The organism is Clostridium nigeriense (assembly GCF_050585245.1).
Classification (GTDB): domain Bacteria; phylum Bacillota; class Clostridia; order Clostridiales; family Clostridiaceae; genus Clostridium; species Clostridium nigeriense_A.
The window spans coordinates 57,672-173,014 of the sequence record NZ_JBNOOF010000008.1; the positions used below are offsets into that span (position 1 = coordinate 57,672).

General features: G+C 28.3%; 105 protein-coding genes, 8 tRNA genes and 2 riboswitches (2 of these 115 cut by a window edge). Of the genes, 20 read left to right on the forward strand and 93 right to left on the reverse strand.

The window, feature by feature from the left end:
* Together kdpA and rpsA are read right to left on the reverse strand one after the other, a co-directional pair.
* On the reverse strand, window positions 1–168 hold the start of the coding sequence (kdpA, locus tag ACQPUY_RS12830; protein WP_430841619.1) for a potassium-transporting ATPase subunit KdpA. 1,572 nt of this gene lie to the left of the window's left edge; the window shows 168 of its 1,740 coding nt (coding positions 1–168); it begins with the start codon at window positions 166–168; its stop codon lies off the left edge, out of view.
* A 280-nt stretch (window positions 169–448) separates the two neighbouring features.
* On the reverse strand, window positions 449–1,591 hold the full coding sequence (gene rpsA / locus ACQPUY_RS12835; RefSeq protein ID WP_430841620.1) for a 30S ribosomal protein S1: 1,143 nt from the start codon (window positions 1,589–1,591) through the stop codon (window positions 449–451).
* Between the two features lie 328 nt (window positions 1,592–1,919).
* Between rpsA and ACQPUY_RS12840 the strand changes: the two genes are divergently transcribed.
* From ACQPUY_RS12840 to ACQPUY_RS12855, 4 genes are all read left to right on the forward strand, one after another.
* Window positions 1,920–2,612, forward strand: a complete 693-nt coding sequence (locus ACQPUY_RS12840; RefSeq protein WP_430841621.1) for a hypothetical protein — start codon at window positions 1,920–1,922, stop codon at window positions 2,610–2,612.
* Window positions 2,613–2,629: 17 nt separating this feature from the next.
* Complete coding sequence (locus tag ACQPUY_RS12845) at window positions 2,630–3,286, forward strand: PspA/IM30 family protein (protein ID WP_430841622.1); 657 nt, start codon at window positions 2,630–2,632, stop codon at window positions 3,284–3,286.
* Between the two features lie 8 nt (window positions 3,287–3,294).
* Complete coding sequence (locus tag ACQPUY_RS12850) at window positions 3,295–3,942, forward strand: DUF1292 domain-containing protein (protein WP_430841623.1); 648 nt, start codon at window positions 3,295–3,297, stop codon at window positions 3,940–3,942.
* Window positions 3,943–4,061: 119 nt separating this feature from the next.
* Window positions 4,062–4,217, forward strand: a complete 156-nt coding sequence (locus tag ACQPUY_RS12855; protein WP_430841624.1) for a hypothetical protein — start codon at window positions 4,062–4,064, stop codon at window positions 4,215–4,217.
* A 124-nt stretch (window positions 4,218–4,341) separates the two neighbouring features.
* Here ACQPUY_RS12855 and yaaA read toward each other — a convergent pair whose 3' ends face one another.
* The 19 genes from yaaA to ACQPUY_RS12950 all read right to left on the reverse strand — a co-directional run bounded on the left by yaaA (window position 4,342) and on the right by ACQPUY_RS12950 (window position 25,576).
* Complete coding sequence (gene yaaA / locus ACQPUY_RS12860) at window positions 4,342–5,106, reverse strand: peroxide stress protein YaaA (RefSeq protein WP_430841625.1); 765 nt, start codon at window positions 5,104–5,106, stop codon at window positions 4,342–4,344.
* Window positions 5,107–5,131: 25 nt separating this feature from the next.
* Window positions 5,132–5,548 (reverse strand): CBS domain-containing protein, encoded by a 417-nt coding sequence (locus tag ACQPUY_RS12865; RefSeq protein WP_430841626.1) that lies wholly within the window; start codon window positions 5,546–5,548, stop codon window positions 5,132–5,134.
* Window positions 5,549–5,639: 91 nt separating this feature from the next.
* The gene (locus ACQPUY_RS12870) at window positions 5,640–6,557 is read right to left on the reverse strand and encodes an exonuclease domain-containing protein (protein ID WP_430841627.1); all 918 of its coding nucleotides are present in this window, start codon (window positions 6,555–6,557) and stop codon (window positions 5,640–5,642) included.
* Window positions 6,558–6,661: 104 nt separating this feature from the next.
* Window positions 6,662–8,476: a MutS-related protein gene (locus tag ACQPUY_RS12875; protein WP_430841628.1), complete on the reverse strand. Its 1,815-nt coding sequence runs from the start codon at window positions 8,474–8,476 to the stop codon at window positions 6,662–6,664.
* A gap of 164 nt (window positions 8,477–8,640) precedes the next feature.
* Window positions 8,641–9,582, reverse strand: a complete 942-nt coding sequence (locus ACQPUY_RS12880) for a metal ABC transporter solute-binding protein, Zn/Mn family (RefSeq protein WP_430841629.1) — start codon at window positions 9,580–9,582, stop codon at window positions 8,641–8,643.
* 92 nt (window positions 9,583–9,674) lie between these two features.
* Window positions 9,675–12,410 (reverse strand): AAA family ATPase, encoded by a 2,736-nt coding sequence (locus ACQPUY_RS12885; protein ID WP_430841630.1) that lies wholly within the window; start codon window positions 12,408–12,410, stop codon window positions 9,675–9,677.
* The gene (locus ACQPUY_RS12890) at window positions 12,397–13,527 is read right to left on the reverse strand and encodes a metallophosphoesterase family protein (protein ID WP_430841631.1); all 1,131 of its coding nucleotides are present in this window, start codon (window positions 13,525–13,527) and stop codon (window positions 12,397–12,399) included. The genes ACQPUY_RS12885 and ACQPUY_RS12890 overlap by 14 nt, the downstream gene beginning before the upstream one ends.
* Before the next feature lie 271 nt (window positions 13,528–13,798).
* Window positions 13,799–14,626, reverse strand: a complete 828-nt coding sequence (locus ACQPUY_RS12895; protein ID WP_430841632.1) for a DUF4097 family beta strand repeat-containing protein — start codon at window positions 14,624–14,626, stop codon at window positions 13,799–13,801.
* An 11-nt stretch (window positions 14,627–14,637) separates the two neighbouring features.
* Window positions 14,638–15,336: a hypothetical protein gene (locus ACQPUY_RS12900; protein WP_430841633.1), complete on the reverse strand. Its 699-nt coding sequence runs from the start codon at window positions 15,334–15,336 to the stop codon at window positions 14,638–14,640.
* Window positions 15,337–15,353: 17 nt separating this feature from the next.
* Window positions 15,354–16,052 carry an ABC transporter ATP-binding protein gene (locus ACQPUY_RS12905; protein ID WP_430841634.1) on the reverse strand — a complete coding sequence of 233 codons (699 nt, stop codon included), beginning with the start codon at window positions 16,050–16,052 and terminating at the stop codon, window positions 15,354–15,356.
* The gene (locus tag ACQPUY_RS12910) at window positions 16,045–16,419 is read right to left on the reverse strand and encodes a GntR family transcriptional regulator (RefSeq protein ID WP_430841635.1); all 375 of its coding nucleotides are present in this window, start codon (window positions 16,417–16,419) and stop codon (window positions 16,045–16,047) included. The genes ACQPUY_RS12905 and ACQPUY_RS12910 overlap by 8 nt, the downstream gene beginning before the upstream one ends.
* A 323-nt stretch (window positions 16,420–16,742) precedes the next feature.
* Entirely contained in the window at window positions 16,743–16,925 is a 183-nt protein-coding gene (locus ACQPUY_RS12915; protein WP_430841636.1) for an alpha/beta-type small acid-soluble spore protein, read from the reverse strand.
* A gap of 155 nt (window positions 16,926–17,080) precedes the next feature.
* A complete protein-coding gene (gene trhA, locus ACQPUY_RS12920) occupies window positions 17,081–17,743 on the reverse strand; it encodes a PAQR family membrane homeostasis protein TrhA (RefSeq protein WP_430841770.1) in 663 nt (220 codons plus the stop codon).
* A 55-nt stretch (window positions 17,744–17,798) separates the two neighbouring features.
* Entirely contained in the window at window positions 17,799–19,847 is a 2,049-nt protein-coding gene (gene ptsG, locus ACQPUY_RS12925; protein ID WP_430841637.1) for a glucose-specific PTS transporter subunit IIBC, read from the reverse strand.
* Between the two features lie 83 nt (window positions 19,848–19,930).
* Window positions 19,931–20,782 (reverse strand): BglG family transcription antiterminator LicT, encoded by an 852-nt coding sequence (gene licT, locus ACQPUY_RS12930; RefSeq protein WP_430841638.1) that lies wholly within the window; start codon window positions 20,780–20,782, stop codon window positions 19,931–19,933.
* A gap of 151 nt (window positions 20,783–20,933) precedes the next feature.
* Complete coding sequence (locus ACQPUY_RS12935; protein WP_430841639.1) at window positions 20,934–24,164, reverse strand: ligand-binding sensor domain-containing protein; 3,231 nt, start codon at window positions 24,162–24,164, stop codon at window positions 20,934–20,936.
* Between the two features lie 159 nt (window positions 24,165–24,323).
* Window positions 24,324–24,399, reverse strand: a tRNA-Trp gene (locus ACQPUY_RS12940).
* A gap of 180 nt (window positions 24,400–24,579) precedes the next feature.
* Window positions 24,580–24,655: transfer RNA gene (locus ACQPUY_RS12945), tRNA-Trp, on the reverse strand.
* A gap of 39 nt (window positions 24,656–24,694) precedes the next feature.
* Window positions 24,695–25,576: a metal ABC transporter substrate-binding protein gene (locus ACQPUY_RS12950; protein ID WP_430841640.1), complete on the reverse strand. Its 882-nt coding sequence runs from the start codon at window positions 25,574–25,576 to the stop codon at window positions 24,695–24,697.
* A gap of 188 nt (window positions 25,577–25,764) precedes the next feature.
* Here ACQPUY_RS12950 and tsaE point away from each other — a divergent pair, with 188 nt between their 5' ends.
* Genes tsaE through rimI form a run of 3 tightly spaced genes read left to right on the forward strand, consistent with a single transcriptional unit; the run spans window position 25,765 to window position 27,369 of the window.
* Window positions 25,765–26,226: a tRNA (adenosine(37)-N6)-threonylcarbamoyltransferase complex ATPase subunit type 1 TsaE gene (gene tsaE / locus ACQPUY_RS12955; RefSeq protein WP_430841641.1), complete on the forward strand. Its 462-nt coding sequence runs from the start codon at window positions 25,765–25,767 to the stop codon at window positions 26,224–26,226.
* Complete coding sequence (tsaB, locus tag ACQPUY_RS12960; protein ID WP_430841642.1) at window positions 26,223–26,939, forward strand: tRNA (adenosine(37)-N6)-threonylcarbamoyltransferase complex dimerization subunit type 1 TsaB; 717 nt, start codon at window positions 26,223–26,225, stop codon at window positions 26,937–26,939. The genes tsaE and tsaB overlap by 4 nt, the downstream gene beginning before the upstream one ends.
* On the forward strand, window positions 26,923–27,369 hold the full coding sequence (rimI, locus tag ACQPUY_RS12965; RefSeq protein WP_430841643.1) for a ribosomal protein S18-alanine N-acetyltransferase: 447 nt from the start codon (window positions 26,923–26,925) through the stop codon (window positions 27,367–27,369). The genes tsaB and rimI overlap by 17 nt, the downstream gene beginning before the upstream one ends.
* 109 nt (window positions 27,370–27,478) lie before the next feature.
* Here rimI and ACQPUY_RS12970 read toward each other — a convergent pair whose 3' ends face one another.
* Both ACQPUY_RS12970 and ACQPUY_RS12975 read right to left on the reverse strand, forming a co-directional pair.
* Window positions 27,479–28,084 carry an ECF transporter S component gene (locus ACQPUY_RS12970; RefSeq protein ID WP_430841644.1) on the reverse strand — a complete coding sequence of 202 codons (606 nt, stop codon included), beginning with the start codon at window positions 28,082–28,084 and terminating at the stop codon, window positions 27,479–27,481.
* A gap of 201 nt (window positions 28,085–28,285) precedes the next feature.
* Window positions 28,286–28,403: riboswitch (FMN riboswitch) on the reverse strand.
* A gap of 50 nt (window positions 28,404–28,453) precedes the next feature.
* Window positions 28,454–30,628, reverse strand: a complete 2,175-nt coding sequence (locus ACQPUY_RS12975; RefSeq protein WP_430841645.1) for a Tex family protein — start codon at window positions 30,626–30,628, stop codon at window positions 28,454–28,456.
* A gap of 557 nt (window positions 30,629–31,185) precedes the next feature.
* On the opposite strand from ACQPUY_RS12975, the gene ACQPUY_RS12980 reads away from it, so the two are divergent.
* Window positions 31,186–32,541, forward strand: a complete 1,356-nt coding sequence (locus tag ACQPUY_RS12980; protein ID WP_430841646.1) for a M28 family metallopeptidase — start codon at window positions 31,186–31,188, stop codon at window positions 32,539–32,541.
* 69 nt (window positions 32,542–32,610) lie between these two features.
* Here ACQPUY_RS12980 and prfB read toward each other — a convergent pair.
* From prfB to recD2, 6 genes are all read right to left on the reverse strand, one after another.
* Window positions 32,611–33,712, reverse strand: a protein-coding gene (gene prfB, locus ACQPUY_RS12985) for a peptide chain release factor 2 (RefSeq protein WP_430841772.1) whose coding sequence is annotated in 2 segments (ribosomal slippage) — window positions 32,611–33,633 and window positions 33,635–33,712 — 1,101 coding nt in all. Because the reading frame shifts where the segments join, the coding sequence is not laid out codon by codon here.
* A 210-nt stretch (window positions 33,713–33,922) separates the two neighbouring features.
* A complete protein-coding gene (secA, locus tag ACQPUY_RS12990) occupies window positions 33,923–36,436 on the reverse strand; it encodes a preprotein translocase subunit SecA (protein ID WP_430841647.1) in 2,514 nt (837 codons plus the stop codon).
* A gap of 380 nt (window positions 36,437–36,816) precedes the next feature.
* A complete protein-coding gene (gene hpf, locus ACQPUY_RS12995) occupies window positions 36,817–37,362 on the reverse strand; it encodes a ribosome hibernation-promoting factor, HPF/YfiA family (protein ID WP_430841648.1) in 546 nt (181 codons plus the stop codon).
* Between the two features lie 429 nt (window positions 37,363–37,791).
* Entirely contained in the window at window positions 37,792–38,436 is a 645-nt protein-coding gene (locus ACQPUY_RS13000) for a ComF family protein (RefSeq protein WP_430841649.1), read from the reverse strand.
* Complete coding sequence (locus ACQPUY_RS13005; protein ID WP_430841650.1) at window positions 38,409–39,431, reverse strand: hypothetical protein; 1,023 nt, start codon at window positions 39,429–39,431, stop codon at window positions 38,409–38,411. The genes ACQPUY_RS13000 and ACQPUY_RS13005 overlap by 28 nt, the downstream gene beginning before the upstream one ends.
* 10 nt (window positions 39,432–39,441) lie before the next feature.
* Entirely contained in the window at window positions 39,442–41,673 is a 2,232-nt protein-coding gene (gene recD2 / locus ACQPUY_RS13010; protein WP_430841651.1) for an SF1B family DNA helicase RecD2, read from the reverse strand.
* Between the two features lie 152 nt (window positions 41,674–41,825).
* On the opposite strand from recD2, the gene nagA reads away from it, so the two are divergent.
* Window positions 41,826–42,956: an N-acetylglucosamine-6-phosphate deacetylase gene (nagA, locus tag ACQPUY_RS13015; RefSeq protein WP_430841652.1), complete on the forward strand. Its 1,131-nt coding sequence runs from the start codon at window positions 41,826–41,828 to the stop codon at window positions 42,954–42,956.
* 36 nt (window positions 42,957–42,992) lie between these two features.
* On the opposite strand, the gene metK is transcribed toward nagA, so the two are convergent.
* The 8 genes from metK to ACQPUY_RS13055 all read right to left on the reverse strand — a co-directional run bounded on the left by metK (window position 42,993) and on the right by ACQPUY_RS13055 (window position 45,708).
* Complete coding sequence (gene metK, locus ACQPUY_RS13020; protein WP_430841653.1) at window positions 42,993–44,168, reverse strand: methionine adenosyltransferase; 1,176 nt, start codon at window positions 44,166–44,168, stop codon at window positions 42,993–42,995.
* A gap of 97 nt (window positions 44,169–44,265) precedes the next feature.
* Window positions 44,266–44,373, reverse strand: a riboswitch (SAM riboswitch).
* Between the two features lie 139 nt (window positions 44,374–44,512).
* A tRNA-Tyr gene (locus ACQPUY_RS13025) sits at window positions 44,513–44,597 on the reverse strand.
* 5 nt (window positions 44,598–44,602) lie between these two features.
* Window positions 44,603–44,677: transfer RNA gene (locus ACQPUY_RS13030), tRNA-Thr, on the reverse strand.
* A gap of 7 nt (window positions 44,678–44,684) precedes the next feature.
* Window positions 44,685–44,760 (reverse strand) — tRNA-Val (locus ACQPUY_RS13035).
* A 26-nt stretch (window positions 44,761–44,786) separates the two neighbouring features.
* Window positions 44,787–44,871: transfer RNA gene (locus ACQPUY_RS13040), tRNA-Tyr, on the reverse strand.
* Between the two features lie 6 nt (window positions 44,872–44,877).
* Window positions 44,878–44,952: transfer RNA gene (locus tag ACQPUY_RS13045), tRNA-Thr, on the reverse strand.
* A gap of 23 nt (window positions 44,953–44,975) precedes the next feature.
* A tRNA-Tyr gene (locus tag ACQPUY_RS13050) sits at window positions 44,976–45,060 on the reverse strand.
* 204 nt (window positions 45,061–45,264) lie between these two features.
* Complete coding sequence (locus ACQPUY_RS13055) at window positions 45,265–45,708, reverse strand: hypothetical protein (RefSeq protein WP_430841654.1); 444 nt, start codon at window positions 45,706–45,708, stop codon at window positions 45,265–45,267.
* 109 nt (window positions 45,709–45,817) lie between these two features.
* On the opposite strand from ACQPUY_RS13055, the gene yyaC reads away from it, so the two are divergent.
* Window positions 45,818–46,336: a spore protease YyaC gene (gene yyaC / locus ACQPUY_RS13060; RefSeq protein WP_430841655.1), complete on the forward strand. Its 519-nt coding sequence runs from the start codon at window positions 45,818–45,820 to the stop codon at window positions 46,334–46,336.
* Between the two features lie 54 nt (window positions 46,337–46,390).
* Here the strand turns inward: yyaC and mreB are convergent, their stop codons facing one another.
* From mreB to ACQPUY_RS13180, 24 genes are all read right to left on the reverse strand, one after another.
* Window positions 46,391–47,425 (reverse strand): rod shape-determining protein MreB, encoded by a 1,035-nt coding sequence (gene mreB, locus ACQPUY_RS13065; RefSeq protein ID WP_430841656.1) that lies wholly within the window; start codon window positions 47,423–47,425, stop codon window positions 46,391–46,393.
* A gap of 165 nt (window positions 47,426–47,590) precedes the next feature.
* A complete protein-coding gene (gene spoIIID / locus ACQPUY_RS13070; protein WP_430841657.1) occupies window positions 47,591–47,845 on the reverse strand; it encodes a sporulation transcriptional regulator SpoIIID in 255 nt (84 codons plus the stop codon).
* 79 nt (window positions 47,846–47,924) lie between these two features.
* A complete protein-coding gene (locus ACQPUY_RS13075; RefSeq protein WP_430841658.1) occupies window positions 47,925–48,656 on the reverse strand; it encodes a peptidoglycan DD-metalloendopeptidase family protein in 732 nt (243 codons plus the stop codon).
* A 207-nt stretch (window positions 48,657–48,863) separates the two neighbouring features.
* Window positions 48,864–49,883, reverse strand: coding sequence for a stage II sporulation protein D (spoIID, locus tag ACQPUY_RS13080; RefSeq protein WP_430841659.1), 1,020 nt, complete (start codon window positions 49,881–49,883; stop codon window positions 48,864–48,866).
* Between the two features lie 174 nt (window positions 49,884–50,057).
* A complete protein-coding gene (gene murA / locus ACQPUY_RS13085; RefSeq protein ID WP_430841660.1) occupies window positions 50,058–51,317 on the reverse strand; it encodes a UDP-N-acetylglucosamine 1-carboxyvinyltransferase in 1,260 nt (419 codons plus the stop codon).
* A gap of 21 nt (window positions 51,318–51,338) precedes the next feature.
* Window positions 51,339–51,986: a hypothetical protein gene (locus tag ACQPUY_RS13090; RefSeq protein ID WP_430841661.1), complete on the reverse strand. Its 648-nt coding sequence runs from the start codon at window positions 51,984–51,986 to the stop codon at window positions 51,339–51,341.
* Between the two features lie 314 nt (window positions 51,987–52,300).
* On the reverse strand, window positions 52,301–52,705 hold the full coding sequence (locus ACQPUY_RS13095; protein ID WP_430841662.1) for an ATP synthase delta/epsilon chain alpha-helix domain-containing protein: 405 nt from the start codon (window positions 52,703–52,705) through the stop codon (window positions 52,301–52,303).
* An 11-nt stretch (window positions 52,706–52,716) separates the two neighbouring features.
* Entirely contained in the window at window positions 52,717–54,108 is a 1,392-nt protein-coding gene (atpD, locus tag ACQPUY_RS13100) for a F0F1 ATP synthase subunit beta (RefSeq protein WP_430841663.1), read from the reverse strand.
* A gap of 15 nt (window positions 54,109–54,123) precedes the next feature.
* On the reverse strand, window positions 54,124–54,975 hold the full coding sequence (atpG, locus tag ACQPUY_RS13105) for an ATP synthase F1 subunit gamma (RefSeq protein ID WP_430841664.1): 852 nt from the start codon (window positions 54,973–54,975) through the stop codon (window positions 54,124–54,126).
* Window positions 54,976–55,012: 37 nt separating this feature from the next.
* A complete protein-coding gene (gene atpA / locus ACQPUY_RS13110) occupies window positions 55,013–56,527 on the reverse strand; it encodes a F0F1 ATP synthase subunit alpha (RefSeq protein WP_430841665.1) in 1,515 nt (504 codons plus the stop codon).
* A 10-nt stretch (window positions 56,528–56,537) separates the two neighbouring features.
* On the reverse strand, window positions 56,538–57,077 hold the full coding sequence (locus ACQPUY_RS13115; protein ID WP_430841666.1) for a F0F1 ATP synthase subunit delta: 540 nt from the start codon (window positions 57,075–57,077) through the stop codon (window positions 56,538–56,540).
* Complete coding sequence (locus ACQPUY_RS13120; protein ID WP_430841667.1) at window positions 57,077–57,562, reverse strand: F0F1 ATP synthase subunit B; 486 nt, start codon at window positions 57,560–57,562, stop codon at window positions 57,077–57,079. Before ACQPUY_RS13120 ends, ACQPUY_RS13115 begins: the two co-directional genes overlap by 1 nt.
* 39 nt (window positions 57,563–57,601) lie before the next feature.
* On the reverse strand, window positions 57,602–57,835 hold the full coding sequence (gene atpE / locus ACQPUY_RS13125) for an ATP synthase F0 subunit C (protein WP_430841668.1): 234 nt from the start codon (window positions 57,833–57,835) through the stop codon (window positions 57,602–57,604).
* A gap of 19 nt (window positions 57,836–57,854) precedes the next feature.
* Window positions 57,855–58,535, reverse strand: coding sequence for a F0F1 ATP synthase subunit A (locus ACQPUY_RS13130; protein WP_430841669.1), 681 nt, complete (start codon window positions 58,533–58,535; stop codon window positions 57,855–57,857).
* Entirely contained in the window at window positions 58,536–58,898 is a 363-nt protein-coding gene (locus tag ACQPUY_RS13135) for an ATP synthase subunit I (protein WP_430841670.1), read from the reverse strand.
* 515 nt (window positions 58,899–59,413) lie between these two features.
* Window positions 59,414–60,592: an acetyl-CoA C-acetyltransferase gene (locus tag ACQPUY_RS13140; protein WP_430841671.1), complete on the reverse strand. Its 1,179-nt coding sequence runs from the start codon at window positions 60,590–60,592 to the stop codon at window positions 59,414–59,416.
* A 134-nt stretch (window positions 60,593–60,726) separates the two neighbouring features.
* On the reverse strand, window positions 60,727–61,878 hold the full coding sequence (gene wecB / locus ACQPUY_RS13145; RefSeq protein WP_430841672.1) for a non-hydrolyzing UDP-N-acetylglucosamine 2-epimerase: 1,152 nt from the start codon (window positions 61,876–61,878) through the stop codon (window positions 60,727–60,729).
* 401 nt (window positions 61,879–62,279) lie between these two features.
* On the reverse strand, window positions 62,280–62,909 hold the full coding sequence (gene upp / locus ACQPUY_RS13150; RefSeq protein WP_430841673.1) for a uracil phosphoribosyltransferase: 630 nt from the start codon (window positions 62,907–62,909) through the stop codon (window positions 62,280–62,282).
* Window positions 62,910–62,936: 27 nt separating this feature from the next.
* Window positions 62,937–63,389 (reverse strand): ribose 5-phosphate isomerase B, encoded by a 453-nt coding sequence (gene rpiB / locus ACQPUY_RS13155; RefSeq protein ID WP_430841674.1) that lies wholly within the window; start codon window positions 63,387–63,389, stop codon window positions 62,937–62,939.
* A 73-nt stretch (window positions 63,390–63,462) separates the two neighbouring features.
* Window positions 63,463–64,512: an L-threonylcarbamoyladenylate synthase gene (locus ACQPUY_RS13160; protein ID WP_430841675.1), complete on the reverse strand. Its 1,050-nt coding sequence runs from the start codon at window positions 64,510–64,512 to the stop codon at window positions 63,463–63,465.
* Window positions 64,513–64,538: 26 nt separating this feature from the next.
* Window positions 64,539–65,129: a hypothetical protein gene (locus ACQPUY_RS13165; protein ID WP_430841676.1), complete on the reverse strand. Its 591-nt coding sequence runs from the start codon at window positions 65,127–65,129 to the stop codon at window positions 64,539–64,541.
* Window positions 65,130–65,179: 50 nt separating this feature from the next.
* On the reverse strand, window positions 65,180–66,265 hold the full coding sequence (gene prfA / locus ACQPUY_RS13170) for a peptide chain release factor 1 (protein ID WP_430841677.1): 1,086 nt from the start codon (window positions 66,263–66,265) through the stop codon (window positions 65,180–65,182).
* Between the two features lie 63 nt (window positions 66,266–66,328).
* Complete coding sequence (prmC, locus tag ACQPUY_RS13175; protein ID WP_430841678.1) at window positions 66,329–68,092, reverse strand: peptide chain release factor N(5)-glutamine methyltransferase; 1,764 nt, start codon at window positions 68,090–68,092, stop codon at window positions 66,329–66,331.
* A 17-nt stretch (window positions 68,093–68,109) separates the two neighbouring features.
* Entirely contained in the window at window positions 68,110–68,697 is a 588-nt protein-coding gene (locus ACQPUY_RS13180) for a thymidine kinase (protein WP_430841679.1), read from the reverse strand.
* Between the two features lie 151 nt (window positions 68,698–68,848).
* On the opposite strand from ACQPUY_RS13180, the gene rpmE reads away from it, so the two are divergent.
* Window positions 68,849–69,055: a 50S ribosomal protein L31 gene (gene rpmE, locus ACQPUY_RS13185; RefSeq protein ID WP_008676589.1), complete on the forward strand. Its 207-nt coding sequence runs from the start codon at window positions 68,849–68,851 to the stop codon at window positions 69,053–69,055.
* A gap of 396 nt (window positions 69,056–69,451) precedes the next feature.
* Window positions 69,452–70,558: an MGDG synthase family glycosyltransferase gene (locus tag ACQPUY_RS13190; protein WP_430841680.1), complete on the forward strand. Its 1,107-nt coding sequence runs from the start codon at window positions 69,452–69,454 to the stop codon at window positions 70,556–70,558.
* Window positions 70,559–70,586: 28 nt separating this feature from the next.
* On the opposite strand, the gene rho is transcribed toward ACQPUY_RS13190, so the two are convergent.
* From rho to ACQPUY_RS13270, 16 genes are all read right to left on the reverse strand, one after another.
* Window positions 70,587–71,987 carry a transcription termination factor Rho gene (rho, locus tag ACQPUY_RS13195; protein WP_430841681.1) on the reverse strand — a complete coding sequence of 467 codons (1,401 nt, stop codon included), beginning with the start codon at window positions 71,985–71,987 and terminating at the stop codon, window positions 70,587–70,589.
* 291 nt (window positions 71,988–72,278) lie between these two features.
* Complete coding sequence (locus ACQPUY_RS13200; protein ID WP_430841682.1) at window positions 72,279–73,226, reverse strand: ABC transporter permease; 948 nt, start codon at window positions 73,224–73,226, stop codon at window positions 72,279–72,281.
* Window positions 73,226–74,314 carry an ABC transporter permease gene (locus ACQPUY_RS13205; RefSeq protein WP_430841683.1) on the reverse strand — a complete coding sequence of 363 codons (1,089 nt, stop codon included), beginning with the start codon at window positions 74,312–74,314 and terminating at the stop codon, window positions 73,226–73,228. The genes ACQPUY_RS13200 and ACQPUY_RS13205 overlap by 1 nt, the downstream gene beginning before the upstream one ends.
* Window positions 74,314–75,834, reverse strand: coding sequence for an ABC transporter ATP-binding protein (locus ACQPUY_RS13210; protein WP_430841684.1), 1,521 nt, complete (start codon window positions 75,832–75,834; stop codon window positions 74,314–74,316). Before ACQPUY_RS13210 ends, ACQPUY_RS13205 begins: the two co-directional genes overlap by 1 nt.
* A gap of 100 nt (window positions 75,835–75,934) precedes the next feature.
* Complete coding sequence (locus ACQPUY_RS13215; protein ID WP_430841685.1) at window positions 75,935–77,053, reverse strand: BMP family lipoprotein; 1,119 nt, start codon at window positions 77,051–77,053, stop codon at window positions 75,935–75,937.
* Window positions 77,054–77,407: 354 nt separating this feature from the next.
* The gene (locus ACQPUY_RS13220; protein ID WP_430841686.1) at window positions 77,408–79,009 is read right to left on the reverse strand and encodes a CTP synthase; all 1,602 of its coding nucleotides are present in this window, start codon (window positions 79,007–79,009) and stop codon (window positions 77,408–77,410) included.
* A 169-nt stretch (window positions 79,010–79,178) separates the two neighbouring features.
* Window positions 79,179–79,481, reverse strand: a complete 303-nt coding sequence (locus ACQPUY_RS13225; protein WP_430841687.1) for a hypothetical protein — start codon at window positions 79,479–79,481, stop codon at window positions 79,179–79,181.
* A 275-nt stretch (window positions 79,482–79,756) separates the two neighbouring features.
* Window positions 79,757–80,173, reverse strand: a complete 417-nt coding sequence (locus ACQPUY_RS13230; protein ID WP_430841688.1) for a DUF1934 domain-containing protein — start codon at window positions 80,171–80,173, stop codon at window positions 79,757–79,759.
* Between the two features lie 138 nt (window positions 80,174–80,311).
* Window positions 80,312–80,953, reverse strand: a complete 642-nt coding sequence (gene spoIIR / locus ACQPUY_RS13235; RefSeq protein ID WP_430841689.1) for a stage II sporulation protein R — start codon at window positions 80,951–80,953, stop codon at window positions 80,312–80,314.
* 58 nt (window positions 80,954–81,011) lie between these two features.
* Window positions 81,012–81,854 (reverse strand): 4-(cytidine 5'-diphospho)-2-C-methyl-D-erythritol kinase, encoded by an 843-nt coding sequence (gene ispE / locus ACQPUY_RS13240; protein ID WP_430841690.1) that lies wholly within the window; start codon window positions 81,852–81,854, stop codon window positions 81,012–81,014.
* A gap of 110 nt (window positions 81,855–81,964) precedes the next feature.
* Window positions 81,965–84,589: a cyanophycin synthetase gene (gene cphA, locus ACQPUY_RS13245; protein ID WP_430841692.1), complete on the reverse strand. Its 2,625-nt coding sequence runs from the start codon at window positions 84,587–84,589 to the stop codon at window positions 81,965–81,967.
* Complete coding sequence (locus ACQPUY_RS13250) at window positions 84,570–85,406, reverse strand: cyanophycinase (protein WP_430841694.1); 837 nt, start codon at window positions 85,404–85,406, stop codon at window positions 84,570–84,572. Before ACQPUY_RS13250 ends, cphA begins: the two co-directional genes overlap by 20 nt.
* Window positions 85,407–85,555: 149 nt before the next feature.
* Window positions 85,556–87,139 (reverse strand): DUF3794 and LysM peptidoglycan-binding domain-containing protein, encoded by a 1,584-nt coding sequence (locus ACQPUY_RS13255; RefSeq protein ID WP_430841696.1) that lies wholly within the window; start codon window positions 87,137–87,139, stop codon window positions 85,556–85,558.
* A gap of 390 nt (window positions 87,140–87,529) precedes the next feature.
* Entirely contained in the window at window positions 87,530–87,766 is a 237-nt protein-coding gene (locus tag ACQPUY_RS13260; protein ID WP_430841698.1) for a Veg family protein, read from the reverse strand.
* Between the two features lie 188 nt (window positions 87,767–87,954).
* Window positions 87,955–88,845: a sporulation peptidase YabG gene (yabG, locus tag ACQPUY_RS13265; RefSeq protein ID WP_430841700.1), complete on the reverse strand. Its 891-nt coding sequence runs from the start codon at window positions 88,843–88,845 to the stop codon at window positions 87,955–87,957.
* Window positions 88,846–89,166: 321 nt separating this feature from the next.
* A complete protein-coding gene (locus tag ACQPUY_RS13270; RefSeq protein ID WP_430841702.1) occupies window positions 89,167–90,168 on the reverse strand; it encodes a CotS family spore coat protein in 1,002 nt (333 codons plus the stop codon).
* A 105-nt stretch (window positions 90,169–90,273) separates the two neighbouring features.
* Here ACQPUY_RS13270 and ACQPUY_RS13275 point away from each other — a divergent pair, with 105 nt between their 5' ends.
* On the forward strand, window positions 90,274–91,392 hold the full coding sequence (locus ACQPUY_RS13275; protein ID WP_430841704.1) for a glycosyltransferase family 4 protein: 1,119 nt from the start codon (window positions 90,274–90,276) through the stop codon (window positions 91,390–91,392).
* A gap of 54 nt (window positions 91,393–91,446) precedes the next feature.
* Here the strand turns inward: ACQPUY_RS13275 and ACQPUY_RS13280 are convergent, their stop codons facing one another.
* Genes ACQPUY_RS13280 through ACQPUY_RS13290 form a run of 3 tightly spaced genes read right to left on the reverse strand, consistent with a single transcriptional unit; the run spans window position 91,447 to window position 94,263 of the window.
* A complete protein-coding gene (locus tag ACQPUY_RS13280; protein WP_430841706.1) occupies window positions 91,447–92,493 on the reverse strand; it encodes a CotS family spore coat protein in 1,047 nt (348 codons plus the stop codon).
* A 13-nt stretch (window positions 92,494–92,506) separates the two neighbouring features.
* A complete protein-coding gene (locus ACQPUY_RS13285; protein WP_430841708.1) occupies window positions 92,507–93,256 on the reverse strand; it encodes a hypothetical protein in 750 nt (249 codons plus the stop codon).
* A 14-nt stretch (window positions 93,257–93,270) separates the two neighbouring features.
* A complete protein-coding gene (locus tag ACQPUY_RS13290; RefSeq protein ID WP_430841710.1) occupies window positions 93,271–94,263 on the reverse strand; it encodes a CotS family spore coat protein in 993 nt (330 codons plus the stop codon).
* Between the two features lie 125 nt (window positions 94,264–94,388).
* Between ACQPUY_RS13290 and ACQPUY_RS13295 the strand changes: the two genes are divergently transcribed.
* Window positions 94,389–95,510, forward strand: a complete 1,122-nt coding sequence (locus ACQPUY_RS13295; protein ID WP_430841712.1) for a glycosyltransferase family 4 protein — start codon at window positions 94,389–94,391, stop codon at window positions 95,508–95,510.
* Here the strand turns inward: ACQPUY_RS13295 and ACQPUY_RS13300 are convergent.
* Window positions 95,507–96,634: an ABC transporter substrate-binding protein gene (locus ACQPUY_RS13300; protein ID WP_430841714.1), complete on the reverse strand. Its 1,128-nt coding sequence runs from the start codon at window positions 96,632–96,634 to the stop codon at window positions 95,507–95,509. The two genes, ACQPUY_RS13295 and ACQPUY_RS13300, sit on opposite strands and share 4 nt — an antisense overlap.
* 133 nt (window positions 96,635–96,767) lie before the next feature.
* On the opposite strand from ACQPUY_RS13300, the gene ACQPUY_RS13305 reads away from it, so the two are divergent.
* Window positions 96,768–97,655 carry a LysR family transcriptional regulator gene (locus ACQPUY_RS13305; RefSeq protein ID WP_430841716.1) on the forward strand — a complete coding sequence of 296 codons (888 nt, stop codon included), beginning with the start codon at window positions 96,768–96,770 and terminating at the stop codon, window positions 97,653–97,655.
* A gap of 8 nt (window positions 97,656–97,663) precedes the next feature.
* Here ACQPUY_RS13305 and ACQPUY_RS13310 read toward each other — a convergent pair whose 3' ends face one another.
* From ACQPUY_RS13310 to ACQPUY_RS13325, 4 genes are all read right to left on the reverse strand, one after another.
* Complete coding sequence (locus tag ACQPUY_RS13310; protein WP_430841718.1) at window positions 97,664–98,629, reverse strand: polyprenyl synthetase family protein; 966 nt, start codon at window positions 98,627–98,629, stop codon at window positions 97,664–97,666.
* Between the two features lie 50 nt (window positions 98,630–98,679).
* Window positions 98,680–99,195, reverse strand: coding sequence for a Gx transporter family protein (locus tag ACQPUY_RS13315; RefSeq protein WP_430841720.1), 516 nt, complete (start codon window positions 99,193–99,195; stop codon window positions 98,680–98,682).
* A 9-nt stretch (window positions 99,196–99,204) separates the two neighbouring features.
* Window positions 99,205–99,585 carry a NusG domain II-containing protein gene (locus ACQPUY_RS13320; RefSeq protein ID WP_430841722.1) on the reverse strand — a complete coding sequence of 127 codons (381 nt, stop codon included), beginning with the start codon at window positions 99,583–99,585 and terminating at the stop codon, window positions 99,205–99,207.
* A gap of 113 nt (window positions 99,586–99,698) precedes the next feature.
* Window positions 99,699–101,579, reverse strand: a complete 1,881-nt coding sequence (locus tag ACQPUY_RS13325) for an FAD-dependent oxidoreductase (RefSeq protein WP_430841724.1) — start codon at window positions 101,577–101,579, stop codon at window positions 99,699–99,701.
* A 318-nt stretch (window positions 101,580–101,897) separates the two neighbouring features.
* Between ACQPUY_RS13325 and ACQPUY_RS13330 the strand changes: the two genes are divergently transcribed.
* Window positions 101,898–102,314, forward strand: a complete 417-nt coding sequence (locus ACQPUY_RS13330) for an FMN-binding protein (protein WP_430841726.1) — start codon at window positions 101,898–101,900, stop codon at window positions 102,312–102,314.
* A gap of 104 nt (window positions 102,315–102,418) precedes the next feature.
* The gene (locus ACQPUY_RS13335) at window positions 102,419–103,465 is read left to right on the forward strand and encodes an FAD:protein FMN transferase (protein WP_430841728.1); all 1,047 of its coding nucleotides are present in this window, start codon (window positions 102,419–102,421) and stop codon (window positions 103,463–103,465) included.
* 149 nt (window positions 103,466–103,614) lie between these two features.
* Here the strand turns inward: ACQPUY_RS13335 and eutH are convergent, their stop codons facing one another.
* From eutH to tsaD, 5 genes are all read right to left on the reverse strand, one after another.
* Window positions 103,615–104,685, reverse strand: coding sequence for an ethanolamine utilization protein EutH (gene eutH, locus ACQPUY_RS13340; RefSeq protein WP_430841730.1), 1,071 nt, complete (start codon window positions 104,683–104,685; stop codon window positions 103,615–103,617).
* A gap of 104 nt (window positions 104,686–104,789) precedes the next feature.
* A complete protein-coding gene (locus ACQPUY_RS13345; protein WP_430841732.1) occupies window positions 104,790–105,182 on the reverse strand; it encodes a carboxypeptidase regulatory-like domain-containing protein in 393 nt (130 codons plus the stop codon).
* Between the two features lie 170 nt (window positions 105,183–105,352).
* Window positions 105,353–106,600 (reverse strand): S1C family serine protease, encoded by a 1,248-nt coding sequence (locus ACQPUY_RS13350; RefSeq protein WP_430841734.1) that lies wholly within the window; start codon window positions 106,598–106,600, stop codon window positions 105,353–105,355.
* 92 nt (window positions 106,601–106,692) lie between these two features.
* Window positions 106,693–107,721 (reverse strand): alpha/beta fold hydrolase, encoded by a 1,029-nt coding sequence (locus ACQPUY_RS13355; protein ID WP_430841736.1) that lies wholly within the window; start codon window positions 107,719–107,721, stop codon window positions 106,693–106,695.
* Window positions 107,722–107,743: 22 nt separating this feature from the next.
* Window positions 107,744–108,754 (reverse strand): tRNA (adenosine(37)-N6)-threonylcarbamoyltransferase complex transferase subunit TsaD, encoded by a 1,011-nt coding sequence (tsaD, locus tag ACQPUY_RS13360; RefSeq protein WP_430841738.1) that lies wholly within the window; start codon window positions 108,752–108,754, stop codon window positions 107,744–107,746.
* 209 nt (window positions 108,755–108,963) lie between these two features.
* On the opposite strand from tsaD, the gene ACQPUY_RS13365 reads away from it, so the two are divergent.
* Window positions 108,964–109,587 carry a RusA family crossover junction endodeoxyribonuclease gene (locus ACQPUY_RS13365; protein ID WP_430841740.1) on the forward strand — a complete coding sequence of 208 codons (624 nt, stop codon included), beginning with the start codon at window positions 108,964–108,966 and terminating at the stop codon, window positions 109,585–109,587.
* Between the two features lie 8 nt (window positions 109,588–109,595).
* Window positions 109,596–110,183: a GDSL-type esterase/lipase family protein gene (locus ACQPUY_RS13370; RefSeq protein WP_430841742.1), complete on the forward strand. Its 588-nt coding sequence runs from the start codon at window positions 109,596–109,598 to the stop codon at window positions 110,181–110,183.
* A gap of 73 nt (window positions 110,184–110,256) precedes the next feature.
* Here the strand turns inward: ACQPUY_RS13370 and ACQPUY_RS13375 are convergent, their stop codons facing one another.
* The gene (locus ACQPUY_RS13375) at window positions 110,257–111,207 is read right to left on the reverse strand and encodes an NAD(P)/FAD-dependent oxidoreductase (RefSeq protein ID WP_430841744.1); all 951 of its coding nucleotides are present in this window, start codon (window positions 111,205–111,207) and stop codon (window positions 110,257–110,259) included.
* Between the two features lie 292 nt (window positions 111,208–111,499).
* Between ACQPUY_RS13375 and ACQPUY_RS13380 the strand changes: the two genes are divergently transcribed.
* Window positions 111,500–113,299 carry an LTA synthase family protein gene (locus tag ACQPUY_RS13380; protein WP_430841774.1) on the forward strand — a complete coding sequence of 600 codons (1,800 nt, stop codon included), beginning with the start codon at window positions 111,500–111,502 and terminating at the stop codon, window positions 113,297–113,299.
* A gap of 166 nt (window positions 113,300–113,465) precedes the next feature.
* On the opposite strand, the gene ACQPUY_RS13385 is transcribed toward ACQPUY_RS13380, so the two are convergent.
* Window positions 113,466–114,656 carry an ABC transporter permease gene (locus ACQPUY_RS13385; RefSeq protein WP_430841746.1) on the reverse strand — a complete coding sequence of 397 codons (1,191 nt, stop codon included), beginning with the start codon at window positions 114,654–114,656 and terminating at the stop codon, window positions 113,466–113,468.
* Window positions 114,649–115,343, reverse strand: the 3' portion of a protein-coding gene (locus tag ACQPUY_RS13390; protein WP_430841748.1) for an ABC transporter ATP-binding protein. Its footprint extends 211 nt past the window's final position; the window shows 695 of its 906 coding nt (coding positions 212–906); the start codon falls outside the window, past its right edge; its stop codon occupies window positions 114,649–114,651. Before ACQPUY_RS13390 ends, ACQPUY_RS13385 begins: the two co-directional genes overlap by 8 nt.

The window sequence follows — 115,343 nt, forward strand, 5'->3', positions numbered from 1 at the left end:
CTTATCTATATTAATTGTTTTATATATAAAACTTTCTACAGGATTTAATATCCTGCTTAAAAATGTTTTCTCACCATTCATTACTTTTCCAATATAATTTCCTAATGGAATAGCTAGTATAATTAATATCCCTAAATATAGTGAATACTGTATTATTGAGTTAATCATTCCTTTTCACCTCTTAATAAAATATAAGTTAAATAAACAAATAATGATAAAGCTACTAAACCTATAAGAATAATAATTACTGACATCCTTGTCCCCCCTTATGCCTTAAATTATATTAGGATTAATATTAAGATGGTGTTAGGATTAATTAAGATGACATTAAGATTGTATAAAGATTTAAGTTTTTTAAATTAATTATAAAAATTAAAGGAACTCAGCATAAGGTGAGTTCCTTTAATAATTTTATCTTTTAATTTTTTTCATTACTAACTTTTTATTATTAGAATAATCCTTTAAATAAGTCTCCTAATGATACTCCTTCATCTGTATCATTGTATTGTAAATATTCTTTAGATTTCTCTTCAGCATCTTTTATAGTTAAAGAAATTTTCTTATTTACTTTATCAACATCTAATACTTTTACTTTTACTTTTTGACCTAAAGTTAATACATCTGATGGCTTAGCTATGTTTTCTTCTGATATTTCATTTATATGAACTAACCCTTCAACTCCAGGGAATAATTCTACAAAGGCACCAAACTTTAATAAATTAACTACCTTTCCATCTAAAACTCCCCCAAGTTTTAAGGCATCTCCATATTTAGTCCAAGGATCTTCATTAATATCCTTTAAGATTAAAGATACTCTTTCATTTTTAGTATCTACTTCTCCAACGAATACTTCAACCTTATCTCCTTCTTTAACTACATCTTCAGCTCTATGAACTCTTCCCCAAGATAAATCATTTAAGTGAATTAATCCAGTTACGCCTCCAATATCAACTAGCGCGCCAGCTCTAATAATCTTTTTAACAATACCTGATCTCTTTTCACCAGACTTAATTGATTTCCATGATTCTTTTTTATTATTTTCAAATATTTCATCTTCAATTACTCTTCTTGAAGCTACTATTTTTCTTGATTTAAAATCTAATTCAATTATTTTAACTTCTAATTCTTTTCTAATTAAATCAGATAAATTAATTCTTTCTCTTGAAGCTAAAGAAGCTGGTATAAATACTCTAATATTTCCATAGTAAGCAACTAATCCACCTTTAACTTCTTCCTTTATATAAACCTTAATAACTTCTTCATTATCAAAAGCTTTTTTAATATCTTCTTTTTCAGTAATCTCTAAAGCTTTTACTCTTGATAATTGAACATATCCTTCTCCGTCATTTGGCGATAAAACATAAACCTTAATTTTATCTCCTATATTAACAACCTCTCTAGGGTCTTTATCCATATTTGTTAGTTCTTCTTTTTCAATAAGTCCATCAAAGGCATAATTAATATTAACCATAACTTCTTTATCATTAACATCAATAACTTCTCCGTCTAATATATCTCCAGTTCTTATTCTCTTAACGTCAAAATCCTTTAATAAGTCTCCCATAGTTCCTTCAAAATTCTGATTTGTCATGTATTTCACTCCTTAAAATATGTTGTACTCTACTATAATTTTAGTTGAATGTGATATTGATTACAAGTTTTTATAATATTAACTTTATATTAATTATTAGTAAAATTAATTGTGTTATAATTATTATATTAAACAGATATAGACTATAAGTTATGTAATACCTTATTATAATGTAATTGTAGCTAGTAAATAAGAGATATATTACGGTATATCTAGTGATTATTAGTTGCTTATCTAATTTTTAAATTTTTTACTAACTTTTAACCATAAATGAGTTTTGAATATTTTATATTTTTTATATAAAATAAATTATAATCTTTTCTTGGAGGTGAATTTTATAAAAAGAAATAACAGTAAAAAAATAATATTTAGTGTATTTTTAACCTTTATTTTTTTAACTTCTAGTTTTCTTATAGATACTGTTCCTATTTTTGATACAATTACTCATGGTGAAACTATAGTATCAGCTAAGACTAAAACATCAAGTAGTTTTAAAAGTTCTAGTGGATTCAAGAGTTCTAGTAGTTCTAAAAGCTCTAGTAGTTTTAAATCAAGTGGTGGAAAATCAAATATTTATAAGTCTTCTAGTAGTTTTAAAAGTGGATCCTATAGCAGTGGCAGCTCTAGTTCTTCAAATAGTTCTAGTAGTTCAAGTAGTTCCAGTCAAAGTAGCTCTAGTAGCAATTCTGGAAGCTTTAAAAGTGGATCCTATAGTAGTGATGTAGATAAAGGTAAATCTGGAACATCGAAGGGATTTTCCTCTGGCTCTTATAGCACTACAGATAATGATAATACAACCCAAGATAAAGATTACAACGATCAATCGAGTAGCTATGATAATTATGATGACTATGGTGGATCCTCATTAGGAGATATATTATATGGCTTATCCTCTATGCGAAGTTTTGGCTTTGGTATGGGGGGAATGGGTATATCCCTTGGTTCCATATTATTCATAGGAATAGTATTCGTAATTATAGTTGCTGTAATAAGAATTTATTTAAAGAATAGAAAATATTAATTTAGGAGGATACTTATATGGGTATATTTACAAGAATGTCAAACATGTTAAAATCAAAAGTTAATTCAACTTTAGATGAAATGGAAAATCCAATAGAATTATTAGATCAAAAAATTAGAGATATGGAAAAGCAATTAAACTCTGCAAAATTAAACTCTGCTCAAATAATTGGAAATGCTCACGAAATAAAAAAGCAAATGGAATCTTGTGAAGTAGAGGTTAAGGATTTTGAAGATAAAGTAAAATTAGCTTTATCTAAAAATAATGAAGACCTAGCTAAAAGAGCTTTAGCAAGAAAAATAGAATCTGAGAAGAAGTTAGAAAGCTTAAAGACTAGTTATGAAAATGCAAGACATCAAGCCGATACAATTAAGAAAAATCTTGCTGCTTTAGAAGCGGAAATAAATAAAACTAGAAGCTATAGAGATGAAGCTGCTGCTAGATACAGTAATGCTAAAGCTAGTCAAAAGGTGAACGAAGTTCTTGCAAATGTTCAAACTAAATCAAATTCTATTGAAATAGATAGTATAGAAAGAAAAATTCAAAAACATGAAGCTTTAGCTCATGGTTTAAACGAACTTAGAGATGTAAATACATTTGAAAGTGAATTTGAAGCTTTAGATACTGTTGATTTAGACTTAGAGCTTGAAAAGTATAAAAATAATAATAATTAGGTGATTGAATGTCTAATACTATAGATTTTATAAATACTGAAAGGGATACTATTGGAAAGACTTATACTGAAATTACTTATGCAATAAGTGAGATTTCTCCATTTCTGGATTCAAATATATTAAAGAGAAGAAAGTATTATTCGAAACTTCCTATATTAAAAAAATATATAGAAATGCTTAATGATGCTGAGTACTCTAGTAAAAATAAAAAATTTAATTTTTTTAAAAAAGATGATAGTATATTAAAATTAGAACAATATAAAAGTGATAATTCAGATGATTTTATTCAATTTGAAAATTGTTCCAAATGTTCTTGTCTTAATTGTATAAAAGAATGTGATTTTAAAAGCTGTAGCGGATGTAAAGTAAATTCATATATAAAATCTTGTGATAAATCTAAGTTAAATGTTCGTTTTCATAAAAACTTCATTTTAGATTTAACTAATAATAACACCGGAAAATCTAGCAGATATAAAGTGCTTGCAACACTTGAAAACTGTGTTGAAGATAAGCTTTATATAGCTCTTGAAAATTTACTAGATAGTAATGATAAGCTTCTCCTATACTATTATCCTGGAATTTCATCTGATGATTTTGGTGAAATTACAGATGAGGAAGAATTCAATCTTATAGTTGAAACCTATGAACAAAGCTAATAAGTGCGTTCGTACAATTAAAAATGAATAATCGGAGTAAAAACTACTAAAAGCAGTTTTATAAATAATAGCTATATTAGTTTATGCTATTATATCAATATTGGGGGATAAAAATTATTATGACAAATGAATTTTATGTTGGCTTTGGAACATTGGCCTTGATTAATGCAGGAATTGCACAAGGTAAAAATAGATCAGGATTGAATTGGTTTCTATTATCATTACTACTTGGTCCTATAGCTACATTCTGTTTAGTTTTATGTGATAAAAAATAAAAAGAGAAGTAAATATGTTATATTAGTGGCTCCGTCTCAAGATCCAAGTCGCCCTAACACAACATATTTACTTCTAAAAACTGAATGATGAAAATTATAAAACGTTATTCACAGGATAACATTTTTATCTTATAAATACTAATTCCTTTTCTGTAGACATCTCTTCATTAAACAAATATCCATCTACATCCAGCTTCTTAATATCTTCAATATCTTCAATTTCATTTTGTATTATATATCTAGTCATAATCCCTCTAGCCTTTTTAGCATTGAAGGTTATAATCTTGTATTCGTCTCCTCTTAACTCTTTAAATATAGGAGTTACTACATTTACCTTATCACTTTTTATTAAACCTTCTATAGATTTAAAGTATTCATATGATGCTAAATTAATTATGGTCTTATTTTTATGAGACTTTAATTCTTCTATTAAGCTTTCTTCTAATGTAGTATCCCAAAATTCATAAAGATCTTTTAATCCATTCACCTTTAACTTAGTTCCCATTTCAAGTCTATATTCATTAATTCCATCAAAAGGTCTTAAAACTCCATATAATCCTGATAATATTCTTAAATGTTCATTGGCATAGAAAAACTCTGAATGTGATAAGCTTCCTACATCCATTCCCCTATAAACATCACCTCTAAAAGCAAGAATTGCTTGCTTTGAAGTATCTAAACTTTTAGTCCATTTTTGAAATCTATCTCTATTTAATATAGCTAATTTTGTACTTATTTTCATAAGCTTCTCTAAAGAATAACTATCGTAATTAACAATTTCATCTATTATTTCCTGCGACTTATCTAAGAATCTAGGTTCACTCATAGGTAAGTTACTATCTTTTTCTTCAAAATCTAATGTTTTTGCAGGAGAAATAACTACTAACATAATAATCCTCCTTTTATCTTATATTTTATACTATTTCTTTCTTTTTCATTTCGCTATAACAATAATTAATTATATCACTTCTCTTAATTATTCCAATAAAAATTCCTTCATCATCTACAACAGGTACGAAATTTTGACTGGTAGCTAAAGATATTAAGCTTTCAACATCAGCACTTATTGAAACACTTTTATGTTTTCTTTTTCTTGATATATCATGTACTCTTACATTTTCAGTATTTCTAAAGTTTAAATCAGGAGTATTTTTAAGTTTCCAAAGTAAATCCCCTTCAGTTAATGTTCCAACATATTTACCTTCTTTATCTATTAATGGAATAGCTGTATATCCATGATGCTCCATCTTCTCAATAACTTGTCTCATAGTGGAATCTAGATATTCATATATCACCTCATTTTTAGGTGTTAAAAAAAATGCTATATTCATAATGTCTCTTTCCCCCATACTTCAATTATAAATCAAGTCACATATATATTTTATCATATCTAGAATGTAATTGTTTTAGAATATAAGAATTTTAATACTTAATTAATTTATTATCCATTTTTTTGATTTTATAACTATAATTCATATATTCTATTTCGTCTATTATGGTGGAAACTTCATTATATACTTCTTCTCCACTGAAGGTTTTCTTAACTATAACTTCATCTATTACTTTATTATCACATTTTGGACATTTACCAAGAGATAAAAACCTCCATTTCATTGGAACAAAATCATATTCTAAATCTATTTTTATATTGCATTTTGGACATTTACAATTTATTTTTTCTTTATCCAATTTGTATTCGCTTAAATTCTTAACCTCCATTGCTGGCATATTATATATATCCTTAATAATATAATTCTTTAATACTCTAGAATTATATATTCTCCTAAATACTTCGGATGTATAAACTGCATCATTTAACGCATCATGTAACTTACTATTGTCAACCTTTATCTTTAATTCTTCTAATGCATTTTTTAAACTTAGAGATTTTTTCTTAGCTAGAATCTTAGTAGAATATTCTTGTAAATCTAAATAATTTTTTAACCAGCTTAAATTTTCATATTTATAATATATTGCATTACTTATTATCTCAATAATATCGTCCTTTGCCCAAGAGCATATTATATCACCATCATCAATAATCTTTGATAACTCATCCATACCTTCTTGAAATGATAGTCCATTTTCTAAGTCCTTTTCTGTAATATTGGTTATTTCTGATATTTTAGGATTTAAAACTGGAATAACTGATGGCTTGATATACGTTTTAAACTCTTTTAACGGCTTCATGTAATTATCTAATTTTATGGCACCTATTTCTATTATTTCATTATCTAAATCAATACTTTCAAGGCTTGGGTAATCCTTAAGGATATTAGGATAATATTTATGTATGCCTTCTAAATTATTAAACTCTAAATCAATTATTATAAATGACATTTCATACCTCTCACTACTTTATTCTCTTAAATATATTATGCCATTTTTTATGAAATTTTTCACTACTATTATTGTAAATAATAGTCAAAAAGAAAAAAACTCCATTAGGAGTTTTCATCAAAATTTATTCCTGCAAGCTTCATTAAATGAACTGCATTTTGTGTTTTACTCTTTCCTTCTCTAAGTTTATAATCAAACTTAATCTTACTATCCTTATAGTATTCTTGGAAATTGTAGTTTTTAATCCAATTTCTAGTTTGTTCTAAATCGCAAAGTTCTAAATCATGGGTTGAAACTAATCCCATAGCTCCATTATTAACAAGCTGATTTATAAGCACCTTAGCACCTTCATGTCTATCTCTTGAATTAGTTCCTTTAAATATCTCATCTAATAAGAAAAATACCTTTTCTCCTTTTTTAGCAGCTTCAATTAATATTTTTATTCTTAAAATCTCAGCATAGAAAGAAGAAATACTTTCCTCTAAATTATCTTTAGTTCTCATACATGTATAAATACTAAAAATACTACAACTAAAGCTTTTAGCACAAACTGGAGCTCCAATATAACTTAATAGTAAATTTATACCTATTGTTCTTAAAAAAGTGCTCTTACCTGACATATTTGATCCTGTAATTAAAGCTACCTTCCTTGTAATACCTTCTTTTTTATTTAATTCAAAACTATTGGAAACTGCCTTTACTCCTAGCATAGGATGGGCAACCTCTATCCCCTCTACCTTATCCTCATTATATATTTCTGGATAGCACCAACTATCAAAATCAAATGCTAAATTCGAAATACTAGCTAAAGCTTCAATTTCTCCCATAACTTCAAGCCATCCTTTTAATTTACTTCCATTTAAGCTTCTCCATTCTTCTAGATTTCTTAAAATAAAAGTATCTGACAATATAGTTACATTTAAAAGTAAATAGTATGCATTTCCAGTACTATCTCCTAACCAATCTACTAATGACTTCAATGCTTGCATTTCTTTAATAGCGCTTTTATTACCATCTATAAGCTTTGCTTTTAAATCTTTTAATAATTCTGAATTAAATTCTTCTTCATTCATTAAACTTAGCAAATTCGTATATGCCTCTATATCTTTTTTATGACTATCAAATAGTGAAATTACTTCTGATAAGTCTTTAGTAAGAACTTTAACTACTACGTAATTAATCATAAATACTAATATTAAATATGTTATAGGTAAAATTCTAAGAGTAACTAATACTATTGATATAATAGTAAGAGCTATAAATAAATATGGAACAATTTTAAATATAGGTTTAATTTCCCCTTTGGAATTTGCCCACTCTAATAATTTATCTATATCTTTTAAACCACTTTTCTTAAGTGTTGACTTTACTTCTAGCTCTTGTCTCCACTTAACTTTTTCTCCTAATTCCTTAATAGCTTCTTGTTTCTTTACTATTTCATCTTTACTAGGTATATCTTTTAATGAAAGTATTTCACTTAGTTTTTCTCTACCAAATTTAGTTTTAGTAGAATTTATCATTTGAAATAAGGAATTTCTACCAAATACATCTAAGTCACTAGTAAATGGATGTTTTTCATCTAAAAACTCTTCTCCCTTATCTTCTACATTTTTAAAATTCCCATTAATTCTATCTATTCCTCTTCTGTTAATTGAAATAATTAATTGTGATTCTTTTTTATCTCTTATCTTTTTATTATGAAAAATAGCAATAATAAGAAAAAAAGCTAAACCTATTACTATAGATAAAATTAATAAAACTATATTTTCTGTTTTAAAAAAATAATATCCAATAGCTATAACTAATAATACTATTCCTAATCTTATAATTGAAATTATATTAATAATTTTATTTAAGTCTTTTATTCTATCTTCATTTTTAGAAATTTCATCTTCATAAAACTTTAACGCCCTATTCATATATACACCACCTTACTTAGTTATTTTACCATTAAAATTAATAAAGAAATATACTATTTATTGCTAAAAAAAATTAAGAATGAAAATTTATTGTTAAAGTCTCATTATATTGAAAACTTCTATATAAATTTCTCATTCTTAACTTACAAAAATTATTTATTATTTTATTTACTTAACTCATTATAGATAGTTTCTAAGTTATACTTCATTCCATCTAAATAACTCATATTATCTTCTTTAGTTTCTAAACTATAAATTTTTACTACTTGTGCTCCAACTTCCTTAGCTAAAGTCTCTGCTTCCTTTTCACTTGCAGTAGATTCACTAAATACTGTTTTTACTCCATTTTCTTTACAATAGTTTATTAACGCTTCTAAATTCTTAGGTGTTAATTCTCCCTCACCGAAAACATCCGCTATACTTTTTTGAGTTAGTCCAAAATCTCTGCATAGGTATCCAAAGGCAGCATGTCCAGTAACAAAATCCTTATTAGTTAGATTTTTAAACTTATTTACATATTCATCATATAAAGTATTGAAATCATTCTTTAATTGTTCGAAGTTTGCTTCATAATAATCCTTATTATCTGGATCTACTTCAACAAAAGCATTTTTTATGTTCTCTGCTTCTATAATAGCATCAGTTAAGCTTAACCAAGTATGTGGATCTTTTCCTCCATGATCATGATCGTGTTCATCATCTTCTTCATGATCATGATCATCAAGTTCTTCTTCTGACACGTTAATTGCATCTATGCCTTGACTTGCTTCTACGACTTTTACATCTTTTCCTTCAACAGTTCCTAAAACAGAATCTATCCATTCTTCCATACCAAGTCCATTATAAACAAACATATCTGAGCTTATTAAATTATTTAAATCCTTTGGCTTTGGATCAAAACTATGAGCATCACTACCATCAGGTATTATTGAAAATACATCTACTTTATCTCCACCTATAGTTTCTGCGAAATCCTTTAATGGACTAATAGTAACTCCTACTCTTAGTTTTTCTCCTTTATCCTCTTCTGAATTCTTACTTACACAACCTGAAAAAGATACTAATATACCTAATATAAGTCCAAAACTTATTAATTTTTTCTTCATTATTACACCTCGTTTTTGCAAATGATTTGCATTATTCATAGGTATTATTTTATAGTCTGTAATTTATCTTGTCAATACTATTATTAACATTATTACAAATTTATATAATTAAAATCTATATTTTTATTATTAAATATATTTTCTTCTCTTAATTGGCATGTAAAAATAAGAAGTTGACTAAAATCCGTTCTTATTAATAATTTCAAGGCTTTTTCTGTCCTAATATCATCATATTGAACGAAGGCATCATCTAATATAACTGGAACCTCCATCCCCCTATAAATCATATTTATAAAAGCTAACCTTAAAGATAAATACAATTGGTCATTTGCTCCATTACTTAATATAGCTCCAGGAAGAATCTCTTTTCCCTTCCTTACCTTCATATCATAAGAATCAGACACCATAACATCATCATATTCCTTATTAGTTAAATCTTTAAAATAATCTATTACAGTTGAATTTAATATATTCCCAAAATTTCCTCTAACTTCTCTAATAGCTTCATTCATATTATCTATAGCAATTTCTGTTGCTTTTAGAAGAAGTTCAAGTTTACTTATTTTTTCTTTAACAGCCTCAAGCTCCTCTTCTATTTGAGGAATAGTTCTCTTTCCTATAAATCTATTATTTAAATGATTTTCTACATCTTTAATTTCTTTTTCAACTTCTATTAATTCATGAGACTTTAACGAAACTTGATTATCTATTTCCTCTTCTGAAGAATAACTGTAATTAATATTTTCATTAATTATATCTTTTAAGTCTTCCTTTATAGCTTCTATATCCTTATCCTTAGTTAAAGCCTTATATGCTCCTTCTATATTTTCTAAAGTCTTTAGAATTTCATCTTTTTGTTTAATTTTTTCCTTAATCTCAAATAATTTTTCCTCTAATTCATAAAGATCAATATCCTCTAGACCTATAAATTCTAATTTTTCTCTTATCCTCTTTTCTCTAATTCTTAACTCATTATTTAACTTTTCTATAGACTTTTCTTCCTTTTCAATATCTATTTTTAAAGCTAAAACTTCCTTATTAATTTCTTCATACCTTGAAAGCATTAATAAGACCTTATTAATATCTTCACTATTAGCTAAATTTAAAATCTTATTTATACATTCTTCATTAATTCTATAATTTTCTTTGACTACATCAATATTTAAAAACTTTATTTGTGCTTCTTTTTCTGATATTTTCATATTTTGTTTATCTACATAAATATTAAAATCATCAAAAAGCTTTAATTTTCTTATAAAGTCCTCATAAGATTTTGCTTCAACTAATTTAGTATGTTTAAATATTTCCTTTTCTATATTTCTTATTTCTTCCTCTAAATCTTTTATATTTAATGAAGATTTGCTTCCACTTCCGATTTCAATTTTTAATGATATAGTTTTATATGCTAATAAAAAAGCTACTGCCGCTACAACTACAATTGCCACTAAAGCTTCTCTATATAATACAATTGATGCTAATAACACAATGAAAGATATAATACAAGCAATACTAAAGAACTTAAATTTCTTCTCTAATTCCTTAATTTCCATCTGAGATTTATTTGAATATCCTTCTGCTCTGAATTTTAACTCCTTTAGCTTATCTCCGTATTTTGTTAATAATACTCCTATTTCTTCTCTTATATCTTTAAAATTTATTGCACTACCTATGAATTTTCCCTTCTTAGAAATATCATCTTTAATTAATGATATCTCCTTTGTCAATTCCTCATAAGTATTAATTTTTTCGCTTAAACTTTCTCTCTCCATTACCGCTTTTATAAATCTATTTTTCTCTTCACTAGATAAATCTTCAATAAAAAGTAACTCCTCATAGTTTTCTCTTTTAGCTAAGTAAATTTCCCTACTTTTATTTAAACTTTTTTCTTCTTCAGACCTCATATCTAAAAGACTAAAATAAAGGGAGTTTTCATCTTTAATATCATTTAATAAGACTTCATCTATAATTCCATTCCTTGATGATATACTTTCTTCAATATATCTTTCTTTTTTCTTTAGCTCCTCCCTCTTTCTTAGATATTCAGTTATTTCTTCATATTCTTTTTGAAGCTTAGATTTCTTTAAATATTTTTTATAAATATCTAAGTTCTTAATCTCTGTTCTTAACTCACTACTCTTTTCTCTTAAAGATATTAAATCATGCTCTTTATCTATATTTTCTTCTGATAATTTATATCCTTCATATCTTTCTTGATTTAAATCATCAAGTCTATTTCTTAATATATCTAATTCTCCTGTTTTTCTAGGCGTAGTTATAGATTTTTTAATTCCTTCTAGTTTTTCTAAGGATTTCTGTATAGATACACTTTCACTATCACTATTGAGAAGGTTAGCTGCCTTATCTATAATCTCTTCTTCCTTATCTTTAGATATTGCTACCCCTAGCTGGTTTATAAATAATGTCTTAAAAAAAGTAGCTGCATTAACATTAAAAAAATACCTTCCTGGTTCATCCTTAGGTATTTCTAATACTTCTTCTCCAGTTTCTGCATCCAAGATTTCTGACGTATCTTCCTTTCTAGCGGCTCCGAAACTTCTTCTAATTATATAACTTCTAGAATTATGAGTAACATAAAGCTCTCCCCTTATTTTTTCTCCATCTATTGGAGTAAATCTCAGTCTATCATTACTCTTTATATCCTTAGTTCTCTTAGAACTCATGCCATATAGCCAGATTCTAATAAAGTTTTGTATTGTACTTTTACCTTTTTCATTTTCTCCATATATTAAATTAACTTTATCTTCTAATTCAATTACCTTATCCTTTAGACCTGCAAAGGAAATTATATTAATTTTATTTATAATCATTTAAATTCACTTCCTCGTAGGATAAACATTGTATTCCTAATTTTAAAGCCATTTTCAAAAGCTCTTTATTACAATCTTCCTCTTCCATTTTTTCTAATAGTTTTTTTGCATAAACCCCTTTAATTGAGTAATCTTTTGATATTTTATCAAAGTCTAATTTTACTTCTGTTTTATCAATAACCTTTACAAAATAGAAGTCATCTTTTACTTTATCTAAAATTACATCTTCTTTAAGATTTATAAAGGGCTCTATTTCTCCTTTTAATATGATCTTATATAAATTATTTTTCCTTTCTTCTTCATTGAGAGAAGATATTATCTTTAGTTTAATATCTTCATAACTTACTGAATTGCTTATATCTATTTCTTTTACATAATAATTTCTTTTTGAAGTTCTATGAAAACTTAAATCAACAGCTCCTTTAGATATTTCCCCGATTATAATTCCTTTATTATCCAATTCATCAAAGCCTCTTCCTTGTGGACAGCCAGCATAAGCATAATATGTATTATTTTCTCTCAATATCCCACTAAAATTATGTCTATGACCAATAGCTATATAATCCAATCCACTACTACCTATGTCCTTTAAAGTAATTGGATTATAATCATTTCCTTCATCAGTATTAGAAATATCACCATGAATTGTCATAATATTAATATAGTCATTATTAACAGTGATATTCTTTAACATACCCTTCCTTACATGATGTTCATTAAAAGCTGATCCAAATACTACTGTTTTTAATTCTTCTATAACTACAGATTCTAAATTTCCTTTAAAAATATAAACATTATCTGGCCAATTTATCATTTTATAAAAAGATTTTTCATTATAAGGATCATGATTTCCAGGTGATATAAATACTCTTATATTATTAATTTTTTCTATTTGATTCTTAATAAAAATTAAAGTCTTTTTATTAACAGTTAAATTATCAAAGATATCCCCAGTTAATAATAATATATCAACAGAATTTTCCATAGCAATGTCTATTATCTTACTAAAAACCTCTAATAACTCTTCTTTGCTTATTAACGCTATATTTTTATTTAAATCTTTAAAAGGAGTATCAAAATGTAAATCTCCTGCTTGTAATATCTTAATTTTTTTCATATTATCACCTTTATTACCTTGCGAACTTTTGTTCTATTTTATCATTTTTCAATTGCTTATACAACAATAAAGTGTGATATGTAATGTTGATTATTCAGTCCCTTTGCACTAAGTCATATTCTCTTACATATCACACTTTAAAATTAAATTTCATAATTCTTCATTTCATTCAGAATTATGAAACTTACTCTATTTATTTTTAATTCATTTAACTATCTTCTCTTTTCAAATCATCTTCATATGATATCTATTCTCTTCTATACTGAAGAAATTAATTAGTAACTTCTATTGATCCCATACCTACTGTAATATCAAAATTATATTTTGTTTCACTTGCTGTTTTGGCACTTATTTTAGTATCTCCAAAGCCAGAATCAGAGTTTATATTTATTGGCGCATTAACAGGAACTTTTATAGTTGTACTTCCCATACCACCATCTAATTTTAAATTACCATTTATGTCTCCTAAAGCAATATTTATCTCACCCATTCCACCTTCTACTGTAATATCTCCTGTTTTCTTTTCAGTTTCTAAAGAAACTTCTCCAACTCCACTTTTTAAAACTAATTTATTAAAGGATACTTCTTCTAATGATAATGAACCAACTCCACCATTTATTACTATATTATTCAATTCTAAGTCATGAATTTCACATTCAGCAACTCCAAAGTTAAACTCTAAATCTCCATTAAAATTTCTTGGAATCTTTATTTCTAATTCACTAGAATTATCACTATTTATATTTATATCTTGTTTTGAATCTTCATTTATTATAAGTTTTTCAGATCTTTTTTTTGTATTTATCCCTCTAGAATACTTACTCAAAACCCCAGATATCTCTAAATTATCTCCATCATAATACTCAATATCAACATTACTTACATCTATATTAATATCTAAACTTGTAATTTCATCTATTGATTCTGATATATTTACATTTTCTGAAGAATAACTTGAATCATTTGAATCATTATCATCATCGTTAAAAATCCATGTTCCCCAATTATTATTTCTACTTTCAACTCCGAACTTTATACCACATCCTGAAAGCATAGTAGTTAGTGTTAAAGCCATTATTACCTTAAAAGTTTTTTTCATTTTATTCCCCCCTAAATTATATCTAATTTTCTCTCTAAATGATAAATCGCTATATATACAAGAAAAATAATCCACCCTAATCCTAAAATAGAATAAATTATATCAAATTTCATAAAACTCCCTATTTGAATATAGAAATATGGAAAGAAATTAGTAACTAATTGAATAATTCGTTCTACTACCCCAGATATCGCAGATCCACCAATTACAACTGCTACTAAGCTTAATGCTATATTTTTTATATAAGATACAAATATTACAATAAAAGATATCACTATAACATATGCAATTATAGTACCATACATAATTGTAGTAGATGATAGTCTTATTAACTCTACCAAAGAATTTCCTGAAAGTAATGAAAGTATATATGTGACAATAACTATAGCCCCTTGTATTATAATAAATTCTAAAATCTTAGCTACAAAAAACTCAGATGATTTAACTGGAAGTGTAAATAATAATCTTCCCTTTTCCTTAGAAATTTGTTTTACAAATCTTATTATTGATGCAATAAAATTTAGCCCTAAAAAAGTAGAAATAAAAGCTATATCTAATAATGACATAAGCTCACTTATCATTGGTATTCTAATAAAAGTTGCAAGAGTATTAATAACTAAAAAAGTAAATCCAATTATATATAATATCTTACTACTCCCTGTATGATATTTACCCAAATTATATTTTAAAATCTTAATAACATTATTCATAATTTCCCTCCCCATTATTATTCAGCAAATATTTTTCTATATATTTCATCAATAGATGCACTATACTTTTCTCTTAATTCTTCAGCATCCCCAGACTCTATAACCTTACCATCACCTAAAAATAATACTTCATCAAATATTCTTTCAAGTTCACCTATATAGTGAGTTGTTATAATCATTGAACTATCTTCAGATAAATTTTCTAAAATTGCATCTAGTATCTTTTCTCTGGAAACAGGATCAACTCCTGAAATAGGTTCATCTAACAAGAAAAGTTTTGCTTTTCTACTTAATGTTAAAGATAAATTAAACTTCTCCATCATTCCCTTTGATAAATCTTTTATTTTTGAATCTCTATCTAAATTCATAAATTCTAAATAACTATCCATTTTATCTTTATCAAAATCCTTAAAGAAGTCAGAATATAGACTTATGGCATCTCTAATTCTCATAGACCTATGAAATATATTTATATCTTGTAAATAAGATATCTCACCTTTAGTTACATATCCTATATTGCTTCCATCTAGCTTTATTTCCCCATTATCTATTCTTAAAAATCCCTCTATAACATTTAATAAAGTAGTTTTTCCTTGTCCATTAGGCCCCATAATACCTAGAACTTTTCCCTTTTCTAAATTAAAACTTACTCCTCTTAATATCTCTTTTCCTTTTATACTTTTATATAGGTTTCTTACCTCTAATAGATTATTCATTTTCCCCCTCCTTATATCTCTCTGATATAATTGCTAATATACTTTCTTTTCTAAAACCCAGTGCCTTTGAGTCCTCAATAAATTTATCTATCGTTTCATTAAATAATTCTTCTCTTAAAGCAGTAATTTTTTCTTCATCTTCTGTTACAAATTTTCCAATACCTCTTTGAGTATATATTAGCCCTTGATTTTCAAGTTCAGAGTAAACCTTTTGAATAGTATTAGGATTAACTTTTATCTCACTTGCATATTCTCTAACAGACAAAATCCTTTCTCCCCCTTTTAATTCTCCAGAAACTATTTTCTTTTTCATATACGCAATTATTTGAAGATATATAGGTTCTTTTGAATTTAATTCAATAACCATAATTTTATCTCCTTTCTATACAGTACTAGTGTATTAATTAAATAGTACACTAGTACATTTAAATTTGCTATTTTTATTTTTCTCCATTTATATTTATTATTTCAAATTAAACTTATATTTCTTTACTTTCCTCAATAATACTTTTACTTATATGCTAATATGTTTATAAATTTCCCCCAAAGTAAAAAGAAAGAAACCCATTGAAATAAAAATTAAATTTTCATTTCAATTAGGTTTCTCCCTTTTTAGAACGGTGCAACTACTATATTCTTTGGCGGTATATCCATCCTGTTTGTCTTACCTTCAGTTGTTCGTTGCTGTGGCTACTTTATTGAATGTTCGTATTGTTCCACCATTCTTTTTACCATTTCGCCACCAACGGAACCACATTGTTTTGAAGTCAAGTTTCCATTATAATCACTAAATGGAACTCCTAACTCTGATGCAACCTCATTTTTAAATTTACTTAATCCATTTTTTGCTTCTGGAACTAATGTTTTTGCCATTTGTAATTCCTCCTTTGGCTGTTGGTTTTATAAACTCGCTTTTAAATGGAACTCTCTCTCATTTTAAAGCTTTAATGTTTACACTATTATCTTAACCATAGCTGGTCTTTATATTCCTAGAAATTCATGGTTAAGTTACTACTTTTTTTATTTTTTTAAGATATATAAAATATTCCTAATAATATTGCAACATAATGCAAAGCACTTCCAGCCATTACAAATAGATGCCAAATAAAATGATTATATGGCATTTTATCTACTGCAAAAAAAATACATCCCACAGTATATGCAACTCCTCCTAAAACCACAAACATTAATATATTTGAAGGTACTAAAAGTAATACTGTTTTTATATTTATTACAATTGCCCATCCTAATAATATATATAATATAGTTGAAAAAGCTCCGAACCTATCTACCCAAAAAGCTTTAAAAACCATCCCTAAAGCTGCAATTACCCAGATAGCTATAAGTATATTAATAGATTTTTTATCAGTATTCATCAAAATTAAAATTATAGGTGTATATGTTCCAGCTATCAGTAAATAAATAGATGAATGATCTAGTATCCTTAATATTTTTTTTGCTAACTTTCCAGGAATACTATGATACAGTGTAGATCCTAAATATAATATTATTAATGAAATACAGTAAATCCAAACTCCTAAAATTGCATAATTATTTTTTGTTTTTGTTGTAGCTATAATTAAAAATATACTACCTATAATTGATAGTATGGCTCCTACTCCATGAGTTACAGCATTTGCAATTTCTTCTCCCTTAGTATAAAAATTATAAACTACTTCTTCCTTTTTAATACTAAATCACCTCCTGGTTGATTTCTGTAATAATTATTACTCTATCTTTATTATATTATTCTTTTAATGCCTTGTGTATATTAACCTTATTTTTTTCGCCAGCCTCTACTTCTGTTTTATTCTCAAAGAATATATATTTATCCTTTTCTAACCCTTTAAATATAATTGGAGTTATTGGGGATTTAGCCTTTTCTCTTAAAACCTCTAAAGGAAATTCAATTAATAAATCCCCTTCATTTACTATATCTCCCTCTTCAACAAAGGATACAAAACCTTCTCCTCTTAATTTAAGACTATCTATTCCAATATGCATTAAAATATCATATCCCTCTAAGGTTCTAATAGTAATAGAATGTCTTTCTTTAGATAAAGTAAGTACCATTCCTTTTACTGGAGACCTTAACAATTTATCAGTTGGATTAATAGCAAATCCGTCACCAATTAATTTCATAGAAAATATTTCATCTGGTACTTCTTCAAGTCTTAACAACTTGCCTGAAATAGGTATGTCTATTGAATATTCAGTATTAATTCCTCTTGTTATTTCTTCAACTTTCTTTTTCTTCTTTAGTACTATTTCTTTTCCATCAATAATATGTTTAATTTGATCTTTAAGTATATCCGATTGTGGTCCAAATATAGCTTGAATATTATTCCCTATTATCATTAAATCAACAGCACCTAAATATTTTAATTTTTCTTTATTTACTTTTGAAAAATTTTTAACTGTTACTCTTAATCTAGTTATACAAGAATCTAAGTACTTAATATTTTTAGCACCACCAAAGGCATCCAAAATTTCGTAAGCAATATTCTCATTAGAAATGTCAATATTTATTTTAGCTTCTTCCTCTTCTCTTCCTGGTGTTTTCAAATCAAACTTTCTTATAAAATATCTAAATCCAAAGTAATATATTATGGAAAAGGCTATTCCTACTATAATAGCCCACCACCAGCTAGTTCTATTTGGTATAACTCCAAAGAGTATAAAATCTATTAATCCTCCTGAAAATGTTAAGCCTACTTTCACATTTAAAATTTGCATTACCATAAATGATAAACCTGCAAAAATACAGTGAATACCAAACAAAACAGGAGCTACAAATAAAAACAAGAATTCAACTGGTTCTGTAATTCCAGTTAAGAAAGAAGTTAATGCACCTGAAAATAAAATACCGGCTACTAATTTCTTTTTGCCTTCATCCGCTTCATGATACATAGCAAGAGCTGCTGCTGGAACACCAAACATCATAAAAGGAAACTTTCCTGTCATGAATGTACCTGCAGTAAATGGAACTCCATCTTTAAGCTGGGAAAAAAATATTGATTGATCTCCTATTACTAATTGACCTGCTGAGTTAATATATTCTCCAAATTGATACCAAAATGGTGCATACCAAATATGATGCAATCCAAAAGGAACTAGTGCCCTCTCTATAGTACCAAATATAAATGCTGCTAAAGTTTCATTTGTACTTATCATACTCCTTGAAAATTCTAATAAGAATTTTTGAATAAAAGGCCAAACTAAAGCCATTATAACACCTAAAAAAACTCCAGATAAAGCTGCTACAATTGGAACAAATCTTTTTCCTGAAAAAAACCCTAAATATTCAGGAAGATTTATATTATGAAATTTATCAAATATTATAGCTGATATAACCCCAATAAGAATTCCTCCAAAAACTCCAGTATGTAATGTTGGTATTCCAAGAACCATTGTATACATTGGATTTCTTTCAACTTGAGTTAAGTCTATGCCTACCATTACCCCTAATGTAATATTCATAATTAAGAAGCCCACTATAGCAGCTAATGCAGCAACTCCATCTCCTGATGACATTCCAATAGCTACTCCTACAGCAAATAATAATGGTAAGTTATCAAATATAATACTTCCTGCTGAAGATACTATATTAGCTATTAATCGAAATCTTTCTCCAGCTAAAATAGGAAAAGTATTTAATATATCTTGGTTGCTAAATAGTGTTCCAATCCCCATTAATAAACCAGCAACTGGTAGTAATGCTATAGGTAATGTTAAAGATTTACCTATTCTTTGTAAAACTCCAAAAGACTTTTTTAATAATGTACTGATATCCATTTTTCCTCCAACATCCTCAAAATAGGCTTTAATTTAAATAAAGACTTAAGCTAAATAAACTTAAGTCTAGTAAAAAAATACTTCTAGATTTTACTATTTCTTAATACAGAAATAACTCTATGAATATGCATAGTTAAATAAACTATTTCATCTTCATTTACTATGTAATCATAATTTCCTTCAATATATGACTTTACTCTTTGAGCACAATCATAGGCTTCTGGATAGCTTCTTTTAGCTAAATCTATAAATTCACTATCAGTACTTTTATTTTGATTATTAGTTACTACTCTCTTTGCAAAATACTTTAAATGAGTTAATAATCTATCATAATTTAAATCTTCCTCATTAAATTCTATTGAATAATAATATCTAATAATATTTAAAATACCCTTAATTATATTAGTTGCAATTACAGATTCTTTTGAAGTTTCTTGATAACTTGCATTTACTAAATGTAGTGCAATAAAAGCTGCCTCATCCTCCGGTAAATTTATCTTAAGTCTTTTATTAATATATGCTACAGCCCATACAGCTACAGAAAATTCTTCTCTATGTATCCTTCTAATTTCATCTAATAGATCATTTTTGATTTGAATATTATTTTTATACCTTTTTATTGCAAAGGCTATATGATCAGCTAAAGAAATATATATTTGCTTATCTAGTTTTCTATTTAGCTTCTTAGATGCATAAGAGATGATTTCATGTGCCAATTGAAATATTCCATCTGGTATTTGATTTATTAGCTTTTTAAGCTTATTTCCCATACCCTTATCATCTACAACAAATATTTTTTCAATTTTATCTTCCTCTATTTCCTGACCAACCTTCTTATTAAAGGCAATTCCTGAACCCATTATAATTACTTCTTTTTTAGTATTCGGATCTATTGATACAACTACATTATTGTTCAATACTTTTTCTACTATCATCTTAACAATTCTCCTTACCTTGGAAAATAAAAAACCTAAATTGGAGTAGATTATCTATTCCAATTTAGGTATTACCTGCACTCCAGTAACAATCCATATACTTAGTAAATATATAATATCATTGTAAACAACTACTGTCAACAGTTACAGTCTACTCATGTTTAACAGGTAAAACTATTATAAACTTACTTCCATTATTAATTTCACTTTCAACATAAATTCTACCATTATGAAGTGTAACTAGCTGTTTAGTTAAAGTTAATCCAAGTCCGCTTCCACCATATTCTTCTGATACATTTGCATAAGCTTGACCAAATCTATCGAAGATAGCTTCATGATACTTTCTATCTATTCCAATTCCATTATCTTCAACAGATATTCTCACATAATCTCCAAGATCAACTATTTTAACTTCTATTTTACCTCCACTTTCAGTAAATTTTATAGCATTAGCAACTAAGTTTACTACACATTTTTCTATTTCAGAAGCATCACATTCTATAACTTTCTCTTCTATTTCTGGATCTACAATTAATTCTATCCCTTTAGATTCAACAAGATCTTTCATTGATAATGCTACCTCTTCAACTAGATAAACTATATCATTTTCTTCTATTCGTAATTTGTAAGAACCAGATTCTATTTTAGATGTATCTATTATATTATTAATTAGATTTAATAATCTACCTGAGTTTCTTCTTAAAGTACCCATATAATAATCTAATTTTTCCTTAGATAAATTGCTTTCATCTTCATTTAATTTAGATATAAGTTGTTCTACAGAAATAATAACATTTAGTGGAGTTCTAAGCTCATGTGATAAATTTATAAAATAATTATTTTTATATTTTTCATTTTTTATTAATTTATCATATAAATCTTTGTTTTCCTTTAGCTTATTGTTTAATTCAGTAGTCCTTTGCTCAACTAAGCTATCTAATATTTTTACTCTATTCCATATGATATAGATTAATATAAATAACAGTAATCCATAAATCACATAGGCTACTGGACTTTTTAAAGGTGCTACTCCAACTGTAAATTTTATACTTGTCTCTTCACTCCATTCCCCTGTAGAATTCCTGGCTTTTACTAGAAATGTATAATCTCCAGCTTCTAAATTAGTATAATTAGCATAATTTCTATTTTCCGAGAAAAACCAATCACTATCTAATCCAACTAATTTATATGCATATTGAATTTTCTTAACATTTCTATAATCAGGCATAAAAAAGTTAAAACGTATATTATTATTCTTATAACTTATTGAAATATTATCTAAATCTAATATTTCATTTTCGTCACTATATATACTATCTACTACAACATCAGGTATAAAGCTCTTATCTTTTAAATCTTTAGGATAAAATGCAGTAAACCCATTAATACCTCCAAAGAACATCTCTCCATCTTCTGATTTATAATATGAATACCCATTAAATTCATTTCCTTGTAATCCATCTGTAACATCATAATTTATAAACTTATTATTACTTACATCGTATTTAGATATTCCATAGTTAGTACTTATCCATAAATCATTTTCTTCATCTATTAAAATTCCATAAATAAAGTTATTGGATAATCCATCACTTTCTGTATATCTTGTAAAAGTTTCATCTTCTCTATTAAACTTATTTAATCCATATTGAGTTCCTATCCAAATATTATTTTCTTCATCAACTGCAATAGATTTTATTATATTAAAACTTATACTATTTTCATTATCTTCATCATTTCTATATGTAGTTACTTCATTGGTATGTTTATTTAGCTTAATTAATCCTCCATCTATTGAAGAACCTATCCATATTATTCCTTCATTATCCTCAGTTATATCTGAAAAAATAGTTTCAGATATACCATTCTCTGAAAATAATTCTTTATATGATTTAAATATATCTTTTCTGTCAAAGCTAAAAATTCCATCTCTAGTGGCTATCCATAAAATCCCATCACTATCTATATATAATCCTCTAACATCATTAGAACTTAAAGATTTATCATTTTCATTGAAATACTTTGTGAATTTATTAGTATTTTTATCATATTTTGTGAGCCCATTTTCAGTAGCAATCCAGATTTCATTGTCAATTCCTGTAATATCTCTTATATTATCATTGCTTAAGGAATTATCATTATCAGAACTTTTATACTTATATATGGCATTATTTTCTCTATTTATTACATTTAAGCCATCATGAACTGTTCCAACCCACAAAAGCCCATCTTTATCTTTATATATTCCTGCCATCATGTTATCGCTTATTGAGTTGCTATCAAAAGGATCCTTTTTATAATTTATAAAAGAGTCTTGGATATTAAAGATACTTATTCCATCATAAGTCCCAACCCAAATTGAACCTGAATTATCTTCAAATAAGCTTAATACATTATTACTCACTAAACTTTGAGTGTCATATATTTTAGATGTATAATTAGTAAAACTATTACTTTTCTCATCTAGTCTACTTAAACCATTATTAGTAGCTATCCAAATAATATCATTACTATCTTTTAATATAGCTCTAATTGAATTTCCAGCTATGGATTTATCATTCTCTGGATCATTAACATAAAAATCCATAGTGTTAGCATCAATATTTAATTTATTTAATCCACCACTATCTGTCCCTATCCATAAATTATTTAAATCATCTACATAAAGTTTATATATAAAATTATCAGTAATAGAAGTACTTAATCCATCTGCATAATAATTAGTTATTTCATTAGTTTTTCTATTAACTTTATTTAATCCTTCTTCTGTACCTATCCATAAGTCTTTATTTTTATCTTCTACTATACTATATATAAACTGACTAGTTAAACTATTATCTCCATGCTTATTATCATAAACTCTTATAAAGTTATTATTTTTTTTATCATATAAATTTACTCCATCTGTAGTTGCTATATATATATTATTATCTGAATCTATTAAAATTTCAGTAATATTATGATCAGACAAATTACATCCATTTACTCCAGGAAAATAAACTTCCACTTCTTTAGTTTTAGTATTTATTCTATTTAATCCTCTAGATGTTCCAACCCATATATCCCCATACTCATCTTCAGTTACAGCAGTAATATAGTTTCCACTTATACTACCTATCTCATCTTTCCTATACCTATAAATTTCAAATTCTCTTCCATTATATCTGTTTAGTCCATCCGATGTAGCTATCCACATATATCCCTTACTATCTTGAAATAAATATTGAGCTGTAGCCTGTGACATTCCATCTTCTATAGTTATTCTTTTAAAATTAATATTATTTTTGTTGTTAACTATAGCATTAGTCTTTATACAAATAATATTACTTATAAATACAACAATTAACAAACTAATGAATATCTTCTTTGTTATACTATTCATATTTTCCCTCTCATAACCTATTAAATAATGATGATTTATCTTTGTGCTTAATAATTTTTACTCTGAATAAATACTAAAATAATTATAAATAAACTATACAATATTTTAAATAATAAATAAAAGGCTAAAAACTCTATGTTTTTAGCCTTTTATTTAGCATGGCAGGGGCAGTAGGAATCGAACCCACAACCAACGGTTTTGGAGACCGCTACTCTACCAATTGAGCTATACCCCTTTGACAAAAATTATTCTATCATGTTAATTTTACTCTTGTCAATAAAAACTTAATTACATAATAACACAAATAAGTAAAATATAATCATATATTTTAAAAATAAAAATATTATTCACAGGGTAACCTGTTTATAATTTCCTCTAAACATAAAAAAACCAGTAATCTAAAATTACTGGTTTTTGGCAGGGGCAGTAGGGATCGAACCCACAACCTACGGTTTTGGAGACCGCCACTCTACCAATTGAGCTATACCCCTTTGCGACAATAACTATTATATCTTATGTATAAATAAAAATCAACCATTATTATTATTTTTAATTTTTATAGCTTCAATTATATCTGTAACATTCTTAGTTAATATATCTGTATCTTCCTCAGAGCTTAGTCCAACATAAATATATTCATTTTTCATTTTATTCTTTAGGTAATCTATATTTTCATTATCTTTATCATAAATAAATATAACTTTATCTACTTCATCTTTACTAATTTCTTCTTTGTTATCTTTAATCTTAATTGCTTGGATTCCTAAATCTCTAAATAAATAATCAAACTTATCTGTATTAGTAACTATACTATAATCTTTATAAGAATTTATCTCTTCTTTTGATTTGCTTAAGAATTCATCTAACTCTTTAACTAAATTATTATAATTATCTTCATAATAACTTCTGTTTTTTATGTCTCTTTCTTGTAAAGCTGTTTTTATATTATATAAAGCTATTTTATATTCATTAAAACCTAATAAATAATATGGATTTTCTTGATATTGTGCAGATAAATCCTTTGTAATAGTCCTTATTCCTCTACTCATATTAATAATGCCTACGCTTGAATTTTTAGCACTATCTACAACTTCACTTATCCAAGGTTCGTAACCTAATCCATTATATATAAATAAATCCATATTTAATATATTATCTATAACATTATCATTTATCTTAAATTCACTAACTTCTTTTTCGTTATTAAATAAGTACTCTACATTATGCCTATTTCCTACTAAGGCCTTCGTCATCTTATAGGCTTCCTTATTTACAGTTAATATGTTTAAATAAACTTCCTTTTCTTCATCGAACTCATCTGTTGGATTTGCCATTAATGGATTATAAGAAAAGGTTAATCCTAAAAATAAAATAGAAGTAAAAATAACCAATGCATATGTTAACTTCTTCATAATACTTTCCTCCAGGAAGCATAAATAATTTTTCTATCTTCATAATATCTTATCATTTCTAAAAGAAAATTACAAATTTATTACATATATAAAAAATATGAAATATATATCTATGTTTTAACTTTCTTTTTTTCTTCATTTTGGATAGAATATATATTAATATATAGTATTTAGAAAGGAGATTCCATATGCATTTTTATGTTAAAGATATAGAAGAAACCACCAAACTTGGCTATAACATTGGTAAATTATTAAAATCTGGTGATATTGTATGTTTAACTGGAGACTTAGGAACTGGAAAAACTCATATAACTAAAGGAATAGCCAAAGGTTTAGATATAAATGAGCATATAACTAGTCCAACTTTTACTATAGTTAATGAATATGATTCTGGAAGATTAAAATTATATCATTTTGACGTATATAGAGTAAGCGATCCTGATGAAATTTATGCTATAGGTTTCGATGATTATATATTTTCAGATGGAGTATCTATAATTGAATGGGCTAATTACATAGAAGAAATATTACCTGATGAATATATTCATATTCTAATAGAAAAAGATTTATCTAAAGGTGAAAATTTTAGAAAAATAACCATTACTCCTTATGGAGAAAGATACAATTATATAAAGGAGTTAAGCTTATGATAGTTTTAAGTATAGATTCAGCCTCAAAAGTTGCTACTGCTGCTCTTTTAGACGAAAAAAATTTAATAGCAGAATACACAATAAATAATAAGTTAGAACACTCAACTTTAATTATGGATATGGTTGACAAGTTGTTAAAGGATTCAAGCCTTGACATAGATGATGTAGATGGTTTTGTTGTTTCAAAAGGTCCTGGTTCATTTACAGGATTAAGAATTGGTATGGCTACAGTTAAAGGCTTAAGCCTTGGTTCAAACAAGCCTTATATAAGTATCTCTAGTTTAGATGCTCTTGCTTATTCTTTAGTCAATTTTGATGGCATTATATGTCCTATGATGGATGCATTAAGAAGCAGTGTTTATACTTGCCTTTATAAAGGAAATAATGGGAATTTAGAAAAATTAATTGATTACTCAGCTTTAGAATTAGATGAATTAATTGATATATTAAAAGAAAAAGGAGAAAAAGTTATTTTTACTGGAGATGCAGTAAACAAGCATAAGGATTATTTATTAGAAAATTTCCCTAATGCAATATTTGCTCCAAATCATCTTAATATTATAAGAGCTTCTTCTTTAGGCGAATTAGGAATTAAAATGTTATTAAATAATGAACATGATGACTTAAACTCAGCTCCATTCTACTTAAAGAAACCTCAAGCTCAAAGAGAATTAGAAAAAAGGTTAGCATTAAAAAATGAAAATAACTTATAATTTGATGTCTGACAAAGATATTGATGGAGTTTTCGATATTTCAAACTCTTGCTTTTCCATGCCTTGGAGTATAGAATCAATTAAAAGTGAATTAAATAATCCCTTAGCAAAATACATTGTTGCAAGAAATGAAGATTTAAACTTAGTTGTTGGTTTTGTAGGTGTATGGATAATTGTAGGTGAAGGAAGTATCACTAATATAGCTGTTCATCCTGATTATAGGAAACAAGGAATTGGTGCTAAATTGCTTGATTCCTTAATTAATCTATGTACTGATTTAAATTGTTCATTAATAAATTTAGAAGTTCGAGCTTCAAACTATGCTGCTCAAAACCTCTATAAAAAATATGGATTTATCGTTGATGGACTTAGAAAAGGCTATTATGAAGATAACAAAGAAGATGCTATACTAATGACTAAGAATTTATAATAAAAAAAGGAAATTATAAACAGGTTATCATGGAATAACCTTTTATAATTTTCTAAAAAATAAAAAAGATAGAAATTTAATTCCTATCTTTTAAAATCTTAACTATCTATTAAATTGAACCTAGGTTCTCTTTTCTTCTACTATCAAATCTTGAATCTACTTTGAATATAGATACTGAAACTCTCTTATATAATACATAAGTTACTACTGATACTAATATAGATTTCAATCCATTTAATGGTATTAAACCTATAGTTACATATTTTATTAACTCTTCTCTAGGCATATCTCCCATACCGAAAACAGGTAATAATATATATACATTAGCTAATATTCCTACAACTTCTATACATATAGTACCTAATAACATTCCAAGTAAAGCTGTTTTTTTGCTTTTGTTCCTGTGATAAACCCATGCAGCTGGAACTACAAATGCACAACCTACTATAAAGTTTGCTAATTGACCAACAAGCATTGTTTCTGATCCTTTTACAACTAGAATCAATAAATTTTTTAATAATTCTATTACTACACCTGCCATAGGGCCAAAAGCAAAGGCTCCCATAAGTGCTGGAACATCACTTAAATCAATTTTAAGCCATGCAAAAGGTATAAAAGGAATTACAAAATCGAAGTACATAAGTACTACTGCTATTGCTGATAATAAAGCAATTTTTATAAGTTTGTTTAAGTTTTTGTTTTGTTGATTATTCATTTTTTTCTCCTCCCAAAAGCTATCTCTGGGGCATGGGATAGTTACTTGCTAATGATATTAATTTAACAAAACTTCTTAGAATCTTATGACTTTTTCTTTTCTTAATTAAATAAAAAACCCTGACGTATATTTACATCAGGGCGAATAATCATAAGTAATAAGATTTGCTAAGTTAAATTACATACTAAGCAATACCTAACACCTTACCTTCTTTCATCCAGACTATACTGTCGGCCTCGGAGTTTCACCGAATCATGCTAAACTTTAGCTCGCGGGCTATACCGCCGGTGGGGAATTACGCCCCGCCCTGAAGATAATTTATTTATGATTTTATTATATTCCTATTTTTAATTTTTTACAAGTAATTTTTTAACAATCTTCTTCTTTTATTCCTTTCATAGATAAAGATATTCTATTTCTTTTACTATCTACTTCAAGTATCTTTACTTTTACTATATCCCCTACTTTAACAATATCTAATGGATGCTTTACAAATCTATCTGCCATTTGGCTTTTGTGCACCAATCCATCTTGATGAACTCCAATATCAACAAAGGCTCCAAAGTCTGATACATTTCTTACAGTTCCCATAAGAACCATGCCTTCACTTAAATCTTTTAAATCTATTACCCCTGTTTTTAAGATAGGCTTTGGCATGTCTTCTCTAATATCTCTTCCAGGCTTTTTAAGCTCTTTAATAATATCTTCTAAAGTAAGCTCACCTATTTCTAATGCTTTAGAAATATTTTTAATGCCTTTATCTTTCACTCTTTCATCAATATCATTAAGATTGTTTTCTTTTAGATCACTATTACTATAACCAAGTAGTGCTATTAAATTTCTTGCAGCTTCATAAGACTCTGGATGCACTGAAGTATTGTCTAATGGTTCATTGCTCTCCATAACCCTTAAGAATCCAGCACATTGCTCGTAAGCCTTTTGCCCAAGCCTCTTAACCTTTAAAAGTTCCTTTCTACTTTTAAATCCTCCAACTTCATCTCTGTAAATAACTATATTATTTGCAATACTTGAATTAATACCTGCTATATAAGTAAGTAATGATGGTGTTGCAGTATTTAGATCAACTCCTACCTTATTTACAGAATCTTCAACTACACCAGTTAAAGATTCATCTAATCTCTTAGGTGCAACATCATGCTGATATTGTCCAACTCCTAAAGCCTTCGGATCTATTTTAACTAACTCTGCCATAGGATCTTGTAATCTTCTACCTATTGATATAGCTCCTCTAACTGTAACATCTAAATCAGGATACTCCTTAGTTGCAAGTTCAGATGCCGAATAAACAGATGCACCAGCTTCTGAAACTATAACATATGCCACTTCTTTTCCACTTTCTTTCTTAATTTCTGAAATAACTTCTGAAATAACTTCTTCTGACTCTCTAGATGCAGTTCCATTTCCTAAAGAAATAACTTCAACATTATGTTTGTTAATTAACTTTATTAATACTTCTTTAGTTTCCTTAACCCTATTTTGAGGAGCTGTTGGGTATACAGTTGTATTTTCTAAAAATCTCCCTGTATTATCTAATACAGCAATTTTGCAACCAGTTCTAAACCCAGGGTCATATCCCATAACTACCTTTCCTTTAATAGGTGGTTGCATTAATAAGGCTTTTAAGTTTTCCTTAAAGATCTTTATTGCTCCTTCTTCACCTTTATCTGTAAGCTCATTTCTAACTTCTCTTTCAATAGATGGGTATATCAGCCTCTTTAATGAGTCTTTTATTGATGACTTTAAATATTTATCAGTTATATTATTATTTTTTAATATTTCATTTTCTAAATAACTAATTATCTTATCTTCATTTACATTTATTTTAACAGTTAGGACTTTCTCTTTTTCCCCTCTATTTATAGCTAAAATTCTATGAGGTGGTATTTTGGATACCTCTTCACTATATTCATAATACATCTCAAAAGGTGTATGTTCTTCACTTTCTCCCTTTGACTCAATCTTACCTTCTTTAAATACTAAGTTTCTTATCCACTTTCTATATTTAGCCTCATCAGATATTTGTTCAGCTAATATATCTAAAGCTCCATTTATAGCTTCTTCATCTGAATTTACATTTTTTTCTTCATTTACAAATTTTGAAGCTTCTTCTTTTATATCTCCTTTAAATTCCCCAGATATTATAATATCTGCAAGAGGTTTTAAGCCCTTTTCTAAAGCTATTGTTGCTCTAGTTCTCTTTTTTTGTTTATAAGGTCTGTAAATATCTTCCACCTCTGTTAAAGTCATAGCTTTTTCTAAAGATTTTTGAATCTCCTCTGTTAGCTTTCCTTGTTCATCTATAAGTCTTAAAACATCTTCTTTTCTTTCCTTTAAATTTCTAAGATAAATTAATCTTTCTTGAAATTTTCTTAAAACTTCATCGCTTAATGCTCCTGTTTGTTCCTTTCTATATCTAGAAATAAATGGAACTGTATTTCCATCATCAAGTAATGAAATAACATTATTAACTTGACTTAGACTTATACCAAGTTCCTCGGATAATCTACCTACTATATCAACCATAAGCTTCCTCCTAATAAAAATTTACGTAATGATATTATTATAATACAAATTCCCTTTTTTATAAAATTATCAGCTTGATATTATGTAAAACTAAGTATATAATTATAATTGTAAAAATTTTACAATAGGGTGATGTATATGAATAAACTTTCAGTATTTATAAATAAGATAATTAATATTCTACTTGTTTTCTTTATTGTTTTTATTATTTTAAATCAATATTATATTATTGAGTTCTCTAATACTTTTAAATATATATTATACTTTTTAACATTAATTTTAATATTAATTTCTTCCACTAAAGAAATAATTATAAGTAATTCTGGGTTAACCAAATTTATAAATTGTATAGTACTCTTTAGCTTCATAGTTGGTGGTGTTTTTTCAATCATCACTAATCAAATAAATGTATTTATTTATATATGCATGTTATTTTCACTAATTCTTAGTTTCATTGACCTTGTTTATAAAAGAGCTTAAGTATTAAATGTAATACTTGTTATATTTTAAAGCCTTCATTAATAGTATTAAATATAACTATTTGTTGAGGTATTTTTATGAAAAAAAAATTAATTTATTCAGTTTCTTTAATCTCTACTATATTATTATTATCTCTATCAATATTTTCAAATTTTACATATTCACCTTTTAATGCTGATAATGTAAAGGAAAGCATAGCAATATTATCTTCTGGCACCTATGGAGGTAGACTAGCTGGTAGTAATGAAAATTTATTAGTAGAAGAATTAATCAGAAAAAACTTTCAAGATAATAAGCTCGTTCCTTTAAATGAAAATTATAAAGAGAGCTTCAAAGTTACTTCTCCAGTAAATAACAATACTTCTCCTTATCTAAAGATATCTTATGATGATGGATTTGAAGAAAAATTCAAATACGGTGTTGATTTTAAAGAAGATATGATTAACTTTAAAACAAGCAACTTGACATTTTCAAAAGAAGATAAAGTTAATGTTTTTTCTAATTATATCGAAGTGTCTACAGATAAGGGGAATTGTCTATTTTACCTAGCACCTAATAATAATTTCTCTTTTAGAAGTTCTTTTATAAGTAATTTTCCTTATAATATGATGGTATTAATAAATACTGATACCTACAATAAGATTTTAGATTCTTTAAGAGATGGTGCTACCATTTCAATTAACATTCCTTTTTCTACTGAAGAAAAAGAAATTTCAAATGTCGTTGGAGTTATAGAAGGAACCTCTAACTCTCTTCCACCATTAGTTCTAACAGCTCACTTTGATCATTTAGGAACGGATGTACTTAAAAACACTTATGGTGGTGCACTTGATAATGCATCTGGTACATCATTTTTATTAGAGCTTGAAAGATCTTTATCTACTTATGGAAAACCAAAGAGAGATATAATTTTTGTTGCTTTGAATGCAGAAGAGTTTGGCCTTCTAGGATCTAAAGACTTTGCCGAAAAAAATTTAGATAAATTAAAAGGTGCCGAAGTAATAAATTTTGACATGATTGGAAGTGAAGGCTTCCCCCTTACATTAATGGTTGGAACATCATATAAAGATAAGTCTTCAAATCTACTTGAATCAATAGAAAAAATTGCTAAAGCTAATAACGTTGATACTGTTGTCAAATATGAAAATTCTAGTGATCATGCAAGTTTTAATGATCTAGGAATTGAAGCTCTAAGCTTTTGTCATGCTGATTTAAGTAAAATCCATACTCCTAACGATAAAGTTGAGTATATTAGTTTAGATGCTATTGATAGCGCCTATAGTGTAATAGAAGATAAGATTTTTGATTCTTCATATACTTTAGTCACAAAATTCTTCTATGGTAAAACATCTCTATTCATCTTCTCTATATTATTTGGATTCTTGGTATCTTCCCCAATAATAACTTATATTAAGAAAAAAAAGATAAGATAAATAATTAAAGGAAAGCAAAAAGCTTTCCTTTAATTATTTTTTATATTATATTTTCTAATTATAAATATATTACTTATTATTTTTTAAGTATGCAGTTATAAAGTTATCTATTTCTCCATTCATAACCGCATTTAAGTTTGCTGTTTCTTCTCCTGTTCTATGATCCTTAACCATATTATATGGATGGAATACATATGATCTTATCTGACTGCCCCAGCCCATATCCTTAAGTTCACCAGTTAAATCTTCAATTTTCTCCTTATGAGCTCTTTCTTTTAATTCTATAAGCTTTGACTTCAGCATTGACATTGCTGTATCTCTATTAGAAAATTGACTTCTCTCACTTTGGCATTGAACTACAATCCCAGTTGGAATATGTGTTATTCTTATGGCTGATTCTGTTTTATTAACATGCTGGCCACCAGCTCCACTTGCTCTATAAGTATCTATTTTTAAATCTTCACTTCTTATATCAATATCTTGATCCTTAGTAAGTTCAGGTAAAACTTCAACAGATGCAAAAGAAGTTTGTCTTTTTCCGTTTGCATTAAATGGAGATATTCTTACTAATCTATGAACCCCTTTTTCTGCTTTTAAATATCCATATGCAAATTCTCCCTTAACTTTTAAAGTAACACTTTTTATGCCTGCTTCATCACCTTCAAGGTAATCTATGGTTTCAATAGAAAATCCTTTCTTTTCACACCACCTAGTATACATTCTAAGTAACATTTCAGTCCAATCATTAGCATCACTACCGCCAACTCCTGCATGTAAAGTTAAAATAGCATCATTTCTATCGTATTCGCCAGATAATAAAAGCTCTATTTTATATTCCTCTACATCTTTTTCTATTGATCTAATTTCCCTTATAACTTCATTAATTGAATCATCATCATCTTCTTCAACTAAATCAGACAGTATTTCTACATCTTCAACTCTATTAACTAGATTATCAAAACTATCTATTTTATCTTTTATTCTTTTACTTTCTTTAGTAACTTCTTCTGCTCTCTTTATATCATCCCAAAAATCTGGTTCTTGCATTTTAAGTTCTAATTCCTGTAATTGTTTTTCTAATGCTTCCTTGTCAAAGAGAAGCCCTCATTTCTTCTATAAACTTTTTAATATCTGTAAGCTTAGCTAATTCTGCTTCTAGCCTAATTATCATATCATCACACCTTTTTTTCAATTAATAATTAAGGAATATGAGACTATCTCAATAAAAAATTTATATACAATATATTGATTTTTAAACCTTAAATCAATATATTGTGATATTTCTTTTTAATGAGACAGTCTCTTAAATTTATTTTTTGTAATTTAGAACAAATTAATTCTTTAATTCTTTATTCTTAATTTTTTATTGTGCGACAGCACCTTATGCTTCTCTTCCACAACAGTTCTTATACTTCTTTCCACTTCCACATGGACATAGGTCATTTCTACCTACTTTGTTTTCATTTCTAACTGGTTGCTTTTTAGTATCTCCTTCATCTCCGCCATGGCTTGCTGAAGTTTCTTCTGCAACTCTTTCTCTTTCAACTGTTTTTTGAATTTGAATATGATATAAGAACTTAACTGTATCTATCTTTATTCCTTGAATCATCTCTTCAAACATAGCACTACCTTCCATTTGATATGCTTGAATTGGATCCATTTGCTTGTAAGCTCTAAGTCCAATACCTTGTTTTAAATGATCCATATTATCAATATGATCCATCCACTTTTGATCAACTACTCTTAAAAGAATAACTCTTTCTATTTCTCTAAAGTGTTCTTCACCAAATTCTTCTTCTTTTTCATGATAAGCTTTCATTAATATATCTAATAATTTTTCTATAATTTTATCATTAGATAAATCTATTATATCTTCTACCTTAACCTTTTTATGAGGTAAACATATATCTTCTAAGTATTGAATTAACTTTTCTACTTCACCTTCAAAATTACCATCTACATTTTCTAAGTGCGCCTTAACTGCATCAGAAACTATATCCTTAACCATTTGTTGAATTTGATCTTTTAAATCTTTTCCTTCAAGAACTTCAGATCTTTGTTTGTAAATAACTTCCCTTTGCATATTCATAACATCATCATAACCAATAAGGTTCTTTCTGATATCAAAGTTATTACCTTCAACCTTCTTTTGAGCATTTTCAATAGCCTTACTTACCATCTTATGATCAATAGCTTCATCATCTTCTAAGCCTAATTTATCCATTAAGCCCTGAATTCTCTCTGATCCAAATATTCTCATTAAATCATCTTCAAGAGAAATATAAAATACAGATTCACCAGCATCTCCTTGACGACCAGATCTACCTCTTAATTGGTTATCTATTCTTCTAGATTCGTGTCTTTCTGTACCTATTATCTTTAATCCGCCAACTTCTTTAACGCCTTCACCTAACTTAATATCTGTACCTCTACCAGCCATATTAGTAGCTATAGTTACACTTCCTAATTCTCCAGCATGAGATATAATTTCTGCTTCTTGTTCATGGTATTTAGCGTTTAAAACTTTGTGCTTGATGCCTCTTTTCTTTAATAAAGCAGATAAGTATTCTGATTTTTCTATACTTACTGTACCAACTAAAACTGGTTGACCCTTTTTATTACATTCTATTATATCTTCTATAATAGCATTATATTTTCCATTAGTATTTTTATAAATTAAATCACTCTTATCTAATCTAGCTATATCTTTATTAGTAGGAACAACTATAACATCTAAAGCATAAATTTCTCTAAATTCATTTTCTTCTGTTAAAGCAGTACCTGTCATACCTGATAACTTACTATACATTCTAAAGTAGTTTTGGAATGTTATAGTTGCTAATGTTTTTGATTCTCTTTCTATTTTTACTCCCTCTTTAGCTTCTATAGCTTGATGAAGTCCATCTGAATATCTTCTTCCTTCCATAAGTCTACCTGTAAATTCGTCAACTATAATTACTTGACCATCTTTAACCATGTAGTCCTTATCTCTCTTCATTCCATAGTTAGCTTTTAATGCTTGAGTAATGTAGTGTTGTAACTCTAAGTGTTCTGCATCAGCATAGTTATCTATTCCAAAGGCTTTTTCTGCCTTTGAAACACCATCATCAGTTAACATAACTGAATTAGCTTTTTCATCTATTGTGTAATCTTTTTCTTCTAATAACTGTTTTACAAAATTATCTGCAACATTATAGAACTTTGTTGATTTTTCTCCAGCACCTGAAATTATAAGAGGTGTTCTAGCTTCATCTATAAGAATCGAGTCAACTTCATCCACAACTGCAAAGTTTAATTTTCTTTGAACTTTTTCTTCTTTATAGATTACCATATTATCTCTTAAGTAATCAAAGCCAAACTCATTATTAGTTCCATAAGTTATATCTGCTGCATAAGCTGCTCTTCTTTCATTAGAATTTAAACCATGAACTATACATCCAGTAGTTAATCCAAGGAAATTATATAATTGTCCCATCCACTCAACGTCTCTTGTTGCTAAGTAGTCATTAACTGTTATTAAGTGAACCCCTTCACCAGTTAATGCATTTAAATATAATGGAAGTGTTGCAACTAATGTCTTACCTTCACCAGTTTTCATTTCTGCAATTCTACCTTGGTGTAAAACCATACCACCAATAAGTTGAACTCTATAATGCTTCATTCCTAAAACTCTCCATGCAGCTTCTCTACAAACTGCAAAAGCTTCAGGTAGTATATCATCTAAAGTTTCACCATTTTTAAGTCTATTTTTAAACTCATCAGTCTTAGCTTTAAGCTCATCATCTGATAATTTTTGCATATCTTCTTCTAATTCTTCTATTTTATCTGCAATCTTTACTAATTTCTTTACTTCTCTCTCACTATATGAACCAAATATTTTTTCCAAAAATCCCATACTAATTTTCCTTCCAACTATATATTTTCTTAATTTTTCGATTATCAAATTTCATTTATAAATTATACCATTTTATTAACAATTAATTCAACAAATATGTTGTTTTTTAATAAAAAAGAAGTAAATTGTTATATTAGTCGCTCCGTCGCAAGCTCTAAGTCGCTATAACACAACATATTTACTTCTATAAACTCAATGTAATAATTCCTCGTTCCTCGGAATTATGATATTTTCCCCGTCGCTTCGATCTAAGTTATATCAAAATTAATATATACGCTTTAAAGCTAAAGGAAGGAAAGTATAAAAAGAAAGTGATTTAAAACTATTTCTAGTTTTAACCACTTTCAAAATTTATATCATCATTATTAATAATATCTATTTTAGATGTAATCTGGTTCTAATAAACCATAGTCTCCATCTTTTCTCTTATATAAAACATTAACTTTATTATTTTCAGCATCTTGGAATACGAAAAAATTATGTCCTACTAATTCCATTTGAAGTATCGCCTCTTCTACTGACATAGGTTTCATATTAAACTTTTTGAATTTTACAACTTTTCCACTTTCTTCATCAGAGATATCTACATTATCTTTAAAAGCAACTTCATCTATTTCTGTAAACCTTACGGATTCATTATTTTTTCTAGATAATTTAGTTTTTTGCTTTCTAATTTGTCTTTCTAATTTATTAACCACTAAATCAATTGACTTATACATATCTTCTGTTGCTTCTTCTGCTCTAAGTATAACCCCATTAAAAGGTATTGTAACTTCAACCTTTTGCTTATTTTTTTGGACTGATAAGGTAGCCTTCGCCTCCACATCTGGATTAAAGTACCTCTTAACTTTCGACAGCTTTTTTTCTATCATATCCTTTAAAGCTGGTGTCGCTGTAGTATTTTTTGCTATTACTGAAACTCTCATAAAAGTTCATCCCCTCTCTATAAGCTTAAACAGTAGAATTATTTTGTTTATGTCTATATTATACCACGCAGTCGTAGTTTTAACAATATTAATTTACATAATAATCTGAAAATTCAATCTGCTGTTATATTTTATCTACTAGAAATCAAAGATATCATTTATAACTGGTCTAAAGCGCAAAAAAATAGCCATTAGTTTTACTAATAGCTACTAAATGTAAAAATAGCTGACCTGGACTTTGACCCCACACTCGCCTACTGGAGCTTTTGCTACTAGGAATTAACCCCTCACTACTAACCCTCTCAATTTCTTGGTAGGACTTACTTCTACACCGCACCATGCTCATTAGGAATTTTTCCAAACTTACGTGGATCGTTTTGCCTGCGACTGGCATCGACTTTCATCCACAGACCTATCTTTACTCTATTATTATATATAACTTTTAGCAACTGTCAATATTTTTATTTCAGATGCTCCATTTTCTCTCAATAATTTTTCACATTCATATAAAGTAGCACCAGTAGTAACAACATCATCTATAATTAATACTCTTTTATTTTTGATGTTTTTGTTTGTTTTTAAGCTAAAGGCACCTTTTATATTTTTAAATCTATCTTCCTTTGATAATAGTTTTTGTTCCTTTATATTTTTAGCCTTAATTAAGTCTTTGTATATTTTTAATTTTAGACTTTTATTAATTTCTTTAGCTAAATACTCACACTGATTAAATCCTCTTTCTTTTAATGCTTCCTTACTACTTGGAATAAACACTATACAGTCTATTTCTATCTTTTTATTTTTAATTACATCATATAATAATTCAGCTAATATTTTTCCTGCAACAAAATTTTGCTTATACTTAAATTCCAATATAAGCTTTTTTAGTACACCATTATAATATCCATAAGAAAGAAACTCTTCATCTTCTTTAACTTTTTGTATCTTACTTTTACATAAAGGACATAAACCTACAAATTCACTTTCACAAACAATACAATTATTCTTAGGTGGATAAATTATATCTAAAAATTCATCTTTTAAAGTAATTAATAACTCAATAATCCTTTTTCCCATATATTTTTATTATAACTCCTCGCCATATCCTTTGCTAAATCCATATCTTCTGAGATATCCTTACTAACTAACAGTACCTCACCCCTATATTTATTTTTAATGTTCTTTCCAACGTCTGCACAGAAATAAATTATTTTTTTATAATTATAGAAGTCTTCATCGGCAAATAACACCACAATATCAATATCTTCTTCACCTTTAGAATACTCTCTTATATTATTAGTAATTATAAAAGCACTTTTATTTTTAATCTTATATATATGCTCTATATCCTTTATCGAATTATTTTTCAAAAACTTTATTATTTTTATATCCTTGATTTTTAGTTCATTAGTATAATAATTAAATACTTTATTTATTTTTTCCTCATTGGGAACATAAATTATTACCTTCTTATTATTACTTTTAAACCACATTAAGTAATCATATAAAGTATAAGGCATATCTTCGTCTAATTTAACTCTAGTAGTTATTATTCTAGGTTCAACAAACACTTCTCTTCTAATTAAATCTGCTATATCTAAGGCTGTTCCCATATTTATTATCTTCTCTATTGAATAAGAAATAATTCTTTTTGAGTAAAGATACATATACTCTATTACCTCTCTTATTTCTTCTTTTGATAAAGTTGAATACTTACTTATGTCATCTATTATACAAAGATCGTAACAGCCCTTTATATTTTGTATATTTTTGAAATTTACAAAAACTAAATTATCATTGGATTCTTTTTCTTCCATATAAGAGTACTTAAAATTCAAATTATCTTTTTTCAATGATTCTAGAATTTCTTTATTATAATCTTCTCCATTCCAAACATATAAAATCTTATTATTTTCTTTAATTAACGCCTTAATTATATTTATAAAAATTAAAGATGTATTATAAGGATTTGTTATTATACTTAAAACTTTTGATTGCTTGTTATACCACTTACTTATTTTAGATTCACAATTATTAAACTCTTTTAGGTTTATTAATTTATTATCTAACATTGAAATTCTCCTATTCACTAAATATTTCATTATTAGTAATATCTACAATCCTATTTTTCAAGGAAGAGTATCTGCTTACACTCTTATCATTAGTAATCATGTATTGTAACGCCTTTGGAATTCCTACAACAACTACTAGTTCTTTTGCCCTAGTAATAGCTGTATATAATAAATTTTTATTCATTAAAAGTGGTGAACCCTTAAAGGCTGGGGTAATAATTACTTTAAACTCACTACCTTGGCTTTTGTGAATAGTTATTGCATAAGCTAGTTCTAATTCATCTAAATAAATGTAATCATAAACTACCTTTCTTTCATCATCAAATATTATAGTTAAGGTTTTTTCTTCATCATTAATACTTTCTATAAAACCCATATCTCCATTAAATACTCCTACCCCTTCATTATCTCCATCTCCATTTATCCTAACCCATTTTAAGGAATAATTATTTTTTATTTGCATTACCTTATCGCCTTCTCTAAAGATAACATCTTTTAATTCCTTCTCTCTTTTAGATGGCGATTTGGGATTTAATACTTCTTGAAGCTCATTATTTAAATTCTGCACTCCAAGAATTCCTTTTCTAGTAGGAGTTAATATTTGAATATCCCTATATTTATCCCACTTAGTATTAAATTTAGGAAGTCTTCTATTTATTAAATCTATTATAGTGTTAAGAATTTCGTTAACATCCTCTTTATTTTCAAAGAAGAAATCTCCATCTCTTCTATTTAATATTGGCATTTCTCCATTATTTATTTTATGAGCATTCGTTACTATTAAACTCTCTTTACCCTGTCTAAAAATATCTTTTAATCTAACAACCTTAATAAATTTGCTTTCTATTAAATCTTTTAAAACATTTCCTGCTCCTACTGAAGGAAGCTGATCTACATCTCCAACTATAATTACTCTAGTTCCTAATTTTATCGCTTTAAGTAAACTATGCATAAGCATTATATCTATCATAGAAGCTTCATCTATAATAATTACATCAGCCTCTAATGGTTCACTTTCTCCTAATTTATAATAGGACTTTCCTTCTTCACTAACTCCCATTTCAAGTAATCTATGTATAGTTTTAGCTTCTCTACCTGTTGATTCACTCATCCTCTTTGCAGCCCTACCAGTAGGTGCTCCTAATACAACCTTCATATTATTATTTTCATAAATTTCTATTATAGCCTTAATTATAGTAGTTTTACCTGTTCCAGGACCACCTGTAATTATCTCTATCCCATTATCAAATGCACCTACTATAGCTTCCCTCTGAGATGGAGCAAAACTTATATTATGCTTTTTCTCGAAAACGCCTATTTCAAATTCAATATCTGAATTTATACTTCTAAAATTCTCCATACTTAGAGTTATTATTCTATTAGTAACTCCCAATTCACAATAATAATATGGTAATGCAAAAACAGAATCTACTCCATCTACCTTTTCTACTTTAACTTTTGAATCTAAAGATAAATTATATAAACTTTCTTCTACCATTTGTGCAGAAGCTCCTAATATCTTACTTGCTTCCTTAATTAATTCATCTTTTGGCATGAAAGTATTACCAGATGCAGAAAATTGATTTAATATATATCTAATTCCACTTTGTATTCTAAAAGGAGATGTTGGTTCAATACCAAGACTTTTCGCTATTCTATCAGCAGTTATAAATCCAATACCTGAAATCTCATCTGAAAGAATATAAGGATTTTCTAATATTATTTCCTTAGCATTAGTACCAAAAGTTTTATATATCTTTATACATTGATTGGTACTCATCCCATGGCCTTGAAAAAACATAATGATATCTTTTAGATCTCTTTGCTCTATATAAGATTCCTTAATAATTTCAAATTTTCTTTCTCCTATGCCTTCTACTAATTTAATTTTCTCTATATTTGTATCTAAAACTTCTAAAGTATTTTCCTTGAATCTCTCAACTAACCTTTTAGCTGTAATTGGACCTATCCCTCTTATTATTCCAGTTGCTAGATACCTTTCAATTCCCTTTATTGAACTTGGAAGTATTTCTTCATATTCCTCTATATTAAATTGTCGTCCAAATTGTTTATGAACAACCCATTGTCCTTTTAATCTAACATGTTGCCCTTCTTTCATAAAAGGAACTACTCCAACTGCATTTATAAATTCCTTTTCCATTCTTATCTTAGATACTACATAACCAGTATCTTCACTTTTAAATACAATAGATTCAACTATTCCATTTATGCAATCTTCCATGTTACCTTCTCCAAACCTTAATATATTTTAATCATACTATTTTTATTATATAATATATCTTATAGAATACATAATAAATACTATTATTTTTAAATACTATTATTTTCAATATGTTATAATAAGTATATATAATAAAACATGGAGGTGTTTAAATGTTAATTAAAAATTGTAATATTGTATATCTTGATAGAATTGAAAAAGGTTCAGTTTTAGTTGAGAACGGGAAAATAAAGGAAATTAACCCAAGTAATGTCTCTTATGAAAACGTAATAGATGCTGAAGGTTTATACCTATCACCTGGATTTATAGATGTTCATATCCATGGTGCTGGTGGACACGATACTATGGATGGAACTTTTGAAGCTATTAATGAAATCTCAAAGGTAATAGTAAAACACGGAACTACATCTTTTACACCAACTACTATGACTGTTGCTGTTGAAGATATACGTAAATCAATGGAAGTAATTAAAGAAGCTAAAATAAATGGTACTGATGGAGCTATAGTTTTAGGTGCTCACTTAGAAGGACCTTTCATTAGTCCAAAAGCTATCGGAGCTCAAAATCCTAATTACTTAATAGCACCAACAATAGAAAACTATAATGCTATGGTAGGAGATGCTGAAGATGCAGTAGTATCAATCACAATTGCTCCTGAAGTTCCTGGTGCAAAGGAATTAATTAAAGAATTATCTCAAAGAGGAATAGTTTGTTCTATAGGTCATACTAAAGCTACTTATGAGGAAGCCATGGAAGGAATTAAATGTGGTTGCGGTCACTCAACTCATCTTTTCAATGCTATGACTCCTTTCGCTCATAGAGAACCTGGTGTTGTAGGAGCAATATTTGATAGTGATATTACTACTGAAACTATTTCAGATGGAATACATGTATCATACCCTTCTCTTAGAATAGCTTATAAGCAAAAGACTTCTGATAAAGTACTTTTAGTTACAGATGCTATGATGGCTTGCGCAATGCCTGATGGTATGTATGCATTAGGTGGACAAGATGTCCTTGTTAAGGATGGTGCTGCTAGATTATTGAGCGGAAGCTTAGCAGGTTCAATTCTTACTTTAGATAAAGCGGTTAAAAATGTTTATAAAAATGTTGGGCTTCCATTATATGATGCTGTAAAAATGGCTACTTATAATGCAGCTAGACATTGTAAGGTTGAAGATAAAAAAGGTCTTATAAAAGAAGGCTACGATGCGGATTTATTATTATTCGATGAAGATGTTAATATTAAAACCGTAATAGTAAACGGAAAAATATTAGTGTAAAATAAAAAAAGCTGAGTTTTCTCAGCTTTTTTTATTTTATAAATATTTCTTTATTTCTTCTACCTTATTTAATTGTTCCCAAGGTAGATTTAAATCATTTCTACCAAAATGTCCATAAGCAGCAGTTTGTTTATATATAGGTCTTCTTAAATCTAAATCTCTTATTATAGCACCTGGTCTTAAATCAAATACCTTTTCCACTATTGAAACTATTTCCTCTTCAGACTTTTTACCTGTTCCAAATGTTTCTATCTCAATGGATACTGGTTTAGCAACACCAATTGCATAAGCTAATTGAATTTCTAACTTATCAGCCACACCTGCTGCAACTAAATTTTTAGCTACCCATCTAGCTGCATAAGCTGCTGATCTATCAACCTTAGTTGGATCTTTTCCTGAGAAAGCACCACCACCGTGTCTTCCATATCCACCATAAGTGTCAACAATTATTTTTCTTCCAGTTAATCCACTATCTCCTTGTGGTCCACCTACAACAAATCTTCCTGTTGGATTTATAAAGTACTTAGTGTTTTCATCTAATAGTTCAGCTGGAACTACTGCCTTAATTACATGTTCCATTAAATCTTCTCTAATTTGCTTTTGAGAAATTTCTTCACTATGTTGTGTTGAAATAACTATAGCATCTATTCTCACAACTTTATTATCATCATACTCAACTGTAACTTGAGTTTTTCCATCTGGTCTTAAATATGGTAAAGTTCCATTTTTTCTAACTTCTGATAATCTTCTTGATAATCTATGAGCCATAGCTATTGGTAATGGCATAAATTCTTCTGTTTCATTAGTTGCAAAACCAAACATCATACCTTGGTCTCCAGCCCCAACAGCCTCAACATCATCCTTCTCACCTATTCTAGACTCTAAAGCTTCATCTACTCCCATAGCTATATCCCCTGATTGCTCATCTATAGAAGTTAAAACAGAACATGTCTCACAGTCAAATCCATACTTAGCTCTATCATATCCTATTTCCTTAATTGTTTCTCTTACTAACTTTGGAATATCAACATAACATTTAGTTGATATCTCACCCATAACTAAAACCATTCCTGTAGTAACAGCAGTTTCACATGCAACTCTTGCCATAGGATCCTTTGATAAAATACTATCTAATACAGCATCTGAAATTTGGTCACAAATTTTATCTGGATGTCCTTCTGTAACTGATTCTGAAGTAAATAATCTTCTCATATTAATATCTCCTTTCATTTATTTGATATTAATTCTAAAAAACTTATATAAATAAAAAAATCTCTTCGATAAGAAGAGATTACAAAAATCTTTATCTTTCTTATCTTGCAAAATTACATTGCTGGAATTGGCACCACACTCAAATGAATATAGTAGGTTGCCGGGTTTCATAGGGCCCTTTTCCCTCCACCTCTCTTGATAAGAACTAATATCAAATTTTACTTCTAATATTTTATCATATTTTTTTATATTAGTCAATAATTATCATAAAACACTATATAAATTCATATTTTTAATATCAATTATGCAAAAAAGACAAGAAGAAAATTTACTTCTTGTCTTTATGGTGGGGGAGGACGGATTCGAACCATCGAAACGAAACGTAACAGATTTACAGTCTGCCCCCTTTGGCCACTCGGGAACTCCCCCTTATATGGAGCTGGCAATAGGAATCGAACCTACAACCTGCTGATTACAAGTCAGCTGCTCTACCGTTGAGCCATGCCAGCATATTTATGGTGGAAACAACAGGGATCGAACCTGTGACCCTCTGCTTGTAAGGCAGATGCTCTCCCAGCTGAGCTATGCTTCCATATTTTTTAAATACTTTTTATAAAATGGTGGGGGAGGACGGATTCGAACCATCGAAACGAAACGTAACAGATTTACAGTCTGCCCCCTTTGGCCTCTCGGGAACTCCCCCATTTTATGGAGCTGGCAATAGGAATCGAACCTACAACCTGCTGATTACAAGTCAGCTGCTCTACCGTTGAGCCATGCCAGCATATTAATTAAATAAATTTTATATGGTGGGGGAGGACGGATTCGAACCATCGAAACGAAACGTAACAGATTTACAGTCTGCCCCCTTTGGCCACTCGGGAACTCCCCCATATCTAATTTATTTAATTCAATTTAACTTCAGTTAAGTAAACTTGACTTCCTCAACTGACAATGACTAGTATATATTTATTATTTCCTAATTTCAAGTGTGATTTTAGGCTATTTAAAGAAATTATATTTATTATATTCTATAATACTTCTATTTTCTTTCTTTTAATACTAATATCTTTTTTATTTATTAAATTTAAAATTATTATAAAACACTTGAATCTACTTGGTCCTCTATTACATTTTTAAATATTTCATAATCAGAAGCAGACATTCTTTTTTTAACTAACTCTACTCCCACTTTTATTTTTTCATTATTATTCTTATCAGAAAAATAATCATTAACTTTTATTAAGTCTACTACTGATAAGTTTTTCAAAAGAGAATTCAACCTTTCTCTCTTATCACTTTCTAAGTAATTAAACATACTACTTGAACCAATTTCTTTTGGTAAAATCAATGTATCTAATCTATTTTCATCATTTAATACTTCCATATTATTTTCATCAATATTTTCGGAACTTGATTTTCCTATAGCATTTTCACTTAATACATCCTTACTATTTAATGGTTCCCAAATTAAGAAAAAATATATTGGTATACTGGCACCAATTATAATTGTACATATATATATTAATATTCTTTTCATAAATCTCATCTCCTTTATTAAATTAATTGCCTTTTTATGTTTTTTTATACATTTAATTATAATAAGGTTTCCTAAAGCATATATTGGTATAATTAGGGGGTGAATTTTAGTGAAGCATAAAATACACTATGACGACAATGATGCTCATATTGAAATTTCAAAAAAAATAAAAAAGTATATAAAAAGTGATACTATAATAATTTGTGTAGGTACTGATAAATGTATTGGCGATTGCCTAGGACCACTTGTAGGAAGTTTTTTAATAGAAAATAATTTTCCACTCCCCGTATTTGGAACTTTAGAATCACCAATTCACGCTTTAAATATCGAAGAGAAACTTAGTTGCATTAATAAACTTCATCCCAATTCTAATATCATAGCCATCGACGCTTGTCTAGGTGATGAAAGCTCAATAGGAGAAATACATACTAGAGATTACCCAATTCATCCGGGAAAAGGTGTTGGTAAAAGCTTGCCAGAAGTTGGCCATCAATCAATCATAGGAATAGTAGATTCTAGTGATAATGCTATTATCTTTACAAATAGAAGTATTCGGCTATATCTAATTATGAAAATGGCAAAAATAATATCAAATGCTCTTATATATTCCTACAATTTAAATATATAAAAAAGGAGCTTATCTGGCTCCTTTTTTTATTTTATATTATGTAGAAATCAAATCTTATTCAATTAAGCTAATCTCATTATCTATCACATTTATTTCTAATTTATCTAAATATCCTAAAACCTTTCCTGTTCCTTCTACCACTGCTTCTACAGAATTATTTGCAATTTCAACACTTACCCCAGTTTCATGCTCAATCAACTTGTCTAATCCATATAATAAAGAGCCTCCACCAGTCATTAATATTCCCTTTTCAATAATGTCAGCAGCAAGTTCAGGTGGTGTTTTTTCCAATACTAATTTTACACTCTCTATAATTAAAGAAACTGACTCTTTTAAAGCTTCATTTATTTCATCTGAATTAATAGTAATTTCGTCAGGAAGACCAGTAATTAAATTTCTTCCCTTCACACTTGAACTTACAGTTCTTAAACCTTTAAATGCTGAACCAATCTCAATCTTTAATTCTTCTGCTGTTTTTTCACCTATCATTATTTTATATTTATTTCTAACAAATTTAATTATAGCATCATCAAAAGAATCACCTGCTACTTTAATAGATGATCTTACAACGACTCCACCTAAAGATATTACAGCAATATCAGTTGTTCCTCCACCAATATCCACCACCATAGATCCATCTGCTTTAGTTATATCTAATCCTGCTCCGATAGCAGCTGCCAATGGCTCTTCTATTAAATGAACTTTTTTTGCACCAGAATTTCTAGCGGCATCTATTACTGCCCTTTTCTCAACTTCAGTTGCTTGAGATGGAACACAAACCATTACCTTAGGAGCTATAATTTTACTTTTTCCATATGCTTTTTTTAAAAATTCCTTTAACATTTTTTCAGTTACATCATAATCTGATATAACTCCATCTCTTAGAGGTCTTACTGCTACTATATTTCCCGGAGTTCTTCCTATCATTTTTCTAGCTTCTTCACCGACAGCAAGTACCTTATTAGTATTTTTATTTATCGCTACAACTGATGGTTCTTTAAGTATAACTCCCTTACCTTTAGCATAAACTAAAACTGTAGCAGTACCTAAGTCAATCCCTAAATCGCCCCTATTTTTCCAAAACCACATTCCTTGTTCACTCCTAATCTAAATATATATAATCCTTATTAATACAATATTTTAAATATCTATTTTACAATATTTGGCCTATTTCTAATTATATATGGAATATGGCAAACCTTCAATATATTTGTATTCATTTTCGTATTTAACTAAATATTAATTTAATCTATTTTATTGACCAGCAGTTTTATACTTAATTTTAGTGGCATTTCCACCTCTTATATGTCTTTCTGCTTTATTTAATTCTAATATTGAATGTGTTTCCTTAGCTATTGCTGGATTTATCTTAGGTAATCTTTCTGTCATATCTTTATGAATTGTACTTTTACTTACACCGAATACTTTTGCAGTCTTTCTTATCGTATCCTTTGACTCTATTATATACTTTGCAACTTCCAAAACTCTTTCTTCTATATAATCCTTCAAAAATATTACCTCCTTTTAAATTGAATAAGTCTTTTTATTGGTTCATCAGCCATAAAGATAATGACTGATGAACTTTTAATTATTCTTCACTAAATGTAAAATACGTTGTTGGATCTAAGTCCTTACCATCTGAATCTTGTACTTGAAGATTTAGATGTTCTCCAAACTCATTGTTAGTAAATATTTTTGAGGTATCTCCAACTGTACCTATAACAGTTTCTTCGGTTACTCTATCTCCAACATTTACTCTAATATCATTTGATAAGTTGGTATATTTTGTATATAAACCATTTGCATGAGCAATAACTACATAACTACCTTCTTCTACTTTAGTTGAAACTTCTTTAACTTCACCTACTGCAGCTGCTTTAACTTCAGTTCCTACAGTGGCATAAATATCAATTCCTCTAATATTTCTACTAGTTCCATCAGTCATCACTTGAGGCTTAGGATATGTATATCCTCTTGAAACAACTCCTTCTATAGGATTAGCAAATACCACTTGAGTATTTGTTCCTGTTGAAACATTAACATCCTCTTCTGAAGAAGCTACTTCATTCTCCTCTTGTGCTAATTCATCACTTTGATTACCTTCAACTCTTTCAGCATTTTGCTTTTTAGCCTCAGAAGTCTCTTCATCAATATTTAAAGTAAACTCATTTTTTTCTTTATTACTTTCTCCTAATGACTTATTTTTCTTAGTAGTAACAACTGCGATAGTAGCAATTACGCATAAACAAAGGAATAATACTAAATAAAAGCCCTCCTTTCTAAAAAAGTCTTTTACCTTATCTTTTTTGTTTTGATGCATATCAACACCTCCTTTTTGTATTCTTGCCCTTTGTAGTAAATTAATACAATTCAAAGAAGATTTGTTTACATCAAATTTTTACATTTATCAACAATTTTTTCACAATTTTATTAGTATCTAAAACTTTTGTAATTAATATTTTTTATACTTTCCTAAATATAAAAAAAGAAGCTCAGATTATCCTGAGCTTCAGTATTAATAAATTTATTATTCTTTAAATTTCAGTTCTTTAAGTTCAATACCTGTATAGTAATGTTTTAGTATTTCTTCATAGTTTGATCCATTCTTAGCCATTATATTAGCTCCCCACTGACTCATACCAACTCCATGTCCATATCCCTTACATTTAAAAACTATTTCGTCATTATTTATATTATATTCAAAATTAGTTGAACTCAATCCAAAAGCTAATCTAAAGTCTGTTCCCTTTACATTTGTTTTACCAAGTCTTATTTCTTTTATTCCCCCAGCATTACTCCTAGCTAATATTTCAATATTACCTTCTAGGTTATCAGCAGTTAGCTCTGCATCTGGATATTTTTCATTTACTTTTTCTACAAATTCACTTATTTTAAAAGGAAATTCAGATTCATATTTAGGTGCAACCTCTTCTCCCTTACTTTCAGTTGATACTAAGTATGGAATATCACCAGAAAAAACATCTATAGAATTTTCAGTCATTCCAGAACTAGTTGAAAAAAACTGAGGATATAAAACTAATTCATTATTATATGTCAATATCTTTCCTTTAGTCTCTTCAACTGCCTTTGATATCTTCTCCCAATTTTCATTTGCGTTAGTTTCCCATTTTTCAATTCTGCTTTCTTTACTTATATAAACTTGACAATGAGTCGTATCACATACATCCCCGCCTTCTGCTAAATCACATGGCTTAAGCCTCTTTGCAGCTACATATGTTCTAGCAGCTACAGCCTGAGCTTTTAATGCTTCATCACTAAAACTAGCAGGCATTTCTCCTGAAACAACACTTTTCACATATTCCTCTATAGGAACTTCTACAATTTTATTTTCACTAGTAATATGAACTTTAATAACTTCATTTCCTTCTAAGTTTATAAAATTATTATTCTCTTCTACAGTAGGTGGAATAACTTCTTCGCTTATGGCTTTTGCAGGCATTGATTTGATAATAAAGGTTGGTGCAACAATCATAAATAATAATATTAATAAACTAAAAAATATAGTAGATGCAAATTCTCTTCTCATCTTAGTACCTCCATTTTAGTAATACATTTAAATATATGACGAGAATTTATAATTATACTTTATTTTTTATTTTTTATGTTAAGCCATAAATTCTTTATAAAAGTAAAAGAACTTAGATAAATTCTAAGTTCTTTTACTAGGTTAATCTAATAATTATATTTAATTAAAATTCCATTATTCTTCAATCCTATATATATTGGCTCCTAATCCCCTAAATTTTTCTTCAATATCAACATATCCTCTATCTATATGATATATCTCGCTTATTTCAGTCTTTCCTTGAGCTACTAATCCAGCTAATATCATTGCTGCTCCAGCTCTTAAATCTGTAGCTTTTACATCACATCCAGTTAAAGCCCCAACACCATCTATGATTGCAGTTCTTCCATCTATTTTTATATTTGCTCCCATTCTAACTAACTCAGCAACATGCATAAATCTATTTTCAAATACAGTTTCAGTTATAATACTTGAACCTTTTGTTACCGATAATAATGCCATCATCTGAGGTTGCATATCTGTTGGAAAACCTGGATAAGGAAGTGTTTTTATATCAACTGGTGATTTAAAACCTGTTCCATCTACTAGAATTATATCTTTCTCAATATCATTAAATTCAACTCCACATTCCTTTAATTTTTCTATTGTGGGTCTTAAATGATCTTCATTTGCTCCATTTATAGTAATCTTACTATTTGTAATAGCTGCTGCTACCATAAATGTTCCTGCTTCTACCCTATCATAAATTGGCTTGTAGGATATTCCCTTTAAGGTATCTACACCCTCAATTGTTATTTTTCCCATTCCAGCTCCATGAATCTTAGCTCCCATAGAATTTAAAAAATTTGCTAAATCCCAAATTTCTGGTTCTTCTGCTGCATTTTCTATAATTGTTGTTCCTTCTGCTAAAACAGCAGCCATTAATATATTTTCAGTTGCTCCTACGGAAGGAAAATCTAAATATATTCTATTACCTTTTAGCCTTTTTCCTTTTGCTTCTACAAAACCATGCTCTGTTTCTATTTCTGCACCTAAAAGCTTAAATCCTTTCAAATGTAAATCTATTGGTCTACTTCCAATGTTACATCCTCCCGGCATTGATATTCTACATTTACCAAACCTTGATAACATAGGTCCCATAATAAGAAATGATGCTCTCATTTTTCTTATTAATTCACTATTCATATTTTTTTCTTCTAAGTTAGATGTATTTATTTTTAAATCGCCATTTATATTACTTTCAATATCACAATTCATACCTGATAATAAATCAGTTAAAACAACAACATCTTCTAACATAGGTGCATTTTTTATAATTATATCCTCAGTGCATAAAATACTCGCAACTATTATAGGTAAAACAGAATTTTTAGCTAAACTAATATTCACTTCACCCCTTAGTTTATTACCACCTTCAACTATAATTTTTTCCATATTATCCTCCATTATAAATTGTTAGTATGTTATGAATATCACTGGTGTTCCTAGAATTAAATATTCTCCTGTATCATAAGTCATAAAAGAAAAATTAATTTTATTTTCATCTTTTAATTTTCCTTTTCCTATTGTTCCATTAACAATATTCAATTCCTCCAGAGTTTTCTCTTTTATATTACTCTTTAGTATATCTAAAAGATTCTGCCTTTGTTCTTCTATTATTTTTACCTTTACGAAATCAAAATATTTTATATTTTTAGCTGCAAAATATTGTATTTGTTCTAATTCCTTCTTTATTTGATTAATAGTACAATCTTTTCTACTATTTATATAAGTTATTTGCACTTTAGTTTCTTTTTCATCCCTCCATGCTAGTACCTTAATCTCTCTTTGATCATCATTAAAGAAAATATTGTTATTATCAATATAAATATCTTCTTTAAATAAATTTATTAAATTATTTTTTATTACAAGTAACTCATTTTCCAAATTATTGTTTGAACTATATTCTACCTTAACACCATTTTCTACAAATTCTCCAGTATTAATCAATTTATTCTCTAAAAAATAAAAATCATCTGAAACTGACTCAGATTTTACTGGAACCGTCCCAATAATCAGTGAAAAAAAGGCTATTATAGGTAGTATCTTTAATACTTTTTTCATCAAACCCCCTACCTTTCTTTTCTAATTATTGTCCAACTTATTTCTTTTTATTCATAAATAAATGGTCATATTATAATATATAAAAATAGTTGAAATATGTGATTAATTGTCATTACTTACAGTTATCATATAAAAAAGTATTAAAATATCATATCTAGGTTCCGTCGCTTCGCTCCAAGTCACCTTGCTATGATATTTTAATACTTCAAAACTGAAGGATGGAAATTATAAAAAGTTATTGACTGGGTAAAATCTTTATAATTTCCTAAATAGTAAAAAAGAAATAAAGAAGACTTAAGTCCTCCTTATTTCTTTTAATTATTCATGCTTATAGTGCTAATTCTTGCATTTGCCCTAGCTAATGATCTTTTAGCTCTTTCTACATCTATATTATCATTTTCTTTTAATCTTTTCTCTGCTCTTTCCTTTGATTTTAAGGCCCTATCCTTATCTATATCTGAGCTTTTTTCTGCTGAATCACAACAGAATTTTAATTCATTATTTTTAATACATACTATTCCGGATGATGTAAATAATTCTTCTCTTGTATTACCATTAATTATTGTAGTTGTTGTTGGAATAGTACTTATTATTATAGGAGTATGGTTATATCTAAATTCTATTTGTCCATACTTCATATTTGTTTTTAAAGCTTCTGCTTCATAGAATATTGGTTCTTTACCAGGAGTAACTATAGTTATTTTCAAAGTTTTACTCATAACCTCATCTCCTATCTTAAGCTTTTAGCTTTTTCTACCGCTTCTTCTATTGTCCCAACAAAAAGGAAAGCTGATTCAGGTAAATCGTCATGTTTTCCTTCTAATATTTCTTTAAATCCTCTTACAGTTTCTTTTACTGGTACATATCTACCTTGCATACCTGTAAATTGCTCAGCAACAGTAAATGGTTGAGATAAGAATCTTTGAACTCTTCTAGCTCTTGCAACTACTTTCTTATCGTCATCAGATAATTCATCTACACCTAAAATAGCTATAATATCTTGTAATTCCTTATATCTTTCTAGTATATTTTTTACTTCTGTTGCAATATTATAATGTTCTTTACCAACTACTCTTGGATCTAATATTCTTGATGTTGATTCAAGTGGATCAACAGCTGGATATATTCCTAATTCTGCTATACTTCTTGATAAAACTGTTGTTGCATCAAGGTGAGTAAATGTTGTAGCTGGTGCTGGGTCTGTAAGGTCATCAGCAGGCACATAAACTGCTTGAACTGATGTTATAGAACCATTCTTAGTTGAAGTGATTCTTTCTTGTAAAGCTCCCATTTCAGTTGCAAGAGTTGGTTGATAACCAACAGCTGAAGGTATTCTTCCAAGTAATGCAGATACTTCTGATCCAGCTTGAGTAAATCTAAATATATTATCTATAAATAATAATACATCTTGACCTTGATCTCTGAAATACTCAGCCATTGTTAAGCCAGTTAAAGAAACTCTCATTCTAGCTCCAGGTGATTCATTCATTTGTCCAAATACTAAGGCTGTTTTATCTATAACTCCTGATTCTTTCATTTCATAGTATAAATCATTACCTTCTCTTGATCTTTCACCAACTCCTGTAAATACTGAAAGACCACCGTGTTCCTTAGCTATATTATTAATAAGTTCTTGAATTAGAACTGTCTTTCCAACTCCAGCTCCACCAAATAAACCTATTTTACCACCTTTTTGATATGGAGCTAAAAGGTCTATAACCTTAATTCCTGTTTCAAACATTTGTGGTTCTAAAGCTTGCTCTTTAAAACTTGGAGCTGGTCTATGAATTGGATACATTTCTTTTATATCTACATTTCCAGCATTATCAATTGGTTTTCCTAAAACATTAAACACTCTACCAAGCACTTCTTTACCAACTGGAACAGAAATACATCTTCCCATATCTGTTGCTTTCATGCCTCTTTTTAATCCATCAGTTGATTCCATAGATATAGTTCTAACTATATCATCTCCCATATGCTGTTCAACTTCAACTATTAACTCATGTTCTCCCATATCTATTCTTATTTCATTATAGATATTAGGTAAGGCATCTGAGTCAAACTTTATATCTACGACAGGTCCAATTACTTGAACTACTTTTCCTACTCTTTCAGCCATAGTAATTCCTCCTTACTATTTTTGAGCTTCTGCTCCACCTACAATTTCTGATATTTCTTGAGTTATAATTCCTTGTCTTATTCTATTGTACTTAAGATTCAAAGCATGTAAAATATCATTTGCATTTTGTGTAGCTCCATCCATAGCCATCATCCTTGCATTTTGTTCACTAACTTTCGAATGTAGCATAGCTCTTCTTATTTTACTTTTTAAAAATATATCTAAACTTGAACTTAAAACCTCTTCTAAATCAGGTTCTATTAAAAACTCTCCGAAAGATTTACTTTGTTTTTCTAATGGTAATAATTTTTCAATCTTTACTTCTTGCTTTATTGGAGACTTAAATTCAGTGAAAACTAAATTTACTTCTCCTACATCTCCATTTTTAAACATATATAAAGCATCATCATATATAGCTCTTACTTCTTTTATAGTAGGAATATCTGGTATATCAACATATTCTTTAACAGTATCAAACCCATATTTTCTTACATATGGAATACCCTTAGCTCCAACTACAACAACTCTTGCATTACTCTCATCTTTAATAAAATCATGTAAATTAGCTGCTATATTTCCGTTAAATCCTCCGCATAGACCTGTATCTGATGCCATGACTATATATAACTTATCTAAGTTCTCAGAATTTTTACCAAAAAAGGGACTATCATAATAATCTGGCAAAGTTGATAATAAATTTTCTAATATTTCTTTAGATAAATTATAATACTCAAAACTGTCATTTAGTTCCTTTCTAGTTTTCCTAAGTTTAGAAGTGGCCACAAGATTCATAGCTTTTGTTATCTTTCTTGTACTTTCAACTGATCTAATTCTTCTTTTTATTTCTATTAGTCCTGCTGATCCCAAGATTCCACCTCCTAAAGAATTGCATAGCTATTTAAAGCTATGCATCTTGTAAGAATAATTTCTTAAATTCTACAATAGAGTTATCTAATTCTGATTTTATTTCATCATTTAAAGATTTAACTTCTACTATTTTCTTTAATAAATCTCTATTGTGAGTATCCATATATTCTAATAATTCTGTTTCAAATCTTCTAACATCACTAACTTTTATATCTGATAAATAATCATTTACCACAGCATAAAGTATAGCTATTTGCTTTTCTACTGCCATTGGTGAGTATTGGTCTTGTTTTAAAACTTCAACTAATCTCTTACCTTTTTCTAGTCTCTTTTTAGAATCTTTATCTAAATCTGAACCAAATTGAGCAAAGGATTCTAATTCTCTATATTGAGCAAGTTCTAGTCTTAAAGTACCTGAAACTTGTTTCATTGCTTTAATTTGTGCATTACCACCAACTCTTGATACTGATATACCAGCGTTAACAGCTGGTCTTTGTCCTGAATGGAAAAGATCCGATTCTAGGAATATTTGTCCATCTGTAATAGATATAACATTTGTAGGAATATATGCAGTTACATCTCCTGCTAATGTTTCTATTATTGGTAATGCTGTTAATGAACCTCCACCATTTTCTTTAGATAATTTAGCTGCTCTTTCTAAAAGTCTTGAGTGAATATAGAATACATCTCCAGGATATGCTTCTCTGCCTGGTGGTCTCCTAAGTAATAGTGACATTGTTCTATAAGCTACTGCATGTTTAGAAAGATCATCATATATTATAAGTACATCTTTTCCTTTATGCATGAAATATTCACCCATACTACATCCAGCATATGGTGCTAAATATTGAAGTGGTGCTGATTCTGAAGCTGTACCGCTTACTACTATTGAATAATCTAAAGCTCCAAATTCTTCTAATGTATTAACTATATTAGCTACAGTTGATTGCTTTTGTCCAATTGCAACATATATACAAATTACATCTTTTCCTTTTTGATTTAATATTGTATCTAGTGCTATAGCAGTTTTACCTGTTTGTCTATCTCCAATTATAAGTTCTCTTTGACCCTTTCCTATTGGTATCATTGAATCTATTGCCTTAATACCTGTTTGTAATGGTTCATTTACTGAACTTCTTTCTATAATACTTGGAGCTGAAACTTCCATTGCCCTATATTCAGAGTGGTTTATAGGTCCTTTTCCATCTATTGGTTCTCCAAGTGGATTTACTACTCTTCCTAAAAGAGCTTCTCCAACAGGAACTTCTACTATTTTATTAGTTCTTTTTACTATATCCCCTTCTTTTATGCCATCTTCTGCACCTAATAGAACACAACCAACATTGTCTTGTTCTAGATTTAAAGCCATACCATAAACATTATTTGGGAATTCTAGCAATTCGCCTTCCATACAATCATCTAATCCATAAACTCTAGCTATACCATCACCTATTTGGATTATTGTACCTGAATCTATAGTCTTGATTTCTTTTTCATATCTTTCAATTTCTTTTTTAATTATGGAAGTTATTTCTTCAGGCTTAATATTCATACCTTCACCTCTATTCTCTTTTAAGCATTAAATCTTGTAATTCTTCTAATTTTGATTTAATAGTTCCATCTATAACATCATTATTAATTCTTAAATATATTCCGCCTAAAATACTTTCATCAATAACTTGTTCTAGAATTACATGCTTATTATATTTTTTTTCTAATTCTGATACCAATTTATTAAATTCTTGTTCTGTAAGAGGAACGGTAGTTTTAACAATACCTTTTATAGTATTATTTCTTTCTAAATCTATTTTTTCCATTTCTCTTAATTTTTCTTTTAGGAAAAGTATTCTATCCTTTTCTATAAGAATTAATAAAAATGATAGTAGTTCTTCATCAATATGACCCTTAAATATATTTATAAAAGTCTTTTTTTTCTTTTTTGTACTTATTTGTGGATGTTTAATTACTTCGTAGAAATCTTTATTATTATCTATAAGATCACATATTTCTCTTAAATCTTCTAGATATTGTTGAACTTTCCCCTTTTCCTCTGCAACTTCATATAATGCAAGAGCATATCTTCGGTCTAAATATTCATACATTATGAATTACCTACCTTAGTTAGAAAATCATCTATTAAATCTCTATTTTTATTTTCATCTATATTCTTTTCAATAACCTTTTTAGAAAGTTCAAGTGCTAAATCTATAGCCTCTTTCTTTAATTGATATTCTACTTTTTCCTTTTCCCTATTTATTTCAACTTTAGCTCTTTCTATAATTACTTTAGCTTCTTTATTAGCATCTTCTACTATTTCATCATATACTTTTTCAGCTTTTTGTTTATATTCTTCTGTAATTAACTTACCTTCTTTTTTAGCATTTTTTATTATTCTTTCATTTTCAATTGCTAGCATTCTAGCTTTCTCTAATTCCTCTTCGGTTTCATCTAATTTATCTGAAATACTGTTTTCTCTTTCATTTATAATAGCTTCAACCTTTGCAAAAAAGAAATATTTTAATATTGCCAATAGAATAATAAAGTTTATTATAGTAGCTATAACTACACTCCAATTTATATCCATCATAATATTTGATTTGCCTCCTTTCTGGAGTCATTTGTTATATTATTTTACTCCAACAAATATTAGAAGTATTGAAACTAATAAACCATATATTGCTGTTGCTTCTGCGAAACCTGCTCCTATAATTAATGTAGTTGTAATTTTACCACTTGTTTCAGGATTTCTTGATACACCTTCTACAGCTTTTCCTGTAGCATTACCTATACCTATACCTGCTCCTAAACCAACTAATATTGCAATTCCTGCTCCTAATGCTCTCATTCCTATTTCATTCATTTTAAAATCCTCCTTAAATTTAGTGTTCTGAAACTATTTTAATATTTATCAATGTTAACATAATAAAGATAACCATTTGTATTACTCCATCAAATATATCAAAATATCCATGAAGTGCTACTGGAATAACTAATTCTGCTATCCAAGCAATTTTACCTAAACTCTCATAAACTAATTCAATTATAAATGTTGCTGCTAGTATATTACCAAAAAGTCTCAATGCTAATGATATTGGCAATGTTACTCTTTCTAATATATTTATTGGTAACATTATTGGTATTGGTTGAGTATAACCCTTTAAATAACTTCCAAAACCATGTTTTTTTATTGCATAACCTTGGACAACAACAAATGAAATTGCAGCCATTCCGACTGTTACACTAAAGCTCTTTGTCGGTGGTACTACTCCAATTAAACCAACAAGATTCATTAAAAGTAAGTAAACAGCCATACTTCCTATGAAAGGTATAAGATCCTTATACTTTTCACCAGCATTCTCATAAACAAGATTTTTTATAGTTTCATATATGGACTCTATTATAACCTGTTTTTTATCAGGCTTTATTTTTAAATTTCTAGTTGACCACCAAGCTAATATAAACAATATTAGTATTATTGCCCATTGAATCAATATTTCGGGGGTTATATCAACTCTAAAATTACCAATCCAAAAAGAAACTATTGGTTCTAATGCTTCCACCTAATCACTTCCTTTCCTCTCCCTAATCCAATATATTGTAAGTAATACAAAATGAAATATGTATCCTATAATATATGCCATTATTGTTTTTAAATCATTTATAAAGAATGATGCTATAATCAAAATAATAGCTATTCTTATAAAATAAGATATTGATATTATCAATTTTTTATTTTTGCATATACAATATTCTAAAATAACTCCGCTAGCAATAAAATTAATTAAAGCTACTAAAGTTCCTAGAAAAAATATTGCTCCAATTTTGAAGGTTAAGAATAATGATAGTATAAGTGAAAAAATTAAACCAAATATTATATCATATCTGACTGCATCTTTTAGTAATCTCTTCATTTCCTTACTCATTATTTATTCACCCCCAGCTAACTCTTGTTATTATATTACTATGAAAACATTAATGAAAATCCTAAATTTGGCTATTTATTAGATTATTAGTTAATTTAAAATGATTATATAAGTTTATATCATTTTTACTTAAGTAAATTCATTATATTTCATTTTATCTTTAAATATAGCTTGTTTAGGGTGATTCAATTCATTTTTCTGAAAATTAAATATATTGCATTTTGTTCTTTGTTTAAATTTGATAACATTTTCAATTATTTTTTTATACTTTTCAGTCATATTTTTTTATTTTTTTATTAAAATATTTATAATTTTAAAATATATAACTTTATTTTATTATTAGAAAAATGAATAATAGATTTACTATTTATTCATTTTTTCTTAAAAATCTTTATATATGTTTTTATTATAATTATTATATATTTTTAATTATATATAATATTATTCTCTGAAATTCAATTTATAATTCAAATAATTTAAAGCCCCCGAATCCTCGGGGGCTTTAATTAAATCTATTATCTTTCTACTATAAGTGCTGTTCCCATTCCTCCACCTATACATAAAGTTGCTAAGCCCTTCTTAGCATCCCTTTTTTGCATTTCATAAAGTAATGTAACAAGTATTCTTGCACCTGATGCTCCAACAGGATGTCCTAAAGCAATCGCACCACCATTTACATTAACTTTGCTCATATCGAAGTTTAAGTCTTTTGCAACTGCTAAGCTTTGAGCTGCAAAAGCTTCATTTGCTTCTATTAAATCTAAATCTTCTATTTTTAAATTAGCTACTTCTAAAGCTTTCTTAGTTGCATGGAATGGTCCATATCCCATAATTGCAGGATCTAATCCTTTTTGTCCATATGAAACTATCTTAGCTAAAGGAGTAATTCCTAATTCTTCTGCCTTTTCTGCACTCATAACTACGAATGCTGCTGCTCCATCATTTATTCCTGAAGCATTACCAGCAGTTACTGTACCATCTTTTATAAATGCAGGTCTTAATTTTCCTAAACCTTCTATAGTTGAACCAAATCTTGGGAACTCATCAGTATCAAATACTTTTGGTTCACCCTTTCTTTGAGGTATCAAAACTGGAACTATTTCATCTTTAAATTTACCTGCTTTAATTGCTGCTTCAGCTTTTAATTGAGAATTTAATGCGAATTCATCTTGTTCTTCTCTAGTTAAATTCCACTCTTTAGCAATGTTTTCTGCAGTAACACCCATATGATAATTATTAAATGCATCCCATAATGCATCGTTAATCATAGAGTCTACCATTTTTCCATCGCCCATTCTTTGTCCCCATCTAGCTCCTTTTAAAACATATGGTGCTTGTGACATGCTTTCCATTCCACCTGCTACTACAACATCAACATCACCTGCTTTAATCATTTGAGCTGCTAATGAAACTGTTCTAAGTCCTGAGCCACAAACCTTATTAATTGTCATAGCTGGTACTTCAACTGGTAATCCGGATTTAACAGCAGCTTGTCTAGCAACGTTTTGTCCAAGACCAGCTTGTATAACATTTCCCATTACTACTTCTTCAACTAATTCACCCTTTATTCCTGCTCTATTTACAGCTTCCTTTATAACTAATGCGCCTAAATCTACTGCAGGTACATCTTTTAAAGCGCCACCGAAAGATCCAATTGGAGTTCTCACAGCACTTACAATTACAACTTCTCTCATATTCACATCTCCTTCATTTAATCTTAAGAATTGTTAAAATTGTCAAACTTGTTAAACAATTAACACAACTCAATTATACCACTTTCTACCTTTTATTCAACCCAATTGATTTAATTATTTTAATTTTAGAAATATTATCTTAAAAACTCCTCTATTTCTATAGTTTTTATTTTAAAATAATTTTCTATAATATCAGCAATTCTCTTTGATGCATATCCATCACCATATGGATTTGCTGCCTTACTCATTTTTAAATATTCATCTTCATTTCTGATTAATTTATTAGCTTCTTGTATAATTTTTTCAATATCTGTTCCAACCAACTTTACAGTACCGTATTCAACTGCCTCCGGTCTTTCAGTAACATCTCTTAAAACTAGTACTGGCTTTCCTAAATGTGGAGCCTCTTCTTGTAAACCACCTGAATCAGTCATAACCATAAAGCATTTGTTCATTAAATTATGAGTTTCGTTTGTGTCTAAAGGAGGAAGCAAGTGCACTCTCTCCATATTCCCTAATTTTTTAGTAACTACATCCTTTACTACAGGATTTAAGTGAACTAAATAAACTAGTTCCACATCTTCATTTTCTTTAACTATTTTATTTAATGCATCACAGATATTTTCTATACCTTGACCCCAGTTTTCTCTTCTATGAGCAGTAATCATTATAACTTTTTTATTTTTAAAATCTATTTTATTTAATGTTTCATTTTCAAATATATAATTATCCTTTACAGTATGCAGCATTGCATCTATAACAGTATTCCCAGTTATAAATATATCTTTCTCGTTTATCCCTTCTCTTAATAGATTAGCTTTAGAGCTTTTTGTAGGTGAAAAATGTAAATCAGCTAAAGCTCCTGTAAGTTTTCTATTCATTTCTTCAGGAAATGGAAAATATTTATCGAAAGTTCTAAGACCTGCTTCTACATGACCAACTTTTATTTGTTGATAAAAAGCAGCAAGTGCTCCTGAAAATGTAGTCGTAGTATCTCCATGTACTAATATCATATCTGGCTTTTCTTTTATGAATATTTCTTCTAAGCCTTCTAAGACCTTATTAGTTATTCCTGTTAATGTTTGTTTACTTTTCATTATATTTAAGTCGAAATCTGGTTTTATATCAAATAAATCTAAAACTTGATCTAACATTTCTCTATGCTGAGCTGTAACACAAACTCTTGAATCGATACCTTCTCTTTTTTCTAACTCTTTTACTAAAGGAGCCATTTTAATTGCTTCAGGCCTCGTTCCGAATATAGTAATTATCTTTTTCTTTTCCATTTAAGTTTCCTCCTGATATATTGTTTATATTGTTAATATCAATATTTTATTATATCTTATACTATCACTTTTATTATACACATTATGTCTTAAATAAAAAAGAAGTAAATATGTTATATTAGTTGCTCCGTCGCAAGCTCCAAGTCGCCCTAGCACAACATGTTTACTTCTACAAACTAAAGGTAATAATTCCTCATTCCTCGGAATTATGAATTTTTGTTCCGTCTCTAAACTCTAATTCATTACAAAATTAATAGTTTAACTTTAAAACTAAAGGATAGAAAGTATAAATAATTATTAATATGGTAGCCTTTTTATAGCTTCCTAAAATTCAAAAAAACTCAAACTTAAAATAGCTTGAGTTTTTTAATTACTAGTTGAAATTTTTCTTTCTATAATTTCTACTTAGTTCCAAATAATCTATCTCCTGCATCTCCAAGTCCAGGAACTATGTATCCATTTTCGTTCAACTTTTCATCTATTCCTGCAACATATATATCTACATCTGGATGTTCTTTTTGCACAAATGCTATCCCTTCTGGAGAACTTATTAAGCACATAAGTCTTAAATTTTTAGCTCCTCTTTTCTTTAACATAGTAATTGCATCTGCAGCTGAACCACCTGTTGCAAGCATTGGATCTACAACTATTATATCTCTTTCAGCTATATCTTGAGGTAATTTACAAAAATATTCTACTGGTTGAAGAGTTTCTTCATCTCTGTATAATCCAATATGTCCAACCTTAGCTGCTGGTATAAGCTTTAACATACCATCTACCATTCCTAGTCCAGCTCTAAGTATTGGAACTATAGCCACCTTCTTTCCTGAAAGCATTTTGCATTTAGTTTTACATATTGGTGTTTCTATTTCTACTTCTTCAGTGCTTAAATCTCTAGTTACTTCATAAGCCATTAACATAGAAACTTCTTCTACTAATTCTCTAAAATCTTTAGATCCAGTATCTTTATTTCTTATAAAAGCTAATTTGTGTAATATTAATGGATGATCTATTTGTGTTACTTTACTCATGTTTATTCCTCCTACATCAATAATTTTTTATTTATTATATTTATTTTCTATTTCTGAAATCTTATCAATTCTATTTTGATGTCTTCCACCTTCAAACTCAGTGTTTAAAAAAGTATTAACTATATCTAATGCTAATCCAGGTCCAACCACCCTTTGTCCTAGAGTTAATATGTTGGCGTCATTATGTTCTCTAGTTGCATGAGCACTAAATGTATCCGAACATAAAGCTGCTCTAATTCCAGGAACTTTATTCGCTGCTATTCCTATTCCTATTCCTGTTCCACAAACTAAGATACCAAAGTCAAATTCCTTCGCTGCTACTGCTTCTGCTACAGGTAATGCATAATCTGGATAATCACAAGAATCTGTAGAGTTAGTCCCGAAATCTTTAATTTCATAACCTTCCTTAATTAAAAAATCTTTAATTTCTGCCTTTAGATCAACGCCTCCATGATCAGAGCCAATTGCTATCTTCTTCATTGATACTCCTCCCAACTTTTATATGTTTATTATATATAAGAAAAAAGAGAAAGGTTTCCCCCTCCCTCCCTAATTATACTTCTAATATATCGAAGCCAGCTGCTTTATTTAGTCTATTCATTATAGCAAGACCAACTCCCTTTTCTTCAAAGGCTTGACATAAAATATAATCAACATTTATATCATCACACTTTCTAAGAGCCTCAAACAGATTTCTAGCTACATCATATAGATTTTTTTCACTTCCTAAAGTAATTACTTCTCCTAAAGGAAATCTACCAGATAATTCTTCTGTAGATAAAATTGCTACTTTTTTTTGATTATCTATATAATTTTGTACTATTTCGTTAATTTTTTCAATAGTTTTTTCTTTATTTCCTTTTATTATCTTTAATTTAGCCTTTGGTGCATAATGTCTATATTTCATTCCTGGTGCTTTTGGCTTTAGATTTCCATCTGGCTTTCCTTGTATTGCCTTATCTATAGTTATGTCACTACATATTTCTCTAAGCATTTCTAAAGTTATTCCACCTGGTCTTAAAACTACGGGAGGCATTACTGTGCAATCTACTATAGTAGATTCAACCCCAACCTCACTTTGACTTCCACCAATAATATAATCTATCTTTCCATCTAAATCTTCTATACATCTTTCTACATCTGTCGGACTAGGTCTTCCAGAAATATTCGCAGATGGTGCTGCAACTGGACATCCGGAAAGTTCTATTAATTTTAACGCTATCTCATCACTTGGCATTCTAATACCAACAGATTCTAAATTTGCACTAGTTCTATTTGGTATTATATCCTTCTTGTTTAAAATTATTGTTAAAGGTCCTGGCCAAAACTTATTTATAAGTTCTTTTGCAACTTCAGGTACTTCTTTAACTAAATAATCTATATCCTTTGATGCAACATGTACTATTAAAGGATTATCTTGTGGTCTTCCTTTAGCTTTGAAAATCTTATCTACAGCATCTTCTTTCAAAGCATTTGCTCCAAGTCCATAAACAGTTTCTGTAGGAAATGCAACAACTCCTCCATTATATATTATACGGCCTGCTTCTTTTAAGTATTCAATATCTTTTTTAATATCATTAATAATAGTTACCTTTGTTTCCAAAAAAGATTCCCTCTTTCATTTAGCATTTATTTTATTTCTATCTGCTCCCTAGCTATTTTTATATTTTCTATGGCTGAAGCTGTATATGAAGCTCTAACACAATTCTTATAAATAGTGTCTAGTAAAACATATTTTCTTAATGCTCCTTTTCTTATAATTTGAAAATAATAATTCTTTTCAGGATTATTTTTTTTAGCTTTTATATACTCTCCCGAGGCTTCTGGATATTTTTTTAAAAACCCCTTAGAAATTGGCTTTAAATATTTATTTCTAAACCTTACTGTACTTATAAGTATTATATCCATTTCTTCTTTTGATTTATCAGTATGTACAACAGCTATCTTATCACATATTATAACTGACTCTTTTGAAAACAGACCACTTTTAAATCTCAATTTATTATTACTGCAAGAAAATTTTAAATTCTGATAGTTTAATCTATTTATGCAGGATATAATTATTAATATCTCAATAAATCCTAAATAAGCCCATAAAAATACAGACTTAATTTCAGATAAAAAAGCTATTAAAGGAAGTACTATAAAAAGTGTAATCATTAATATAAAGAAATGCTTTTTATGCCTTCTTTCCTTTTTCAAGGCCTTATGTATTTTCATTCCTTCACCTACTTTAAAAGCCTCACATTAAAAATGTAAGGCTTTTCTTATTAAATAGATTCTGTATTACCCATTTGCTTCATTTTTTCAGCTTGATCAGCTGTAATTAATGCATTAATTACTTCTTCTATATCTCCATTTAAAAATGATTCTAATTTATAAAGTGTTAATCCTATTCTATGATCTGTAACTCTTCCTTGTGGATAGTTATATGTTCTTATTCTTTCACTTCTATCCCCTGAACCTACTTGGCTCTTTCTATCTTCTGCAATACCAGCATTTCTTTCAGCTTCTGCAGCTTCATATAATCTAGATCTTAAAACCTTCATAGCTTTTTCTTTATTTTTTAATTGTGATTTTTCATCTTGACAAGCAACAACAACACCAGTAGGTATGTGAGTAATTCTTACTGCTGAGTCTGTTGTATTAACACATTGTCCTCCATTACCTGAAGATCTATAAACATCGATTCTTAAATCTTTTTCATTAATTTCTATCTCAACATCATCAACTTCTGGTAATACTGCTACAGTTGCAGTAGATGTATGAATTCTACCACTTGATTCTGTATCCGGCACTCTTTGAACTCTATGAACTCCACTTTCATATTTAAGCTTTGAATATGCTCCATTTCCTTTTATCATAAATACTACTTCTTTAAATCCACCAATATCAGTTTCATTTGCACTCATAAGTTCAACAGACCATCTTTGGGTTTCAGCATATCTTGTGTACATTCTAAAAAGATTAGCTGCAAATAGAGCTGCTTCATCTCCACCTGCTCCTCCCCTTATTTCTACAAATACGTTCTTTTCATCGTTAGGGTCCTTAGGTAATAATAAAATTTGAATATGCTTTTCTAATTCCGCTTCTTTTTGAGTTAACATTGAAATCTCCTCAGAAAGCATTTCTCTCATTTCTTTATCATTTTCTTCTGCTAACATTTCCTTATTAGCTTCTAAATCATCTATAACTGTCCTATATTCTCTATAAGCTGTAACTATAATCTCTAAATCAGCATGTTCCTTACATAGCTTTCTCCACTCACTTTGATTAGCCATAATTGAAGGATCTGATATCTTTACAGATAATTCATCATATTTATTTTCTATAAACGCTAATTTATCTAATAACATAAATATCACTCCGTACTTCATTTTTTTACATCTACCTATTATATCACAAGAGATAGAATCTTATCAATATTTAAAGTATCCCAGTAAAACTCTGTCTAATCCTGCTAAATCTTTTACCAATTTAACATTTGAAAATCCTGCTTCTTCCATTAATATTCTAACATCAATACCTTGATCATGACCAATTTCAAAAGCTAGAATACCATTTTCTTTTAGTGTTAGTTTACTTTGTTCAACTATTTTTCTATAGAATACTAATCCATCATCTCCGCCATCTAACGCAGTATGTGGCTCATAAAGCTTGACATCATCCATCAGATTATTTATCTCACTAGCTTTTATATATGGAGGATTTGATACTATTACATCATATTTTTTTCCTTCTTTGATTGGACCTTCAAGTAAATTACTTTTAATGAATTTAACCCTATTTTCTAAAGCATGCTTAAGTATATTGCTCTTCGTTACCTTCTCTGGAATATCAAAATTATCAATTTCATCTACTTTAATATTTTTTCTATATATAGCCAAGGATATTCCAATAGCTCCACTTCCTGAACAAAGATCACATACTTCTATTTTATCATCCTCTTTAATAATAGAAAGTAACTCTTCTACTAGAATCTCAGTATCTCCTCTTGGAATTAATACTCCTTCTTCTACATCAAAGTCTAAACCCATAAACTCAGTTTCCCCTAATATATACTTAATAGGCATTTTCTTTTTTCTTTTTTCAATTAAATCTAAATATTCATTTTCATCCTTAATTGATACATTCTTACTTCTATTAGTAATAAGATATATTTTATCCTTTCCTAAAACCATTCCTAATAATAATTGTGCATCTAGGAGATATGTGTCTATATCTTCTTTTTTTAAGGATTTAGAGCCAATATCTAAAAGCTCTCCTATAGTTTTTTCCTTTGGTTTTATTCCTTCTGCACTCATAAGTGCAGCTATTGCAACCTCTAATTGATCATCATCTGGTTCTTTTGTTGTAAGTTCTTGAAGCTTAAGCCCTGGATAAGCAATTATTTTAGATAATATATTATTACTTTTTCCTAACCACTTAATTAGTTCATAAGTTATACCAGAAACTATTGGAATTAATAGTATTCTAAGCGCTAGTCTTTGAAAGAAATTTCCCCATCCCGTAAAACTAAATATTATTATACTAACTAACATTATTAAGAATAAGAAGTTTGTTCCACATCTTGGATGAAACCTTACAAACTTTCTTACATTTTCTACTGTCAACTCTTCTCCAGCTTCATAGCAAAAAATAGATTTATGTTCAGCTCCATGATATTGAAAAACTCTATAAATATCCTCCATCTTGCTTATTGAATACATATATATAAGTAGAATTGCAATTCTTATAAATGCTTCAATTAAATTTAATACTATTGGAGATAAATTTAGCATATTAAATAATGATGCTATACCCGTTGGCAATGCAATAAATAATCCTATTGCTAAAACAAATGATAATATCATAGTTGCACCTATTATTAAATCATTACTTTTTTCACCAAATTTATCCTTTAGCCATAGCTCGAACTTTGATTCTTCTTCTCCTTCCTCTTCAAAAAATGAGGCAGAATAATTTAAAGTATTCATTCCTGTAACTAGTGAATCTATTAAAACAAATATACCTCTTATAAAAGGAATATTTAGAAATTTATATTTCTTAGTTATAGGAACTATTTTTTTCATATCTATTTCTATTTCACCATTAGGCTTTCTAATGGCAGTAGCTTGACCTTTGCTACCTCTCATCATAACCCCTTCAATAACAGCTTGGCCTCCTACTTCACACTTTCTCATACTACCACTCTTTCTAATTATAAATTATTTTTATATTTAAAATAACAGTGTCCACATAAAGATTCATATTCGACATCATTAACATTATCAATAGCTACTTGTTCCCCTTCAAAGACAAATCTGTTATTAATTTTCCTACCATTTAATACCGCTTTCTTTCCACATTTACATATAGTTTTCATCTCTTCTATACTATGTGCTAATAATAAAAGTCTTGTACTTCCTTCAAAACCTTGCATTCTAAAGTCTGTTCTAAGTCCATAACAAATTACAGGTATATCTAATACCACTGATACTTCAAATAATTCGTCTATTTGTTTTGCTTTCAAAAACTGAACTTCATCTACTAGAATACAATCTATATTCCCAACCTCTTTTGTATACTCCTTAACTTTTTCTAATATATTGTCATCTTCATAAATAACTAAGTCTACTTTTCTTTCAACTCCAAGTCTTGAAACTAACCTATCTCCACCTTTAGTATCTGTAAAAGGCTTGATTAATATAACATTCATTCCTCTTTCTTCATAATTATATGCTACTTGCATAAGATGCGTTGACTTACCAGAATTCATAGCTCCATATCTAAAATATAATTTACTCATGTTGATGTCTCCTTTTCTCTAGATATATTACGATTATAGCATTTTTATTTGTAACTAATCAAAGATATTTTTATTATGTATAACCTTGACCCTTATATTAACCTATGATATACTCTAATAGTTATTTAAGTATTCGAAAGAGGTGAAAAAGATGAGAGAAGGCATACATCCAAAATACAATCACGAAGCTGTAGTTAAGTGTGCATGTGGAAATACTTTTACAACTGGTTCTGTTAAAGACGAACTAAAAGTAGAAATATGCTCTAAATGCCACCCATTCTTCACTGGTAAGCAAAAAATCATTGATGTTGGCGGTAGAGTTGACAAATTCAATAAGAGATTTAACCTTAACAAATAGAAATCTTGGGAAAGACATAGTCTTTCCCATTTTCTATTTATTAATATTTAAAATATATTTATAAATTTTGCTTAAGCAAAATTTTTTTCATTTATTTAAGGTGAATAGATATTATATTGCGGTGACTTGGAACTGTGCGACGGAACAAACAATCTTTCTAAATTTTGACTAGGCAAAATTTTTTAATTTTATTTTAGAGTTAATAGATATTATATTGTGGTGACTTGGAGCTGTGCGACGGAACAAACAATATAATATCTATTAACTTATCTATTTCTTAAATTTATCTTAGAATTAATATTTTTTAATTATTAATTTATGTTTTTATATTATAATATAAATATTATTTAAATTATAATATTTATTATGTTATTTAGAAAAGTGAGTGTTATTTATATGAAAAAGATTTTAATACTAACAACTTCTACTGGTGAAGGTCATAATCAAGCTGCTAAATCTATATCTAGCACCTTTGAGAAATCTGGATACGAAGTCATAACTCATGACTTTTTAAAAAGTAATAGTAAATTATTAACTCAATTATTTGTTAAAGGCTATGAAATATCAGCTTCATTTTTACCTAAAACTTATGGCTTTGCCTATAAGTTAACCGATAAATCATTTACTAATAAACTTTTATCTTTAGTTTTTTCTTTTACTAAAATAAAAATAAATAAGCTGATTCAAGAAACTAAACCTAATATAATTTTAGTCACTCACCCTTTTGCAGTTAATATTATGGGATCCTTGAAAAGAAAAGGGATAAATATTCCTGTTATTGTAATAGTTACAGACTTTAAAGCTCACGCTACTTATATGGATAAAAATATAGATGCATATATAACTGCTAGTGAAAATACTAAGTTGGATCTATCAAACAGAGGAATAGATTCTAGAAAAATATTCTCTTATGGTATTCCAATAAAGGATGAATTTTTCGAGAATAGGTTAGATATTAAAAATAGCAAAACCGATGATTATTTTAATATATTACTCATGAGTGGAAGTATGGGACTTAAAAATATTTCATATGTTTTAAAAGAATTGATGAATAATTCTAATAAGCTAAGAATAACTGTGGTTTGTGGTAAAAATGAAAAGCTAAAAGAAAACTTATTAAGAGAATATACTAATACTACAAAAAACAAGAAACTTCATATACTAGGCTTTTCAAGAGACATAGATTCATTAATGGAGTATTCTGATTTAATTATTAGCAAACCTGGTGGATTAACAGTATCAGAAGCCATAAGTAAGAAATTACCTCTATTAATCCCTTTTGCAATTCCAGGACAAGAAACTCAAAATGTAGAATTCTTAACTTCAAATGGTTATGCTCTTTATATAGATAATTTATTAGAAATAAACTTAATTATAGATAACTTGATTTCTAACCCTAAGGAACTAGAAAAAATGAGATTAAATCTAGCTAATTTATCATCTTTATATTCTAAACAAAATATTGTTAATTTAGCTGATGAATTAGTAATTAAAGAATTTTAAAGGTCTATGGGACAATCCCATAGACCTTTTACTTTTTCTCTATTTCACTTTTACTAAATGTATTTATAAACTCATTATTATTCTTAGTTTTTGAAAGCATATTTATTAGCTTTTCTGTAACATTTTCAACATTTCCATCTCTATACATAACTCTTCTTATTGAATAAGCTACTTCTTTTTCTTCATTTGATAAAATTAGATCTTCTTTTCTAGTACCTGATTTATAAATGTCAATAGCTGGGAAAATCCTTCTTTCTTGTAGCTTTCTATCTAAGTGAACTTCCATATTACCAGTTCCCTTAAACTCTTCAAATATCATATCGTCCATTCTTGAACCTGTATCTACTAAAGCTGTAGCCAGTATAGTTAAGCTTCCACCTTCTTCAACATTTCTAGCCGCTCCAAAGAATTTTTTAGGCATTATTAAAGCTCCTGGATCTAGTCCTCCCGATAGAGTTCTTCCTGTTGGAGTTATAGTTAAATTATAAGCTCTAGAAAGTCTAGTTAAACTATCTAATAAAATAACTACATCTTTTCCTTGCTCAACCATTCTTTTAGCTCTTTCTAAAACCATTTGAGATACTTTTGCATGATTTTGTGGTTCTTCATCAAAAGTAGAATAAATTACATCACCATTTATAGATCTCTTCATATCTGTTACTTCTTCTGGTCTTTCATCTATAAGTAAAACTATAAGCTTAACATCAGGGTAATTTTTAGATATGTTTTGAGCTACTTTTTTTAATAAAGTAGTCTTACCAGCCTTTGGAGGTGCAACTATTATACCTCTTTGACCTTTTCCAATTGGACAAATTATATCCATTAGTCTTGATGACAAATCATTTTCATCATTAGTTTCTAAATGAAGTCTATCTTCTGGATAAATTGGTGTTAGAGTCTCAAAAGATTTTCTTCCTACCGCTCTTTCTGGATTTTCTCCATTTACTTTTTCCACATAAAGTAATGCTTTGAACTTTTCTCCTTCTTTTGACTCTCTAACTTTTCCTTGAACTTCATCTCCAGTTCTAAGGTTGAATCTTCTAATTTGAGATGGAGATACATAAATATCATTTTCTCCCGTTTGATAATTATTACATCTTAAAAATCCAAAACTATTATTTTCTAAAATTTCTAATACACCTTTAGCTGTATCAGATTCATTTATCATAACCTTTAATCTTTCTCTTTTTTCTTCCCTATCTTCTTCTTTATTTTCTTTATTTAAGTTAACATTCTCCTCAACTTTCACTTTAGGTGTTATTTTTTCTTGCAAAACAACTCCATTTCTTTCTATTCTTTTTGGAGAGTTATTCATAATTTCATCTATAAGCTCACTTTTTTTTAATTTACTAATATTTTTTATATTAAGCTCCTTTGCTATTTCTTTCAACTCTACTAAAGTCTTCTTCTCGTAATTTTCTTTGTTCAAAATTACACCTCCATATTTTATTCATAAGTTCTATTCTAATTATGGGAGATTTCAAGATTATTAAAGATATGGATACTCGAATTTATATATGTATTTATATTATGAATTAATATAGTTAATTAATCAAGTTTATTTATTATTATTACCAAATTCTTTTACTTTAATCTTAAATATTTAAAGGACTACCTTGATAAGCTAGCCCTTTAACACATATTAATTAGCTTTTAATTTCTTACTCTTTCTTAAGATATCATAAGCAATACTCGAAATCAATACATTATATAGTAATAATTATCTCTTACTAGTATCAAAAGGCTCCCCTGAAGCCTTAGGTGCTTGTGATGATTTAGAGAATAAAACTAAAGCTAGTAATGTTACTATATATGGGAATGTCTTTAATATCACTCCTGGTATTTGTGATAGCTCTGGAACTGCTTGAGATACATTTGCAATAGTTGATGCAAATCCAAAGAAAAAAGTTGCTCCAAGTATTCCAAGTGGTTTCCATTGTCCAAATATTAGTGCTGCTAAAGAAAGGAATCCAAGTCCTGCAACTGTTCCATTAAACTCTCCTGAGAAAGTTAATAGCATTATTGCCCCACCTAAGGCTGACATACCTCCAGATATCATAACCCCTATATATCGCATTTTAAACACACTAATTCCAGCCGCTGCTGCTGCTTGAGGGTGTTCTCCACAAGCCCTTAATCTTAAGCCAAAACTAGTTCTATATAATAGAAATGCACTAACTAATAATATTATCAATACTAACCAAGTAGTTGCATAAGTCTTTGTGAAAAATAATGGGCCTATTATTGGTATTTGTGAAAGTACTGGAATATCCTTTGGAATAAATCCATTAGTTACTCTTATATTACCACTTCCTGTAATATTTCTTGCTAAGTAAATTGTCAATGCTCCTGCCATCATATTTATCGCTGTCCCACTTATAACCTGATCTGCATTTAAATTTATACTTGCAAATGCATGAAGTAATGAAAATAAAACTCCAACTAAAGCTGCCACTAACAATCCTATCCATAAAGCTCCAGCAACCCCATTCGCTTGTAATTTAGAGACAGTTAAAGCTCCTGCAAAGGAACCAATTATCATAAGTCCGTCTAAGCCTATATTTACAACCCCACTTCTTTCACAATAAAGTGCTCCTAAGGCTGTGATTAATAAAGGAACTGTATAAGAAATTGCATATGGAAAAACTTGTTCAATTACACTCCACATTATTTTTCCACCACCCTTTCATTAGAATTATCATTTATATTAGACTTATCTTTCTTAGTTTTTTTAAATTTCTTAATTACTTTATCCATTATCATACTAGTTGCTGCAAAATAGATTATTGTAGCCATTATAGTATCTGCAAGCTCTGGTGGTACTTTTACAGCAGCATTCATAAATCCCTTACCAACATAAAGAATTCCAAAGAATAATGATGAAAAAATAACTCCAATTGGATTACTTGCTCCAAGTAATGCAACTGCTATACCGTCAAACCCTTGACTTGGCATAACTCCAATTTGCATTATATTAGCATTACCTGTATACTGTATAGCTCCTGCAAGTCCTGACAATGCACCAGCTATCATCATTGATATAACTATATTTCTATTAACAGGCATACCTGCATATTCTGCACCAAATCTATTAAACCCAACAGCTTTTAATTCATATCCTAAAACCGTCTTATTTAAAATAAACCATATTATTAAAACTGCTATTAAAGCTAAGAAAATTCCTAAATTTATATAAGATCCTTTAAATATATTTGTTAACCAATCTACTCTTAAAGTAGCTGATTCTGCTAACATCTTAGATTCAGTTTCTAAGAACTCTCCTTTAAAATATCTAGGTACCATATAATAAATTATCCAATAAGCTGTCCAGTTCATCATTATAGATGAAACAACTTCATGTACATTAAATTTAGCCTTTAATAATCCTGGAACTATTCCCCATAAAGCTCCACCAATAATTCCAGCAAGGATAACTATTGGAACTAGTATACCCTTAGGTAAGTCCACTGTTAGTCCTACCGCTATTGAACAAAATCCTCCAAATAACATTTGCCCAGGAGTTCCTATGTTAAATAATCCTGTTTTAAATGCAAAAGCAACTGATAGTCCAGTAAGCATTAAAGGTGTAGCAGTGGCAATAGTATTACCTATTCTTTCAAGGTTCATTAAACCACCTTTAAATAAATATATATACCCCTCAACAGGGTTAAAGCCCATAATTAGCATTAATAAAGCACCTGCAATAACCCCTAGTATTATTGCCATTATGGATTTAATCCCTTGATTTTTCTCCATTACCTTTCACCTCTCTTTATCCCTGTCATCATTAACCCAACTTCGTTCTCATCTGTTTCAGAGGCGTCTACAATTCCTACAAGTTCACCATTATTTATAATAGCTATTCTATCTGAAACGTTTAGTATCTCATCTAATTCAAGAGATACTAAAAGTACAGCTTTTCCACTATCTCTTTGTTCAACAAGCCTTTTGTGTATGTATTCTATAGAACCTACATCTAATCCTCTAGTTGGTTGAACAGCAATTAATAAATCAGGGTTTGATTGAATTTCACGTCCAATAATACCTTTTTGCTGATTACCTCCTGATAAAGATCTTGCCATAGATTTTCCACCTTCACCTGACCTTACATCAAAAGTTTCAATAATTTTATTCGCATATTCTGTAATCTTGCTTCTATTTATAAGCCCATTCTTTGAAAATGGTTTGTTCTTATAAACTTTAAGAGCTAAGTTATCTTCTAAATTATAATCTAAAATAAGTCCTCTTTTATGTCTATCTTCTGGAATATGTGCTATTCCTTCATCTATTCTTTTTCTAATAGAATCTTTTGTAATATCTTTTCCATTGAAGAATATTTTTCCTTCTTCTATATGCTTAATCCCTGTTATAGCTTCTACTAATTCCGTTTGACCATTACCTTCAACTCCAGCTATACCAACTATTTCACCTTTTTTAACTTCTAGATTAAAATTCTTTAATCCTAAAACTTTTTTATTATTTTTTACGCATAAGTTTTCTATTTTTAAAACTTCTTCTCCAGTATGAGCTTCTCCTTTTTTAACACTAAAGGATACTTGTCTACCAACCATCATCTTAGCCATATCAGCTTCTGATGTTTCCTTAACATCAACAGTTCCAATGTACTTCCCTCTTCTTATAACAGTACACCTATCTGCTGCCTCTTTGATTTCTTTTAATTTATGTGTAATTAAAATTATTGATTTACCTTCCTTTATAAGATTCTTCATAATTAAAATTAAATCTTCAATTTCCTGTGGTGTTAAAACTGCTGTTGGTTCATCAAAAATAAGAACTTCTGCATTTCTGTAAAGCATCTTAAGAATTTCAACACGTTGTTGCATACCAACAGAGATATCTTCAATTTTTGCATATGGATCAACATTTAATCCATAAGCCTTAGATAATTCTTCTATTTTCCTTGCTGCACTCTTTATATCAATTGTTAAGAATTTCTTAGGCTCAATACCTAAAATAATATTTTCAGTTACAGTAAAGTTTTCAACTAATTTAAAATGCTGATGAACCATACCAATTCCTAAGTCATTAGCTACATTAGGACTTGAAATACTAACTTCTTTTCCATTTACTTTTATTACCCCAGCATCAGGGCTATACATTCCAAATAACATTCCCATTAATGTAGATTTACCAGCCCCGTTTTCTCCTAAAAGGGCATGAATTTCCCCTTTTTTAAGCTGTAATGTGACATTATCATTAGCTACAATTCCCGGAAATTCTTTTCGGATATTAAGCATCTCTACTACATACTCCATACAATTCACCACTTTCCCTTTTATACTTTTAAGGGAATTTAAAGTCTTAAACTTTAAATTCCCTAATAACATATTAAAACTAATACTTATATTAAAACAATTAATTTCCAGGTTCTATTAAGCCATCCTTTTTATCAGCTACAACTATCTTTCCTTCTTTAATTAATTCAGATATTTCAGAAACCTTATCTTGAGTTTCCTTAGAAAGATTAGGATTTTCTTCTGGGATACCTACCCCACCTGTTTTAATATCAAAAGTTAGAGTTTGTCCACCAGGGAATTTTCCATCTAATTCATCCTTTATTATATCGAAGGTTGCTGTATCAACTTTCTTAACAGCAGAAGTTAATATTATTGATTTATTTTCTGCTTCGTTATATATACCATCATCATATTGGTCAACATCAACACCAATTATCCAAGCCTCTTCTCCTTTAGCTGCTCTATCCTTAGCTTCTTTTATGGCTCCAACTCCAACACCACCAGCTGCAGTAAATATTGCCTTAACTCCTCTATCAAACATAGTAGCAGCTAATTGTTGTCCACCTGCAACATTGTCAAATGTTCCTTCATATATAACATTTTCTTCCTTAATAGTCATATTAGTTCCTAAATTTTCGTTTGCATACTTAACACCTTGTTGGAATCCCCAGTTAAATCTTTGTGGTGCTGGTATTTGCATACCACCTATAAATCCTAGGTCTCCTTCTTTTAATTCTAAAGCTGCTGCAACCCCAACTAAAAATCCCGCTTCATGTTCTGCAAAGTAAACAGCAACTGTGTTATCTCCAACTTTTTCAACATACTCTGTTCCTGATTTTCCATTATTAGGAGAAGCATCAATTATAACAAATTTAGCATCTGTATATTTATCTTGTGATTGAAATAGAGCTGTTCCAAATTTATATCCAGGAGTAACTATAAATTTATAATCTGTATCATAAAGATTTCCTATTTCTTTCATATAATCAGCCTCAGTAGTTCCAGCTGGCTTTATATAATTATTATCGACTCCTAGTTCATCATGAGCCTTTAGAATACCTTCCCAAGTCCCTTGGTTAAATGACTTATCATCTATAGTTCCTGAATCAGTAACCATACCTACCTTAAGATCAGTTTTTGATTCACCTGTGTTTGATTCTCCGCCACTATTTCCACATCCTACTAGGCCTGTGATCATAAGTGCTGAAAGCGTTAGTGCTATTAGCTTTTTTTTCATATATAATCCCTCCATAAAATAATATATAGCAAACTTTGAAATTCAAAGAAGTGCTCAAATTAAAAATTTTAACTTACGTTATAGCATTCCCTCCTAAGAATTTTTCTTTTATCCCCTTAAAATCATCTTAGGTAAAATATATTTATATTCAAATCATAATTATATCTATTCTTATTAATTATACTAGAATTAAATTTCATTTAACATAAAATTTGTTAATTTTTCTAAAAAAATCTACATATATTAAATATCACTTAATATTTAAATTAATTACTTTATTAAATTTGAATTCCTTAATCTATTTTAAATACAACAAAAAGTGATGTATTTTTTATAATACATCACTTTTTTATATTACTTTTCCTTTAATGCTGCATCTATTAACCCAACAAATAACGGATGTGGTCTATTTGGTCTAGACTTTAACTCTGGATGGAATTGAACTGATACATACCATGGATGATCTTTAACTTCTACAATTTCAACTAATCTTCCATCTGGACTAGTTCCAGTAATGCTCATTCCAGCTTCGTTAATAGCTTTTCTATACTCATTATTAAATTCATATCTATGTCTATGTCTTTCATAAATTAAATTTTCTTTGTAAACATCATAAGCTCTGCTATCATCTTTTAATTTACATGGATAAAGACCTAATCGCATTGTTCCACCTAAATCTTCAATATCTTTTTGATCTGGCATAATATCTATAACAGGATATTTAGTTTCTGGATCTATTTCAGCACTATTAGCATCTTTATATCCCAATACATTTCTAGCAAATTCAATTACTGAACATTGCATTCCAAGACATATTCCAAGGAAAGGCTTTTTATTAACTCTTGCGTATCTTATAGCTTCAATCTTTCCTTCAATTCCTCTATCCCCAAATCCACCTGGAACTAATATACCTTGACAATCACTTAATAATTCATCACTATTTTCTAAAGTAACATCTTCTGCATTAATCCACTTAATTTCTACATTAGAATTATTAGCTAATCCTCCATGGTTTAAAGCTTCAACTATAGAAATATATGCATCATGTAATTCTACATACTTACCAACTAATGCAATTTTAACATTTTCTTTTAGATTTTTAACTTTTTTAACCATTTCAATCCATTCACTATTATTTATGTCTCTACATCCAAGCTCTAGTTTTTCACAAACTAATCTATCTAATCCCTCATTATGTAACATAAGTGGAACTTCATATAAATGCTCAGCATCTAAGTTTTGGATAACACATTTAGCTTCTAAGTTACAGAATAATCCTATTTTTGCTTTCAAATCATCAGATAATTCTTTTTGAGATCTACAAACAATTATATCTGGTTGAATTCCTATACTTCTTAATTCTTTAACTGAATGTTGAGTAGGTTTAGTCTTAAGCTCTCCAGCTTTCCCTAAGTACGGTACTAATGTAACATGAATAAAACATACATTTTCTCTTCCAACTTCATACTTAATTTGTCTTATTGCCTCTAAGAATGGTTGGGATTCTATATCTCCTACTGTTCCACCTATTTCTGTTATTACTACATCTACTTCTTTTTCTTTAGAAACTCTATAAACTCTTTCCTTTATCGCATTGGTAATATGAGGAATAACTTGAACTGTTCCTCCTAAGTACTCTCCTCTTCTTTCTTTAGATATAACAGACCAATATATTCTTCCAGTTGTTACGTTATTATTTTGACTTAAATTTTCATCTATGAATCTTTCATAGTGTCCTAAATCTAAATCTGTTTCAGCTCCATCATCAGTAACAAAAACTTCTCCATGTTGATATGGACTCATCGTACCTGGATCAACATTTAAATATGGGTCAAATTTTTGTATTGAAACTTTTAATCCTCTATTTTTTAATAATCTACCTAAAGATGCTGCTGTTATTCCTTTTCCCAAAGAAGATACAACTCCTCCAGTTACAAATACATACTTAGTTTTCATAATATTCCTCCAAAAAAATAAAATTTGTATTTATTTTCTTGACACTAATTACCCTATTTGATATAATCATAATTACCTCACTATTTATGATGGGTTTATAATGCCTAAATTCAATAAGTGTTATATTATCATATATAAACAAAAAAATCTAGTATTTCTTTTTTTATTTTTAAATAATCTTATTTAACCCTTCTTGAATTTCGAAATACATTTCTCTAAATTCTTTATTTACAAGAAATTTCTCTTCAGCCTTATCCATATTATACTTAATACTTTTATCACTAATTATATCTAATACCTCTTTTATCTTATCCTTTTGAAGACATTTATAATTTTTTAATAACAATAAAAATATATATTTATTTTCCTTTTTCCTCAGTTTTTCATTCATTTCTTTTACTTCAATACCTAAATATGATGCTAAAACATTCATAACTATAGTAATCTTATCAAGTTTATTATCATAACTCAAAAGGCAATCACCCCCTTATTTTTCTATATTATTCCCATTTGCTATCAAACTTATTCATAAAACGTCCAATGATAATATATTTTATATTATCACTTAATAATATTCTTTATTAGAAATAAAAAAGTTCAGCTATATAATTTTGCTTATTACGTCGCTTTGCTTTTAATTGGAAACTCAAAACTTTAGTTGTTGAGTTTTTCCTAGACATTAAAATAGAGTATAGAAAAACTGATCAATAAATTTTTTCTATACTCTATCCATTAGAACAATTCATATTAACTTGTCTTTACACTTACTGCAAGCTTAGTTGTAATTGGTGGCTGCCCTGCAAGTTCCATTGAATACTTTGCTGTGATATCTCCACCATTTTCATTAATATCAACTTTTAAATCTTCCGTATGAATTTGTAAATCCAATACTCCATAAGGTGTATTGTATAAAGATATCGAAGTTTCACCTTTTTTGAAATCCATCTTAGCACTTATATTGCCTTCTCTTTCAAGAACTAATTTATCATCTAACATCGTTAGAGTTGTTGTTGTTCCATTCATACCAGATAATTCTGTTTCTTCATATATAGCCTTAAATCCATCTTCAGTAACTAAAAATTCACCAGGAGTTACAACTTCTATTACATCATTTTCATCTAAATCATTAAAACTTCTTAAAGATATAACTGCTTTCTTTTTCATATATATTTATAGATAAAGCTATTAAAGCTTAATCTAAATTCCCTCCCTTCTTTATTATGTAATTCATCTCTATATGCTCGTCTATTTTCTTTTATTATTTATATATATCATATAGTTTAATTATAATATTTAAATTAATCAAGATTTATTTTTAAATAGTATTTCAAATAATTTAAATTTGAATTTAATCTTATTTTCTGTAGGCTTATCACTATCTTTATTACTTTCCTTATTACTTTCTAATGTATTTATTACAGCTTTAGAATCTACTACTTCCTTAGTACCATCTACAAAACAAAGAGGAGGAAACATAACGCACCACCAGTTCTCACCTTTAGCTTCTCCAATTAATATTCTGTACGCCTCATATTCACCCTGAGGGAATACAACATCTCCATATACCTTATCCGGGAAATTTTCTCTAGATAAAGTACTAGTTACATTATAAGAATATCCATTTTCATTTACTACAGCTTTAGCAATACTCTCTATATCACTTTTATTATCAATTAAAAATTGTCTTGCTTCATCTAAACTTTTAGCATCTCTTAAATTGCTAGAAACAAACTCAATTACCTTATCTCTTACTTTTAACTTCAAACTTTGATCTTCATCCGAATTACTATTAGCAATTACATGAAATCTAATTATCTCATTTACTATATCCTCATAAACTAATTCATTATCTAAATTAAAACCTTGTCCACTTTCAATGCTTGTACAACTACTCAAATTTAAAATAATTAATATTAAAACCACTATAAGAATCTTGTTCCTCATATCAAAACCCCCTTACAGCTTTAATTATTGCCAAATTTAGGAGGTTTATACTTAAATTTTAAATTGTTCTTGTAATAAATACATCAGTATATTTCAATTTCATTTTTTCAAAACATTTTTGAGCCTTCAGCATATCATCAAAAAATGCAAAAACAGTCGGTCCACTACCGCTCATCATGGCACCTATAGCTCCAGTATTTTTCATCTCTTCTTTTATATTTATTAGTACTTTATGCTTTCTTAAAGTAACATTTTCTAATAAATTTTTCATATTATTAGAAACCATTCTTAAATCATCACTTTCTATAGCTTTAATTAAAACTTCTGTATTAGGATGACTCCTAACCTTTCCCAAATCAAAATCTTGATAAACACTTTTTGTAGAAACTCCAAAAGGCGGTTTAACTAAAACTAAAATTTTATCCTTAAATTCATTTAGTTTAGTTACCTCTTCTCCAATTCCCTTACATAATGCTGTTCCACCCTTTATACAATAAGGAACATCCGCCCCCAACTTCAATCCAAGTTCCATCAACTCTTCATCACTAGCATTAACTTCAAAAAGCTTATTCATAAGCTTTAATACCGCAGCTCCATCTGTGCTTCCTCCTGCTAATCCAGCACATACCGGAATATTCTTTTTTATATTTATATTAACTCCACTATGTATATGGTATTTTTCCATAAATAATTTAGCTGCTTTATAAGCTAGGTTTCTTTCATCTGTAGGAACGTAAGGTTTATTACATTTAATAGTAATATCTTTACTTTGTTTTTCTATATTTATTTCATCATATAAATCTATAGCCTGCATTACCATTTCTAATATATGGTATCCATCTTCCCTTTTACCAACTATATCTAAGGATATATTTACCTTAGCATAAGCCTTAATCCTCATACTTTTATTTCCTTTCAACTAAATATTTTAAAATAAACTTCAGATAATAATCTGAAGTTTATTTTAATTATATATTTTTTTAATAATATAGTAAACCTGGGACTATTCTTTTAATTTAAAGCTTCGTACCTACAGCTAATATCTTCACTTTCACCCTCTGAAAACTTCTCAATTATCTTAACCAACGGCTTCATATCCTCAAAAAACACTACGACAGTATCTCCAGTTTTGGCCATATTTAAAACTTTTATTAAAGCTTCATCTTCATTTAAAATCACTTCATATTTTTTATTTTTATCCTCTTTAATTATTCCATTTGCTATTAACTGTGCTATCTCGCCCTGCTTTCTCCCTCTTAAATTTTTATCTTCTTTAACTATAATATAGTCTAAATATTTCGATGATATCTGACCTATTTCTATAGCTGATTCATTCAATCTATCTCCAGGAATTCCTATTACTCCATAAAGCTTTCCTTTTTTCAACTCTTTAATAGCTGAAAGAACTGCATTATATCCATCAACATTATGGCCATAATCTAAAATCACATTAACACCTCTAACGTCAAAGCAATTAAATCTTCCTGAGTTTTTCTCTGAATTTAATAAATAAGTAGTCATTCCATTTTTAATCATACAATAATCTATTTGCATTGCTACTAAAGCTCCCGATGCAGCTAGAATATTTTCAATATTAAATTTAAGTTTACCACCTAATGTTATTGGAATATCTTTTATATTACATAAAATATATTTTTTATTCTTGTTTATGATTACTATATCTTCATTTTCTATATAAATATAAATATCATCGAAATTTTTATTCTTCAAAATATCATTATCCGAATTTAATGTAAAAAATACCTTCTTAGATTTTATTCTATCTAATATAGTTTTACTCCACTCATCATCAGCATTTATAACTACATACCCATCCTTCTTAACTGCTTCACCAACTAATGATTTAACATAACAAAGATCTTCCATAGACTTAATTCCATCAATCCCTAGATGATCCTCTCTTATATTAGTGATAACCGCAATATCTGCTACATCGTACGCTAATCCTTTTCGAATAAGCCCCCCTCTAGCAGTTTCCAAAACAGCTACCTCTACATCCGAATTTAATAATACAGATTTTGCACTTTCAAACCCAGTATCATCACCGGTATCTATACACTCGTCATTTATGAATATCCCACTACTACTAGTCATTCCAACACAATATCCCATTTTGGATAAGGTATGACTTATCAATCTTGTTGTTGTAGTCTTACCATTAGTTCCTGTAATTGATATTACCGGAATATTACAAGGCTTATTATTGTATATCATATTTACAATTTCTTTTCCTATATTTCTCGATTTTCCTTTACTAGGATTTAAATGCATTCTTAAACCTGGTGCTGCATTTACTTCCATTACCACTCCATTATTATATAGAGGTATAGCTATATCCTCTGTACAAATATCTATACCACAAATATCTAGATTTAAAGCTTTAGCAACTCTTATACATAAATTTATATTTTCATCACAAATGTCATCTGTACAATCAACCGACTCTCCACCTGTAGATAAATTTGCATTTTTTCTTAAATAAAGTATTTCACCCCTATTCAAAATCTCCATTAATGATCGTCCTTGTTCTGATATACATTCCAATACATCTTCATCTAACTTGATTTTCGTTAATGGTTTTTCATGATCTTCCCCTCTTAAAGGATCTTTGTTCAATTCGTGTATAAGTTCAAATATACTATTTACTCCATCTCCTATTACAAAAGGCGGGGTTCTAAGAGATACTGCAACCACCTTATAATTTATTACGCATACCCTAAAATCTTTGCCCTTATGATACTTTTCAATTATCATATCTTTAAATTTATCTTTTAATTTTTTATAAGAATTTAATAATTCCATTTCATTTTTTATATTTAAAATTACCCCTTTTCCTTTATTACCATATCGAGGTTTTAGTACTACAGGATAACCAATTTCTTCTGCCATTTGTAATAAATTAATTATATTTCTAACCTTGCTTCCTTTAGCCACAGGTATATTTTGACCTCTTAAAAGCTCCTTTGTAAGTAGCTTATCAGATGCTATATCAACAGATACACATTTCGTATTTGAGCTAATTGAAGCTTCAATTAGCTTACCTTGCTTTCCATATCCTATTTGATAAAAATCTCCACTTCCTAAATTAACAATAGGAAGACCAACTTCCATTGCATAATCACAAATAGATTTAGTACTAGGTCCGATAAATTCATCATTTAAAACTTCTTTTAAAAATTCTATTCTTTCATCATAATTTATAGGAACTTTATTAATTAACGCATTTACAATATCTATAGCAAGCTTAGAAACTTCTAGAGCTGTACTTTCATAAATATATTGAAAAATTATATAATAACGATCATCTTTAATTTCCCTAGACTTTCCGTAATGAACATCTATACCAAGCTTATTTTGAATAGCTAAAATTATATGCTCACATATATGAGCTAAATAAGTTCCTTCTTTAAGTCTTTTTATAAAACCCTCGTCTTCATCAATCCCACATCTATGAGTTCTTAATTCTGGAATCATATTAACTAGATTGAAATTGAAATCTTCAATATCCTTACTTGGTGTTTCGCAATAACCTTCTAAATCCACATCAAGTCTAATACATTTTTTAAGGGAATATATATTCTTCCCCTTAAAGACCTTAGTCTCTATTACTTTCATCTTTACTATTTTCCTCCTCAAAAGGCATCTTACTTAGGAGATTAAATTTATCTCCTTCTTTTAGTACATGTAAATTAACATTAAACATACTTAATACTTCATCATAATTTTGTTCAGATACATTACTATATGTTATATTTCGTGCATCTAAAAAATATACAGCTCCATTTCCAACAACTTGTGCATCTCCATTATCTCTTACTACCAATGCTGTATCTTCATCTATGCCAATTCCTAAAACTTCTGGATTTTGGGCAATTCCTGTTAAAAGCCTTCCTATCCTTCCTCTTTGAGCAAAGTGTTGATCTATCATTACACCTTCAACAAAACCTAATCCCGGAGCCATTTTTAAAGTACATTTTCTTGGTGACTCATCATCCTCTCCATTAACCACCATAGTGTCACTCATTACTGAAGCTCCTGCAGAAGTTCCGACTATTATGCATCCATTTTCACTAGCACTTTTTAATGCATCATAAATAGAAGTACCTCCAACTAAGCTAGTTATTCTTAACTGATCCCCACCTGTAAAAAATATAAGAGAGGCCTCCTTAATAAGCTTTATATTTTCTTTATTTAAGGAATCTTCTCTATCTTTAATATTTAATCCTTTTATATTTTTAACTCCTAAACCCTTAAATATTTTAGTATATTTTTCTAAAGCTTCCTTGGGATATTCTGTTGCTATAGTAGCAATTAATATAATATCCTCTTCTTTTTTTATAGAATTACATACCTTTTTTAAAATATCTTTATCTCCCTCTTTATCTTCTGCTCCTCCGATGATAATTAAATCGCCCTTAATTTTTTCTGCCATAATCTCACCTCTTATCATGCATTTCTTATTTTATCCACCACAGGTTAATATTATTCACTTTTAATATGCATGTAACATAATAAAGAGCAAAAAAAGAAATCTAGACATAGCTAGATTTCTAAAAATTGAACTTCATAATATTTTCTTATTTAAAATATCGCTCTACCAGGTATAATTAATTTATCTCCTGATTTAATTTTGATATCATCATTTAAATCATTTAATCTTTCTAACTCAGAAACAGTAGTGTTGTATTTTTTAGCTAAATCCCAAAGAGTCTCGCCATCCCCTACAACATAAATAGTTACTGATGCCTTCTTTTCCTTTACTTCCTCTAGTCCTTCTGTAACATTATTAACATAATTCTTGCTAACTTTATAAAAGGATTTAACATTAAGACCAACAGTTGCTCTAACTGAAATTGCATTTCCTTCTACATTTGTATCAATATTTTCTATATAAGGCTTTACTACAACATTCATATCTTTTCTTAAGCCTTTAATATCTAAAACTGCATTGAATGGAACATCTCCTGTTAATACTCCATAATTAACTTCTTCTCCTGACAATTTGTATATAATATAAATTTTAATTACACCTTCTATTTTTAATTTTTCATCCTCAACAACCTTATCCCTTATAATAGGGCATCCTGTTACCGCTATTACTTCATCAACTCTCTCTTCTTTATTTTCTAAATCAAGAACTTCTTTTGTAGCAATCTCATGATTCACTATATTATGAATTAAAGTAAATTCTTTATTGCTATTTTCTAATTCTATGTTCATAGTTGGTGAATAGGCATCTTTTAAAATTTCAACATTTTCATTTGAATATACTTTAACATTACCTTTAACTAAAAATTCAATATTTACCACTCTATTTTCGCCAACATCATCTAAATTAACTGCATATTGATTATCAGCCACCCTTAAATCTAGAGAACTAAGCATATCACCAGTTATTCCTGGCACTTCTTCTTCCTTTGATAAGTAAACATCGTCTTCTAATACATCAAGTTCCTTATTATCGCGGCTCCTATAGAGGATTGATACCTTACAATAACACCCAATATAAACTTTTCCTTCTACAACCTTAATTTCTTTTTTATGAAGATTCATATCACACTTTAAAACTTCATCTATTTCCGGCTTATCCATTGTTACTTTTAACATAGATTTACCCATTAAATCTATATCTTTTTCACCTCTAACACCATTTAAAACTTGATTTTCTTTTTGAGTTTGAATATCTTCTTTACCTTCAATATCTTTTACATATTCAAATTCTCCATTCTTATAGATTTCCCATCTTAAAGTTAGTATTCCATCAATGCCAACTTTTCTCTCATTCATCCAATTTGCTTCAATATGTTCTACATCACACTCAACATTGCATACTATATTATGTTCATCATCTTTAAGATCTACATAGTTTGAGAACTTATCATTAAATACAACTGCATGTATTTTGTTAGTTGGTGAATCTGTAATAACTTCTTCCTTAGAAATATAAAAGACTATATAATTTAAATCTCCTTCTACCATAACTCTATCTCCAACAAGTTCTTTATTGTTTATAGTAGCTTTTGCGTCTATTCCTAATACATCTTTCATATCAGGATATTGTGAATCTCTTAATAAATGCTCACCTTTTAAAGTTTGATTAGTTAAGCCTTCTCTTAGTAATTGCTCATATCGAACACTTTCTCTTATTACATCTATTTGTGACATATAATCCCTCCCATATAATACCTATTAATAAATATATTCTAACCATATATATTTATTCAAAGTTTTATATAATGTTTTAAAAAAAAATTAGCAAATTTCAACACTTATCTTACTCTTATTTACAACTAAGGATTATTTATCTAAATTTATGTCGAATTATATAAAAACATAATTTTTTTTTCATTTTTTCTCTAATTTTTTTAAATAATATGTTGACACTGATTAAAATATGTCGTATTATAATTATGGTTATTGACCATATAACCTCTCATAAATTCTCAATACCCTTTTATACCATAGTTGAAAGATGGAAACCCACCATCTTTCTTTTTTTGCCTAAAAAAAGAAAAAAAAAAAAAAATTAGAGCTCAAAATATGGAGCTCTAATCACTATAACGCAAAATATAACTGTACTGTCTTAGTTAATACATCTGAATAGCTGTATGTTACTGTCCTTGGCACATCATTATTTAATCTTACTACAAAAATGCTTGGATGCGCACTTTCTATTATTCCGTTGTTTATTAGGATCTTTTTTCTTCCACCGTTTGCCTTTAAAGTTACTTCCTCTCCTATATGGTCTTCAATACTTCTCTTTATAGACGCGATAGTCTTTACATTTTCCACATAAACACCCTCTTTCTTTATTATATTATACACCCAAACCCACATATTGTCAAATAAAAATTATAATTTTACCACCTTATAAAAGAATTGTCAATGTAAACTTTTACCTTTTTTTATTACTCTTTTATACATTCAATATTATTCCTTCTTTTTATTTTTTTATACATTTTATTTAACTTTATTTATATTTAAATGTATGGCGACCTAGGATATCCTTCTCTATACTTACCTCTTGTCTGTAGTCCTCCTATCCCCTTAATCCCGGTTATAGTGTTATCTATGACCTCTGTAATAGATACTACTTTATCTATTCTTGTAAATGCTATTTTCTCACATACTAGAACAGGATCTAAACAATGAATTAAAACTCTACTAGGAGAACTTGCAAAATTTGCTCCAGCATCCAACATACATTCATAACAACTTTGACACGCTCCAGCAAATATCACTAACTCATCATAGCTAGAATTATAATTTCTCAAAGCTTTAACAGCATCTATATAATATTTGGAATTTCTATAATTCTCTAAATTCAAATAATCATCAGTTTCCCTTACAACACTATCATGCCCAGTCAGAACTACTATATCAGGCTTAATTTCTTTAACTAGATCTACTATAATTTCAGGCTGTTTTTTTTCAGGAATAGCCCTTCCTACAGCATCCAAAGATAATTGCTTATAAACCTTAAGACAAGTTTCTAAATACTCACTATCACCATCTATGTGGAGTATTTTCCCTGGTCTTCCAAATATCAATTCTTTATTCTGCTGGTTTTTTAATGCTTTACTTCCTCGAGATAAGTTGTTTAATATATTAACAGCTTCAGTATCACCTCTCATTGAAACTGCTTTTTTTAGAGCTTCTTCCACTCTTCTATTCAGTATTTTTTCCTTAGTTCCAACAAATTCATCATCTACCATTTCTAAATCATCATCTCTAGAATCTGCAATTATTCTTATACTTATCCCCTTTAATATATAAATTTTATTACCTATTTCATCTTCTTTAATATCAATAATTTTAAATGTAATATCTTTATCATATGACTTTCTAACTACTAAATCTCCTACTTTCATCTTTTCCCTCTTAGTTATTAGTTTATATTATTCTATGTCGAATTCTCTGTATTTGTACATAAAAAAAGCAGTAAATATGTTATATTAGTCGCTCCGTCGCAAGCTCCAAGTCGCTCTAACACAACATATTTACTGCTACAAACTAAAGGTAATAATTCCTCATTCATCGGAATTATGAATTTATTCCATCGTATTCACTTCAAGTCATCGCAAAATTAATAAAAGCACTTCATAACTAAAGAAAGGAAATTATAAAATGTTATTCACAGGGTAATCCCCCTATAATTCCCTAAAGAGTAAAAAAGTGCACTAGGCACTTTTTTAATTTAAGTTGTATTCATTTTTAAACTCATTCAAGAATTTAAGCATAGATTCTTGTTCACTAATTATAGACTCCAGCTTACTGCCGAAGGTATTTTGCCCCCAATTCACCTCATTATAATAATATCTATTAGCAAGTCTCCAATATCTTTGAGGAAATTGTAAATAAGCATAAAGCACTTTATACTCACTATCTAATAAAGGTGAAACTTCATTATAAGACTCTATAATAGCATTTGCAAAGTTAATATCCCAATCTACTCTCTTTAATACCTTAATCATAAAATTTGATATATCAAAGGTTCTAACTTCCCTCTTGCAATAATCGAAGTCTATTACATTGCAGTTATTATTTTCATCTAAAATTATATTGTGATAAGTAAAATCATGATGGCAAAAGCTTTTATCATTTTGAGCTATTTCACAAAGTTTATCATACTCTGACTCTTCCAATGTCTTTAAAGCTTTTTTACCAATTTCTTTATAGAACTCCATGGATTTTATATATAATAAATCAAAGTCATTTTTATTATTTTTCTTTCTTACCATATATCTCATCTTATCTAAAGATTTAATTCTCTTATTCATAAGGTGAGTCCATCTGCCTAAATCACTCTTTAGCTTCGAATTTTCTGGAGGATCATATCCCTTAGATGCCTCGTGCATCATAGCTAAAGTCCTAGCAGCTAATTTCACCTCATCTATGTTATGAAAATCACACTCCCTCCCCTCTATCCATTCAGATAAAGTGTAAAGATCCTCATTTACAAGTGCATACGGTTCCTCATCTATGTTTAAAAAATACCTATCAACAGCATTAAAGCCATTTTTAATTAAATGCTCTTTAGCGCCATAAACAAATAATAACTTTTGAGGTCCATAATTAATTTTCTTTAAGCATTTTTCTCCCTTATTGGTCTTTAAATAATATACTCCTTTATTTGCCTTTAAAACTTCAATCTTAATATCAAATTGTCTTTCTATTTCAAATTCTCTCATCATAACCCTCACCCCCTTTATATTTATATGACTATATTTATTCTTTTATTAACATTTTATTCCTAAGTTTAATATAATAAATTAAAAACAATGAGAAAGGATTAAGTCATGAAGATAGGCATAGACGGTAGAGCTGCTAAATGGTATAGAGGAACTGGAATCGGAACATATACTTATCAACTTATAAATAGTATAAATAAAGTTGATAATATTAATGATTACTTAGTTTTTTTGCCTGAAAATTCAGCTCTAGATTTAAGTGATAATTTCAATGTTGAGTTGATTAGGGCAACGGCTTCAGCAAATTTTTGGGACGAAGTTAGAGTTCCAAATATTTTAGATGATAGTAATATCGATCTTTACCACGTGCCTCAAAATGGTGTTGGGCTGTACACTAATATTAATTGTCACAAATCTATTACTTTGCATGATATAATCCCATTGAGAATGCCAGAAACAGTTAGTGAGCGCTATTTATATATCTTTAATAACGAGCTTCCTAAAATTATAAATAGTTGTGATGGAATATTGACAGTTTCTGAATTTTCAAAGCAAGATATAGCAAAAGAATTTAATTTTCCTATAAATAAGATCTTTGTTACACATCTTGCTGCTGAGGATATATATAGACCTTTAGATAAGTCTCAATGCAAAAAAATATTAGAAAAAGAATACAATATCAAAGAAGATTTTATACTTTATGTAGGAGGTTTTAGTCCTAGAAAAAATATTATAGGCTTAATTGAAGCCTTTTCCCTTCTCCCTAAAGATATTAAAAAAAATCTTAAATTAGTCATAACAGGCAAAAAAGGAATTTCGTACAGCATTTATAAAAAAAGAGCTATAGATCTTCATATTGAAGATGATGTAATTTTTACAGATTTTATTCCTCTAGAAAAATTGCCTATTTTTTATAATGCCTCAGAACTACTAGCTTATCCTTCATTCTATGAAGGCTTTGGACTACCTCCTTTAGAAGCAATGGCATGTGGCACTCCAGTTATAGCATCAAATGTGACCTCTGTTCCAGAGGTATGTTATGAATCGGCTTTATTAATTAATCCATATGATATTAAAGAATTATCGACTTCAATAGAAAGAGTTTTAAAAGATGAAGCTTTACGAGCAAAAATGATAACCAATGGACTTATTCAAAGCTCTAAATATTCATGGAATATAACGGCAAAATCTACAATTAATGCTTATAAAAAAATTATTGAAAGCTAAATATAAATATTAAAGGACATCATATAACAATTTATGATGTCCTTTACTGTTTATCTAATAAAAATATTCATTTAACTCTGAAATAAATATTTTAACAAATTCTCCTCTATATAGTTCATTATTTATTTTATTCTTCATTCTATTTAGAAACACTTCATAATCCCATCTCTTTTGTTTATAATAATAATCTCTAGAAATAGTTATAAAGTCTCTTGGAAAACTTAAAATAGAATATATCAATTTAACTTCATCTTTAGTTAAGTTATCTACAGAATTATAAGATTTCAAAATCGTCTTAAAGGTCTCCATATCATAATAACTATTTTTTATAACTTTCATTGCAAAATTAGCTATATCTACAGCTCTAGTATCAATCTTACAATAATCAAAATCTATTATTTTTATTTTATCTCCGTCCACTATAAAATTATGATGCGCTAAATCATTATGACATAAAACCCTCTTTCTAAAATCTTCTAGCAAACTATTATAATTACACATAGCTAATAGTTCTATAGATTTTTGAATTTCATTAATATGATTATCAACATTTTTTAAAAATAAAGTATCAAACTCTAATTTATGCCTAAATCTTAATATATACTCCTTAATATTAAGTAAATCATCCTTAGCCTTGTTATATTGATATGGTAAATACTCCCCTAAATTTCCTTTTACTATATCTGTATTAAGAGTTTGAAATATCCCCATTGATGCCCTATGCATATTAGCCATGGCTTTAGTGCACATTTCCACTTCAACAAGATTAGTAAATGTAGACTCTCTACCTTCAATCATATTTAGTATTACATAAGTATTTTCTCCTGATTTATAAGTTACTCTTCCATTTTCATCTTCATAATAACTAAGTAAATCCTCATATTTCTCAGATACATATTTTAGGGCTTCATTAATAAATTTTATTCTATCTTCAGATGAATCTGTAAGCTTTAATATTTTTTTACCTTCATTAGTTAACAATACAAATACCTTTCTCAGAGGTATTATATCATCAATATCAAAGGATAACTTATTAAAAAACTCTTCACTTAAATCATATTTACATAATATATCCTTATCCACATATCTAAATTTATTCATATCAAGTCCCCCTTTACCAAATAACTCTTGCCTTACCATCTATATTTTTAGCCTTATACAATGCATATAGAACTTCTTCCTCCTTCATCTTAAGTTTTCCTAAGATATATCTTTCAACTAATTTTAGTTCTTCATTAGGATAAGATGATAATGCTCTTAAATACTCTTTACTATCCTCATTAAGATTAGCAGTTTTAATATAATATTTAATTATCTCATCTATACTTAAATCTATTTTTCTTCTTTTTATTTTCTTTATATATGAATAAATATCATGTTCCTTAAGATTATAAGTTAAATACTTTACCGTACTTACTATTATCTTTCCATCTTCTTTCACCTTTAAATTTTCCTCATCTACTCTAGTTAAACAAACCTCATAGTTTTTCATACTTCTTTCAATAAGACTTCTAAAATTATTAGAATATATATGATTCAATGCCTTTTGCCCTAAATTAACTAATTCTTCTCCCCTATTTATTAAATAAAAATCTATAGAATTTAAGCTACTCTTTTCCTGTATTTTTCTTAAATACTCATTTATTAATATGATTTGAGAATAATAACTATTTACTTCTTTTCCTATAGATGCTCCAATTCTAGGAAACAAGTTTTCCTTATATGGTCCAATTTTATTATGAAAAAATATTATATCTTCTATTTGCTTAAATATATTTGTACTATCTTGATGCTTCTCTATTTTACCATTCAACACAGTAATCCCATTATTTTCTAAATAAGAATTTAATTCTATTTTCTGCATCTTGTCACCCCTTACTAAATAAAGCTATTTAGAAACTTTTCTCTATTATCTCTATCCTTCAAATATTTATTTAACTTATTTACTAAAAAATCTTCTCCCCAAGGTTGTTGCTCCCAATAATATTGAAGGCCAATTTGCCAAAATCCTTGAGGGAACATTATAAACCCTTTTATTAATCTTACTTCTTCATCAAATAAGCTATGGGTATTAGAATAAGAATCTAGTATAAAGTAAGCCTTCTCCCTACTCCAATTTCCATCTTTCATAGATCTGATTAATAAAGAAGCTACATCGTGAATATGGGTATCTAAGATACAGTAATCAAAATCAATAATATTTACTTTTCTATCTTTGCTTATAAGGACATTATGATGTGCATAATCATGATGGCAAAAACCTCTTTTATTAACTTCCTTTTCCATAATTTCTATATAGTTATTATTCCTTAACTCATCAATTGCTTTCTTTGCTATATCCAATTCATCTTCTATAGCACTTAAATATATTTCATCAAATTGTGATCTATATGCTTTCTGATGAATTCTCTTTTTAAAATCCAAGATTTCTTCACATCTAGTTTGAAAAACCTTTATCCAGGAAAACCATGCAATTCTAGGCTTCATATGTCTACTTAAAGTAAAACCTTCACTACAATTATGTAGTTCTCCTAGGGTTTCAGAAGCTAACCTCAATTGCTCTAAATCTTTATAATTACAACTTCTAGAATCTATCCATTTATTTAAATATGCATAATTATTTCCAAGATTTATATATTCTAAATCATCCTTAGTATTTATAATTTCTGGAATCTTGTTAAACCCCTTATTTTTTAAGTGTCTAATAGCTGATAAGATAAAATAAAAATGAGGATATTGATATTTAATTACCTTAATACCATAATCCCCATCCTTAGTTTTTATCTTATAGCTATTTTTTACTTTTTCTATAGTTTCTATTTCTAACAGATACTTATCCTGAATTTCACTTTTAATATATGAAATTTCCATAGGCTTCTCCTTAAGATTTATTCAATGATATTATATGAACTCTCTTATTTTATTGTGTTTATAATCATAGAATTAAATCATTAATAATACTTATAAATATATATGATAATTTTAGGAGGATAGCTATGAATATATCTATAGATGCTAGAGGTATTAATTTATATAACGGTACTGGAATAGGTACTTATACTGAAAATTTAGTAAGAGAATTACTTAATATAGATGAAGAAAATAATTACTCTCTTTTCTGGACAGGTAAAAATTATGAAAGATATAAAAAGGATAATTGTAAAATAGTTTTTACTTCTAGAAGGCATGGTAGTTTTTATGAAAATTATTATTTCCCAACTTTTTTAAAAAATAATAATATGAATATTCATCATATTCCCCAAAATGGTATGGGGCTTTGTGAAAGTTATGATACAAAATGTATAGTGACCATTCATGATTTAATTCCATATTTACTACCAGAAACTACCGGTAGAGGATACCTTGAAAGATTTTTAAGGAATATGCCTGATATAATTGATAAATCTAAAGGGATTTTAACAGTTTCAGAATACTCCAAAAGAGATATTTTAAAGTTCTTTAATCATATTCCAGAAGATAAAGTCTATGTTACTCCTTTAGCTGCAAATACTAATTTTAAACCTTTAGACAAAGAAAAATGTAAATCCTTTATAAAAGAAAAGTTTAATTTCAACAATCCTTATATTTTATACATAGGAGGATTTAGCTCAAGAAAAAATGCCAAAGATCTTATATTATCATTTAATAAAATTTATAAAGATCTAAATGAACCTCATACATTACTTTTAGCAGGATCAATTAAGGATGAAGGAAAGAAACTTGTTGCACTAACTGAAAATTTAGAGTCAAAAGATAATATTATTTTTACAGGATTTATAGATGATGAACTTCTTCCAACACTATATAACGGAGCTGAAGCTTTTGTATATCCATCTTTATATGAGGGGTTTGGACTTCCTCCATTAGAAGCTATGAGCTGCAAAACTCCAGTTATAACATCTAATATCACTTCTATTCCTGAAGTTACTGGAGATGCCTGTATATTAATTAATCCTTTTGACAAAAGCGAATTAGAAAAGGTTTTAGTAAATCTACTAAATAGTGAAGAATTGAAAAATGATTTATCAAAAAAAGGGTATGAAAGAAGCCTCCAATTTTCATGGAGAAATACTGCCATAAAAACTTTAGAGGCTTATAAAAAAATAAATGAAAATTAATTATCGGAAAGTTCGAAAACTATCTCCTTAAATTTATCATAATTTGTTATACTTGGGACCCTTTCCACTATATTCATTAATATTAGGAATGGGTTATTTTCTTCATCATTTTCTAAATTACTTCTGCTCTCTTTATTATATTTAACCTTTAATGAATAAAGGGAGCTTGGAAAAAAATTATATTCTAATAATTCTTCCGATAATAATTCTTTATTTGTAGCTGCAAAAGCAATAAATTCTTTAATAGCCTCTTCATTTTTTTCAACTTTTAAGGCAACTAAATTTTTACCACCTAAGTCAAATAACCTATTTTCTCCAATATTAAAACTTGGAGGATTTTTACACTCCCAAAGATATTGAGTACCATCATTAACCATTTCTTTATAAAAATCTAATGACGCAACTCTGCATAAATAATTGTCACTATCAGTTATATAGTCTTCATTATAAATATTTTTAAACTCACTTATAATATCCTCTTTTGAATATTCTTTAGTTTCATCATCAACTAATTGAGATAATATTAGAAGAGCTATATTTTTCTTATCTTTATTTGAGAATATTTTAATTTCACCATTAGTTTTTGTCTCTATTTCTTTTCCAATGTTAATTAATTGCTTCCATGTATTGATATCTTCACTTTCATATCCATATTCTTTTAAAATATCTTCTCTTAAATATAAAGCTATTGGATTCGATGTAAATGGCACGGCATAATAATCTTCATTTATTTCAACTTCTTTAATCCTACTTTTATTAAAATTTTTCTTGTAGGTCTCAATAATATCTTTATTTTCTTCAGTAAAATCAATTTTATCTTTTACTTTATTTATCTCCTCAAGATTAAGCTGAACTATGTTAGGCAAGTCCCTATAGTTAGAATGTATAATTCTATCTAAATAATCTTCCTCAGATATATTAATTACACTTATATGAACCTTTTTATTTTTTTTTTCAAATTCATTAGCTACCTTAGTAAAATATGAATAGTAAGTACCTTCTGTCCAAACTACTATGTCTCCCTTTAACGCTTCCCTACTTGATTTACTTAATACTAAATTAATAAAAAATATAACAATAAAAACTGCTAATAGTGAAAGTATTCTCCTTCTTTTAATTCTCATATTTATCACATCCTAATTATATATAAATTATACACTAATAATCTATTATTTGAACAATATTAATTATTTTTGCAATTTATAATTTATTGTACTATAATTAACTAACATATAAATTATTGAATAGGAGATTGTTATGCATATAGATAGTTTAAACTATTTTTATCAAGTTGCTAATTCTAAAAGTATTTCAACTGTTGCTAAAAATGCTCATATCTCTCAATCTGCACTGAGTCAACAAATATCAAAGCTAGAGAATAAATTAAATGTAAAATTATTTGAAAGAACAAACAAAGGAGTAACTCTAACACCAGAAGGAGAAATATTATTTAAGTATTCAGAGTCTATATTAAGCTCTTATAATAAAATGCAAGAAGAATTACTAAACTCTATAAATAAAATAAAACTTATATCTATTGAATCAGTTGAATCTATAGGATTAACTATATTACCTACAGCTATTTTAAAAATGAAGAAGCTTTTTCCTTCTCACACTATTAATCTTAATACAATAGATTGCTGTTCAAAATCAAGTTTATTAAATAACTTATGCGATGTTTCAATATGCTATAGTAAAATAGAAAATACCTCTGGGGTAGTTACAAAGTTGCTGGGCAACGATGAAATCCTTTTAGTAGCTGATAAAAGTTTTCCATTAAATAATATAAAGAAAGAGCAAATATTTGAATTACCATTAATATTGACTTCAAATAAGAATTGTTTAAAAAAATTAATATGTCATAATTTAAATTGCGATGAGGAAACTTTAGAAAAATCTAATATATTATATAATACAAACTCATACTTTTCTGCATTGAAAGGAGTTTCATCTAGTAAGGCTGCTACCTTTATACCTGCTAGTATATATTATAATTATCATTCTTTATCAAATATTAAAATAATAAAAATAGAAGATTTCTCTATTTCTCTACAACTTTATATTAGTTATTTAGAATGTTTTTATAAAACTAATTCAGAATTTGTTAAAACATTAAAGAATATATTAAAGGGTTACTTAAATTAAGTAACCCTTTAATATGTCCTCTGTAATAGCCAATTGGCTATTTCTCTTAAAACATCTTTATATTTATTTTCAGGAAGCCTATCTATTCCCTTAAAACATTTATTCATATATTTTTCTGCTAATTCCTTAGCCATTTCTATCCCCTTATTTTCTTCTACTAATTTTATTATTTGGGCTATATCATCTTCCGAATAATAATTTTTTCCTAGTATATCTTTAAATGCTGATTTATTATTTCTATAAGCATAAATTAACGGAATAGTATAAATACCTTGTCTTAAATCATTAGTGGCAGATTTCTTTATACTTTTATCACTGCCTTCATAATCTAATATATCATCTATTATTTGAAAAGCCATTCCTAAGTTATGTCCTATATTCCCTAACTCTCTTGAAACCTTCTCTTCTGCCTTGCACTCTGCAGCCCCTAAATATAATGAAATTGAAAATAACTCTGCTGTTTTTCCTGATATTCTACTTAAATAATCTTTAACAGACAATTTCATAGAGAATCTAGCGTTTAATTGGTTTACTTCTCCCATACAGATCTTTGACATAGCTCTAGAATCCATCTTTATTGCTTCTAAAGACTCATGTGTTGCTAATATTTTAAAGCATACACAGAATAGGTAATCTCCTATATACACAGCATAATCTTTTCCATATTTAGACTGGATAGTTTCTTGGCCTCTTCTAAGCTTAGAATCATCTATTACATCATCATGAACTAAGGATGCCATATGAAGCATCTCTATAACTGCTGCAGTAGGAATTGATTTTTGTCCATCATTATCACCAAATTTTGCTCCCATTAAAACAAAAGCAGGTCTTAATAATTTTCCACCTGATTCTATTAATTCAATTATAGAGTTTTCTATTTTTTTGTCTTTGCATTTAACATTTTTCTTCATTAAATCTAGCACTTCTGCAAGCTCTTGTTTTATTTCAGGATAATTATTCCAAATATTGTCCATCACAATCCACCTTCTTAGTGATTAAAAAAATCATAGATCTATTTAGTCTTTTAACTTTTAAACATTGGAAGTTTTCTTAAATGTGCCACCGCATAGTTAGCCGTTATTCCAATAAATATACCAGTACCAATTCCTATAGTTGATAATATAGGTAAATATAGCATAACACCTATATTCTTTACTATTAGTGAAGCAATTATTAATTGTCCTACATTATGAAATATAGCTCCAGCAGAACTTACTCCTATAATACTAACCTTATCTTTAAATAAGCCTTTTACTACAACCATAGAAAGAAAGCTTAATATTCCTCCTGCTGCACTATACATAAAGGATGATAAATTTCCACCAAACATAGTTGATAATGTAAGTCTTAAAAATAAAACTAAAAATGCATCTTTTTTGCTATCTAATGTATATAAAGCAATTACAGTAATTAAATTTGCTAAACCTAATTTTGCACCTGGCGTTATAAAAGGAACAGGAATAGCACGCTCAACAATGTATAAAACTAAGGCTTGAGCTACTAGCAATCCAATATATACCATTTTACTAGTTTTCTTCATAGCATCTCCTTAATATGATAGTATAATATCATCTTCTGCCATCCCCTTAATTTCTATCATAACCTTATGAGGAAGACACACTAAGCTTTGTCCTGCTTTCTCAATGTATTCCGGATTCATGCAAACCTTATCTGGACAATCCGCTTCAATTATACCTATCTTATTATCTTTTATCTGAATAATATTAGTTCCTAAATCTGTTTTTAGTTCTATAGTTTCTTCACCCTTATGAACTGATAAAGGTACTGTTTTGTATAACTTCCCTGCAACTGTTATTTCTGCATATGTATTGCTAAATCCTTTTCCTACTGAAGCCCCTAACATAATTTCAGGTAAAAATGATAATAGCATCAATACTGCAATTATAACAAAATCTAATTTTTTAAACATATTAATCCTCTCCATTATAATGTAATCTCATTATAACTTTACAATTTATAAGGTAGAGTAAATACTCTACCTTATAAAATTTATTATACAATATATTTAAATTATTTCATTAATTATTGTGCATTTTTATATATTGGTTGTTTCTTCCCATGCCAGAAATTATCTGCCATTCTAGTAATCCACGGCATAATATAGTAATCTAATCCAAATGTTCTACCTGCTCCACCCATTAGTGCAATTGCTCCAAATGTATACCATAGTATGTCCCAACCAGCCATAGCACATAATATAAAGTTAATTGTCATACCAATTGAAATTCCACTAAAGATAAATGTGAATAATCCTGCTATTAAGCATAGACCCATTCCAATTTCCATTAATACAACTATTCTTTGGAACCAAACTGCAACTTCAGGATTTGGCATCATAAATTGCATTATTGCTGAATACCAACCTGGAATTTCTTTAAGTATTGGTGTTGCAAATTCAGTTGCTGTTTCACCAGCAGCTGCTGAAGCACCAGATGTTGCATCTTGTAACCAAGTAAATGGCATTTGTACATTTCCAGCCTTAGTCCAACTATCAGCACCAATAGCTATCTTATCGAAGAAACCTTTAATAGTTGTGGCATTCCACATAGCTTCCCATGTAGATTCTCCAAGTAATTTTTTTAGACCTTCTATTAGCCATAAAGAACCAATAAATAATCTTAATGGCACTAACCATAATCTATTAGCCTTAGATGATAAATGACCTCTCATTACTGATCTTTTATCTTCCATTGTAAAGAACTCATGTTGTAAATAATTATATATAGCATTAATATTATTTACTCCCCATAAATAATGAATATTTACTAAATGCTTCATTATCATTGCAAAGAATCCTGATAATTTAAATCCCATTAAGTTTGCAACACAATATCTTCCACCAATTGAAACCATAAATCCATGATATTTTCCTTGGAATTTTTGCATTTCTTTGTTTTCTATTGAAGCAACTATATTCTTAACAACTGTATCAGCTGTTTGTACTGCAGCTTCAACTATTTGTGGAGTACCTTTTCCAGCTTCTTCTTCGAAGTAAGCCATATCTCCAACTACGAATACATCTTTCTTACCTACAGCTTGCATAAATTCATTAGTTTGTAATCTACCTGCTCTAGCTGTTTCTAATCCATACTCTTTTGCATCTTGATTAGCTTGAATTCCACAAGTCCAAATTAATGTTCTTGTATCAATTTTTTCTCCACTCTTTAAAATCACTTGATTTTCAGTAACTTCAACTATAGGAGAATTTTTTAATATTTCCATTCCATGCTTTATCATGTATTTTTCTGCTTTATCAGCTTGTTTTCTATCTAACATATTTAAGATAGTTCCCATAGCTTCAACAACTTTTAAAGTAACTTCTGATTCATCTACATTATATTTTCTAGCTAATTTAGTCTTCCACTCAAGAAGCTCTCCAGCCATTTCTATCCCTGTAAATCCTGAACCTGCTACTATAAATGTAAGCATTTCTTTTCTCTTCTTAGCATCTCTTTCAATGCTTGCTTTAGCAAACATATCTTCAATGTGATGTCTTATTCTAAGTGCATCTTCAAATGACCATAAAGTAAATCCATTTTCCTTTACTCCAGGAACCCCGAAGAAAGCTGGTTCACTACCTGTTCCTATAACTAGGTAATCATATGAATATTCTCCATTTGTAGTTTTAACAACTTTATTATCTGTATCAACTTTTTCTATAAAATCTGTTACAACTTTAACTTTTGATTTTCCAAAAATTTTGATTAGCTCAACTTGTACTGATTCAGGGTGAACTCTTCCCCCTGCAACTTCATGTAATTCTGTCATTAAAGTATGATATTGATTTTTGTCTATTAAAGTTATTTCCACATCATTATTTTTCTTATATTTTTTTGCTAGTTTCTTAGCGGCATGAACACCACCATATCCAGCTCCAAGAACAAGTATCTTATTCTTCGACATGTGTTACACCCTTCCCTTCATTAAATAATTCTAAAATAGCATAATTAATTCTATACACTATTTACTAATATGTCCATATAATAAAAATATTTTTTTGTAGCTTTTTTAACAATATTTTTTTAAAATATTTTAAGTATTTTTTTATTAAAGCCTTATATATACTCATTTATAAAGCTTTGTTTATTTTTTAACGGTATTGATAATACTTATATGCCATAAGAAAGTTGAATACCTAATCTATTTTATTTTGTGTATAATGAACTAGTGATTGAAAACAATTCAATACAAATTATATAAGTTTTTAAGGGGGATTTTTTTATGAAATCAAAAAGAGTTATAAGCTTATTAGCTGTTGCTGCTTTAGCTACTACTATATTTGTAGGATGCGGAAATAAAGAAGAAGCTACATTAAAAGATGGAACTTATAAAAAATCATCTGCAAAAGATGATAAAGGATACACAGCTTCAATTGAAATAGAAGTTAAAGACGGTAAAATTGCTACTGTTAAATATGATGAAGTTGCAGAAGATGGTACAAGTAAGTTAAATAATGAAGAATACAACACTAATATGAAAGCTAAATCAGGAAGTAACCCACAAGAAGCTTTCCCTGCTTTAGAAAAAGCTTTAGTTGAAAAACAAGATGTTGCTTCAGTTGATGCTGTAACTGGTGCTACTAGTACTTCAGACAAATTCAAAAGTTTAGCAGAAGAAGCTTTAGCAGACGCTAAATAATTATTCTTAATAAATAGGACTTTAGGCTCTTGCCTAAAGTCTTTTGTTATTTTTTATTTTTATACTTATAATAATATTAATAGTATTAAAATAGGAGGACTATTATGACAAAAAAAATGATAAAAAGACTTAGTATTTACCTTTTGTTAATTTTTTCTCTTGTTATTTTAGGTGGTTGTTCAAAAGATAACAAAGTAATAGAACCCTTATCTAAAAGCGAAGTTTTAATGGGAACTGTTGTTACTGTAAGCCTTTATGATAGTAAAGATGAAACAGTTTTAGACAAGGTATTTAATAAGGTTAAAGAATTGGAATCTATACTAAGCATTAATGAAAATGGTACATTAGTAGATGAAATTAATATTGAAGCTGGTATAAGTCCTGTTAAAGTAGATGATGATACATATAATATAGTAAAAAAATCGCTAGAATACTCAAAGCTTTCTAATGGATTATTTGATATATCAGTAGGACCAATAGTTAAACTTTGGAATATAGGTTTACCAGAGGCTAGAGTTCCAAGTCAAGAAGAAATCACTGAAAAGCTTCCTTTAGTTGGTTATAATGATATTGAAATTGATGATACCAATAAAACTGTTTTTTTAAAAAGAAAAGGCATGATGATAGACTTAGGTGGTATAGCTAAAGGATACACTGCTGATGTAATATCAGATATGCTAACTGAAGAAGGAGTTAAAAGTGCTATTATAAACTTAGGTGGAAATGTATTTGCTCATGGAAAAAAAGTAAATGGTGATGATTGGAAAATAGGAATTCAAAATCCTTTTACTGAGCGTGGAGGAATAATCGGTAGCATTACTACTAGTAATAAGTCAGTAGTTACTTCAGGAATATATGAAAGATACATTGAGCAAGATGGCGTAAAATATCATCATATTTTAAATCCATCTACTGGATATCCTTATGATAATGAAATTGCTGGTATTACTATAGTAAGTGATAAATCAACTGATGGAGATGCCTTATCTACTTCAGTATTTGCCATGGGAGTTGAAGAAGGAATGAAATTTGTAAATACTCTAGATGGTATTGATGCAATATTTATAACTAAAGATTATAAAGTTTATATAACAGATGGATTAAAATCAATTTTCACCCTAACTAATAGTGATTTTACATTAGAAAATTAATTGAAAAAGGGGCTGCTCTCAGCAGCCCCTTAATATAAATATATACTGTAAAAATTAAGTATTTCTTGCTGAAGCACTTAATTTTTTTATTATTTCAAAACTACTTTTAGTAGTTTTTACCTTAATTATATATTCTTCATTTTTTATTGTTAAACAGTCTCTTTTGTCATTTTTAGTGCTAATAAAATTGCTAGAAATCCGCAGATAAATTTTACTAATATATAAATTAAAGTAATATCTTTTGCTTCTGTAACTACATACCCTAGTTGTCCACCAAATACATAAGCTCCAGCTACTGAAAAAGCTGAGCATATTAACTTTCCTCTTTTATCTAACTTATCAAAATCCGTAAATATTATAACTGCCGAAGCCAAACTTCCAAGTAAAGCAGTAACAGAGGCTGAATTTATTCCTAACTTTTGCTCTAACTTCTTTATTTTATTCTTAAATACTAACTTTATTACTTCAAGCATAACATTAGCTCCTGCTAGAAAAATCGCTATTTTACCAACTATTGTTATTGACTCTTGTAAAGGTAATAGATTCCTTACTAATTCTATTCCTGTTATAGATTTAAATCCCTGAAGCGCTAATCCTACAAGCCCTATTATAAATATAAATTTAGCTAAAGCTTTGAAATATTTTATCATCTTTATAGGTATCTTATAAAGTCCTATTATTATAACTACAGATATAATCATTATGGGTACTAGACATTGAATAATTTTTAATATACTCATTTTCAATAAGATGCCACCTAAAAATAATCCTATTGGCAAAGTAACTATTCCACATAGTATTCCCCTACATAATATATCAATATCGTCTTCCTTAATCATACCTAAAGCTAACGGTAAAGTAAAACTTATAGTACAGCCCAAAATAGATGCTATTAGCACTCCCGAAAAATAAATTTCTTCATTACTTCTTCCTATTGCCTCAGCAATTTTATATCCTCCCATATCCACAGCAATTAAAGAAGATGATATTATGCTTGGATCAATAAAACTCTCCTTAAATAACGGAATAACATATCTAGTTAAAAAATCCGATATTATAGGAGTTATAGAAAGAATTCCTATCATTGATAGAGCTAGAGATCCCATACTTTGAATTCCGACTTCTATTCCTTTACTTAGATTTAGTTTTCCTCCAAATATATAATCTACTATCCCTATAATAAAAAATACTCCAACTATGTACAACATCACTTTTTCCATATCTACTCTCCTATATTAAATTAAGATAATTTTATCAAATTTTTATAATACAAAAAAGCCCCTTAATAATAAGGAGCATTTTTGTATTATTCAATTTTAATAAATTAACAATTACAACCGCATTCTTCGCCGTTGTTTCCACTATTATTGTCAGGTTTTCCTATACACTTACCATTAAATGATGTTGTCTCTAATTCTGCATATTTTATTACTATATTATCTTTATATATCTTTAACATATATTTTGTATTTGGGCATAATGGTCCTAATAAGAATTGTCCATGACAATCTGTGAAAGTGTGTGTTAGAGGATAAGGATATCTATATCCTTCAACTACTTGCAACAATTTTACTACTGCATCTACTACAGGCATTCTATTGCTATCTAAAACTGTTCCAAATATAACCGATCTCTTTTCCTCTGGTAATCTGATAACTGCTTCAATTTGTTCATTACATCCTGTCTTTAATTCACATGATGCTATTCTTCCGCTCATAACTTTGCCTCCTAAGCTTTAAAATATAAGTTTTATTTATACTATAGTCTATTCGGCAAAGTAAAAATTGTGATTTTTTGATTTTATTTTTATTAAAAAAGTACTTCTATATAATTTCCTAAGGAGTAAAAAAGACTAGTTCCTTATAGAAACTAATCTTTTAATATATATTATTCCTTGGCCTCTAGTTGAACATTAAAGGTTTTATTTTCACCATTTCTTACTACCTCAACACTAACAACATCGCCTTCATTTTTAGTATCTCTAATAGCCTTTAATTCATCAAAAGTTTTTATTCTTTGGCCATCAAATTTAACTATTACATCTCCAGCTTGTAAACCAGCCTTTTCTGCTGGAGAGAATTCTGTTACTTGAACTATATATAATCCTTCTTCCATGTTATATTGCTTAGAAAGATCTGCATTAATTTCTCTTATTGAAACCCCTAAGTTTAATATTGGTTTAGATAAAGACTCTATTCTATCTTTAATTTCATTTATTGGAATTGAGAAACCTATTCCCTCAACAGAATCAGAAGCAATCTTCATATTATTAATTCCAACTACTTCACCTTTTGTATTAACTAAAGGTCCACCACTATTACCAGGATTTATAGCTGCATCTGTTTGTATTAAGTTTAATTGTACTCCAGAACTTGTTTCAACTGTTCTATTTACTGCACTTACAATTCCGCTAGTAACAGTTTGATTAAATTCTTTTGATAAAGGAGTCCCAATTGCTATAACTTGTTCTCCTGGCTTCAAAGCATCAGAATCTCCAAGTTCTACTACCCCTGGAACTTTAACACTGTCATCACTTATCTTTAGCATTGCTACGTCTTGATTTTCATCATAATTTACAACTTTAGCCTTAACATCATTTCCATCAGATAATGTTACTGTAACTTCCTTAGCACCTTCTATAACATGATAATTAGTTAATATATAACCTTCTTCATTTATTATAAATCCTGAACCAATTCCTTCTGTTTCTTGAGGTACAATTCCACTATAATCTACTACTCCGCTAACTGATACTATAACTACAGCTGGAGCTACCTTTTCGAATGCTTCACTAGCTGTCAAAGCTTCTGAATCAGTACTAAATGTTTGTGGATTTGGAGTCACCTCTTTATTACTTGATTGTATAATATTATTTTTCAATAAGTAGTATACACTACCACTTCCGATTCCTCCACCTAGTAATCCTGCTATTATAGCTATGGCTATTACTTTAAAAAGAGTATTTCCTTTTTTCTTTTTTCTTTTAGGTGTACTCGAAATATCATTTATTGGATGAACATATGAATCTTTTTCAAATGCTTTATCTTCATCAATAAAATCTTCTTTAATTTCTTCCTCGTTTTCCCCACTAACATTTTCATATTTTTCTACGTCATATATATTATCTTCATTCATTTGAAAAGCCTCCTAAAATATTAATAATTCCTTGCTACATTTATTAATATAACCTTTCTTTGTGACAATTATATGACATGTATCTACCAAATTTAACTTGCCGTATTATTCTTCTCAAGTCTTTCTATTTCTTTCGCTTGCTTTATAACTTGTCTTATACCTTTTATTACTGTATCTGGCTCATACATAGATATAATATTATCTTCATAACTAACACTATATACCGTTGTTAAATCCGCATCTCCTAAATTTGCTAAAACTTCTTGTCCAGGTTTAGCAATTAAATAATACGGCTTAGAACTAAACACACCTTCCTCTTGACTAGAATTATTACCAGAAGTTATATTCTTTAATTCATTCTTAACTGCAGTATTATAGCTTGATTTTGTTCTATGTACTTTGAATTCCTCAAGTTCTCTTTCATCAAGTTTAGCTTCAAATTCATCTGTATCACAAGTTAAATTTAATTTATCTAACAATGTTGTCAGTCCAACTTCTGAACCTAAACTCTCTATGCTTCTTCTTACTCCTTGAAACAATAAACTTTTTCTATAACTATTTGTATTAATAACATCTTCAACTAAAGGATTTACTAAAACAATTCCTGCAACTAGATCAGGATAAGCCTTTGCAAATTCTGTCAAAACCAAACTTCCATATTCTTCTCCAACTAATATATATGGAGATGGAGCAGCAACCTTGCTAAGCAATGATTTCAAATCTTCTGCTTGCTCTTTAGGTGTTCTTATTGAACCACTATCGCTAAACCCATATCCCCTTCTATTATATGAAAATGTAATTACATCATCATATTCAGAAATGAGTTTATCTGATACTTCAGACCATTGATATAAATTAGTTCCAATATTTCCATCAAAAACTACTGTATATTTTCCCTCTCCATCCATTAAATAATCTAATCTTTTACTATCAACTCTTGCATAGTCAACTCTTTCCTTTAGAGTTTCATTTGCAATAAAATTACTTATTCTTTGATATATAAAACCAATTAAAAGTACTACTAATATAGATACAAGTATATTTTTAGCTATATCCTTTGGTTTCAATTCTTTCTTCATATTTACCTTATAAAAGCCATTTGAATGTGGTAAAAGTTTCAATTATCCCTTCCCCCTTTACTCACTATAACTTTAAGTTTGGCTTTGCATTTATATTTAAAGGTGCTTCTAATCCCTTTATATAGTTAAAATAAGCTGCACTTCCGATCATTGCTGCATTATCTGTGCATAAAACTTGCGATGGGAATAAAACTTTTATTCCTTCCTTTGAAGCCTCCTTTATCAATGTTTCTCTTAGTGCAGAATTAGAGGCTACTCCTCCTGCAATTGCAATTTTATCCACATTCTTTTGTCTACATGTTTTTAATACATTTTGCTTTAAAACATCTATAACTGCCTTTTGGAAAGACGCAGCAACATCTGCTTTATTTATTTCTACATTTTGCATCTTACATTTATTTAAATAATTTAATACAGCAGATTTAACTCCACTAAAGGAGAAATCTAATGTCTCATCATGGAAATTAGCCTTTGGAAATTCAATAGCATTTTCATTTCCTTCCTTTGCAAGTTTATCTATTTTAGGACCACCTGGATATCCAAGCCCTAATGCTCTTGCAACTTTATCATAAGCCTCTCCAGCTGCATCATCTCTTGTTTGACCTATAACATCATATTCTCCATAATCTTTAACATGAACTATAAATGTATGTCCTCCTGATACTACTAATGATACAAAAGGAGGTTTTAAATCCTTATGTTCTATGTAATTAGCACAAATATGACCTTCAATATGGTTTACACCAACTAAAGGCTTCTTTAGAGAATATGAAAGCCCCTTTGCATATTGTAATCCTACTAATAATGCTCCAACTAATCCTGGTCCATAAGTAACTCCTATGGCATCTATATCTTCTAAAGTAACATTTGCCTCTTTTAAAGCATCTGTAACTACTTCATTAATAACTTCTATATGCATCCTTGAAGCAACTTCTGGCACTACTCCTCCATATTGCTTATGAGTTTCAATTTGAGATGATATAATATTTGATAATACTTCTCTACCATCTTTAACTATAGCTGCTGATGTTTCATCACAGCTTGATTCTATTGATAATATTAATTTACTTTCCATATTTTTACCTCGTACTTTAACTTTCTTATTCTTTTCTAATATTGTGAAAGCTATCTAATTAATGTATATTAAAATAGAGCTTATAGCTTATTCTATCTTTCTTTTGTCACATTGTTTATTATATACTGAATGAATAAAATATTCATTATTTTTTATTGGAATTAATGGATTCTTAATGATATATTAATTTTTTAGAAGGAGTTTTTTTAATGAGTGCATATGCCAAGGTAATTGTACCGGGATCCCCTATAACAAAATCTAATTTTAAGTTGCATAATAAGGATGGTAGGGCTATTCTTCCTAGTAATACAGGGAAATCACATGATAGATATGCAATATATGAAGAACAAATAGCTTACTATGCAAAGCTTCAAAACCCTGGTGTTATATTAGATGAATCTCTTATTGCTATATTAAAGGTTTATTATAAAAGCGAAAAAAGACATCCTGATACTGCTAATATAACCAAAAGTATTTTTGATGGTATTGAAAAAAGTGGCCTTATAGTTAATGATGCCCAAATAACTAGAATAATTACAGAAGAGTTTTACGATAAGGAAAATCCTAGATTTGAGCTTGAATTTTTTGGTGAAAGTAAATATGAGATTTCTTATTCTATTAAGGAAAAACTTGAGCCTAGTGAAAAAAAGATTTATTCAAGTCTAAGGAAAAATTCAACTTCCAAGCTATTAAAGAATAGTACTAAAAAAGAAGAGTCTAAAAATGAGCTAGTCTGCGAATTCTGCAATAAAAAAGTAAAGGAAGAAAATTTAATAAAAGGTAATTCTGGAAAAACATTGATTTGTAGAAACTGTTTTAATAAATTATTTTAACTGAGGTGATGATATTGAAATCAGATAATTTTGTTTTTATAGGCGATAGTTTAACCTTTGGCTATGGAGTAAATAAAAATAAGTCATGGGTAGAAAGTTTTAAAAGCTCAAATGCTGCTGAATATTTGAATATTATTAATAAAGGTGTTAATGGAAATACCACTACAGATATGTTAAATAGATTTACAGAAGATGTAATTATGTTTAATCCTCAAAAGATATTCATAATGGGAGGCACTAATGACCTTTTAAGTAATAGACCATTAGATTTAATTATAGATAATATTGAACTAATGATTAAAGAATCTCTAACAAAGACTAAATATGTGATTATAGGAATACCTCCAAGAATAATAAAAAAAGATGCATATAGACTATTTATGCCTTCTTTAACATATGATTATTGTGAAAAATATCTTCCACTATTAAGAGAAAAGTTAATTAATATTTGTAAAAAATATAGTATTATTTACATAGATTTTTATTCTTTAACTCTTAATATAAATTCAGAAGAAATTTTCATAGATGGAATTCATTTCAATGAAAATGGTCATAAATTATTCTTAAATGAATTTCTAAAAACAATTAATAGCTAGAAATATAGAAATAGCATATTTCAGAGATCTTCTTATAATATTTCTACTGATAATATGCTATTTTATACTTTTACTAGTTACTATTTTTTAAGTGCTTAGAAACTATTTCTCCCACCTTATATCCATTTTCACCACTTTTAAAAATTTCAGTATCTCTAGTTAATACTGTTCCACAAGCATATATTCCACTAACTGAAGTTTCATAATTATTAACTATAATATGTCTTCTTTCATCTATGCTAATATTAGTTTTTCTAAGAAATTGAATTTCAGGTGAATATCCAACTGTTAATATTAGCGAATCACAGTTTATACTATTTATAGTTCCATCATTATTATTTTCAATATCTATACCTTCGATTCTCTCATTTCCATATAAATCTACTACTCTACTATTTTTAATTATATTTATATCAAAGCCTCTTATGAAACTTTTCCCACTTTCATCAAGAAACCCTTTATTAGATCCATCTATTATAGCATTAACCTTAGCTCCTTCAATTAATAATCTCCTAGCTAAAATTAAAGACCAGTTATTTTTGCCTAAAATAACTACTTCTCTTCCTGGTAAATATCCCTGTAAATTTACTAATTTATGAGCAGATACTAAAGTATATATTCCAGTATATTTATGAATAGGCATATTAATATTTCCTGTAAATTTCTCTCTACAGCCTGATGCAATTATTACTGCCCTAGCTTTTATATCTTGAATTCCTTCTTCAGGATTTACATAAGAAACTATTTTATCATTAGTTAGATCAAGCACCTCTGTATCAAGCTTATACTCTCCTCCAAGAGCCTTAAATTCTCTAATAAGCTCGCTAGCTAGTTCTGGTCCTGTAACGTCTTCTCCTAAATAATATTTTCCAAACCCACCATGTATAAATAAATTTAAATTTCCACCTAAATTGCTATTTCTTTCTAGTATTAAAACTTTTTTAATTCCATTTTGAAGAGCAGAAACCCCTGCAGAAAGCCCAGATGCCCCTCCTCCAATTATTATTAAATCATATTGAAGCATAGGTAACCTCCATCAATGTTAAATACAAACATATTTATATTATATCATAAAAAAATATCAAATATAATATTGCCTACTAACTAGACTATTCAATTTTAAAAATAAAAAATTAATAAAATCGTGTTTGATTTATAAAATACCCTATACTATAATTTAAGTGTTGCAAACTTAAAGAAAGGAAATTTAGTGAACTTTATTAGTTTTGTTCACTATACTAGGTGAATATATTTTGGACAAGTTTTTAAACTCTATAAAAAACAAACTTTCTAATGTACTTAGCTTTGATGGTATAATGAGAATTTTATTATTCTTAATTCCCTTCGTAGCTATAATCTTAAAATGTATTGTTTTCCAAGGATTTGTTGCTAATGAAGATCCTTATAGTTTAAATTTTTCTTTAGGACTTACTTCAGCAAAACCTTTTATTAACTATTACTACGCTTTTGTTTTAATATTTCTTAGCTTTTCATTATTATTTAAAGGTAAAGGAAGAGTTATTTACTTATTTCTTATAGATATATTAGTAACTGCATTAATCTTCTTGGATTTAGGTTACTTTAGAGGATTCTTAACAATGCCTTCTGCGTTACTATTAACCCAAACAGCAAACTTAGATAATATGGGTGGAACTATCTCTTCAATGTTTAGCAATATGGATTTTCTATTATTAATTGACTTTGTTATTTTAGGAATCTTTGTATTCTTTACTAGAAAATCTTATACTAAGGTAAAAAGAAGAGCTCCTATATCATTCTTAGTTATACTTATATCTAGTATATTATTTATAGCTTATGTGCCTTTTAATTTACATATATTAAAAAATGAAGATGTTAAAAATGGATATTTATTTTCAAATTATGATCCAACAAATACAGCTATGTATTTTTCTCCAATAGGATATCATATTTTCGATATATATAATGTGTATAAAGACTCTAAGCCTTATGAGCTGACTGAAGAAGAGACTGCTCAAATAAATGAATTCTTTGCACAAAAAGAAGATTTACCTGATAATGAATATGCTGGAATGTTAGAAGGTAAAAACCTTTTAGTTATTCAAGTAGAATCTTTAGAAAGCTTTATTATAGGGAAAGAAATTAATGGTCAAAAAATAACACCTGTTTTAAATAACTTAATAAATACAGGATTATACTTCCCTAATATTTATGAACAAGTTAATGAAGGAACTAGCTCTGACTCAGACTTAATGATAAATACATCTATGTTCCCATTAAGAAGGGGTAGTACCTTCTTCAGATATCCAGCTACAACATATAATTCATTACCTAATTTATTAGAAGAAATGAACTATGAAACTATTGCAATACATCCAGACAAGGGATCTTTCTGGAACTATGTAAATGGACTTAAAGGAATAGGCTTTAATAAATTTGTTGATTATTACTCATTTAACTTAGATGAAAAAATTGGTCTTGGAATTTCTGATGAAAGCTACTTTAAACAAGTTGTTCCAATGATTAAAGAATTAAAAGAACCATTTTATGCATTTACAGTTACATTAACTAGCCATGGACCATTTGATCTTCCTGAAGAAAAAAGAGTCCTTAATTTAGATGATGAACTAGATACTAGTGAACTTGGTGGTTATTTCGAAAGTATTAAATATACAGATACTCAAATTGGAACATTCCTTGAGCTTCTAGATAAAGAAGGCTTACTTGATAATACTGTTGTTGTTATTGAAGGAGACCATACTGGAGTTCATAAATACTATAATAGTTCAATTGAAAAATTATCAAACAAGGAAGATTGGTACTTAGATAATGGTAATCATACAATACCATTTATAATCTGGTCAAAAGATATGGAAGAAAGTAAAACTTTTGATACAATTGGTGGACAAGTAGATATTATGCCAACATTATTATATCTTTTTGGTGTAGACAATGATAAATATATAAATACTGCATTAGGAAGAAATCTACTAAACACAAATAAATCATTTGCTGTTCTTACTAATCTTGACGTTGTAGGTGAAAATCTTACAGATGAAGAAAAAGAGTTATATAAAAATATAGTTGAGCTTTCAGATAAAATGATACGAAGCGATTACTTATCAACCGAAGAATAAAAAATAAGTAAATATGTTATATTAGTTGCTCCGTTTCAAGCTCCAAGTAGCCCTAACACAACATATTTACTTCTAAAACTAAAGGTTAAAATAAGCCGTTGCACAATTAAAGTTATGCAACGGCTTATTTTTTATTAAATTCCCAAATATTTATATTCAATATTAACTATTTTTCATAACCTCGTAAATAATTCAATTTATATATTTTATTAAAATTTACATTATTCCTTTTAAATAATAATATATTTATTAATAATAATATTATTATTGATAAACCTAATGTCATTGCTCCATATTTAAAGTTAACATTCCCATTTCCATATGAAGTCGCTATACTTCCTTTTAGTACATCGGATATATCAAAATAAACAAATGGATTTAAATGTGCAAATTTTACAAAAAAACCCTTACTTGAAAGCATATATCCTGATACAGTAACAATTATTGAAACTGCTATTGAATTACTGGTGCTTTTACTAAATGATGAAATAGCTACAGATAGAATACAAATAAAGGTGATAAGCATTATAAATAGTAATAACTCAAATAATATAAATTTTCCTATAGTTATATATTCAGTAGCTCCATTGTTGTAAAATTGTATAGGATAATTTATAGCCCCAAAGCCCCTTGTAAATCCAAGAGCAAGAAAACATATTGTTATTATTCCAAATAAAGTTATACTCACCATTATTAATGTTGCTACTAATTTACTTAACAAAATATTAATTTTACTTATTGGTTGAGTAAATAATAGCTTGTAAGTATTAGAATCAAATTCACTGGATACAATATCTGCACTTAAAATTATTATAAAAATAACTATTAATATTGAAATAGGACTATTTAAAAACAATTGAATAAAATTAAATCCCTCCATGGAAACTGATGTATATATTGGTTTTATCCCTTCTTCTAATAGCAACGTGTTTAGCTCTATATTTTGACTTATTTCCTTTGGAGTCTGTGGTGATATTACATTTCCATTCTCTATATTAATCAACAAATTTTTATCTAATTGTATTTTACTTTCTAAATATTTGTTAAAATCATCACTTGCATATGCATTTTTTAGATCTTTAAGTAAATTTAGCTCTTCTTCATAATTATTATTTATAATTTTTAATTTTTCATTATCTGGTAATCTCTCAATTTCACTTTTAGTTTTTATTAATGCATCTTCTACAGATTGAATTTCCAAATCTATTGATGTACCTTCACTTTTTTCTAATTGACTCTCTAGGCTAGAATTTAAAGTTATAAAAATTATATATAGTATTATAAATAGTATTAGTACTAATAAATTTTTTCTTCTATTGCAAAATTTCTTTATTTCAAGTCCTATTAAGCTACCCATTTTTGCCTCCTAGATAAACATCTCTATAAGTTTTTTCTATGTTAGTATTTTGTATTTCAATATTACTATATTCTATATTTTTTTCCATTAATCTAGACATTAATTTTGAAGTCTTATTTTTATCTACCTGTATAATTAACTTATTGTCAATAATATTAACTTTATCTACTAAATCAATTTCTTGTATTAATTTAATAGTTTCTTGTGGATTTTCCACAGTCAATATAATAATTTGAATTTCATTATTTTTATTAATATCTTCCATCTCTACTAATTCTCCATCTTTTATAAATAAAACTCTTGTACAAATCTTGTCTAACTCTGATAAAATATGAGATGATATTAATATGCTCATTCCACTTTCACTTGCAAACTTTTTTAATAATCTTCTAAATTCTATAACTCCCTCTGGATCTAATCCATTAGTCGGCTCATCTAGTATTAATAATTTAGGTTCAGTAATTAATGCTATTCCTAGTGCTAATCTTTGTTTCATTCCTAAGGAATAATTTTTCACTTTATCATTTATAGATTTACCTATGTTTATAAACTTCAAAATACTATTCATTTTTTCCATTGAAATATTATTTATTTTTCGAATAAAATTAATATTGTCATATCCGCTTAACATTTCATATAAAGATGGTGTTTCAATTATACTAGAAAATTTAGATAAATAATCTACTC

Coding starts and splice junctions, on each gene's coding strand:
- rpsA (WP_430841620.1), bottom strand. CDS start 1,591: ATGACAAATCAGAATTTTGAAGGAACTATGGGAGACTTATTAAAGGAT.
- ACQPUY_RS12845 (WP_430841622.1), top strand. CDS start 2,630: ATGGGTATATTTACAAGAATGTCAAACATGTTAAAATCAAAAGTTAAT.
- ACQPUY_RS12850 (WP_430841623.1), top strand. CDS start 3,295: ATGTCTAATACTATAGATTTTATAAATACTGAAAGGGATACTATTGGA.
- ACQPUY_RS12855 (WP_430841624.1), top strand. CDS start 4,062: ATGACAAATGAATTTTATGTTGGCTTTGGAACATTGGCCTTGATTAAT.
- yaaA (WP_430841625.1), bottom strand. CDS start 5,106: ATGTTAGTAGTTATTTCTCCTGCAAAAACATTAGATTTTGAAGAAAAA.
- ACQPUY_RS12865 (WP_430841626.1), bottom strand. CDS start 5,548: ATGAATATAGCATTTTTTTTAACACCTAAAAATGAGGTGATATATGAA.
- ACQPUY_RS12870 (WP_430841627.1), bottom strand. CDS start 6,557: ATGTCATTTATAATAATTGATTTAGAGTTTAATAATTTAGAAGGCATA.
- ACQPUY_RS12875 (WP_430841628.1), bottom strand. CDS start 8,476: ATGAATAGGGCGTTAAAGTTTTATGAAGATGAAATTTCTAAAAATGAA.
- ACQPUY_RS12880 (WP_430841629.1), bottom strand. CDS start 9,582: ATGAAGAAAAAATTAATAAGTTTTGGACTTATATTAGGTATATTAGTA.
- ACQPUY_RS12885 (WP_430841630.1), bottom strand. CDS start 12,410: ATGATTATAAATAAAATTAATATAATTTCCTTTGCAGGTCTAAAGGAT.
- ACQPUY_RS12890 (WP_430841631.1), bottom strand. CDS start 13,527: ATGAAAAAAATTAAGATATTACAAGCAGGAGATTTACATTTTGATACT.
- ACQPUY_RS12895 (WP_430841632.1), bottom strand. CDS start 14,626: ATGAAAAAAACTTTTAAGGTAATAATGGCTTTAACACTAACTACTATG.
- ACQPUY_RS12900 (WP_430841633.1), bottom strand. CDS start 15,336: ATGAATAATGTTATTAAGATTTTAAAATATAATTTGGGTAAATATCAT.
- ACQPUY_RS12905 (WP_430841634.1), bottom strand. CDS start 16,052: ATGAATAATCTATTAGAGGTAAGAAACCTATATAAAAGTATAAAAGGA.
- ACQPUY_RS12910 (WP_430841635.1), bottom strand. CDS start 16,419: ATGGTTATTGAATTAAATTCAAAAGAACCTATATATCTTCAAATAATT.
- ACQPUY_RS12915 (WP_430841636.1), bottom strand. CDS start 16,925: ATGGCAAAAACATTAGTTCCAGAAGCAAAAAATGGATTAAGTAAATTT.
- ptsG (WP_430841637.1), bottom strand. CDS start 19,847: ATGGATATCAGTACATTATTAAAAAAGTCTTTTGGAGTTTTACAAAGA.
- licT (WP_430841638.1), bottom strand. CDS start 20,782: ATGATAGTAGAAAAAGTATTGAACAATAATGTAGTTGTATCAATAGAT.
- ACQPUY_RS12935 (WP_430841639.1), bottom strand. CDS start 24,164: ATGAATAGTATAACAAAGAAGATATTCATTAGTTTGTTAATTGTTGTA.
- ACQPUY_RS12950 (WP_430841640.1), bottom strand. CDS start 25,576: ATGAAGAAGTTAACATATGCATTGGTTATTTTTACTTCTATTTTATTT.
- tsaE (WP_430841641.1), top strand. CDS start 25,765: ATGCATTTTTATGTTAAAGATATAGAAGAAACCACCAAACTTGGCTAT.
- tsaB (WP_430841642.1), top strand. CDS start 26,223: ATGATAGTTTTAAGTATAGATTCAGCCTCAAAAGTTGCTACTGCTGCT.
- rimI (WP_430841643.1), top strand. CDS start 26,923: ATGAAAATAACTTATAATTTGATGTCTGACAAAGATATTGATGGAGTT.
- ACQPUY_RS12970 (WP_430841644.1), bottom strand. CDS start 28,084: ATGAATAATCAACAAAACAAAAACTTAAACAAACTTATAAAAATTGCT.
- ACQPUY_RS12975 (WP_430841645.1), bottom strand. CDS start 30,628: ATGGTTGATATAGTAGGTAGATTATCCGAGGAACTTGGTATAAGTCTA.
- ACQPUY_RS12980 (WP_430841646.1), top strand. CDS start 31,186: ATGAAAAAAAAATTAATTTATTCAGTTTCTTTAATCTCTACTATATTA.
- secA (WP_430841647.1), bottom strand. CDS start 36,436: ATGGGATTTTTGGAAAAAATATTTGGTTCATATAGTGAGAGAGAAGTA.
- hpf (WP_430841648.1), bottom strand. CDS start 37,362: ATGAGAGTTTCAGTAATAGCAAAAAATACTACAGCGACACCAGCTTTA.
- ACQPUY_RS13000 (WP_430841649.1), bottom strand. CDS start 38,436: ATGGGAAAAAGGATTATTGAGTTATTAATTACTTTAAAAGATGAATTT.
- ACQPUY_RS13005 (WP_430841650.1), bottom strand. CDS start 39,431: ATGTTAGATAATAAATTAATAAACCTAAAAGAGTTTAATAATTGTGAA.
- recD2 (WP_430841651.1), bottom strand. CDS start 41,673: ATGGAAGATTGCATAAATGGAATAGTTGAATCTATTGTATTTAAAAGT.
- nagA (WP_430841652.1), top strand. CDS start 41,826: ATGTTAATTAAAAATTGTAATATTGTATATCTTGATAGAATTGAAAAA.
- metK (WP_430841653.1), bottom strand. CDS start 44,168: ATGAGAAGATTATTTACTTCAGAATCAGTTACAGAAGGACATCCAGAT.
- ACQPUY_RS13055 (WP_430841654.1), bottom strand. CDS start 45,708: ATGAAAAGAATATTAATATATATATGTACAATTATAATTGGTGCCAGT.
- mreB (WP_430841656.1), bottom strand. CDS start 47,425: ATGTGGTTTTGGAAAAATAGGGGCGATTTAGGGATTGACTTAGGTACT.
- ACQPUY_RS13075 (WP_430841658.1), bottom strand. CDS start 48,656: ATGCATCAAAACAAAAAAGATAAGGTAAAAGACTTTTTTAGAAAGGAG.
- spoIID (WP_430841659.1), bottom strand. CDS start 49,883: ATGAGAAGAGAATTTGCATCTACTATATTTTTTAGTTTATTAATATTA.
- murA (WP_430841660.1), bottom strand. CDS start 51,317: ATGGAAAAAATTATAGTTGAAGGTGGTAATAAACTAAGGGGTGAAGTG.
- ACQPUY_RS13090 (WP_430841661.1), bottom strand. CDS start 51,986: ATGAAAAAAGTATTAAAGATACTACCTATAATAGCCTTTTTTTCACTG.
- ACQPUY_RS13095 (WP_430841662.1), bottom strand. CDS start 52,705: ATGAGTAAAACTTTGAAAATAACTATAGTTACTCCTGGTAAAGAACCA.
- atpD (WP_430841663.1), bottom strand. CDS start 54,108: ATGGCTGAAAGAGTAGGAAAAGTAGTTCAAGTAATTGGACCTGTCGTA.
- atpA (WP_430841665.1), bottom strand. CDS start 56,527: ATGAATATTAAGCCTGAAGAAATAACTTCCATAATTAAAAAAGAAATT.
- ACQPUY_RS13115 (WP_430841666.1), bottom strand. CDS start 57,077: ATGTATGAATATTTAGACCGAAGATATGCTCTTGCATTATATGAAGTT.
- ACQPUY_RS13120 (WP_430841667.1), bottom strand. CDS start 57,562: ATGATGGATATAAATTGGAGTGTAGTTATAGCTACTATAATAAACTTT.
- atpE (WP_430841668.1), bottom strand. CDS start 57,835: ATGAATGAAATAGGAATGAGAGCATTAGGAGCAGGAATTGCAATATTA.
- ACQPUY_RS13135 (WP_430841670.1), bottom strand. CDS start 58,898: ATGAGTAAGGAAATGAAGAGATTACTAAAAGATGCAGTCAGATATGAT.
- ACQPUY_RS13140 (WP_430841671.1), bottom strand. CDS start 60,592: ATGAGAGAAGTTGTAATTGTAAGTGCTGTGAGAACTCCAATTGGATCT.
- wecB (WP_430841672.1), bottom strand. CDS start 61,878: ATGGAAAAGAAAAAGATAATTACTATATTCGGAACGAGGCCTGAAGCA.
- upp (WP_430841673.1), bottom strand. CDS start 62,909: ATGAGTAAAGTAACACAAATAGATCATCCATTAATATTACACAAATTA.
- rpiB (WP_430841674.1), bottom strand. CDS start 63,389: ATGAAGAAGATAGCAATTGGCTCTGATCATGGAGGCGTTGATCTAAAG.
- ACQPUY_RS13165 (WP_430841676.1), bottom strand. CDS start 65,129: ATGAAAATACATAAGGCCTTGAAAAAGGAAAGAAGGCATAAAAAGCAT.
- prfA (WP_430841677.1), bottom strand. CDS start 66,265: ATGTTATTAGATAAATTAGCGTTTATAGAAAATAAATATGATGAATTA.
- prmC (WP_430841678.1), bottom strand. CDS start 68,092: ATGAGAAAGTGTGAAGTAGGAGGCCAAGCTGTTATTGAAGGGGTTATG.
- ACQPUY_RS13180 (WP_430841679.1), bottom strand. CDS start 68,697: ATGAGTAAATTATATTTTAGATATGGAGCTATGAATTCTGGTAAGTCA.
- rpmE (WP_008676589.1), top strand. CDS start 68,849: ATGAGAGAAGGCATACATCCAAAATACAATCACGAAGCTGTAGTTAAG.
- ACQPUY_RS13190 (WP_430841680.1), top strand. CDS start 69,452: ATGAAAAAGATTTTAATACTAACAACTTCTACTGGTGAAGGTCATAAT.
- ACQPUY_RS13200 (WP_430841682.1), bottom strand. CDS start 73,226: ATGTGGAGTGTAATTGAACAAGTTTTTCCATATGCAATTTCTTATACA.
- ACQPUY_RS13205 (WP_430841683.1), bottom strand. CDS start 74,314: ATGGAGAAAAATCAAGGGATTAAATCCATAATGGCAATAATACTAGGG.
- ACQPUY_RS13210 (WP_430841684.1), bottom strand. CDS start 75,834: ATGGAGTATGTAGTAGAGATGCTTAATATCCGAAAAGAATTTCCGGGA.
- ACQPUY_RS13215 (WP_430841685.1), bottom strand. CDS start 77,053: ATGAAAAAAAAGCTAATAGCACTAACGCTTTCAGCACTTATGATCACA.
- ACQPUY_RS13220 (WP_430841686.1), bottom strand. CDS start 79,009: ATGAAAACTAAGTATGTATTTGTAACTGGAGGAGTTGTATCTTCTTTG.
- ACQPUY_RS13230 (WP_430841688.1), bottom strand. CDS start 80,173: ATGAAAAAGAAAGCAGTTATATCTTTAAGAAGTTTTAATGATTTAGAT.
- spoIIR (WP_430841689.1), bottom strand. CDS start 80,953: ATGAGGAACAAGATTCTTATAGTGGTTTTAATATTAATTATTTTAAAT.
- ispE (WP_430841690.1), bottom strand. CDS start 81,854: ATGAGGATTAAGGCTTATGCTAAGGTAAATATATCCTTAGATATAGTT.
- cphA (WP_430841692.1), bottom strand. CDS start 84,589: ATGAAAGTAATAGAGACTAAGGTCTTTAAGGGGAAGAATATATATTCC.
- ACQPUY_RS13250 (WP_430841694.1), bottom strand. CDS start 85,406: ATGGCAGAAAAAATTAAGGGCGATTTAATTATCATCGGAGGAGCAGAA.
- ACQPUY_RS13255 (WP_430841696.1), bottom strand. CDS start 87,139: ATGTCACAAATAGATGTAATAAGAGAAAGTGTTCGATATGAGCAATTA.
- yabG (WP_430841700.1), bottom strand. CDS start 88,845: ATGAAAGTAGGAGATTTAGTAGTTAGAAAGTCATATGATAAAGATATT.
- ACQPUY_RS13270 (WP_430841702.1), bottom strand. CDS start 90,168: ATGATGAGAGAATTTGAAATAGAAAGACAATTTGATATTAAGATTGAA.
- ACQPUY_RS13275 (WP_430841704.1), top strand. CDS start 90,274: ATGAAGATAGGCATAGACGGTAGAGCTGCTAAATGGTATAGAGGAACT.
- ACQPUY_RS13280 (WP_430841706.1), bottom strand. CDS start 92,493: ATGAATAAATTTAGATATGTGGATAAGGATATATTATGTAAATATGAT.
- ACQPUY_RS13285 (WP_430841708.1), bottom strand. CDS start 93,256: ATGCAGAAAATAGAATTAAATTCTTATTTAGAAAATAATGGGATTACT.
- ACQPUY_RS13290 (WP_430841710.1), bottom strand. CDS start 94,263: ATGGAAATTTCATATATTAAAAGTGAAATTCAGGATAAGTATCTGTTA.
- ACQPUY_RS13295 (WP_430841712.1), top strand. CDS start 94,389: ATGAATATATCTATAGATGCTAGAGGTATTAATTTATATAACGGTACT.
- ACQPUY_RS13300 (WP_430841714.1), bottom strand. CDS start 96,634: ATGAGAATTAAAAGAAGGAGAATACTTTCACTATTAGCAGTTTTTATT.
- ACQPUY_RS13305 (WP_430841716.1), top strand. CDS start 96,768: ATGCATATAGATAGTTTAAACTATTTTTATCAAGTTGCTAATTCTAAA.
- ACQPUY_RS13310 (WP_430841718.1), bottom strand. CDS start 98,629: ATGGACAATATTTGGAATAATTATCCTGAAATAAAACAAGAGCTTGCA.
- ACQPUY_RS13315 (WP_430841720.1), bottom strand. CDS start 99,195: ATGAAGAAAACTAGTAAAATGGTATATATTGGATTGCTAGTAGCTCAA.
- ACQPUY_RS13320 (WP_430841722.1), bottom strand. CDS start 99,585: ATGTTTAAAAAATTAGATTTTGTTATAATTGCAGTATTGATGCTATTA.
- ACQPUY_RS13325 (WP_430841724.1), bottom strand. CDS start 101,579: ATGTCGAAGAATAAGATACTTGTTCTTGGAGCTGGATATGGTGGTGTT.
- ACQPUY_RS13330 (WP_430841726.1), top strand. CDS start 101,898: ATGAAATCAAAAAGAGTTATAAGCTTATTAGCTGTTGCTGCTTTAGCT.
- ACQPUY_RS13335 (WP_430841728.1), top strand. CDS start 102,419: ATGACAAAAAAAATGATAAAAAGACTTAGTATTTACCTTTTGTTAATT.
- eutH (WP_430841730.1), bottom strand. CDS start 104,685: ATGGAAAAAGTGATGTTGTACATAGTTGGAGTATTTTTTATTATAGGG.
- ACQPUY_RS13345 (WP_430841732.1), bottom strand. CDS start 105,182: ATGAGCGGAAGAATAGCATCATGTGAATTAAAGACAGGATGTAATGAA.
- ACQPUY_RS13350 (WP_430841734.1), bottom strand. CDS start 106,600: ATGAATGAAGATAATATATATGACGTAGAAAAATATGAAAATGTTAGT.
- tsaD (WP_430841738.1), bottom strand. CDS start 108,754: ATGGAAAGTAAATTAATATTATCAATAGAATCAAGCTGTGATGAAACA.
- ACQPUY_RS13365 (WP_430841740.1), top strand. CDS start 108,964: ATGAGTGCATATGCCAAGGTAATTGTACCGGGATCCCCTATAACAAAA.
- ACQPUY_RS13370 (WP_430841742.1), top strand. CDS start 109,596: ATGATATTGAAATCAGATAATTTTGTTTTTATAGGCGATAGTTTAACC.
- ACQPUY_RS13375 (WP_430841744.1), bottom strand. CDS start 111,207: ATGCTTCAATATGATTTAATAATAATTGGAGGAGGGGCATCTGGGCTT.
- ACQPUY_RS13380 (WP_430841774.1), top strand. CDS start 111,500: ATGAGAATTTTATTATTCTTAATTCCCTTCGTAGCTATAATCTTAAAA.
- ACQPUY_RS13385 (WP_430841746.1), bottom strand. CDS start 114,656: ATGGGTAGCTTAATAGGACTTGAAATAAAGAAATTTTGCAATAGAAGA.